Annotated in this window: 115 protein-coding genes, 1 tRNA gene, 1 other RNA gene and 4 riboswitches (2 of these 121 cut by a window edge); of the genes, 43 read left to right on the top strand and 74 right to left on the bottom strand. The window is 53.4% G+C overall.

What is annotated here, in order from left to right; genetic code table 11:
* On the bottom strand, positions 1 to 579 hold the start of the coding sequence (gene parE, locus KNP84_RS11095; RefSeq protein ID WP_214799912.1) for a DNA topoisomerase IV subunit B. 1,389 nt of this gene lie to the left of the window's left edge; only the first 579 of its 1,968 coding nucleotides appear in the window; its start codon is at positions 577 to 579; its stop codon lies beyond the left edge, outside the window.
* A 129-nt stretch (positions 580 to 708) separates the two neighbouring features.
* Positions 709 to 1,113: a CoA-binding protein gene (locus KNP84_RS11090; protein WP_021067467.1), complete on the bottom strand. Its 405-nt coding sequence runs from the start codon at positions 1,111 to 1,113 to the stop codon at positions 709 to 711.
* A gap of 353 nt (positions 1,114 to 1,466) precedes the next feature.
* Here KNP84_RS11090 and KNP84_RS15375 point away from each other — a divergent pair, with 353 nt between their 5' ends.
* Positions 1,467 to 2,522, top strand: a complete 1,056-nt coding sequence (locus tag KNP84_RS15375) for a GGDEF domain-containing protein (RefSeq protein ID WP_021067468.1) — start codon at positions 1,467 to 1,469, stop codon at positions 2,520 to 2,522.
* A 15-nt stretch (positions 2,523 to 2,537) separates the two neighbouring features.
* Entirely contained in the window at positions 2,538 to 3,548 is a 1,011-nt protein-coding gene (locus tag KNP84_RS11080; protein WP_215114807.1) for a tyrosine-type recombinase/integrase, read from the top strand.
* 63 nt (positions 3,549 to 3,611) lie between these two features.
* Here KNP84_RS11080 and KNP84_RS11075 read toward each other — a convergent pair whose 3' ends face one another.
* The 3 genes from KNP84_RS11075 to KNP84_RS11065 form a co-directional block, all read right to left on the bottom strand.
* Positions 3,612 to 4,754, bottom strand: coding sequence for a hypothetical protein (locus KNP84_RS11075; RefSeq protein WP_215114806.1), 1,143 nt, complete (start codon positions 4,752 to 4,754; stop codon positions 3,612 to 3,614).
* Positions 4,751 to 5,962 (bottom strand): hypothetical protein, encoded by a 1,212-nt coding sequence (locus KNP84_RS11070; protein ID WP_029595436.1) that lies wholly within the window; start codon positions 5,960 to 5,962, stop codon positions 4,751 to 4,753. The genes KNP84_RS11075 and KNP84_RS11070 overlap by 4 nt, the downstream gene beginning before the upstream one ends.
* 70 nt (positions 5,963 to 6,032) lie before the next feature.
* On the bottom strand, positions 6,033 to 7,205 hold the full coding sequence (locus tag KNP84_RS11065) for a MalY/PatB family protein (protein WP_215114805.1): 1,173 nt from the start codon (positions 7,203 to 7,205) through the stop codon (positions 6,033 to 6,035).
* A gap of 56 nt (positions 7,206 to 7,261) precedes the next feature.
* Between KNP84_RS11065 and KNP84_RS11060 the strand changes: the two genes are divergently transcribed.
* A complete protein-coding gene (locus KNP84_RS11060) occupies positions 7,262 to 7,978 on the top strand; it encodes a M48 family metallopeptidase (RefSeq protein ID WP_251131219.1) in 717 nt (238 codons plus the stop codon).
* Between the two features lie 36 nt (positions 7,979 to 8,014).
* On the opposite strand, the gene KNP84_RS11055 is transcribed toward KNP84_RS11060, so the two are convergent.
* The 5 genes from KNP84_RS11055 to KNP84_RS11035 all read right to left on the bottom strand — a co-directional run bounded on the left by KNP84_RS11055 (position 8,015) and on the right by KNP84_RS11035 (position 12,610).
* Positions 8,015 to 8,920: a methyl-accepting chemotaxis protein gene (locus tag KNP84_RS11055; RefSeq protein ID WP_215114804.1), complete on the bottom strand. Its 906-nt coding sequence runs from the start codon at positions 8,918 to 8,920 to the stop codon at positions 8,015 to 8,017.
* 202 nt (positions 8,921 to 9,122) lie between these two features.
* Complete coding sequence (locus tag KNP84_RS11050; RefSeq protein ID WP_215114803.1) at positions 9,123 to 9,527, bottom strand: hypothetical protein; 405 nt, start codon at positions 9,525 to 9,527, stop codon at positions 9,123 to 9,125.
* Between the two features lie 34 nt (positions 9,528 to 9,561).
* Positions 9,562 to 10,818, bottom strand: a complete 1,257-nt coding sequence (locus KNP84_RS11045; protein ID WP_215114802.1) for a hypothetical protein — start codon at positions 10,816 to 10,818, stop codon at positions 9,562 to 9,564.
* Between the two features lie 11 nt (positions 10,819 to 10,829).
* Positions 10,830 to 12,122, bottom strand: a complete 1,293-nt coding sequence (locus tag KNP84_RS11040; RefSeq protein ID WP_215114801.1) for a hypothetical protein — start codon at positions 12,120 to 12,122, stop codon at positions 10,830 to 10,832.
* Between the two features lie 104 nt (positions 12,123 to 12,226).
* A complete protein-coding gene (locus tag KNP84_RS11035; protein ID WP_131472636.1) occupies positions 12,227 to 12,610 on the bottom strand; it encodes a DUF302 domain-containing protein in 384 nt (127 codons plus the stop codon).
* Positions 12,611 to 12,782: 172 nt separating this feature from the next.
* Here KNP84_RS11035 and KNP84_RS11030 point away from each other — a divergent pair, with 172 nt between their 5' ends.
* On the top strand, positions 12,783 to 13,178 hold the full coding sequence (locus KNP84_RS11030; RefSeq protein ID WP_131472634.1) for a Spx/MgsR family RNA polymerase-binding regulatory protein: 396 nt from the start codon (positions 12,783 to 12,785) through the stop codon (positions 13,176 to 13,178).
* Positions 13,179 to 13,205: 27 nt separating this feature from the next.
* Here KNP84_RS11030 and KNP84_RS11025 read toward each other — a convergent pair whose 3' ends face one another.
* The 5 genes from KNP84_RS11025 to KNP84_RS11005 form a co-directional block, all read right to left on the bottom strand.
* The gene (locus KNP84_RS11025; protein WP_021067480.1) at positions 13,206 to 13,868 is read right to left on the bottom strand and encodes a methionine ABC transporter permease; all 663 of its coding nucleotides are present in this window, start codon (positions 13,866 to 13,868) and stop codon (positions 13,206 to 13,208) included.
* A complete protein-coding gene (locus tag KNP84_RS11020; RefSeq protein ID WP_215114800.1) occupies positions 13,840 to 14,874 on the bottom strand; it encodes a methionine ABC transporter ATP-binding protein in 1,035 nt (344 codons plus the stop codon). Before KNP84_RS11020 ends, KNP84_RS11025 begins: the two co-directional genes overlap by 29 nt.
* Before the next feature lie 9 nt (positions 14,875 to 14,883).
* Positions 14,884 to 15,705 carry a MetQ/NlpA family ABC transporter substrate-binding protein gene (locus KNP84_RS11015; protein ID WP_021067482.1) on the bottom strand — a complete coding sequence of 274 codons (822 nt, stop codon included), beginning with the start codon at positions 15,703 to 15,705 and terminating at the stop codon, positions 14,884 to 14,886.
* Positions 15,706 to 15,777: 72 nt separating this feature from the next.
* A riboswitch (SAM riboswitch) is annotated at positions 15,778 to 15,882 on the bottom strand.
* A gap of 40 nt (positions 15,883 to 15,922) precedes the next feature.
* Positions 15,923 to 16,939 carry an iron-containing alcohol dehydrogenase gene (locus tag KNP84_RS11010; RefSeq protein ID WP_215114799.1) on the bottom strand — a complete coding sequence of 339 codons (1,017 nt, stop codon included), beginning with the start codon at positions 16,937 to 16,939 and terminating at the stop codon, positions 15,923 to 15,925.
* Positions 16,936 to 18,111 (bottom strand): aminotransferase class I/II-fold pyridoxal phosphate-dependent enzyme, encoded by a 1,176-nt coding sequence (locus KNP84_RS11005; protein ID WP_215114798.1) that lies wholly within the window; start codon positions 18,109 to 18,111, stop codon positions 16,936 to 16,938. The genes KNP84_RS11010 and KNP84_RS11005 overlap by 4 nt, the downstream gene beginning before the upstream one ends.
* A 78-nt stretch (positions 18,112 to 18,189) precedes the next feature.
* A riboswitch (SAM riboswitch) is annotated at positions 18,190 to 18,290 on the bottom strand.
* Between the two features lie 173 nt (positions 18,291 to 18,463).
* On the opposite strand from KNP84_RS11005, the gene KNP84_RS11000 reads away from it, so the two are divergent.
* The 3 genes from KNP84_RS11000 (at position 18,464) to KNP84_RS10990 (ending at position 22,712) form a co-directional block, all read left to right on the top strand.
* Entirely contained in the window at positions 18,464 to 19,564 is a 1,101-nt protein-coding gene (locus KNP84_RS11000) for an AI-2E family transporter (protein ID WP_021067485.1), read from the top strand.
* Between the two features lie 265 nt (positions 19,565 to 19,829).
* A complete protein-coding gene (locus KNP84_RS10995; RefSeq protein ID WP_215114797.1) occupies positions 19,830 to 21,074 on the top strand; it encodes an MDR family MFS transporter in 1,245 nt (414 codons plus the stop codon).
* 144 nt (positions 21,075 to 21,218) lie between these two features.
* Complete coding sequence (locus tag KNP84_RS10990; protein WP_021067488.1) at positions 21,219 to 22,712, top strand: peptide MFS transporter; 1,494 nt, start codon at positions 21,219 to 21,221, stop codon at positions 22,710 to 22,712.
* Between the two features lie 49 nt (positions 22,713 to 22,761).
* On the opposite strand, the gene KNP84_RS10985 is transcribed toward KNP84_RS10990, so the two are convergent.
* The gene (locus KNP84_RS10985; protein ID WP_214837861.1) at positions 22,762 to 24,057 is read right to left on the bottom strand and encodes a glutamine synthetase family protein; all 1,296 of its coding nucleotides are present in this window, start codon (positions 24,055 to 24,057) and stop codon (positions 22,762 to 22,764) included.
* Positions 24,058 to 24,249: 192 nt separating this feature from the next.
* Here KNP84_RS10985 and KNP84_RS10980 point away from each other — a divergent pair, with 192 nt between their 5' ends.
* A complete protein-coding gene (locus KNP84_RS10980) occupies positions 24,250 to 25,287 on the top strand; it encodes an SDR family oxidoreductase (RefSeq protein WP_214714910.1) in 1,038 nt (345 codons plus the stop codon).
* A 40-nt stretch (positions 25,288 to 25,327) separates the two neighbouring features.
* Here KNP84_RS10980 and KNP84_RS10975 read toward each other — a convergent pair whose 3' ends face one another.
* Complete coding sequence (locus tag KNP84_RS10975; protein ID WP_021067491.1) at positions 25,328 to 25,651, bottom strand: YflT domain-containing protein; 324 nt, start codon at positions 25,649 to 25,651, stop codon at positions 25,328 to 25,330.
* A gap of 103 nt (positions 25,652 to 25,754) precedes the next feature.
* Positions 25,755 to 25,982 (bottom strand): hypothetical protein, encoded by a 228-nt coding sequence (locus KNP84_RS10970; protein WP_021067492.1) that lies wholly within the window; start codon positions 25,980 to 25,982, stop codon positions 25,755 to 25,757.
* Between the two features lie 112 nt (positions 25,983 to 26,094).
* On the opposite strand from KNP84_RS10970, the gene KNP84_RS10965 reads away from it, so the two are divergent.
* The gene (locus KNP84_RS10965; protein ID WP_021067493.1) at positions 26,095 to 27,153 is read left to right on the top strand and encodes a GTP pyrophosphokinase; all 1,059 of its coding nucleotides are present in this window, start codon (positions 26,095 to 26,097) and stop codon (positions 27,151 to 27,153) included.
* Between the two features lie 91 nt (positions 27,154 to 27,244).
* On the top strand, positions 27,245 to 27,682 hold the full coding sequence (locus KNP84_RS10960; protein ID WP_021067494.1) for a MarR family winged helix-turn-helix transcriptional regulator: 438 nt from the start codon (positions 27,245 to 27,247) through the stop codon (positions 27,680 to 27,682).
* A 101-nt stretch (positions 27,683 to 27,783) separates the two neighbouring features.
* On the opposite strand, the gene KNP84_RS10955 is transcribed toward KNP84_RS10960, so the two are convergent.
* The 5 genes from KNP84_RS10955 to KNP84_RS10935 form a co-directional block, all read right to left on the bottom strand.
* Positions 27,784 to 28,422: a class F sortase gene (locus KNP84_RS10955; RefSeq protein ID WP_235045189.1), complete on the bottom strand. Its 639-nt coding sequence runs from the start codon at positions 28,420 to 28,422 to the stop codon at positions 27,784 to 27,786.
* A complete protein-coding gene (locus KNP84_RS10950; protein ID WP_021067496.1) occupies positions 28,370 to 29,167 on the bottom strand; it encodes a DUF4397 domain-containing protein in 798 nt (265 codons plus the stop codon). The genes KNP84_RS10955 and KNP84_RS10950 overlap by 53 nt, the downstream gene beginning before the upstream one ends.
* Before the next feature lie 253 nt (positions 29,168 to 29,420).
* Entirely contained in the window at positions 29,421 to 30,134 is a 714-nt protein-coding gene (locus KNP84_RS10945) for a glycerophosphodiester phosphodiesterase (RefSeq protein WP_021067497.1), read from the bottom strand.
* 11 nt (positions 30,135 to 30,145) lie between these two features.
* Positions 30,146 to 31,612, bottom strand: a complete 1,467-nt coding sequence (locus KNP84_RS10940) for a carboxypeptidase M32 (RefSeq protein ID WP_021067498.1) — start codon at positions 31,610 to 31,612, stop codon at positions 30,146 to 30,148.
* A 66-nt stretch (positions 31,613 to 31,678) separates the two neighbouring features.
* Positions 31,679 to 33,211 (bottom strand): FAD-dependent oxidoreductase, encoded by a 1,533-nt coding sequence (locus tag KNP84_RS10935; RefSeq protein WP_215114796.1) that lies wholly within the window; start codon positions 33,209 to 33,211, stop codon positions 31,679 to 31,681.
* Between the two features lie 201 nt (positions 33,212 to 33,412).
* Between KNP84_RS10935 and KNP84_RS10930 the strand changes: the two genes are divergently transcribed.
* Both KNP84_RS10930 and putP (KNP84_RS10925) read left to right on the top strand, forming a co-directional pair.
* The gene (locus KNP84_RS10930; protein ID WP_215114795.1) at positions 33,413 to 34,390 is read left to right on the top strand and encodes a D-alanyl-D-alanine carboxypeptidase family protein; all 978 of its coding nucleotides are present in this window, start codon (positions 33,413 to 33,415) and stop codon (positions 34,388 to 34,390) included.
* A gap of 358 nt (positions 34,391 to 34,748) precedes the next feature.
* A complete protein-coding gene (gene putP, locus KNP84_RS10925; protein WP_029595420.1) occupies positions 34,749 to 36,230 on the top strand; it encodes a sodium/proline symporter PutP in 1,482 nt (493 codons plus the stop codon).
* 146 nt (positions 36,231 to 36,376) lie between these two features.
* On the opposite strand, the gene KNP84_RS10920 is transcribed toward putP (KNP84_RS10925), so the two are convergent.
* The 6 genes from KNP84_RS10920 to KNP84_RS10895 all read right to left on the bottom strand — a co-directional run bounded on the left by KNP84_RS10920 (position 36,377) and on the right by KNP84_RS10895 (position 40,881).
* A complete protein-coding gene (locus tag KNP84_RS10920) occupies positions 36,377 to 36,601 on the bottom strand; it encodes a hypothetical protein (protein WP_021067502.1) in 225 nt (74 codons plus the stop codon).
* Positions 36,602 to 36,684: 83 nt separating this feature from the next.
* Positions 36,685 to 37,239 (bottom strand): hypothetical protein, encoded by a 555-nt coding sequence (locus tag KNP84_RS10915; protein WP_029595418.1) that lies wholly within the window; start codon positions 37,237 to 37,239, stop codon positions 36,685 to 36,687.
* A gap of 79 nt (positions 37,240 to 37,318) precedes the next feature.
* Positions 37,319 to 38,140 (bottom strand): YihY/virulence factor BrkB family protein, encoded by an 822-nt coding sequence (locus tag KNP84_RS10910; RefSeq protein ID WP_131471179.1) that lies wholly within the window; start codon positions 38,138 to 38,140, stop codon positions 37,319 to 37,321.
* Positions 38,141 to 38,246: 106 nt separating this feature from the next.
* Positions 38,247 to 39,665, bottom strand: a complete 1,419-nt coding sequence (locus KNP84_RS10905; protein WP_215114794.1) for an alanine/glycine:cation symporter family protein — start codon at positions 39,663 to 39,665, stop codon at positions 38,247 to 38,249.
* Positions 39,666 to 39,724: 59 nt separating this feature from the next.
* On the bottom strand, positions 39,725 to 40,630 hold the full coding sequence (locus tag KNP84_RS10900; RefSeq protein WP_215114793.1) for a Gfo/Idh/MocA family protein: 906 nt from the start codon (positions 40,628 to 40,630) through the stop codon (positions 39,725 to 39,727).
* Between the two features lie 68 nt (positions 40,631 to 40,698).
* Complete coding sequence (locus KNP84_RS10895; protein ID WP_021067507.1) at positions 40,699 to 40,881, bottom strand: hypothetical protein; 183 nt, start codon at positions 40,879 to 40,881, stop codon at positions 40,699 to 40,701.
* A 256-nt stretch (positions 40,882 to 41,137) separates the two neighbouring features.
* On the opposite strand from KNP84_RS10895, the gene KNP84_RS10890 reads away from it, so the two are divergent.
* Positions 41,138 to 42,004 carry a DNA/RNA non-specific endonuclease gene (locus KNP84_RS10890; protein WP_214802543.1) on the top strand — a complete coding sequence of 289 codons (867 nt, stop codon included), beginning with the start codon at positions 41,138 to 41,140 and terminating at the stop codon, positions 42,002 to 42,004.
* 44 nt (positions 42,005 to 42,048) lie between these two features.
* On the opposite strand, the gene KNP84_RS10885 is transcribed toward KNP84_RS10890, so the two are convergent.
* The 4 genes from KNP84_RS10885 to rnpB all read right to left on the bottom strand — a co-directional run bounded on the left by KNP84_RS10885 (position 42,049) and on the right by rnpB (position 45,132).
* Positions 42,049 to 42,546, bottom strand: a complete 498-nt coding sequence (locus KNP84_RS10885; protein WP_214837841.1) for an NUDIX hydrolase — start codon at positions 42,544 to 42,546, stop codon at positions 42,049 to 42,051.
* 21 nt (positions 42,547 to 42,567) lie between these two features.
* Entirely contained in the window at positions 42,568 to 43,050 is a 483-nt protein-coding gene (locus KNP84_RS10880) for a VOC family protein (protein ID WP_214837838.1), read from the bottom strand.
* Between the two features lie 441 nt (positions 43,051 to 43,491).
* Positions 43,492 to 44,658, bottom strand: coding sequence for a THUMP domain-containing class I SAM-dependent RNA methyltransferase (locus KNP84_RS10875; RefSeq protein ID WP_021067511.1), 1,167 nt, complete (start codon positions 44,656 to 44,658; stop codon positions 43,492 to 43,494).
* Positions 44,659 to 44,764: 106 nt separating this feature from the next.
* Positions 44,765 to 45,132: RNase P RNA component class B (gene rnpB / locus KNP84_RS10870), an RNA gene on the bottom strand.
* 121 nt (positions 45,133 to 45,253) lie between these two features.
* Here rnpB and KNP84_RS10865 point away from each other — a divergent pair.
* Positions 45,254 to 45,658 carry a hypothetical protein gene (locus tag KNP84_RS10865; protein ID WP_215114792.1) on the top strand — a complete coding sequence of 135 codons (405 nt, stop codon included), beginning with the start codon at positions 45,254 to 45,256 and terminating at the stop codon, positions 45,656 to 45,658.
* A 38-nt stretch (positions 45,659 to 45,696) separates the two neighbouring features.
* On the opposite strand, the gene KNP84_RS10860 is transcribed toward KNP84_RS10865, so the two are convergent.
* Together KNP84_RS10860 and KNP84_RS10855 are read right to left on the bottom strand one after the other, a co-directional pair.
* Positions 45,697 to 47,151, bottom strand: a complete 1,455-nt coding sequence (locus tag KNP84_RS10860) for a S8 family peptidase (protein ID WP_215114791.1) — start codon at positions 47,149 to 47,151, stop codon at positions 45,697 to 45,699.
* Positions 47,152 to 47,256: 105 nt separating this feature from the next.
* Complete coding sequence (locus KNP84_RS10855) at positions 47,257 to 47,664, bottom strand: hypothetical protein (protein ID WP_131471184.1); 408 nt, start codon at positions 47,662 to 47,664, stop codon at positions 47,257 to 47,259.
* A gap of 169 nt (positions 47,665 to 47,833) precedes the next feature.
* Between KNP84_RS10855 and KNP84_RS10850 the strand changes: the two genes are divergently transcribed.
* From KNP84_RS10850 to KNP84_RS10830, 5 genes are all read left to right on the top strand, one after another.
* Positions 47,834 to 48,724, top strand: coding sequence for a hypothetical protein (locus KNP84_RS10850; RefSeq protein WP_131471185.1), 891 nt, complete (start codon positions 47,834 to 47,836; stop codon positions 48,722 to 48,724).
* A 63-nt stretch (positions 48,725 to 48,787) separates the two neighbouring features.
* Positions 48,788 to 49,453, top strand: coding sequence for a response regulator transcription factor (locus tag KNP84_RS10845; RefSeq protein WP_029595409.1), 666 nt, complete (start codon positions 48,788 to 48,790; stop codon positions 49,451 to 49,453).
* Positions 49,450 to 50,796, top strand: a complete 1,347-nt coding sequence (locus tag KNP84_RS10840) for a sensor histidine kinase (protein WP_215114790.1) — start codon at positions 49,450 to 49,452, stop codon at positions 50,794 to 50,796. The genes KNP84_RS10845 and KNP84_RS10840 overlap by 4 nt, the downstream gene beginning before the upstream one ends.
* A 67-nt stretch (positions 50,797 to 50,863) precedes the next feature.
* The gene (locus KNP84_RS10835) at positions 50,864 to 51,871 is read left to right on the top strand and encodes an ABC transporter permease (protein WP_215114789.1); all 1,008 of its coding nucleotides are present in this window, start codon (positions 50,864 to 50,866) and stop codon (positions 51,869 to 51,871) included.
* A complete protein-coding gene (locus KNP84_RS10830) occupies positions 51,868 to 52,515 on the top strand; it encodes an ABC transporter ATP-binding protein (RefSeq protein ID WP_035385665.1) in 648 nt (215 codons plus the stop codon). Before KNP84_RS10835 ends, KNP84_RS10830 begins: the two co-directional genes overlap by 4 nt.
* A gap of 54 nt (positions 52,516 to 52,569) precedes the next feature.
* Here KNP84_RS10830 and KNP84_RS10825 read toward each other — a convergent pair whose 3' ends face one another.
* On the bottom strand, positions 52,570 to 52,998 hold the full coding sequence (locus tag KNP84_RS10825; protein ID WP_029595405.1) for a hypothetical protein: 429 nt from the start codon (positions 52,996 to 52,998) through the stop codon (positions 52,570 to 52,572).
* A 183-nt stretch (positions 52,999 to 53,181) separates the two neighbouring features.
* Here KNP84_RS10825 and KNP84_RS10820 point away from each other — a divergent pair, with 183 nt between their 5' ends.
* Complete coding sequence (locus tag KNP84_RS10820) at positions 53,182 to 54,081, top strand: alpha/beta hydrolase (protein ID WP_021067521.1); 900 nt, start codon at positions 53,182 to 53,184, stop codon at positions 54,079 to 54,081.
* Here the strand turns inward: KNP84_RS10820 and KNP84_RS10815 are convergent.
* Entirely contained in the window at positions 54,038 to 54,736 is a 699-nt protein-coding gene (locus KNP84_RS10815; protein WP_214714870.1) for a CPBP family intramembrane glutamic endopeptidase, read from the bottom strand. The two genes, KNP84_RS10820 and KNP84_RS10815, sit on opposite strands and share 44 nt — an antisense overlap.
* Positions 54,737 to 54,814: 78 nt before the next feature.
* Between KNP84_RS10815 and KNP84_RS10810 the strand changes: the two genes are divergently transcribed.
* Positions 54,815 to 55,507 (top strand): lytic transglycosylase domain-containing protein, encoded by a 693-nt coding sequence (locus tag KNP84_RS10810; RefSeq protein ID WP_251131218.1) that lies wholly within the window; start codon positions 54,815 to 54,817, stop codon positions 55,505 to 55,507.
* Between the two features lie 34 nt (positions 55,508 to 55,541).
* Complete coding sequence (locus KNP84_RS10805) at positions 55,542 to 56,129, top strand: DUF1643 domain-containing protein (protein WP_215114788.1); 588 nt, start codon at positions 55,542 to 55,544, stop codon at positions 56,127 to 56,129.
* A gap of 15 nt (positions 56,130 to 56,144) precedes the next feature.
* Here the strand turns inward: KNP84_RS10805 and KNP84_RS10800 are convergent, their stop codons facing one another.
* From KNP84_RS10800 to KNP84_RS10760, 9 genes are all read right to left on the bottom strand, one after another.
* Positions 56,145 to 56,879 (bottom strand): energy-coupling factor transporter transmembrane component T family protein, encoded by a 735-nt coding sequence (locus tag KNP84_RS10800; RefSeq protein ID WP_215114787.1) that lies wholly within the window; start codon positions 56,877 to 56,879, stop codon positions 56,145 to 56,147.
* Positions 56,879 to 58,207, bottom strand: coding sequence for an ABC transporter ATP-binding protein (locus KNP84_RS10795; protein WP_215114786.1), 1,329 nt, complete (start codon positions 58,205 to 58,207; stop codon positions 56,879 to 56,881). The genes KNP84_RS10800 and KNP84_RS10795 overlap by 1 nt, the downstream gene beginning before the upstream one ends.
* On the bottom strand, positions 58,200 to 58,775 hold the full coding sequence (locus KNP84_RS10790; RefSeq protein WP_131471192.1) for an ECF transporter S component: 576 nt from the start codon (positions 58,773 to 58,775) through the stop codon (positions 58,200 to 58,202). Before KNP84_RS10790 ends, KNP84_RS10795 begins: the two co-directional genes overlap by 8 nt.
* Positions 58,768 to 59,361: a Ykof family thiamine-binding protein gene (locus tag KNP84_RS10785; protein ID WP_215114785.1), complete on the bottom strand. Its 594-nt coding sequence runs from the start codon at positions 59,359 to 59,361 to the stop codon at positions 58,768 to 58,770. The genes KNP84_RS10790 and KNP84_RS10785 overlap by 8 nt, the downstream gene beginning before the upstream one ends.
* Before the next feature lie 81 nt (positions 59,362 to 59,442).
* Positions 59,443 to 59,543, bottom strand: a riboswitch (TPP riboswitch).
* 61 nt (positions 59,544 to 59,604) lie between these two features.
* Positions 59,605 to 60,798, bottom strand: a complete 1,194-nt coding sequence (locus KNP84_RS10780) for a GTP-binding protein (RefSeq protein ID WP_215114784.1) — start codon at positions 60,796 to 60,798, stop codon at positions 59,605 to 59,607.
* Between the two features lie 105 nt (positions 60,799 to 60,903).
* Positions 60,904 to 61,167, bottom strand: coding sequence for a hypothetical protein (locus tag KNP84_RS10775; protein WP_021067530.1), 264 nt, complete (start codon positions 61,165 to 61,167; stop codon positions 60,904 to 60,906).
* 12 nt (positions 61,168 to 61,179) lie between these two features.
* Positions 61,180 to 62,061, bottom strand: a complete 882-nt coding sequence (locus KNP84_RS10770; protein ID WP_215114783.1) for an SMP-30/gluconolactonase/LRE family protein — start codon at positions 62,059 to 62,061, stop codon at positions 61,180 to 61,182.
* A gap of 176 nt (positions 62,062 to 62,237) precedes the next feature.
* A complete protein-coding gene (gene rlmN / locus KNP84_RS10765) occupies positions 62,238 to 63,299 on the bottom strand; it encodes a dual-specificity RNA methyltransferase RlmN (RefSeq protein ID WP_214761398.1) in 1,062 nt (353 codons plus the stop codon).
* Between the two features lie 69 nt (positions 63,300 to 63,368).
* Positions 63,369 to 64,772 carry an amidase family protein gene (locus KNP84_RS10760; protein ID WP_215114782.1) on the bottom strand — a complete coding sequence of 468 codons (1,404 nt, stop codon included), beginning with the start codon at positions 64,770 to 64,772 and terminating at the stop codon, positions 63,369 to 63,371.
* Between the two features lie 111 nt (positions 64,773 to 64,883).
* On the opposite strand from KNP84_RS10760, the gene KNP84_RS10755 reads away from it, so the two are divergent.
* Together KNP84_RS10755 and msrA are read left to right on the top strand one after the other, a co-directional pair.
* Positions 64,884 to 65,045 (top strand): hypothetical protein, encoded by a 162-nt coding sequence (locus KNP84_RS10755; RefSeq protein WP_214837806.1) that lies wholly within the window; start codon positions 64,884 to 64,886, stop codon positions 65,043 to 65,045.
* Between the two features lie 44 nt (positions 65,046 to 65,089).
* A riboswitch (SAM riboswitch) is annotated at positions 65,090 to 65,191 on the top strand.
* Between the two features lie 63 nt (positions 65,192 to 65,254).
* Positions 65,255 to 65,767, top strand: coding sequence for a peptide-methionine (S)-S-oxide reductase MsrA (msrA, locus tag KNP84_RS10750; protein WP_021067535.1), 513 nt, complete (start codon positions 65,255 to 65,257; stop codon positions 65,765 to 65,767).
* A gap of 29 nt (positions 65,768 to 65,796) precedes the next feature.
* Here the strand turns inward: msrA and KNP84_RS10745 are convergent, their stop codons facing one another.
* Complete coding sequence (locus KNP84_RS10745) at positions 65,797 to 66,660, bottom strand: GRP family sugar transporter (RefSeq protein WP_021067536.1); 864 nt, start codon at positions 66,658 to 66,660, stop codon at positions 65,797 to 65,799.
* Positions 66,661 to 66,794: 134 nt separating this feature from the next.
* Between KNP84_RS10745 and KNP84_RS10740 the strand changes: the two genes are divergently transcribed.
* The 3 genes from KNP84_RS10740 (at position 66,795) to KNP84_RS10730 (ending at position 67,945) form a co-directional block, all read left to right on the top strand.
* Positions 66,795 to 66,867 (top strand) — tRNA-Ala (locus KNP84_RS10740).
* Between the two features lie 113 nt (positions 66,868 to 66,980).
* A complete protein-coding gene (locus tag KNP84_RS10735) occupies positions 66,981 to 67,313 on the top strand; it encodes a four-helix bundle copper-binding protein (protein ID WP_021067537.1) in 333 nt (110 codons plus the stop codon).
* A gap of 65 nt (positions 67,314 to 67,378) precedes the next feature.
* On the top strand, positions 67,379 to 67,945 hold the full coding sequence (locus tag KNP84_RS10730; RefSeq protein ID WP_131435170.1) for a 3'-5' exonuclease: 567 nt from the start codon (positions 67,379 to 67,381) through the stop codon (positions 67,943 to 67,945).
* A 43-nt stretch (positions 67,946 to 67,988) separates the two neighbouring features.
* On the opposite strand, the gene KNP84_RS10725 is transcribed toward KNP84_RS10730, so the two are convergent.
* The 5 genes from KNP84_RS10725 to KNP84_RS10705 all read right to left on the bottom strand — a co-directional run bounded on the left by KNP84_RS10725 (position 67,989) and on the right by KNP84_RS10705 (position 72,632).
* Positions 67,989 to 69,050, bottom strand: a complete 1,062-nt coding sequence (locus KNP84_RS10725) for a bifunctional glycosyltransferase family 2/GtrA family protein (protein ID WP_215114781.1) — start codon at positions 69,048 to 69,050, stop codon at positions 67,989 to 67,991.
* 103 nt (positions 69,051 to 69,153) lie between these two features.
* Positions 69,154 to 70,155, bottom strand: a complete 1,002-nt coding sequence (locus KNP84_RS10720) for a sodium:calcium antiporter (RefSeq protein WP_215114780.1) — start codon at positions 70,153 to 70,155, stop codon at positions 69,154 to 69,156.
* Between the two features lie 208 nt (positions 70,156 to 70,363).
* Positions 70,364 to 71,257, bottom strand: a complete 894-nt coding sequence (locus tag KNP84_RS10715; RefSeq protein ID WP_215114779.1) for an HD domain-containing protein — start codon at positions 71,255 to 71,257, stop codon at positions 70,364 to 70,366.
* Positions 71,258 to 71,329: 72 nt separating this feature from the next.
* Positions 71,330 to 72,034: an SDR family NAD(P)-dependent oxidoreductase gene (locus KNP84_RS10710; protein WP_215114778.1), complete on the bottom strand. Its 705-nt coding sequence runs from the start codon at positions 72,032 to 72,034 to the stop codon at positions 71,330 to 71,332.
* 49 nt (positions 72,035 to 72,083) lie between these two features.
* Entirely contained in the window at positions 72,084 to 72,632 is a 549-nt protein-coding gene (locus KNP84_RS10705; RefSeq protein WP_215114777.1) for a glycerol-3-phosphate responsive antiterminator, read from the bottom strand.
* A gap of 126 nt (positions 72,633 to 72,758) precedes the next feature.
* Between KNP84_RS10705 and KNP84_RS10700 the strand changes: the two genes are divergently transcribed.
* On the top strand, positions 72,759 to 73,178 hold the full coding sequence (locus tag KNP84_RS10700; RefSeq protein ID WP_215114776.1) for a GNAT family N-acetyltransferase: 420 nt from the start codon (positions 72,759 to 72,761) through the stop codon (positions 73,176 to 73,178).
* Between the two features lie 40 nt (positions 73,179 to 73,218).
* The gene (locus tag KNP84_RS10695; RefSeq protein WP_215114775.1) at positions 73,219 to 74,394 is read left to right on the top strand and encodes a cation:proton antiporter; all 1,176 of its coding nucleotides are present in this window, start codon (positions 73,219 to 73,221) and stop codon (positions 74,392 to 74,394) included.
* Positions 74,395 to 74,442: 48 nt separating this feature from the next.
* Here KNP84_RS10695 and KNP84_RS10690 read toward each other — a convergent pair whose 3' ends face one another.
* Entirely contained in the window at positions 74,443 to 75,072 is a 630-nt protein-coding gene (locus KNP84_RS10690) for a DedA family protein (protein ID WP_029595382.1), read from the bottom strand.
* 101 nt (positions 75,073 to 75,173) lie between these two features.
* Between KNP84_RS10690 and KNP84_RS10685 the strand changes: the two genes are divergently transcribed.
* From KNP84_RS10685 to argH, 5 genes are all read left to right on the top strand, one after another.
* Positions 75,174 to 75,731, top strand: coding sequence for a DNA-3-methyladenine glycosylase I (locus tag KNP84_RS10685; RefSeq protein ID WP_198922696.1), 558 nt, complete (start codon positions 75,174 to 75,176; stop codon positions 75,729 to 75,731).
* A 123-nt stretch (positions 75,732 to 75,854) separates the two neighbouring features.
* Positions 75,855 to 77,342, top strand: a complete 1,488-nt coding sequence (gene putP / locus KNP84_RS10680; protein ID WP_029595380.1) for a sodium/proline symporter PutP — start codon at positions 75,855 to 75,857, stop codon at positions 77,340 to 77,342.
* Positions 77,343 to 77,468: 126 nt separating this feature from the next.
* Positions 77,469 to 78,623 (top strand): CapA family protein, encoded by a 1,155-nt coding sequence (locus tag KNP84_RS10675; protein WP_251131217.1) that lies wholly within the window; start codon positions 77,469 to 77,471, stop codon positions 78,621 to 78,623.
* Between the two features lie 127 nt (positions 78,624 to 78,750).
* Positions 78,751 to 79,962 carry an argininosuccinate synthase gene (locus KNP84_RS10670; RefSeq protein WP_029595378.1) on the top strand — a complete coding sequence of 404 codons (1,212 nt, stop codon included), beginning with the start codon at positions 78,751 to 78,753 and terminating at the stop codon, positions 79,960 to 79,962.
* Positions 79,955 to 81,337, top strand: a complete 1,383-nt coding sequence (gene argH / locus KNP84_RS10665) for an argininosuccinate lyase (protein WP_214835094.1) — start codon at positions 79,955 to 79,957, stop codon at positions 81,335 to 81,337. Before KNP84_RS10670 ends, argH begins: the two co-directional genes overlap by 8 nt.
* Positions 81,338 to 81,405: 68 nt before the next feature.
* Here argH and KNP84_RS10660 read toward each other — a convergent pair whose 3' ends face one another.
* Complete coding sequence (locus KNP84_RS10660; protein WP_215114774.1) at positions 81,406 to 82,860, bottom strand: glycoside hydrolase family 1 protein; 1,455 nt, start codon at positions 82,858 to 82,860, stop codon at positions 81,406 to 81,408.
* Positions 82,861 to 83,167: 307 nt separating this feature from the next.
* Between KNP84_RS10660 and KNP84_RS10655 the strand changes: the two genes are divergently transcribed.
* From KNP84_RS10655 to KNP84_RS10645, 3 genes are all read left to right on the top strand, one after another.
* Complete coding sequence (locus tag KNP84_RS10655; protein WP_215114773.1) at positions 83,168 to 84,253, top strand: helix-turn-helix domain-containing protein; 1,086 nt, start codon at positions 83,168 to 83,170, stop codon at positions 84,251 to 84,253.
* Between the two features lie 235 nt (positions 84,254 to 84,488).
* Positions 84,489 to 85,004, top strand: a complete 516-nt coding sequence (locus tag KNP84_RS10650) for a biotin transporter BioY (protein WP_251128675.1) — start codon at positions 84,489 to 84,491, stop codon at positions 85,002 to 85,004.
* Between the two features lie 63 nt (positions 85,005 to 85,067).
* Positions 85,068 to 85,256: a hypothetical protein gene (locus tag KNP84_RS10645; protein ID WP_021067555.1), complete on the top strand. Its 189-nt coding sequence runs from the start codon at positions 85,068 to 85,070 to the stop codon at positions 85,254 to 85,256.
* Positions 85,257 to 85,383: 127 nt separating this feature from the next.
* On the opposite strand, the gene KNP84_RS10640 is transcribed toward KNP84_RS10645, so the two are convergent.
* From KNP84_RS10640 to KNP84_RS10605, 8 genes are all read right to left on the bottom strand, one after another.
* A complete protein-coding gene (locus tag KNP84_RS10640; RefSeq protein ID WP_215114772.1) occupies positions 85,384 to 86,232 on the bottom strand; it encodes a sulfite exporter TauE/SafE family protein in 849 nt (282 codons plus the stop codon).
* Between the two features lie 87 nt (positions 86,233 to 86,319).
* Positions 86,320 to 86,598, bottom strand: a complete 279-nt coding sequence (locus KNP84_RS10635; protein ID WP_215114771.1) for a hypothetical protein — start codon at positions 86,596 to 86,598, stop codon at positions 86,320 to 86,322.
* Between the two features lie 97 nt (positions 86,599 to 86,695).
* Entirely contained in the window at positions 86,696 to 87,454 is a 759-nt protein-coding gene (locus KNP84_RS10630) for a hypothetical protein (protein WP_215114770.1), read from the bottom strand.
* Positions 87,455 to 87,538: 84 nt separating this feature from the next.
* The gene (locus KNP84_RS10625) at positions 87,539 to 87,949 is read right to left on the bottom strand and encodes a WapI family immunity protein (protein WP_215114769.1); all 411 of its coding nucleotides are present in this window, start codon (positions 87,947 to 87,949) and stop codon (positions 87,539 to 87,541) included.
* A 91-nt stretch (positions 87,950 to 88,040) separates the two neighbouring features.
* Positions 88,041 to 88,928: an alpha/beta hydrolase gene (locus KNP84_RS10620; RefSeq protein WP_215114768.1), complete on the bottom strand. Its 888-nt coding sequence runs from the start codon at positions 88,926 to 88,928 to the stop codon at positions 88,041 to 88,043.
* Positions 88,929 to 88,968: 40 nt separating this feature from the next.
* Entirely contained in the window at positions 88,969 to 89,751 is a 783-nt protein-coding gene (locus tag KNP84_RS10615; protein ID WP_215114767.1) for an AAC(3) family N-acetyltransferase, read from the bottom strand.
* Positions 89,752 to 89,756: 5 nt separating this feature from the next.
* A complete protein-coding gene (locus KNP84_RS10610; RefSeq protein WP_215114766.1) occupies positions 89,757 to 92,768 on the bottom strand; it encodes an AAA family ATPase in 3,012 nt (1,003 codons plus the stop codon).
* On the bottom strand, positions 92,765 to 93,871 hold the full coding sequence (locus tag KNP84_RS10605; RefSeq protein WP_215114765.1) for an exonuclease SbcCD subunit D: 1,107 nt from the start codon (positions 93,869 to 93,871) through the stop codon (positions 92,765 to 92,767). Before KNP84_RS10605 ends, KNP84_RS10610 begins: the two co-directional genes overlap by 4 nt.
* 105 nt (positions 93,872 to 93,976) lie before the next feature.
* On the opposite strand from KNP84_RS10605, the gene KNP84_RS10600 reads away from it, so the two are divergent.
* Genes KNP84_RS10600 through KNP84_RS10590 form a run of 3 tightly spaced genes read left to right on the top strand, consistent with a single transcriptional unit; the run spans position 93,977 to position 96,859 of the window.
* On the top strand, positions 93,977 to 95,710 hold the full coding sequence (locus KNP84_RS10600; protein WP_215114764.1) for an ABC transporter ATP-binding protein: 1,734 nt from the start codon (positions 93,977 to 93,979) through the stop codon (positions 95,708 to 95,710).
* Positions 95,707 to 96,579, top strand: a complete 873-nt coding sequence (locus KNP84_RS10595) for an NAD(P)-dependent oxidoreductase (RefSeq protein WP_029595365.1) — start codon at positions 95,707 to 95,709, stop codon at positions 96,577 to 96,579. The genes KNP84_RS10600 and KNP84_RS10595 overlap by 4 nt, the downstream gene beginning before the upstream one ends.
* A gap of 46 nt (positions 96,580 to 96,625) precedes the next feature.
* Complete coding sequence (locus KNP84_RS10590; RefSeq protein ID WP_021067563.1) at positions 96,626 to 96,859, top strand: DUF2188 domain-containing protein; 234 nt, start codon at positions 96,626 to 96,628, stop codon at positions 96,857 to 96,859.
* 15 nt (positions 96,860 to 96,874) lie between these two features.
* On the opposite strand, the gene KNP84_RS10585 is transcribed toward KNP84_RS10590, so the two are convergent.
* The 12 genes from KNP84_RS10585 to KNP84_RS10530 all read right to left on the bottom strand — a co-directional run bounded on the left by KNP84_RS10585 (position 96,875) and on the right by KNP84_RS10530 (position 111,247).
* The gene (locus KNP84_RS10585) at positions 96,875 to 97,525 is read right to left on the bottom strand and encodes a DUF975 family protein (RefSeq protein WP_215114763.1); all 651 of its coding nucleotides are present in this window, start codon (positions 97,523 to 97,525) and stop codon (positions 96,875 to 96,877) included.
* A gap of 59 nt (positions 97,526 to 97,584) precedes the next feature.
* Positions 97,585 to 98,247, bottom strand: a complete 663-nt coding sequence (locus tag KNP84_RS10580; RefSeq protein WP_021067565.1) for a copper homeostasis protein CutC — start codon at positions 98,245 to 98,247, stop codon at positions 97,585 to 97,587.
* Between the two features lie 14 nt (positions 98,248 to 98,261).
* A complete protein-coding gene (locus KNP84_RS10575; RefSeq protein ID WP_021067566.1) occupies positions 98,262 to 99,032 on the bottom strand; it encodes a DeoR/GlpR family DNA-binding transcription regulator in 771 nt (256 codons plus the stop codon).
* Between the two features lie 242 nt (positions 99,033 to 99,274).
* Positions 99,275 to 99,889: a glycerol-3-phosphate 1-O-acyltransferase PlsY gene (plsY, locus tag KNP84_RS10570; protein WP_215114762.1), complete on the bottom strand. Its 615-nt coding sequence runs from the start codon at positions 99,887 to 99,889 to the stop codon at positions 99,275 to 99,277.
* 11 nt (positions 99,890 to 99,900) lie between these two features.
* The gene (locus tag KNP84_RS10565; RefSeq protein ID WP_215114761.1) at positions 99,901 to 100,815 is read right to left on the bottom strand and encodes a M15 family metallopeptidase; all 915 of its coding nucleotides are present in this window, start codon (positions 100,813 to 100,815) and stop codon (positions 99,901 to 99,903) included.
* Positions 100,816 to 100,890: 75 nt separating this feature from the next.
* Positions 100,891 to 101,310 carry an acyl-CoA thioesterase gene (locus KNP84_RS10560; RefSeq protein ID WP_021067569.1) on the bottom strand — a complete coding sequence of 140 codons (420 nt, stop codon included), beginning with the start codon at positions 101,308 to 101,310 and terminating at the stop codon, positions 100,891 to 100,893.
* 30 nt (positions 101,311 to 101,340) lie between these two features.
* Positions 101,341 to 103,602, bottom strand: coding sequence for an AAA family ATPase (locus KNP84_RS10555; protein WP_215114760.1), 2,262 nt, complete (start codon positions 103,600 to 103,602; stop codon positions 101,341 to 101,343).
* A gap of 57 nt (positions 103,603 to 103,659) precedes the next feature.
* Positions 103,660 to 104,343, bottom strand: coding sequence for a hypothetical protein (locus tag KNP84_RS10550; RefSeq protein WP_029595361.1), 684 nt, complete (start codon positions 104,341 to 104,343; stop codon positions 103,660 to 103,662).
* Positions 104,344 to 104,445: 102 nt separating this feature from the next.
* Positions 104,446 to 106,014 (bottom strand): BCCT family transporter, encoded by a 1,569-nt coding sequence (locus tag KNP84_RS10545; protein WP_214720219.1) that lies wholly within the window; start codon positions 106,012 to 106,014, stop codon positions 104,446 to 104,448.
* Between the two features lie 126 nt (positions 106,015 to 106,140).
* Positions 106,141 to 106,629: a DUF3939 domain-containing protein gene (locus tag KNP84_RS10540; RefSeq protein ID WP_251131215.1), complete on the bottom strand. Its 489-nt coding sequence runs from the start codon at positions 106,627 to 106,629 to the stop codon at positions 106,141 to 106,143.
* 110 nt (positions 106,630 to 106,739) lie between these two features.
* Positions 106,740 to 109,454: an aconitate hydratase AcnA gene (gene acnA / locus KNP84_RS10535; RefSeq protein ID WP_215114759.1), complete on the bottom strand. Its 2,715-nt coding sequence runs from the start codon at positions 109,452 to 109,454 to the stop codon at positions 106,740 to 106,742.
* Positions 109,455 to 109,651: 197 nt separating this feature from the next.
* Positions 109,652 to 111,247: a peptide chain release factor 3 gene (locus tag KNP84_RS10530; RefSeq protein ID WP_058763801.1), complete on the bottom strand. Its 1,596-nt coding sequence runs from the start codon at positions 111,245 to 111,247 to the stop codon at positions 109,652 to 109,654.
* Between the two features lie 193 nt (positions 111,248 to 111,440).
* On the opposite strand from KNP84_RS10530, the gene KNP84_RS10525 reads away from it, so the two are divergent.
* The 3 genes from KNP84_RS10525 to KNP84_RS10515 form a co-directional block, all read left to right on the top strand.
* The gene (locus tag KNP84_RS10525; protein ID WP_021067576.1) at positions 111,441 to 111,872 is read left to right on the top strand and encodes a DUF2621 domain-containing protein; all 432 of its coding nucleotides are present in this window, start codon (positions 111,441 to 111,443) and stop codon (positions 111,870 to 111,872) included.
* A gap of 310 nt (positions 111,873 to 112,182) precedes the next feature.
* Positions 112,183 to 112,515 (top strand): DUF485 domain-containing protein, encoded by a 333-nt coding sequence (locus KNP84_RS10520; RefSeq protein ID WP_131471209.1) that lies wholly within the window; start codon positions 112,183 to 112,185, stop codon positions 112,513 to 112,515.
* A protein-coding gene (locus KNP84_RS10515; protein ID WP_131471210.1) for a solute symporter family protein crosses the window boundary here: on the top strand, positions 112,512 to 113,289 show its start. Its footprint extends 785 nt past the window's final position; the window shows 778 of its 1,563 coding nt (coding positions 1-778); its start codon is at positions 112,512 to 112,514; the stop codon falls past the right edge of the window. The genes KNP84_RS10520 and KNP84_RS10515 overlap by 4 nt, the downstream gene beginning before the upstream one ends.

Genomic DNA, 113,289 nt, shown 5'->3' with positions numbered 1-113,289 from the left:
ACGGAGCCGTTCAGCGAGCGTGTCGTAGTTATATGTCGTCGTCGAGAAGATCGAGGCGTCCGGTTTGAAGTAGACGCTCGTCCCCGTCTGACGCGTCTTTCCGGTCTCGAGGAGCGTCGTCTGCGGGATCCCGCCGTCGGCAAACGTCTGCTCGAACACTTTGCCGTCGCGATAAATCGTGACGAGGACCTTGCTCGAGAGTGCGTTCACGACCGAGGCGCCGACCCCGTGGAGTCCACCTGACGTCTTGTAGCCGCCTTGGCCGAACTTACCGCCGGCGTGAAGGACCGTGAAGATGACCTCTGGCGTCGGTTTCCCGGAGGCGTGCATCCCCGTCGGCATCCCACGCCCGTGATCTCGTACCGTGATCGCGTCATCTTTATGGATGGTCACATCGATTTGGCCACCGAATCCGGCGAGCGCCTCATCGATTGCGTTATCGACGATCTCATAGACGAGATGGTGCAAGCCGCGATGGTCGGTCGAACCGATATACATCCCCGGACGTTTCCGGACAGCAGTCAGTCCTTCGAGCACCTGGATGGCGTCTTCATTGTAATTAAATAAGTCTGTTGACATCTTCGTCACCTCAATTTCGAACACACGTTCGTTTTTCTATCCTATTGTATAGCTGTTTTTGGATTCTGGCAAGCCTCCCTCCGCGAGCGGGGCTCGTGAAAAAAAGGAGACCTACCAAGGAGGTAGGTCTTAACCGAGAAGGCGGGCGTGCTCGACATAGATGCATCGATTTTCGATGTAGTCGAGTCCGGCATCGCGAGCGATCCGCTCGGCGTCCGGGCTGGTGAGCCCGAGCTGGTTGAAGACGAGACCGACATCCCCATGTCGGACGGCATCTTCAGCCACGCCGGCCAAATACTCATTGCGTCGGAAGACGTCGACGATATCGACGCGCCCCGGGATGCTCTCGACCGTCGGATAGACTTTGCGTCCGTTCCACGTCTCGAGCGTCGGATTGACAGGGATGACTGTGTAACCTTGCAAGATCAAATAGTCTGCGATTTGGTTCGCGGTCTTGTTCGGGTTCGCTGACACGCCGACGACAGCGATCGTCTTCGCCTCGGTGAGCCATTGTTTCAAACGTTGATCGTCCATCCTGAAATCCCCCTTTTGTTTACGTTCTCAGTGTACCTTTACCTGAATCACCGTTTCAAGCTTTATTTTCTTTTATCATACAACTGTAACTCTTTCAAATTTTTAAAACAAATCAATTGGTTCACCATAACTAATTATGTAAACCGGATTATACGACGTTATTTCTCCGGTTGGCAGGTCGATGTGTGTCTCGGAGGAAAATCCCGTGCGAACGAACGTTGCGTGAAATATCTATTTCACGCAATCATAAGGACGGATTTAAAGCGTTTCAGATAGTAAGATTGACTCGTTTCTCGAACGCCCATGGGCAAATCGATGGCAGTTCGGTATACTAAGGTTCAGGAGGTGTTCGCGTGGGAACTGCCTATGAGGAACGTCGCGGTACACTATATAATTACCGCATCACTTTTTACGGGAACGCGCTCGCTTGGCTCATCCACGTCGTGTTCTTGATCACGTTTTGGCAACTCGGCGTCACGGTACTCGCCTGGTCGAATCTACTCAGCATTCTGTATTACACGCTATCCTTTTATTTTGTACATAAACGATATTATCGAGCGTTCTTCGTCGGTCTGTTCATCGAGGTCGTCTATAACGCAATCATCTCGACGGTCGTGCTCGGTTGGGGTGCGAACGTCCACTACTTCATCATCATGGTCGCCTATGGAGTGTTCTTCATGCCGAACGTCCGTCGGTCCATCCGGGTCGCCTCGACGATACTCGCCATGACCATCTACGGTTTCCTATATATGAATGTGACGACAGGGACGCAACCGCTCACGCCGTCCTTCGAGCAAATATTGGGCCTCTTTTGTCTCTTGTCGACGATCGCCTTGATTGCCGGTCTGTCTTTCGTCTTCGAAGGGTCCGTCGTCGAGGTGACATCCGAGCTCGAGCGGACGAACGAACGGTTGCACACGCTCGCCTCACGGGACGGGCTGACCGGGTTGTATAATCGGACGACCGGTTACCGATTGGTCGAAGATGAGATTCGCGAAGCCGTCATCAATGGACGGCCATACGCCGTCGCTCTAGGGGACATCGACCATTTCAAGGCGTTCAATGAGCAACACGGTCATGACTGCGGCGATCTCGTACTCAAGCAAGTCGCCTCCGCGCTTGCCCGAACCGACGGGATAGCCGTCCGTTGGGGTGGCGAGGAGTTCCTCATCTTCTTGGCGGACCAGTCCACTGCAGAGGCCACGGAGACGATTGACCGCTTGCGCCAACGCATCAAATCACTCGAGACGATTTATGACGGCCGTCGTCTCAGCGTCACGATGACGTTCGGTGTCACGACGCGAACCGGATTCGAGGCCGTCGACACGCTCGTCAAAGAGGCGGACGACCGGCTTCGGGCCGGCAAACAAGAAGGCAAGGACCGAATCGTCACGTCAATCCATCAGTAAGCAAGGAGAGATCTTTTGAGTATATTCCGCCAGCTCGGACAAGCACCGACTAAGGTCACGACGAAACGTTTCAATTTGAGCGGCTACGAGCGCATGCCGAGCTTCATCCAGCGTTTTTTGAATCACCTGGCAGCCAAACATTATTCGGAACAGACCGCCCAGCGCTATCTCTATGATTTTTTAGACTTTTTCCGCTGGGTCGAGGCCGCCAGCGCATCCGAGGTCGACCCGTCGTCGGTCGAGATCGACTCGTTCGTCGAGTTCGATCACGCGGGGGCTGAGGCGTACGCGACGTATCTCGCCCTCGAGCTCGATAACGCGCCGAGCGTCATCAACCGAAAATTGTCGTCGATGCAGTCACTGTTCAACCATTTGATTGAGACGGGCGTGACGGCCCATAACCCGTTCCAGGCGGTCGAACGGCCGAAGCGTGCCAAGCGCAACCCGGTCTATTTGACGGAGCAGGAGTGGCTCGATTTCTCGACGCTCGTCCGCAGCAACGTCGGTATGTCCGACCGCGAGGCGAGTTGGTACGAGCGCAACCGGGACCGCGATTTTTTGATGATTCAACTGCTTGGGTTGACCGGGATGCGCGTCTCGGAACTCGTCGGCCTCGATTGGAACGATATCGACCGCGAGAGCGGGACGATTCGCGTCATCGGGAAAGGCAATAAGGAACGGGTCATCCCGATCGCCTCCCCGCTCGAGCCGCTCCTCGACGCCTATCGACGTGACGGGTCAGGCCCGCTATTCCAATCGGAGCGAGGCAAGCGCATCTCGGTGCGGACGGTGCAACACACGTTAAAAGGCCACATCGACCGCTTGAAACCGTATTTGCCGTTCTTGACGCATAAACAGGTGACACCACACAAACTACGTCATACATTCGCCTCACGGCTCGCCATGAGCGGCATCGATGTGTTGACGATTCAACAGTTGCTCGGTCACGAATCGGTGGCGACGACGCAAGTCTATGCCCATATCGGCGACGAGAAGAAAAAACAAGCTATGATAGGTTTACGATAACTTATTATGTAAACCATTATAAAACACCTGAATCAATCACATGGATTGGTTCAGGTGTTTTCGTTATAACTGCTTCGTCGATAGGATGACAATCGTCTCATCGAGCACCGTGTAATAGGCGTCTTCGAACGTTTGCCGCTCATTTGTCTCGAGATTGAACACGGTCACGCCCCCACCTGTTCCATCTGCCGCCGACTCATGGATGAAATAGTTCGAGGCGAGCACGCGCTCGAAAGGAGCCGTGTCGAGGAAGCGGGCCCCGGTCGTCGCGTCAATCAATTCGGTATGGTCCGTTGACTCTTCCACTTTAATGAAAATCGTCGAACTGACATCATCATACGTGAAGTCAATCGGCTCGTAGGCGCCCCAGTCGACCACCGCCACCTCGCGGAGCACGTCCGGTGCGGTCAACTCATAAATCGTCTCCTCGTTCGCCTCGTCGACGAAAGTCGAGAACCGAAGTCGCTTGTCCCGTTCACCCAAGTATTGGACCGTGTCCCCTTCCCCGTGCAGACGAATCAAGTCCTCGAACGGAATCTCGTTTTGACGGGACTTGATCGCCTCGACCGCCTCGTCGAGCGAACAAATCAGAATCGCCTCCGAATGGTCGATCGCATCGTCCGGGGAGACCCGACCGTCCTCGAGTGCCTCGTAATAGGCAAACTCGTCCAAGCGGGCGTTGCAGACGATATATGGAATGCCATCGAGCTCGGTCGAGAACAGATAGAGCTCACGGAACTTACCGGCATGTCCGACAAGTCGCTCGTCACGGATTCGCTCTTGGAACGACGTCTCCGCATCATACAACCATGCCTCATCAGTATCTCCGAAACTCGTCAAGAAGAGGAAGTAACGGTCCGCGAGAACCCAATAGAGCGTGCTGTTACCACGTTTCTCGAATGTCGCGAGCACATCTTCTCGTCCAGAGCGATAGTCGAACGCAATCAACTCCGTGCGGACGACACCCGTCCGGTCTGGTATCTCATTCAAGAAATAGACACGAGCGTCACTGACGAACAGCTTCGAAATCCCATAGTCTTCATAGGCGCGATGACTGATCGGCGTGACGGTCCCGTCCGCTTCATCATAGCGATAGATCGAGAAACTCGTCTCGCCGGTCTTCTCTCGATAGTAGATGGACGTCTCGGTGACGGCAATCAAATCCTCATGGCTGATTGGCATGGCACGTGCGTCAACGATTCTCATAGGGCACCTCTCTCATAAGAAGATTCAACCGGCTCGACGGTGACGATGCCGGGTGGTCGTTTCGGGAATGAAATCCGCAAATGGGCGAACTCAATGATGGATTGGTGAGGATCGGTCTTCTCGACCCAACGGACGCGTTGGCGGTTCGCCAAGGCGTGGCCAATCTTTTCTTCAATTTGGAACTGGGAAATGCCACGATAGGCGACTTCTTGGATATAGGTCGATTCATCAGGCTCGAACTGTTGCCAAATGCCCATCACGAGCTGTCCGAGCGAGGAGACCCGCCGCTCAGGCAAACGGACCGTCCGGAGCGTCTGTTCCACTTCCTTCAAACATTCGAGCGGGTCGTCCGCGACGGCAAACAGTCGCTTAGCCGAGTTGTTCATGACCCGGTAACGTCGTTTCCCGCTCTCGAGCCGAAGCACTTGCGCATAGGGTTCGACCGGCACCCCATGAAAGAACGTATCGGTCCCACCCCAGGAAAAGCCGAAGGCGGGATCGAATTTCTGAATCGTGTTCATGAAGGCGAGCATGAAATCCTCGACTTCACGACGCTCGAGCCGTAACCATTCGGCGAGCGCGAGCGTGCCGCGGTCTTTTTTAATGCGATGCACCGGGAAGAACAAGTCCCCTTCGGCCAGGCGATGCGGTTTGAGTTCCGTCCCGTCGGCGCGATAATCCGTCGCCGGACGGCCGCTTCGGCCCGCATAGATAATCCATTCGTCATCCGTGCTCTCAAACGCGTAGGCTTGGTGCGCCCATGGCGGCGTCACGTATAGGGCCGGATACTCTTCATACGTCTCCAGGTGCAGATAGGAGCGGTCGGTCCACAGTTGTGCGAGCAGGTTAACGATTTCTCCCGTCTCGGACTCTTTCGGTGCGATATAGTTGCCGGTATTGCCGATATACGTCAAGACATGGAAGTCGTAGGCGTGATACAAGTGTCGGACGATGCGCTCGAACACGGCGGCAATCATTCGCTCGAACAATGGATGGTCCTCGTTCCGGTCGACCGATGTCGCATCGACCGTGCACATGAGCCACCCCATGCGGACGTACAGGCGAATCCGGAGCGGATACGAGATCAATGGGGACGAAGATGCATGAATCTCCGTCAAACCGAGGTTGGCCATGTTCTCGACCTGTAACGTGAATCCGCTACGCCTCAGTTGCTCCTCCATTTTCTTTTTCCAATTGATCGTCTCCATTCGCATTCACTCGCTTTCCGTTGCCATCGGTCTTGTCTGGCTCATTGTGAAATTTTTCCCGTTTCTTGAATCAAACAAACGCCTTTCCACTTGCATGTTCGGTGAGACGCTTAAGCGCCTCGTCGAGAATGGCTCGGGACGTCCCGAAATTGAGGCGTTCGAACGTCTCGCCCGACTCCCCAAACGGGTGACCTGGCGACAAGAACAGACGGACTTCCTCGTGCAGCCACTTCTTCCGCGGTTCCGTTTCGAGATTGAGCGCCTTGAAATCAATCCAGAGGAGATAACTCGCCTCAGGCATGTACGTCTTCAATTGGGGCAGCTCTTCCTGGAACCGCTCGACGAGGTACGTCGCCTGCTCCTCGAGTTCGGCCGTCAATTGGTCGAGCCAACGCTCGGCCCGCGAGTCGGAATAGGCGGCGATGATGGCCGTGTTCGCGAATGGTGTCGGTAACACATGGTGTTTGTTTTGGACTTGGATAATCCGTTTTCGCATCGCATCGTCCGGACAGATGATATACGACGCGAACAGCCCCGCGATATTGAACGCCTTCGACGGTGCACTCACCGTGATGACCGAGTCATCGAGGCGATTGAGGGCGGTATGCCGTTGTGACGGATAGGTCAAGTCGGCATGAATTTCATCGGCGACGAGGATGACGTCATGGCGACGTGAAAGCTCGACGACTTGCTTCAGCTCGGACTCGGCCCATACCCGTCCGACCGGGTTGTGCGGCGAGCAGAGCAAGAACAGCTCCGCCTTCTGCATCTGTGTCTCGAGCGCGTCAAAGTCCATCTCGTAGCGACCATCGACTTGACGAAGCGGAGCGTCGAGCACCTCCCGTTTCAATCCGGTGACCAGTTCATGAAATGGCGGATAGACGGGTGACTGGATGACGACCCCATCCCCTTCCTCCGTCAACGCCTCGACGATATGCGTCAATCCCGGTACGACGCCACTCGAGAACAAGACGTGATCGGCATCGACCTTGAGCCCGTGACGACGGTCATACCAAGAACTCACGGCAGCTTGCGCCTCTCTAGAGAACAGTGTGTACCCGAACTCTCCTGTCGCGGCCCGTGCCGTCAGCGCCTCCGAGATGAACGGTGCCGTGCGGATATCGATGTCTGCGACCCACAGCGGCAAGACGTCGTCCTTGACGTGGAACCAGCGGTCGAGCCCGTCCCATTTCACCGAATCTGTTCCCGTCCGGTCAAGCGATTGATGTAAGATTGATTTCATGTTCATCCCTCCTACTCCTACTGTAACAAAAAACGAGCGTTCGAGTCCGCAAAACGATGGCGGATTCGAGACGCGTCGGCTATAATCGACCGAGATACTTCAAGGAGGTGAACCCGATGACCGTGACCGTCATCCGCCATAAACGCCGGAAACGGGCGGCTTTCTTCGTGACGCCGGACGGCATCGAGCTGAGGATTCCAGCTAGGCTCCCGAACCGGGTCGTCGAGACAATATTAACGGAACATGCCGGCTGGATTGAAGATCGCCTCGCGGCACTACCTAAGCGTGACGTCTTACCAGCCGACAGACTGCTTTTGCACGGAGAGACGTTTTCGCTCGTGAAAAGCAATACCGAGACAAGGTTCCGCTTCGACGGCGAAAACTTTTACTGTCCTGCGAAGTGGGACGAATCATCGCTTCGGAAAGCGTACGAGGTCTGGCTACGAGAACGGGCCCTCGCTTATGTGATGGAAAGGTCCCCCCACTATGAACGTCAACTTGGTGTGAAGGCGGAACGAATCCGCATCGGCCACCAAAAGACGCGCTGGGGGTCATGCAGCTCGACCGGGACGATCTCGATCAACGTCCGGCTCATGCTCGCCCCGCAGGACGTCATGGATTATGTCATCGCCCACGAATTGGTCCATCTCGTTCATTTCGACCACTCGAAAGCGTTCTGGTCGAAGCTTGCGTCAGTGTATCCAAACGTCGCCGGCGCGATGGCCTGGTTGAAACAGCATGGCCATACGCTGCAAATCAAAAAAACCAATTGAACGTGTCCCTTGTCAGGAGGCATGTCCGATTGGTTTTTAGATGGCGGAAGTGAATCGCTCGGCTGTCCCGTTCAGCGATTCGGCCGACTGTTCGATATGCTCGAACCGCTCGAGCGTCTGTTCCATGATGCGCACACTCTCTTGAATGTCTGTACTGGAGCGGGATACACCGTCGACAATCGAGACGAGTTCTTTGTTCATCCCATCCGTGTTCGAGCGCACTTCGATGACGGCGCGTTCGACGAGACGTGACAGGTTCCGCACCTCGGTCGCGACGACGTTGAAGCCGAGACCGTGCTCACCTGCCCGCGCGGCCTCGATGGCGGCGTTGAGCGACAACAAGTTCGTCTGGGCGGCAATCTCTTTGATCGTACTGGCGATTTTCGTGATCTCGGCGGCCTGCTCTTGCAAGTTCGTGAGCGTTTTCAAGTTTTGATTCGAGTCCGCATCAAGGCGTTCGATCGTCCGTTTCAACTGTTGACTCTCTTCCATGCCACGCCGGGCCCGGTCGTCAAGATTAGCGGCCATGTCACGGAACGAGCGCGCGTATTCTTCGATCGTCTGTTGGCGACTCGTGATGTCGGAGGCGATTTTGACGACGCCGACGACTTCATCCTGTTCATAGATTGGCATATAGGTCGCTTCGAGCCAAATTGAATCACCGCGGGCGTCGATGCGCTCGATTTTGTCGGCCGAACTGAAGCCGTCGAACAGCTTGTTCCAAAACGCTTGATAGTCCGGACTGCTGACGAAACTTGGCGTGCAGAACAAGTGATGGTGCATCCCGATCATTTCGTCACGTTTATATTTCATTGCCTTGGCGAAGAGGTCGTTCACATCGACGACGCGTCGTTGACGGTCGAAGCGGATCATCGCCACGTTGGCCTCGAGGGCACGGAGCACCTCAGGGGATGAGAGGCTAGCAATCTTTGTCAGTTCCATTCCGATTATTCCTACCTTCTTTTCTCGATTTCCTTTAGTGCTTTATTCCTGGAATGTAGCGGAATTCTAGTGTACCCTGTGCGAAAAGTCCTGAATAGCGTCGGTTTTTGAAATCGAGTCAATATCTTGAATTTGAAGTGTTTTCCAGTTGGTTCACTGCTAAGTACATGAAAAAAGGACTCGTGCATGGCACGGGCCCCTATCATTCCTGGTCATCGAATATTGATTTGAACAGCGTGACTTGGTCGGCCGTAAGTTCACCCCGGCTGTCCTTCGGGTCGATGCCGCCGATTATCTGTTCTTCGAACCAAATCCCGAAGCCGAGTGAACGTTCTGGCGCATCGTCCGGCGTGTAGACGAACGTCGCTTTCACATCCGGTTCCCGCTCGATCGGGACGGGCTGGTCTTCCCACTCGACTTCCTCCGTCGTTCGATCAAGCTCGGCATTCGTCTCAGCGTCGGTAATGGTGCGGATCGGCCCATAGTCGCCACTAGCTTTTAACGTCTGATATTCAATGCGTGACGGGTCCAAGTTTTCCTCGCTACTGGCACAACCTCCAAGCAACAGTCCCGCGCAGATGACATATCCAACCAACGTGCGTTTCAACAGAACACCCCTCCTCGATTTACAACCAATCCGTTCATTCGAAAGGCTGTGGGAATAACTCTTGGAACGTCTCCGCCCCGACGCTCGACAGTTTGAACACTTCCCCGGACTTCACGTCTTTCACGAAGACATCGACTTTCTTCGACCGTTGCTGGTAACTGACATCGAACTGTTGACCGAGATTCCCGTGCAACAGCGTCAAATACTTATAGTCTTCCGTCTCACCACTCTTCGTCGACGGTCTAGCGGTCTCGAGGGCTTCGACCAATCGGTCATACGCTTTTCCGCTCACGTTCACCGCATCAGGGTAAGGGAGCGGGACTTCCCGGTGATACGGATACTGATGGAGGTAAGCGACCGCTATCTCGTCTAGATCTGCAGGATTTGTAAGGAGAGGGCTCGTTCGATAGCGCATCGACACGGTTTTTGTTACGTTTTGTCCGTCCACGTCAATCGTGAGGTCATATAGCGGATAAGGTGTCATCGGTTCCATCGTGCCACCGTTATGGATTCGACGGAAGGTTAAACTGTCAGCCCCGTTGAGCAAATCGGCATCTTGTAAAATGGAGGAGGAATAGCGAGCCTTGTCTCCACCATAAGACTGGAGCAGATGAGGCATGTTCGTGGCCTTATCTCGTCCTAATGCGATAAACACATCGGACGGTCTAAGGTTCGGCAAAAAGTGGAAGAATGGGTTAAAGTAGCCCCCTTCTTCAATCCCAATCTCAACCGTGCCGCTAAATCCAGGCGAAATCCTCATAAGTGTGACCGGATACGGTTCCATGTCTTGTCCATTGTCATAGAAGGCGTCCGGCTTATGTAACGCAGCCCGTTCATTTGCGGTCGCGATATGGACGGTCGGAAGGAACGAAATCTCCGTGCCGACCTCGTCTTTCAAGTAGGCAGGTCTTTCTGCAAGCTCGACGGCCCGGTACCCTTCCATCCCGTCCATCCGGTCTGATTTACAGAGCGCATAGATTGTATCCCCCTCGACATAGGTCACTTCATTAAAACTATATCCATAATAGTCATCATTCATAAGCGGGGCCCGGGTCGCATACGCCATCCCGAGGATTGAAAACGTCTCTCCATCTAGTTCGGTCAGTCGTTCCTTGTCTTCACATTGGTTTAAAATTGTTTCGGCATCCACTACAGGCTCTTGACTGTTCATCGTGACCCGTTCGGCTTGCCAGTGCTCCTCGATATGGCCATAGCGGACGACGTCCACGTCTTCCGAGCAGCCTGCCGTCAACCATAACAGTGACAATGCCATCAACGCTCGTTTCTTCATGTTCAACCCACTCATTTCTTCTTCAAGTCAGGGAAGTAGGACAAGAACGTCTCGGCCCCTTCGCTCGTCAGTTTGTACGTCTCGTCGGTCGAGCGGTCGGTCACGTAAATATCCAGCTTCTTCGAGCGCTGTTTATACGTCACCTCGAACTCTTGTCCCTTGTGTCCATCGACGATTGTTAAAAGCGGATAGTCGCCTTCATCACCTTGACGCTTCGTCGGTTCAGCGGAATCGATCGCTTGGACGAGGTCATCCATCTCGTTCCCCGCTGCTTTTAAAAGAACCGGGTATGACAACGGAGATTCCGGGTTGAACGGCTGTTGATGAAGATAAACGAGCGGACCGACCACAAGTGGCATGTAGTCTTCGTCAGGGTGCGTCTCGAGCTGCTTTCGTTCCGCTGTCGATAATAAGTCAGAGGTGCGGTATGTGAACGACATCGTCTCATTGACGACTTTTCCGTCACGAGTATAGGTGAACTCATACAATGGATAAGTCTGGTCCGGGACGAGCTCCGTCTTGAGCGGGAGGCGCTCGACGCTCAACGCTTCATATGTAAGCCCTTCTGCGGTTTGGTCAATCATCGACTCGAGTGGAGTCACCGAGAAATAAAGGTCCGCAAACATGAGCAGCAAATACGGTTTCTCAGTAATCGTGTCGTAACCGATCGCGACTTTGATGTCTTTCATGCTGGCCATCGACGGATCGAACGAGAACAACGGATATGGACTCGGCATTCCCCCGATTTCTACTTCAATCTCACCGTACAGAGCCGGGGAAAAGGCGACGAGCGTTTCGAGGAACGGTTCAATCGGGTTGCCTGACTCGTTCAATTCATCGGCATCCCGTAAGGCGGTTTTGGCGGACTTATCGGCCGGACCGACGACTGGATAACGACCGATCGGTGTCCCTGTTGATACGTCCACATCGTCAGGGAACGACTCGATCACTTCCGCCGAGAAGCGGTTCGAGGCCATGTCACGACAAAGCACATAATTCTCATCCCCTTTCATATATGATACGGCCTTGAACGCATACTCCTCACCCGTGTCCGTCATCGGATAGCGGTTCGCCACGATCGTATCGAACACAATCAAGTCGCCTTCCAGCTCGGTCGTCAACTTACCGCTACAGGCTTCAAGCGTCTCGTCGGCTGAATGAAGGGAAATCAACTCCTCCTTGGCATACTTGCTGACGGTCCAACGCGCGTCGACGTAAGACAAGTTTACGACGTCCGGCTTTTCCCCACCGCAACCAACCAATAAGCCTGTGGATAGTACAAATAAACCGACTAACTTTTTCAAATCATCCGCCCCTCATCATCTATTTGTACCAATTTTACCATTATATTACTTTAGGAGGGAACACGAAAAAACCCGTCCGACGACCTGGACGGGTTCAATGACCGTTACACAGTTTTATCGATGGCTCGGGTCAATCTCGTCTCGACATCGCGTGCCACAGCTTGGAGCGACTCATCCTCGATCAGTTCGATCAGTTTCGTCGGCTTTGGCATCCCGACATGGGTCGACCCGTCTTTCGTGAAGACGGCGAGCTTGCATGGGAGGAAATAACCGCCTTCCCGGTGCGCCGTGATGACTTTTTTCGCTTCTTTTGGATTGCACACTTCGAGGATGCGGTAGTCCCCATCAATCGCTTGGCCTTTCTCTTCGAGCGTCTCACTCAAATTGAAGTCCCAAAGCACCCCGAACTCTTCCTCTTTGAGCGTCGTTTTCAGCTTCTCGACGACCGCTTCGACCGTCTGATCGGTCTTGACCGTGTAATCAAACATGTGAACCCCTCCTAAGATGTAGTCTCTCTCGTCTTGTACCCCAAGTGAGGACCGACAAATCGTCTGTTCGGTCGAAAAAAGTATATGTGATTTGAAACATATTCGATGTCCGTCACGTATGTATGAGAGAAAATAAAGAAGTCCATACTTACGTAAAGGAGAAGTGGTTGCCGTGACGGTCACCGTATTCACACATACAAGCTGCAGTTCTTCCCGTAAGACGATCGATTGGTTACGTGAACAGAACATCCCGTTCATCGAGAAGAAATTGACCGACCAAGGGATGTCGTTCACCGAGTTCAAAGACATGCTCCGCCTCACCGAGAACGGGACGACCGACCTGTTGTCCGTTCAAAAGAGCGTGTACAAACAAGCGGCGGATCACCTTGATGAGATGTCGCTCCGTGAGCTGTACAGCTTCGTGGCGTCGCATCCCCAGATTTTGAAGAGTCCGATCGTCGTCGACGACAATCGAATTCAAATCGGGTTCAGCGAGAAAGAGATTCGTACGTTCATCCCGCGCCATGACCGCATTGCCGAATTGAAACGATTGCTCGACAACAAGTAAGAGCCCTGCCGAAGCAGAGCTCTTTTCTTATGCCTTCTTGAGTCGGGCCGCCAAGCGGTTTCCGAACGATTGAATCGATTGGACGAGTAGAATCAAGACGAAGATGGTCACGTACATGACCTCCGGCTCGAATCGGAGATGCCCGTATTGATAGGCGATATCGCCGAGTCCACCGGCCCCGACGAGTCCTGCCATCGCGGTCGCCCCGATCAAACCGATCGTCGCAATCGTCAAACCGAGCACGATTGAAGAGCGGGCCTCCCGGATCAACACGTACCAGATGATTTTCCGGGTCGAGATGCCCATCGCTTCATACGCCTCGACGACCCCGCGGTCGACCTCGAGCAGCGCCGACTCCATGAGCCGCGCGATATACGGCGCCGTGAACACGATGAGCGGCAACAGCACGCCTTGGACGCCGATCGTTGTTCCCATGATGAAACGGGTGAACGGGAGGATGAAGAATAAGAGAATGATGAATGGGATCGAACGGACGACGTTGATGACACTCGACAAGATGCCGTAGAAATAACGGTTGGCGAGCCGCCCGTGCGGTCGCGTCAAGACGAGTAGCGTCCCGAGCGGCAGTCCGATCAACGTCGAGATGACGAGCGCGATGCCGGTCATCGTGAGCGTCTGAATCGTCCCCGTCCAAATCAAGTCACCCCAATTTTCCCAAAACTGAAGCATGGTTCGTCACCTCCTTCACTTTCACACCGCTCGCCTCTAAGAAGCGGACGGCTTGGTCGGTCTGGCCCTCATCGCCGTCCAAATGGACGAGTAGATTACCGACGAGACCTCCTTTAAGCTTTTTGATGCCGCCCCCGATGATGTTCGGCAGCAAGCCGAACCGTTTCGTCAATTGGGCGAGCACGGCCTGTTCACTTTGATGGCCGATGAACGACAAGTTGACGAGCGTCCCGTGCGTGCTCAATTCTTCGACGACCTCTTTCGGGACATCGAGGTTCGTCTTCAAGAACTTGCGCGTCGTCGCATGCTGCGGGTCCGAGAACACGTCGAGCACGTCCCCTTCTTCGATAATCCGGCCGGCCTCGATGACCGCGACCCGGTCGCAGATGCGCTCGATGACTTCCATCTCGTGGGTGATCAAGAAAATCGTCAGCCCGAGCTCGCGATTGATGTCGAGAAGCAGGTCGAGAATCGACTCGGTCGTCTCCGGGTCGAGCGCGCTCGTCGCCTCGTCGCTGAGCAGGATGTCCGGCTCATGTGCGAGGGCGCGGGCGATGGCGACACGTTGCTTCTGTCCGCCCGAGAGTTGCTCCGGATAATGTTTCCGATGATCCGTCAATCCGACGATGTCGAGGTACTTTTCAACACGTTCGCGGATTGTCCGCTTATCGAGTCCTTCGAGACGGAGCGGGATGGCGACGTTCTCTTCGACGGTCGCCGTCTTGAGCAGGTTGTAATGTTGGAAGATCATCCCGATGCGATGACGTAGCTTCGAGAGCCCTCGTTTGTCGAGCTTCGTGACGTCCTGTCCTTCGATTTCGACCTGGCCCGACGTCGGGCGTTCGAGCAGGTTGATCATGCGGATGAGCGTGCTCTTTCCGGCCCCGCTTCGGCCGATGATGCCGAAGATTTCGCCTTTCTCGATGGTGAGCGAGACGTGGTCGAGTGCAGTGACAGCACCTTTATTTACCGTGAACGTCTTCGTGATTCCTTTAAGTGCGATCATAGGCCCTCCTTAAAACGCCGGGACGATTGAGCCGTCGAACGTCTCTTCGATGAACGTCCGGACCTCGTCCGAGTGATAGTACGATTTGAGCGTCGCGACGACTTCGTCATCCTTGTTGTCGGTACGGACGACGACGTAGTTCGGATACGGGTTGTCGACCGTGTCTTCATGGAACAAGGCGTCTTCGTTGATCGACAGGCCGGCACCCATCGCGAAGTTCGTGTTGATGGCAGCGAGTGCGACTTCCGGGAGCTGGGTCGGGAGCTGTGACGCCTCGAGTTCGATGAATTCAAGGTTGAGCGGGTTCTCGGCGATATCACGTTTCGTCGCCTTGTCCGTCAATCCTTCCTTGAGCGTGATGAGTCCCGCTGTCTCATAGAGACGGAGCGCGCGTAGCTCGTTCGCCGGGTCGTTCGGGACGGCGACCTTGTCACCTTCTTTCAAGTCCTCGATGTCGGTCAATTTCTCTGAGTAGAGACCCATCGGGAAAGCGACGGTCTTGAACACGTCGTCGATTTTATAGCCTTTATCGGACTTTTGCAGTTCTAGGAATGAGAGCGTCTGATAACTGTTCACGTCGAGGCTGCCCTCGGCGAGCGCCGTGTTCGGCGTATTATAGTCGTTGAACACTTTGATATCGAGTTCGAGGCCGTCTTCGGCCGCGAGTTCTTTCACTTTCTCGGCGATCTGTTGGTGCGGCCCGCCCGTGACGCCGATCGTGAGCGACTCCGTGCTGAGCGCCTCGCTCGCGTCCGATTGTCCGCATGCTGAGAGCGCGATGGCGGCGAGTAGTGATGTTCCTGCAAGTACTGTTTTCTGTTTGATGTTCATTTGTTTTCCTCCTCCAAAATGAAAGCCCGCTACTCATTCAGAGTGGCGGGCACGACAAGTCAAAGTCGGACACGCTCATCTCCCAGACGATTTCGTCTGTTGGAATTAGCACCATGATCATTACGATCTGGTTGCCGGGTTTCACAGGGCCAGTCCCTCCACCACTCTTGATAAGCAATCGGTCTATTAAGTTGTTATCATCTTACTTTTAATTCTTTTAATTGTAAATAGATAATTGTAAATTTTCAAAAATTATTTTCAGAAAATTTTTATCGAGCGGTGCCGGCAACTGTTGCAGTTCGGTCTCCGTCATGACGGAGTCGACCAGTACCGGGATGTCGCCCGACCCGACCCCGAGCGTCTCGAGCGTCGTCGGTGCACAGAACCGTTTCAACCAGGCCTCCAAATACAGAGCATCGGCCGAGCGCCGCAAGCGCTCTTGGACGATTAGGCCGAAGCCGACCTTGTCTCCATGCAAGAAAGAGTGGGTCGACTCGAAGCGGCTGAGCGCATTATGGACCGCATGGCCCACGGCGACGCGTGTCCCGGCGTCACCAAATCCACCGACGGCGCCACCGATGGCGAGCACGTGATCGACCGCGAAGCGGACGTCGTCACTATACGACTTAAAAGCGTGCTCGCTCAATTCAAGTTCGACGAGACGCCCGCACTGCTCGGCCAAGACGAGTCCGGTGTTGACGCCGGCGTCAGCTGAGCTGTCACCACTCAAATAACGGGCCTCGTAAAACTTCGCGACCGTGTCGATGACACCGGCCCGAAAGTATTCATATGGTGAGCGCGAGATGACCCGTGAGTCAACGATGACCCGTTCGATGACGACGCGGAACATGTCGTAGCGCTCGTAGCTCCCGTCCTCCTGATAGACGACGCTAAGCGGTGTGAACGCCGCACAGTTCGAGGCGAGCGTTGGGACGACGATGAGCGGGACGTTCCGTTGATAGGCGACGAGTTTGGCCGTATCGACGAGCTTGCCGCCTCCGACGGCGATTAACACGTCGGCGTCCAACGGTTTGAGCCGTTCGACTTCCGAGTCCGTGCACTCCCCGCTGAACCTTGTCGCCGGATAGTCCGCGATGGCCGGAAAGATGGCTCGGACGACGTCATACCCGTTCTGACCGTGCAGGACGTGGGCACGTCGGCCGTCGACTAAGTCATCAAGACGGTCGAGCGCGTCATCGGCGTGGTCATATTCAAGGACGGCCTGACGAATCATGCGCGCACCTCCTCATAGGCGGCAAACAACCGCTCGATTCGTTCGACGGCCTCGTCAATCTTCGGTTCCGGTGAGACGAGACCGAAGCGGACGTATCCGTTCCCTTCCGAACCGAAGAAATAGCCCGGGGTGACGGCGACACCGGCTTCATGCAGCAGTTTCCGCGAGAACGACTTGGCATCACCCTCAGGCACTTTCGCCCAGACGAAGAACGAGCCTTCCGGCGGTTCGACGGCCCAGCCGGCTCGGTTCAACCCGTCGATCAGGCGATCACGCCGTGCCTCGTACAGTCGTGCCAAGTCATCGCGAATGGTACGGGGCGCCTCGAGCGCAGCGATAGCCGCCGCCTGGATGGCCGAGAACACGCTGACGTGGACGTGGTCCTGATACGTGTTGATCGCCTCGATGATGTCCGCGTTCCCGACAGCAAAGGCGACGCGCCAACCGGACATGTTGAACGCTTTCGACATCGTATATACCTCGATGCCGACTTCTTTCGCCCCTTCCGCCTGCAGAAAGCTAGGCGGGACATGGCCATCGAATCCGATGCTGCCGTATGCGAAATCGTGGACGACCATCAAGTCCCGCTCCCGGGCGAAACGGACGGTATCGTCAAAGAAAGCGGGTGAGGCGACGGCTCCGGTCGGATTGCTCGGGTAGTTCAAATACATGAGTCTTGCATCTTGCGTATCGAGCGTCTCATAGTCCGGCAAGAAGCCGTTCTCTTCCCGGAGGACGAGGTCCCGGACGACGGCACCGGCGAGGCGTGCCCCCGAGATGTAATCAGGATAGCCGGGATTCGGTAGCAAAATCCCGTCGCCAGGTTCGAGTACGCATTGCGGCAACGTGATGAGACCAGATTTTGAGCCGATGAGAATCGCTACTTCTGTCTCGGGATCAAGTTCGACTCCATACTCATTCAAATAGAACGTCGCCACTGCTTGCTTCAGGCGGGCCTGACCGCGGAACGGACCGTATTGATGGGTCGAGGCGTCGAGGAGCGCCGTCTGAAGCGCGTCACAGATCGGCTCAGGCGTCGGCAGGTCAGGCGTCCCTTGTCCGAGTCGGATGATGTCGCGGCCGGCTTGTTCGAGTTCGGCCACCTCGTTCGCGAGTCCGACGAAATGTTGAGGTGGTAACGTTTTAAGTAGATGTGAGCGTCTGTCAGTCATGAATAGTCCTCCTATGCAAAAAAACACCCCTTTCCGCGGAAAGGGGTGTCGAGATACGGACGTATTCAAACAACCACCTTTCCATCTCTCAAGGTCACCTTGCTGGAATTAGCACAGTATTGAAACAATCTGTTGCTGAAGCTTCATCGGGCCAGTCCCTCCGCTTCTCTTGATAGAAAGTGTTTTATATGCGATTTGTCTTTTTGTAATATGTCACTTAGTTAACCAAACGTTACCAATCTTGTCAATCCTTTTTTGAAAATGAGCATGTCCTCTTGAATCCCGATAAAAAAACGTTCATAGTGAAAGTGAACGTTATTCTACAAAATTTAAAACATGAGGGGATGGACCTTTGGAATTAAACCGTCAATTGATTTGGAAGTTGAGCGTGATCGGCCTGATCCTGCTCGTGCTCTGGAAAGTCATCAGCGAACCGGATACGATTTCGCAGATGATGCATTATACGTTCCAGTTGCTGACGCCGATTATTATGGGAATCGCCATCGCGCTGCTCCTGAATACCGTCCTGTCCTATATAGAAGAACGGTTTCAACTAAAACGATATCAAGGCTTGCTAATCGTCTATATCATCTTTATCGGGATTCTCGTCATCTCTGCGGTAACGCTGTTCCCACGCATTTATTCGAGCCTCGCCTCGCTCATCGAGGAACTCCCGTCCTATATCCGGCAAATCGACGGGTATCTGTCACAGTTGAACACGTATTTGAAAGAGTATAACGCGACAGTCGCCCAGGCCATCGATTTCAGCCGGTTCGAGGAGCGCTACTCGGGCTGGGTCGAGACGGCCGTCTTGTCGTCGGTCAGCTACGTGTCGAGCTTCACGATGACGCTCATCAACTTCTTGATTGGGATCGTCATCTCGATTTATCTTTTAAAAGACAAAGAGATTTTTGCCCGCATGTTCAAGCGGCTGTTGTATGCGATGTTCCCGGTCGCGTCAGCCAAGACGACGATCGACATCTTCCAAGAGATGGATTACATCTTTAAACGCTATATCATCGGGAAGTCGCTCGACTGCCTCATCATCGGGGTGCTGGCCGTCGCCGGTCTGTTGATTATCGGGGCGCCATACGCGCTTCTCCTCGGCGTCATCGTCGGTGTCTTGAACTTCATCCCGTACGTCGGGCCGCTGCTCGGGATGATCCCGGCGTTCATCATCACCTACTTCTATGACCCGTTCACGGCGCTCATCGTCCTCTTGTTCATCTTCTTGTTGCAACAATTCGACGGACTCTGGCTCGGCCCAAAGATTCTCGGCGACAGCGTCGGCATCACGCCGTTCTGGGTCATCACGTCGATCATCATCGGCGGCAGCCTGTTCGGCCTCGTCGGGATGTTCATCAGCGTGCCGGTCACGGCGATGATTCAAGTCGTGTTCTCACGCTTGATCGACTACCGGCTCAGTCGCAAAAATTTGAATGAATTGTTATGACACATTGATGATTTAGGTTGACACATTTCACAGAAATATCATAATCTTGAAGAGAAGACAGTCCAATGCAGAAAGGAGAGGTACCGATGTCAGTCATTCAACGCTCGCACGTCCAAGTCCATATTGACCGGCAGGCGCCTCTCCGTGATTTGAATCCGTGACGTTCGCCTGCCTTCCGAGGCATGTCTAAGATCGTAGGGACGCGTATGCCTTTGTGCATGCTGCGTCCCTTTTTACATTCCAATAATTAAAGCAGGTGAACCTAATGATTCAATCACTCAAACGACTCGACCGCAATATTTGGATCCGCTTCCTCGGGGAGACGATCACCGGCGTCATGATGTTCATGATCGCGCCGTTCCTTGTCCTCTATTACAGCGACAAGCTCGACAGTTATATCCAGGTCGGTGTCATCATGGCGACCGGTCCGATCATGGCCCTCATCGGTTCGGTCGTCGGCGGACGGCTCGCAGATTTGTATGGCCGCAAACCAATCATGATGATCGCCATCCTCGGCGACGCGCTCGCGCTCGTAGGTTTCGCGTTCGCCGAGACGTTCTGGCCGCTCCTCATTTTGAACGCCATGCTCGGTTTGACGAACTCGTTGTTCCATCCGGCCGCGAGCGCGATGGTGGCGGACGTGACCGAGCCCGAACAGATGAACGAGGCGTTCGGCCTGTTGCGGATGGGCCATAACATCGGGGCGGCGCTCGGCCCGCTCCTCGGCAGCGCCGTCCTGTTCATCGACCGGCAGTATATCTTCTTCTCGGCGTCATTCGTCTTTATCCTTTATGCGCTCGTCCTCGGCCGCTTCATCCGGGAGTCGCTCCCGGAGACGACCGAGGCCGATACACCGTCTAACCGGGACGTCCTACGGGTGTTCTATAACGATAAGGTGTTCCTCGTCTTCATCTTCGCCGGTGTGTTCATCTCGATGGGCTTCTCGCTCATCGAGAGCATGCTGCCGCTGTTCTTGCGCGAGTCGATGCCGTCGTTCACCGACCGTGAAAACCCGTTCGCCTATATGCTCGCCTTGAACGGCATCATGGTCGTGTTGTTCCAGTTCCCGATTGCCTCGAAACTTGGACGCAAGCCATTCGGTAACGTCATGCTCGCCGGGGCGATCATCTTCGGGGTCGGCATGATCTTGATCGCGGTCATGCCGCGTCTCCTCTACTCCATAGGGACACCGTACCTCGTCCTCGTGAGCGTCTTGCTCGCGGTATACGCGTTCTATACGCTTGGCGAGATAATCATGTCCCCGGTCCAACAGACGTTCATCGCCTTGATCGCTCCGGAGAATATGCGTGGGGCCTATAATGGGGCCGCCAGTATCCAATGGTTGATTGGCGGGGTGACGGCTCCGATCATGGCGAGCCTGTTCTTTGACCAGCGGGCCGGACATATCGCCTTAATCCTCGTCGGGGCGGCCAGTTGTGTGTCAGGCCTCATCTACTGGCAGCTCGGACGTCGCGTCAGTGCGGCCGAAGCGAAACAAAAGACGGCTTGACCTATATAAATCACACTGAACCTAGTCGTTTAGTGTGATTTTTTAATTCGTTGCAAATTCGTTAAATTTTGAATATTTGCTTCTATTATTCTTTACAAACATAATGATTCTTTTTATGATAATACGGTTAAGGAGGGATCTTTCATGGAAAGGATCGATAAACAGAAAATTGTGGACAGCGTGCCACAAAAAGGTTTTTTCGGACAGCCGAAAGGGTTGTTCACGCTATTCTTCACTGAGTTTTGGGAACGGTTCTCGTATTACGGGATGCGTGCCATCCTCGTCTTCTACATGTATTACGAGGTATCAGATGGCGGTCTCGGTCTCGACCAGAACGTCGCCTTGTCCATCATGTCGGTGTATGGCGCACTCGTCTACATGTCGGGGGTCATCGGGGGATGGCTCGCTGACCGTGTGTTCGGGACGTCCCGGGCCGTCTTCTTCGGCGGTGTGTTCATCATGCTCGGTCATATCGTACTGTCGATTCCGGGTAGCCTGACGTTCTTGTTCATCTCAATGGCGTTGATCGTCATCGGGACCGGTCTCTTGAAACCGAACGTCTCGAGTATCGTCGGTGATTTATACAATGAGACGGACCGTCGTCGTGACGCCGGGTTCAGTATCTTCTATATGGGGATCAACCTCGGTGCCTTCATCTCGCCTTTGATCGTCGGAGGGGTTCAAAAGAGTTATGGCTTCCATTGGGGCTTCGCGCTCGCCGCGGTCGGGATGTTCATCGGTCTCGTCGTCTTCATGGTCACGAAGAAAAAGAACCTTGGTCTCGCCGGTTCATACGTACCGAACCCGTTGACACCGTCTGAAAAGAAAAACGCAATCAAGTATACGACGATCGCAGTCGTGCTCATCGGTGGTCTGTTGGCCGTGTTGATTCCACAAGGGTTGTTCACGATTAACACGTTCATCGGTCTCGTCGGTGTGTTCGGGATCGCGATTCCGACGATTTATTTCATCGTCATGTATCGCAGCCCGAAAACGACGGAAGTCGAGCGGTCACGGATTATCGCCTATATTCCGCTCTTCATCGCCTCGGTCATGTTCTGGGCGATTCAAGAGCAAGGCGCAACGATTTTGGCCAGTTATGCGGATAAGCGGACCGACCTTGAATTTTTAGGGTTCACGCTGTCACCGGCCTGGTTCCAGTCGCTCAACCCGTTGTTCATCATCATGCTCGCTCCGGTGTTCGCATGGCTTTGGGTCCGACTCGGTGACCGTGAGCCGAGCATCCCGACGAAGTTCGCCTTCGGGATTTTGTTCGCAGGGTTAAGTTTCTTGGTGATCTTGCTCCCGGCCTACTTCGGTGGCCCGGACACGCTCGTCAATCCGCTCTGGCTCGTCCTCAGTTACTTCATCGTCGTGCTCGGTGAGCTCAGCCTGTCGCCGGTCGGTCTGTCGGCGACGACGAAACTCGCCCCGGCTGCCTTCTCGGCCCAGACGATGTCACTCTGGTTCTTGTCGAACGCGGCGGCACAAGGGATTAACGCCCAGCTCGTTCGTTTCTATTCACCAGAGAACGAGATGCTCTACTTCGGGATTATCGGTGGAGCAGCGATTGTACTCAGTATGATTTTGTTCGCTCTCGCCCCGGTCATCAAAAAGTATATGCGCGGGATTCATTAAGCGTAAAAGCCCATTCCTCGGCCGAGGAATGGGCTTTTGTATACGTTGCTTATTTACGGACTTGGATGAGCGACAAGTAGCGGTCGATCAAGTCATGGTTGAAGTAATCATGGAACCGGTCCGACTTGAGCGATTGAATCGACTCATGGAACGTCGCCGGGAGTGACGAGATGCCTTGGCTTTCAATCTGCTTCGCCGAGTACTCGAACAAGTCGTCCTCGTTCGGTGCCGACGGCTCGAGCTGTTGCTCGATGCCCTCGAGTCCGGCATAAATCAATGACGCAAGCGCGAAGTACGGGTTCGCACTCGGGTCTGGGTTACGGACTTCGACGCGCGTCGCGCTTCCGCGGGACGCCGGAATCCGAATCATCGAACTGCGGTTCGACGGGCTCCAACAGATGTTGACCGGTGCCTCGAAACCTGGCACGAGACGCTCGTACGACTCTGGGAGCGGGTTCGTGAAGATAGCCGTTGCGCGGGCATGCTTCAGAATCCCTTCGATGAAGTGACGGGCCGTGAGCGATAGACCGTAATCCGACTCCGGCTCTTCGAATGCGTTTACAGTCGGGTTGCCGTCCTTGTCGTTCTTCCAAACCGAGATGTTGAGGTGCATCCCCGAACCGTTCACGTCACGGAGCGGTTTCGGCAAGAATGACACTTTTGCACCTTTCTCTTGGGCTGCCAATTGAACGATTTCTTTGAAGAACTGGATGTTGTCGGCCGTGTGGAGCGCGTCATCATATTTGATGCCGATTTCGTGCTGGGCCGGTGCGACTTCGTGGTGGACCGCCTCGATGTTGAAACCGACTTCGCTCAAGCGGTTGGCGATATGTTGGCGGACCTCATACCCTTTGTCTTCCGAACGTGTCGAGAAGTAACCCGCCTCATCGTAAAATTCACCATTCTCGTCGAAGATGAAGAATTCCGGCTCAGCGCCGACGAAAATCGAGTAGCCGTCACGTGCAGCCCGCTCGAGGGCATCCTTCAAGACGTTGCGCGGGTCGAACTCGTAACGTTCGCCGTCCGGTGTGCAGACGTCACAGAAAAAGGCGAGAATGCTCTCGTCCCCATCCTGCTCGTAGCGTGGACGATCTAAATCCGGTCTCAAGAATAGGTCTGAGTTTTTGATGGAAGAAAAACCGGCGATGGATGAACCGTCAAACATCGTCTTCCCTTCAAAGACTTCCGGCAACAATTTTGCAGAGAGAGTCAGTAGCTTCAAGTCTCCAAGCACGTCGGAGAAGTACATGTGGATTTGTGTGATCCCTTTCTCCTGAACCGTTTTTTCAATCTCTTCTTGCTTCTTCCTGTTGCCATCCTTGTCTGTTCCGAATAGATTAGCCATGATTCTAAAAAACCTCACTTAAGTTATTTGACAGATCAACACTGTCATGACGTACCTTGCGTACGCTTCTCCTTAAGTCATAACCGACTTTAAAAATTGTTAAACCCCTAATTTTATTCTTTAGGTTGAAAGTGGCTCATTCCGTTGCCACTTGTTATGATGGGGAGAGACTGAAAAGAGAGGAAGAACGCTGTGAATATTTTTATGACCGGTGCGACCGGATTTTTGGGAGGACGGCTCGCCCGCGAGCTGATTCATCGTGGGCATACGCTGTGCGTCCTCGCCCGTACACCTGAGAAAGTGGAGGCGATGTTCTCACGGGACGAACGTCGCTCCATCACTGTCCTGGCCGGGGATTTGACGGCCCCGTTCCTCGGAGCAGACGAGCGGTTCATCACCGACCATGACCGTTCCTTCGACTTGGTGCTCCACATGGCGGCCCTCGTCAAATTCGATGAGGAGCTCCGTGAGGAACTGTTCGAGACGAATTTGACCGGGACGAGACAAGCGCTCGCGCTCGCAAAGGCGCTGCATTGCCCTCGCTTCTTCCACGTCAGCACGGCGTACACGCTCGGAGCACGCGAGGTCGGCGATGAGACGTTGTATGCGACCGACCAGACGTTCCATAATCCGTACGAGGAGAGCAAGGCGCACGCCGAACAGGCCGTCTGGGCGGAACGGGACCACCTCGACGTCTCGATTTTCCGTCCCGCCATCATCGTCGGTGACTCGAAAACCGGTGAGGCCGACTCGAAGTTCACGATGTACGGCTATATGCGCGCCCTCGAGGTGTTCAAGCGCCGCCTCGAGCGCCGTGGGGCACCGGATGGACCGATCCGTCTCCTCGGCTCTGAGACCGGCACGTCGAACCTCGTCCCGGTCGATTATGTGGCCGATGTGCTCCTCGCTGCCATCGAACACGCCAAACCGGACACCATCTATAACGTGACGAACGATGCCCCGCCGCGCAACGTGACCATGCTCGACTATATGAAGCAAGCACTTGCGTTCCCGCACTTGAAGATCACGGAGACGGCGACGTCTTCGCTCAGCCAAGCCGAGCAGACGTTCAACGAGATGGTGAAGGTGTTCAATCCTTACTTGAATCGCGATATCGCGTTCGACGACGCCAATACGAAACGTCTGTTGCAGGACGCTGGGTTCAAACCGCTCGATTTGAACGAACGGTCGCTACGCCGGATCGTGAACGCTTATTACGAGACGAAATGACGAAAAGAGCCGAAACTGACGAGGTCAGTTCCGGCTCTTTTTATGACTTGTCGCAGACGAGGACGATTTTCCCGGCCTGAATCTCTCCTTCGAGCGATTCGACCATCTCTTTCGTCAGACCGAGGCTCTCGAGCTGCTCGATCCGGTCATCCGAATTTTTTGTAAACTTCGACATGAGCGACTCCCACAGCCCTTTTTCAGTGATGCGGTATGGTTGCACACCCGCTTCTGCAGCGAGCCGCACCGTCAATTCTTCATCTCTCGCAAATAAGTAAATGTGCTCGTTGACACATCCCCCTGACACCATCCCGTTCACTTCATGGTCGACCGAGGTCATATCCCGCACGATTCTTGTTTCTAACATATTCATCCTCCTAAACGTCCGCTGATCTATAATCGAATAATATACTATTCCCGAAAAATGAGTCACAAAACCCATTTCGTCCAGCGATTTGAAAAAGAGGGGTTCAAGAAAACGTGGCGCTCCAGTCCTCGATCCCGAAATGGTCGACGATGCCTTGGATGCGGGTCCGTTCGTCCGATTCAGACGACACATCTTCGCGACTGACCCGAACGATATTGATGCCGGTCTGCCAGTCGATCTTTCCAGACCGATAGCCTGCTTGTTGCAACAACCCGGCAACGATCTCGAGCTTCTCGCGCTCGGTCGATTTCAACGTATGGCTCACTCTCATGCGTGACACTCCTTCCCGTTCCAAACCGTATTGTATCATAGGGACGGACAACAGATGCGACACCGATTTCTTTGATGCTATACTACATATAATGAGACAAGGAGTGATGTTGATGCCGAGACAGGATATGAACACGATCATGCTCGACTATATGAATGAGAAAGAAGATTACGAGGCGTTCGCAGCCAAGCTGAAGTTACTCCTCAGCGAGCTGTTGAACGACGCCGGCATCCAGTTCCACTCGATCGTCGCCCGGGCGAAGGAAGCCGAGAGCCTGTATGCCAAATTGTCCCGCAAACCGTATCAATACCGGTCGTTGCGCGACGTCCAGGATTTGGCGGGGATTCGGATCGTGACCTATTTCCACGACGATGTCCGTGCCGTGGCCCAAATCCTCGAGGATGAGTTCCGGATCGACCGCGAACAGTCGATCGATAAATCCACGTTGCTCGACCCGAATGAGTTCGGCTATTTGTCGGTCCATTACGTCGTCGGCTTGAGCGACACGCGGCTCGCCCTCGGGGAGTACCGTCGCTATGAAGACAAAGAAGCCGAGATTCAAGTCCGGTCCATCTTGCAGCACGCGTGGGCCGAGATCGAGCATGACCTCGGTTATAAGAACCCGAACGCCGTGCCACCGGAAATCAAGCGCAGCTTCAGCCGTGTCGCGGGGCTCCTCGAGATTGCCGACTCCGAGTTCGTCAATATCCGCAAACAGTTGCGGACGTTCGAACAAGAGACCGTCGAACGGATCGTCGAATCGCCCGATAAGGTGAGCATCACGCGAGATAATTTGAATTACTATATCGCCAATGACGTCACCGTCGAGAAGCTTGACAACGCCATCTTCCAAAGCGATTGGCTACTCGACACCGACTTGTCGACGATCATCGAACTGACGCGTATGTTCCATTACGCGGAGATTCGCACGTTCCAGGACTTGAGCGACACGCTCGACCTCTACTTCAATCGGGCTATTCAATGTGCGACGCTGTTGCCATCGTCTCTCCTGCCCCGTCAAGGAATGGGTGTCGTCTATGCCGTCCTCGCGAAATTGCTCGCAGAAGGGGATGACCAGCAAATCGAGTTCTTCTTCCGACGCTTCTATCCGGATTTGAAACATTACGACGAGGTCATCCAAGAACTTCGTACCCGCGAAGAGCCATCATAACTTTACAGACTTCATGTTTTTGTTGTAGAATGTTTTTATGTTCTGAAATATATGCAAATAATGATATTTTATGTAGGAGGTATTCTTGAGGATGACAACACCTGTACAAACAGCATCCCGCCGTCAGCTCGTCGCCGATGCTGAGCGAGGGATTCGCATGAACTATCGCGGAGTGAAAAAGAACCTCCGGTCGATGTTCTCACAATACTTGACGCGAAACGAATTTTTCATTCTCCGCTCGCTTTGTCAAAACAGTCCTCAAATCGCCTCGGCTCTATCGAACGAGTTCCAATTCTCGGCTTCGATGATTACCGCTCTCGCGGATGAACTCACGAAAAAAGGGTTGATCTCCCGTGAACGCAGCGAACGTGATCGTCGTGTCGTCGAATTGCAAGCGACTGAAGAAGGCCGTGCCTTGTTCGAGACACTGGAAGACATGAAAATCGAGTATTTGATGGACGTGTTCACCGATTTCTCAGATGACGAATTGATTCTTCTGTCAAGACTGCTTGACCGAATGGACGCATAAGAACGACTGGGCCGATTATCTCGGCCTGGTCGTTTTTTGTTTCGCCACGCTACAACAAAAAAACCGAGTGTGGTTGGACCACACTCGGGTTCATTCTTGATTTAAGACTTGGCGATCGCCGTGACGACGATTCGGTCCCGGTATCCGTACTCTGGGTCATAAGGACCCGCACAAGTGATCAGCTGGAGCCGTTCCGCCTGTGTCGCCGCAAAGATCGAGGCGAGCGGGACGTCTTCGAGCCGATACCGTTCGACGGAAACGACTTCATACGCGATTGCCTTTTTGCCACGCTGGAGCGTCACCGATTCTCCGAGGCGTAAGTCGCCAAGGTTCGCGAAGATGGCCGGACCACTGAGGTCATCGAGATGACCAGATAGGACCACGTTTCCGGTCGCCCCTGCTTTCGCCCCGTACCGATACCAGCCGACCTCATCTGTCTCCGTCGGGGTATCCATCCGGTCGAGTCGGTCTTTCCCGACCGGTTGGATGACCGCGTTGACATCAATTGACGGAATCTTCAGTCGTTTTGGGATGAATGTGTCGGTACGGAATGACTGCCGATCAATTTCGGTCGCTGCTAGGACGAGCGGTTCGGCGAAGCCGACCGTCGTCAATTTCGCGTCCGCATCCGGTGCGTCTGCGCCCGGTGCAATCATAAGGAACGATAACGTTCCGATGAAGAGTAGTTTAAGCGTCTTGCTTCTGACGACGAAAGACGTAGAAGCCAGCTGCTGCTGCACCAAGAACCGCTGCTGCGAGCAACCAGTTCATCGATGCTGTCTGAGCGAGACCACCTTGACCTGTGTCAGGTGCTCCAGCCATTTCCCCACCGTCTGCTGCGAGAAGGACTTCAAACGCTGGTTCGCCTTCAAGGAGTCCGATGGCGAATGCCGTGTAGTTTTTACCGCCTTCGAGAGCGACACCGTCAAGTGCCTTCACGACGTCAGTCGCGCCGGCCGGACGAACTTCAAGGTCATACGTGCCAGCGTCGAGTGTACCGTAGTCACTTACTGCTTTGAACTCGAGGTTCGAGAAGAGTGGGTCGCCGCCTTTAGGAGCGACATCGACTGCCGGTGCGTCAGGTGCGAAGTGAGCGACGCGGACTTTCGATTTTCCATCTTCGAAGTTCGCATCGTCTTCCATTGCTGCGATCTCGATGTTTTCAAGTTGACCAATTGCTGCCGCTGTGTAGAATTTTCCTGCTTCGATTGAGAGGTCTGCCGCAACGACGACCGTCTCTGCATCACCAGCTGGCTTGATTTCCACGTTGTAATCTCCAGCCGGGAGAGTCAAGTAGTCTGTGAGCGCTTTGAACTCTGCGCCTTCGACCGCGACTTCACCATTGACGTACACATCTACTGCAGGTGCGTCAGGTGAAGCGTGGAGTACACGTACCATCGCGTTCTCGTGTCCATCTGCACTGACCGGCACGATGAGTGCGAACGCCAAGGCGAGTGTACCAAGTAAAGACATCAATTTCTTCATGTGAAATTTCCTCCTTTTTCTGCTTGGGTTGACCGATTGACTGTATACAACAAGTTTGATACGGTGCTGCAATGTGTGCTACATCTGATTGCTATGTAGCTGGTGACATCTTAAATTTAAGACAACGGAGCAACGGCGTAAAGGTGACGGTGTGCTCTCAATATGCCGCTCAGCACATTTGAAAGAAACCGCTTTCTTTACATTAACCACACTTCCCCTTCCCTATTGTTTAAAAACCCCGTAACGCGTAACGTTACGGGGTTGAATGTGCTTTTGCCCAGTCGATGTCATTTACGAACACCGCATCGACGCCGAGTTGACTGAACCGCTCTAGGTCGTGGACTGTTTTCACGGTATAGGGACGTACGGAGAGACCTTCGTCCTGAAGATGAAGAATCTCTTCATCGGTCATCGTCAGGACATTCGGATGAACGGCGGTCGCGCCGACTTTCTTGCAATATGCGACGAGGTCATAGAGCGGTTGTGCCAACAATACGGCACACTCAATTTCTGGCGCCAATTGGTTCAAACGCTGGAGCGTCGAATGGTTAAAAGAAGAGAACATGACTTGTCCAACTGGAAGACGCTGGTTTCGAATGGTGTCAATCAAGAGTTGTTCAATACCAGGATACCGCTCGATATCCGTCTTGACCTCGAGATTGAGGACCATCGATGTCCCTCGGCACAGATCGATCAGTTCGTCTAACGTCGGAATCTGTTCTTGGATAGCGAACGTGACACCGGCATTATAGCCTCGCAGCTCCGATAAAGTCATATCGGCGACACGTCCACGCCCATCTGTCGTCCGATTGATCGTCTCATCGTGGATAAGGACGAGCTTTCCGTCCTTTGTCATGTGCACGTCCGCCTCAATCCCATCGCTTTGTGCTTCGAGTGCGGCCCGGAACGCCGTCATCGTATTCTCCGGATGATGGGCCATCACCCCTCGGTGCGCGAAAAGTTTCATTCGTTTTCGCCTCAGTTCGTTTTGTATTTGTTCGTCAAATAGCGGATGAGCGGGCGGACCGAGATGTCCTCTCCGGTCACTTGCTTGATGAGTTCGTTCGGTGTCAGCGCTTTACCATGGCGGTGGACATTGTCCTCAAGCCATTGTTTGATTGGACCGAACGTGCCCGTGCTGACGAGCGACTCGAAGTCAGGATGCTCATTCTTGAGTGATTCCGTCAATTGAGCGGCGTAAATCAAACCGAGGGCGTAACTCGGGAAGTAGCCGAACGATCCGCCGGCCCAGTGAACGTCTTGTAGGACGCCTTTCGCATCACTCGGCACATCGACACCTAGATATTCCTTATAGAGCGCGTTCCATGCCGCTGGCAAATCCTCGACCGACAAATCGCCTTGGATGAGTTGCTTTTCAAGCTCATAGCGGATGATGATATGCAGGCTGTATGTCAGTTCGTCCGCCTCAATCCGGATGAGCGACGGTTTCGCCTCGTTCACGCCGGCATAGAACGTATCAAAATCTATGTTCTGCAACTGTGGATGCTCGGATTGAAGGCGCGGATAGACGCTTTTCAAAAACGCCTCGCTTCGTCCGACAAAGTTTTCAAAGAAGAGGGACTGTGACTCATGGATGCCCATCGAGGCACCGCCCCCGAGACCGAGTTCGTCGAGTTCCGAGTCGATTTGCTGTTCGTACGTAGCGTGCCCGGCCTCGTGCATCGTACCGAACAAGGCGTTACGGAAATCGGTCTCATCATATTTCGTCGTGATGCGCACATCGCGACGGTTGATCGTGATCTCGAACGGATGCACCGTGGCATCGAGACGGCCGCGCGTCAAATCATAGTCGACGACACGCATCCAGTCCTCACACAGTCGTTGCTGAACGGCCTTGTCCATCGACCAGTCGAGCCCTTGGACCGGTTCAGGCAGCTGACGGATCAGCGGGACGAGCTCGTCGCGAAGCGTCCGGAACAATTCATCGAGCTGGTCGACGGTCATCCCTGGCTCATAATCGTAAAGGAGGGCGTCATACGGATGCGATTCGTAGCCGAAATAGTCGGCGAACTTCCGCTGAAATCCGATGATCTTCTCAAGATATGGAGCGAACATGTGCCAGTCATTCTGATCCTTCGCTTTCTCCCACGCCGTCTCAGCCTCAGAGACGAGCGTCACATACGCCTGATATTCTGAGGACGGAATTTTGGCATTCCGTTCATATTGGGTTTTGGCGACCGCGACCGAACGCAACTCGATCGGTGTCAAGTCCTCCGTCTCGGTCATCTCGGCCAACAGCGCCTTGAACGATTCGCTCGTCTGGCGTTTGAACGCCTCGGTCGACAGATAACCAATCGTCTCGGCCCGTAGCGGTGCCGACTGTTCCGGCATCTGGGTACGCATGTCCCAATACAGTAAAGAAATCGCCTCGTCGAAGGCACGCAATTGTTTGAAATGGTCACGCCACTGCTTTGTTAGTTCCATTCTGATTCCACCCCTATGACAGTTATATCGTTACTTCTTTACTTTAATATAGACGACCCGCGTTGCCTATTGTTTCGGCACATCGGTTTTCCGCTCATAGGCGAGCGGTTGTGTCGCCGGTCCTTCCAACACGTTTCCTTTCGTGTCGAAGCGTGAACCGTGGCACGGACAATCCCATGAGCGTTCCGCATCGTTCCAATTGACGGTACATCCCATATGGGTGCATCGTGTCGAGACGAGATGGCATTCGTTGTCGAGATCACGGTACGCGCCGACCTTCTTGCTGTCGACTTGGACGATCCCGCCTTCATCAAGTTGCAGGTCGTCGAGTGTACCCGGTCTTTCCAGTGACCCTTTGACGAATTGAACGGCCGTGTCGAGGTTCGTCTTTAAGAATTGCCCGACGTCGGCCGGTTTCAATTTCGAGCGTTGTGGGTCCAATAAGTCGTTGAACCGATTCGGGCGCCCGGTCAGTCGATCGGCCAGCAACAGTCCGCCGGCAATCCCGTTCGTCATCCCCCACTTGGCGAACCCGGTGGCGACGAACACGTCCGGCTCACGGCTGAACATTTGCCCGATGTACGGGAGGTGGTCCAACGTGATCAGATCCTGGGATGACCAGCGGAAACTCGCTTTTTTGGCCCCGAACGAATCATGGGCGAAGCGGTCCAAGCGGTCATAGCGCGAGCGGGTCTCGGTGACGTGTCCACTCAAGTGCCCTTCTCCTCCGACGAGCATATACGTCTTGTCTCCCTCCTTGAACGTACGGAACGACCGGCTCGGTTGATCGACACTCAAATACATACCGTCCGGGACGCTCTGTTCCGTCTCACAAGCGACGATGTAGGAACGCTCGACCTCAAACTTCGAGAAGTACAGCCCCCGGATGTCGTTGAAGGGGTAATGGGTGGTGACCACGACCTGATTCGCCTGGACCCGTCGCCCTGTCGACGTCGTGACGATCGGGCGAGGCCCCGAACTGATTTCAGTCGCCCGTGTCTTCTCGTAGAGTCTCCCGCCGGCCGCGACGAAACGGTTGGCGAGCTCGTGTAAGTATTTGACCGGATGCATCTGGGCCTGGTCGCGAATGACGATCGCTTGTTTGACCTCGAACGGGAGGACCGCCTTCACTTCCTCGGTCGCGTCTCCCCCGGGCAGCTCAAGTTGTGAATACGCCTCACGCTCGGCGACGAGTTGACTCGACCCATCGATTGAATATAAGTATGAATCTTTTGTCTCGAAATCGATGTCGAACCCGGCCTCGACCTGTTGCCGCAAATAGGCGAGTCCCTGTTCGTTGAACTCGTAATAGAGGCGCGCCGTCTCTTGATTGAACGTCCGAATCAATTTGGAATAGACGGTCCCATGCTGAACAGAACATTTCGCGGTCGTGTGGCCGGTCGTCCCCCGGCCGATCTCAGCCGCTTCGAGCAAGACGACTTGCTTGCCGCGCTGTTGCAACTCATATGCCGTGACGAGCCCGGCGATTCCTGCCCCGATGACGACGATGTCACACGAGACCGAGCTCTCAAGTCGCGGATAAGGTGTTGCCGCATTGTGCTGACGCCAGAGTGAATTGGTGAACGGATGACGATGCATAAACGTACCTCCTCTAATAAGATAAGTGTCTGTTACTGTGTATACCCCTTCCGATTCATTTCATACGCCTCAATTATTGACCTGATTCTTGATTTTGAAGACGATTTCAGGAGGCCTCATCCATTATGGTAGAAAAGTAAACAATGAAGGAGCGATTATCTAGTGAAACGAAACCGCAGACATCGAAGAAACACGTTCATCATGAGGCGACTCTTTGTCGGCCTCGCCATGATTGGATTACTTGCCATCATCCCTGCATTGATCGGCTTTAAACAAGAAGCAGAACCGAAACCCGTTGCGCCGGCCGCGGCCGCCGTACCGGTCAAACAAGGACCGTCGTTCCCCGAGATTCCAATCAAACCATGGACGACTCAACCGCTCGTGTCGTCCGACACGGCCGAACTTCTCGTCGGGTCGATGGCGTTCGTCAATTTGACAGATGGCCAGGTGCTGATTGACAAGAATGGTGCCGACCGCGTCTTCCCGGCCAGTACGACCAAACTGATGACCGCGCTTCTCGCTTATGAGAAGGCCGTCGCCGAGAAGGAACTCGATCAAAATGTCGTCATCGTCAAAAAATCTACCTTGGATATCCCATGGGACAGCCATATCGTCCATCTCGCGGTCGGTGACCGCTTGACCGTTCGCCAGGCCTTGTACGCGACATTGCTCGAATCAGGAAATGACGCGGCTAATAGTCTAGCCGAATACGTGAGCGGCTCTACGAATGAGTTCGTCGAACTGATGAACGCACGCGCCCAAGTGCTCGGACTGACCGGGACCCAGTTCCGGAATGCCCATGGCTACTCCGACCCGAATCATTATACGACCGCGCTCGATATGGCTCGCATCACGTATGCGTTCGGCACTTATCCTGAACTTGTCAAGATTGCCGGGACGTATGAATATGAGGCAAAGTTTAAAGACGCTGCTGGAAATCAAAAGCGACGCTGGTGGTATCATCTCGGATCGGCCGTCAATGAACGGAGCATCCATTACTCGAAACTCGTCACAGCGACCAAGACCGGCTATACCGACGAATCGGGCTATACGATGGTGTTCTTGATGGAGCGGGATGGGAAACAATATGCCTTGGTGACGATGCAAGCCAAATCCGGGCAGACGTTCCCGACGATGCGTTCTGTCGAAAAAATCGCGTTCAATCTCACCACCGAGTGATTTAAGCAATCAAACGACGGTTTCTCTCTGTAAAGGGAGAAGCCGTCGTTTGCGTTTAAAGACATAAAATATGACGAGTTATATGACAAACAGATGACACAAAAGTGTCACACACATAACTAACTGTCAGAATATTTAAACTTTAATCATGAAAAATGTTGCGCTCACCCGTTGATACTATGCGCTTTAGAGCCGTTTTTATGAAAAGATGACAGTTTGCAATGATTTCCGTGGTCCGTTATGGTTAGTCACAAGTTCGCCTAGTCATTCAAGTTTGACTCATTTGTGTGAGACACACACATGATTGAACCGTGATTGATTGAATCGACACAATTGAAAGCAAACAGGAGGTAATCAAATGTTATGGCAAGAATGGGTATCCATCGCGCTTTACCTCGTGATGATGCTCCTCATCGGATACGTCGCTTATAAACGGACGACCGATTCATCAGATTATATGTTAGGTGGCCGCAAGATGGGGCCAGGTGTTACCGCCATGTCAGCCGGAGCTTCGGATATGAGTGGTTGGATGTTAATGGGACTTCCGGGCGCAATGTATGCCACGGGATTATCAGCGATTTGGTTAGCCGTTGGATTGGTCATCGGAGCTTACTTGAACTACTTGTTAGTCGCTCCCCGTCTACGTGTCTTCACAGAGATGGCAAATGACTCGATCACGATTCCTGACTTTTTAGAGAATCGGTTCCGAGATCACTCGAACTGGCTACGGATCCTGTCTGCATCCGTCATCATCATCTTCTTCACGTTCTATACGTCAGCCGGACTTGTCTCTGGCGGGAAGTTGTTTGAAAGCTCATTCGGGCTCGACTATCAGACAGGTGTCATCGTGACGATTAGCGTCGTCGCACTATATACACTGTTCGGCGGTTTCACAGCCGTCAGTTGGACGGACTTTGCGCAAGGTGTCATCATGTTCCTCGCTCTCGTCCTCGTCCCAGTCGTCGCCTTGACGGACGTCGGTGGTGTATCAAACGCCGTCGATACGGCTACGACAATCAATACCGAATTGTTCGACCTGTTTGAAGGAACGTCGACGCTCGGAATTATCGGTCTCCTCGCTTGGGGACTTGGGTACTTCGGTCAGCCACACATCATCGTCCGCTTTATGGCGATTCGTGATGTGAAATCATTGAAGACGGCACGCCGCATCGGTATGGGCTGGATGACAGTCTCAATCATCGGTGCTGTCATGACGGGACTTGTCGGAATCGCCTATTTCCGTGGTCAAGGGAATCCTCTCGCTGACCCGGAGACAGTGTTCATCCGCTTCTCAGAAGTGTTGTTCCACCCGTTCATCACTGGATTCTTGCTTGCTGCGATTTTGGCAGCGGTCATGTCGACAGTTTCGTCACAGCTTCTCGTGACATCGTCGGCATTGACAGAAGACTTCTATCGTAAGTTCTTCAATAAAGATGCCAGTGAGAAAACAATGGTCCTCGCCGGTCGAATCGGTGTCCTAACGGTCGGACTTGTCGCGACACTCATGTCGCTCAGCCCGTCGAACACGATTTTGACGCTCGTCGGTTATGCGTGGGCCGGATTCGGTTCAGCGTTCGGTCCAGCGATTCTCTTGTCGCTTTACTGGAACAAGATGACGCGCCAAGGTGCACTTGCCGGTATCCTCGTCGGTGCCATCACGGTCATCCTTTGGATCGTGACTGGACTCTCGGCCGTCATCTATGAGATGGTACCAGGCTTCTTCCTCAGTATGCTTGCTATCGTGCTCGTCAGCACGTTCACGAGCCAACGTGAGCAGAAACGGATCAACCGTGAATTCAGTGAAATGGAAGCTGAACTCGCCGTTGCGAAAAAAGAATAACATCAATCAAAAACGCGGGCCGAACGGCTCGCGTTTTTTGTTGCGCACGGTCGCGTATCCTTACTCTAACGCGGCTTATTTTATAAATGGCCGTGACAAAGGATTAAAGAAAAAACCACAGACATCTTGTCTGTGGTCTGAATAAATTACATCGCTCTCGCCATGAACCAAAGTTGAATGAAGAATGGCACGAGGACGAGCACGAGCATCGCGTTGCGCATCCGACGGTTCCGGTTCCAATAATACGCCATCAAGACGAACGGATGGAGCGCCGTCAGCTGGTAAGGGTTGAACCAGAACCAAGTGAGCAACAAGACGATAAAGAAATATAGAACCGAGCGCTGTCTCGTGGCACGCCATTCTCGCCACATATCGAACGCCCCTTTGAAGAACACAATAAATGTTACTACCCAAAATACCATCACAATCACACTATTCAATGATTAGACCACCTTCATGAGACATTTTCGATATAGAATCCGCCCCAGTAGATATGCCGATACGTGTACTCTTTTCCACTCTCTGCCGTGATGATAATCTCATCCTCTGTCAACACGAGCACGTGAACCGGAATCTCACCTTTTCGAAGCATCGGACTGAACAATTGGAACTGCTTGTTCAACCACTTCCGTTCTGTGAAGTCACGGTAATGGTGCAAGGCGAGCGATGGATGGACCAAGAACACACCGAGCACAAAGGCAATGGCTCCTGGCGATGCTGAGAGTTCAAGCAGTAAGGAGAAAACGAGGACGAGCGATAGCACCGCATAGCCGAATTCGAGTAACTCCATCAACGAAGCCCGGCTGGCAATCACGTACTGCATGACACGAAACGCCACATACAGCAACAGACTGACCGCCACATACTGGGAAAACGGGGCACTGCTCATCGAAACGTCTAGATAGAACAAGACCGGTAGTAACATAACCCACTTCCATAATTGTAAGGCGAGGTAAAACAATGTTTGATCGATGAAACGACGATTGTGTACGAGCCGTTGCATATCCATGTTTCCCACCTCCGATTAAAAGATGTGACCTTAACCGTATCATTCCCTGAATCAAAGAATGATAACAAGCATTTACACGTCAACCGGATATTTCTTTTCGTTCGATAAGCGTGGCGTTCAACAGCCCCCCGAGAAGGATGACCGAGGCCGCCAAATAGAACCAGATCAGCAAGATGATGAAAGCACCGAGTTGACCGTAAAACTGTTCATAGTTTGCATACTGTGAATAGTAGCTGAACACGTTCGAAACTGTCAAGATGCCGATGGTAGCAAACGCCGCCCCGGCCCAACTGTCACGGAATGTTCCGCGATGGCTCGGCAACCACTTATAGACGAGCAAGAAGACGCTGAACAGGACGAGCGTGCCGACAATCCAACGGAAATAGAACCAGATTTGAGCATATCTTTCGACGATGTCGTCGATAAAGATGATATGTGTCGCCAACTCCCGGAGCGCGGTCTCGATGACCGGGATGAGCAACGAGAACGGCAAGACGAACATGAGTGCGAGCGTCACGGCGATGTCTTGCAACACGCCCCGCCAGAACGCCTTGTTCCGAATCAGGCGATAGGCGTCATTGAGCGACCGGACGAGCGATTGGACCGCCATCGATGAGATCCAGAGCGCCGGCAAGATGCTGAGTGAGGCAATCCGCAACCGTGAATCATCAAAAATCGCCTCGATGTTCCCTTCCAGCAATCGATAGCTGGCTTCAGGCATGACCAGTGCGAGTGCGGAAATCACGTCCCCGCTCGAGAACGGCAGCCACCCGACAATCCCGAGTACGAACAGTAAGAACGGGAACGTCGACAGGATGAAATAATAGGCCAACATGGCGGCTTGGTCAAAAAATCGTTCGGCAAAAAATCGTTTGAATGTATGAAGGAATGGTTGTATCATTTCGTGCACTCTTTTCTATAATTTATTAAATAAATGCGGTATTTGAAATAAAAATCGATAAACGAAAGGCAAGAATGGCGCGACGCGTCCGATTCTTGCCCCGATCTTAACTGATGTTCTCTCGTTTCGCTTCCCACGCCTCGACATGTTCTTTTCCAGGTAAATCCACATCATCACGATTGAACACCGGATCACGTCCGGCCCGCTTCTGCGCCACGTAATCGTCGAGCAGCGCTTTGGCGACCTTACTGAGTCGGAAGATGGCATACATATTGACGAGCGCCATCAAGCCCATAAAGATATCGGCGATCGACCAGACCAACCCCGCCGATCGAACCGAGCCGAACAAGACCATCCCGACGACCGCGATCCGGTAGATGACCAGATACACTTTTCGTTCGGAGATGAATTCGATGTTCGTTTCCCCATAATAGTAATTCGCCAAAATCGAACTGAACGCGAACAATAGGATGGCGATCGTCATGAGTGTCGTCGCGAGCGGCCCGATTTCTGTCAAGAGCGCCTCTTGCGCCAACTCGATGCCTTGGAAGTCCTCTGAACCCGGTACTCCAGAGATGAGGACAATCATCGCCGTCGCCGTACAGATAAAGAGCGTATCGACGAAGACGCTGAGCGATTGAATCAAGCCTTGTTTGACCGGGTGGCTGACCTCCGCGGTCGCTGCCGCATTCGGTGCCGACCCCATCCCTGCCTCGTTCGAGAACAAGCCGCGGCGAATCCCTTGCAGGACGGCCGCACCGACTGCACCGCCGAGCAGTTGTCGGAAGCCGAGAATTCCTTCTGAGAAGATGGCCGAAAATACGGCCGGGATGGCCTCTAGGTTTGTGAACACGACCCAGAGGGCGAGCAGGATATAGCCGCCGGCCATAATCGGGACGATAATCCCCGACAACGTTGAAATCGAGCGAATCCCGCCGAAGATGACGACGGCCGTCACGAGAGCCAAGACGATGCCGACCCAGAGCGTATCGACTTCGAAGACGTTATTGATTGATAAAGCAATCGTATTGGCCTGAACCGAATTGAACGCGAAACCAAACGCGAACGTGATTAAAATCGCGAACACGATGCCGAGCCACCGTTGACCGAGTGCCCGCTCGATATAGTAGGCTGGTCCACCGCGCCACGCCTTCCCGTCGTGCACTTTATACACTTGGGCGAGCGTGCTCTCGACGAAGGCAGAAGCCGAACCGATCAAGGCGATGAGCCACATCCAGAAAACGGCGCCCGGTCCACCGAGTGCGATGGCCGTCGAGACGCCAGCGATATTCCCTGTCCCAACCCGTGCGGCCGTTCCGATGGCGAACGCCTGGAACGATGAAACTTGCCCTTTCTCGTGTTTGATCCCTTTGACGAACAGCAACTTGAACATCTCCGGCAACATGCGGAACTGGACGAATCCCATCCGGATGGTGAAATACAACCCTCCGGCAATCAAAACGAAAATGAGTACGTACGTCCATAACAGGTCGTTCACCTGCATGACGAGCTCACGAATATCCATGCGCATCCCCTCCTTTTACGGAGTTAATACCCGCTCGATGGGCCACAGAAACGACACGGTCAACGCGAAGCCTCTTCTAGTATGCGCTCACAGAGCGCGTGCGTCGTCAAACTGTCCTCTGCCCGCACCGAGTCATTCGGTTCACCTGCGAGGAGCTTCAGGAACTCGTCGAGCATGGTCGTGAAGCCGCGACGCGTCAAATTCGACTCCCACGGATTCAGTGCCCGCTCGAGCATGCCGTCACGGGTGAAATCATACACACGCTCAACGTCGCGCGACACCCGCTTCAGACGAGGCGACATCACTTCCATCACTTCTTCCGTACAGCCGTTGTCCCGGTTCATAATCCCGACCGCTTCGACCCCTCCGGCCGTGAATTGAATCTGGAGCTGTTTCAACGTCCCGGACTCATGGCGCGTCCGGACGGCCAAATTCTCGACAGGGGCGAGCCCTGTCAAATAGCGGAGCGTATCGACGACGTGGACGAAGTCTTCGATGATGAACTCACGCAGCGTCGCCGGTTGATACGTCCGATTCTTTTGAATCAAAATCAGATTCGGGTCGGACACTTCTTTTAAGGCAGCCGTCGCCGTCGCGAAACGGCGGTTGAACCCGGTGATGAGCTCGACGCCCTGCTCGGCAGCGAGGCGTACGAGCCGCTCCGTGTCCTCGAGCATGAACGTGACCGGCTTATCGATGAAGACGGGCACACCTTGCGCGAGCACGTAACCGACCTGGTCGGCATGAACGGATGTCGTCGAGTGAATCAACGCGCCGTCCATCGTCTCGAACGGGACGTCTTCGAGTGATGCATACTGACCGGCAAAACGATACTTCTCGACGAGTTGACCCGCTTTCGCCGCGTCTCTCGAGACGAGATAGACGTCAATCCCTTCTAAACCGGCATAGACCGGCAAATACGCCTTCTTCGCGACGTCCCCTAATCCAACAACGACAATCTTCATGTTTACATCTCTCCTCTTCCTAAGACTGAACAAAACCCCAAGGCGTGTGCCCGGGGTCAAAGGTACGTTTAATGGACCGCTACAATTTCAAAACTCGTAATCGGTTTACGAATCGCATCTGACACGATTTGATACAAGTCGGCCAATTGCTCGTTATCATGTAAATCGGGCGTCCGGTCGAGAACGACCTCACACGTCCGCGTCGTCTGCTCTTTGTCCTGGAACGCATATTCGATGGTATATGTCTGCATGATACGTCTCCTCTCAAGCGATGTATACGTATGTATAGCCTGAAACGAAACGATTGAAACGCCATAACCCGCTCGACCGCCGGACCGTTCCCATCCATTGTACCACTAGTCCCAACGGAGGCGCGTCATCGAATCGTGACAATTTCTGGCTCGTTTATGACAAGCACGACCGAAACACGTCCCAATCCGATTGCTTGTCAATCGTGTCGAAGATTCCTAGAATGAACAAGTATGCCTCACACATAGGAGACTTGAAATGAAATTAAACATTACTTATTTAGCATTCCCGCTCTCGATTCTGCTATTGGCAGGTTGTACGAGCGAAGAAGCCGGGACCACCACGGTGACGGACACCCCAGAACAGTCCGCCGTCGAGACGACGGCGCCACCCGAACCGCAGACAGAGGACCGCTTCACCGGTTATGACATGATCGAAGTCGAGGGTGGAGATTTGTCAGGTGAACGCGAGAGTAATGTCGTCGTCGATATCGGATACGGCGACCGCGAATATTGGGCGTTCACGAACGAGCACGGTCAACTCGTGAAAGTGATTGCGGACGAGATTGTGCTGCAGGATGACGACCGAGAAGACGTGACGTCGGATGGGCGATACTACGCTGACGAGGCGAAAGTGTCTGGGGTCGAACACCGCGACCTCGACGAAGGGCACGTCATCGCCGATTCGCTCGGCGGCGTCTCGAACGCCTTCAACATCACGCCCCAAAACAGCACGCTCAATCGCCACGGCGACCAGGCGTATATGGAGAGCGTGATCCGGAGCGCAGGCGGCGCGACCGACTTCGAGGCGCTCATCACATATCCGGATACGAATACTCATATCCCTTCACACTATGAGTACACATACACTGTCAAAGGAAATGTCGTTACCGACTCGTTCGACAACGTCAACCCGGATGAGGTGAATGAAGAACTTGGATTGACGGAGAGCGCACCATCGGCCACCGAAGCAAGCGGTGACGTCACGCGCGTCGATACGAACGGCAACGGCCAAGTGACGATTCAAGAGGCGAAGGACGCCGGCTTCACCATGCCGATCACGAGCGACCATTGGCTCTATCCGCATATGCGTGATAACGATGGCGACGGGATGGTTGGCGAGTGATCCAATATCTGAATCAAAAACGAGATGGTTGGCCGATGGGCCAATCATCTCGTTTTATGTACAATGCTTGAAGCTTCATCCAGTTGGTCGTGCGTGTAGGTCAACAACTCATGCCCGTCATAACGAAACGTATGGCGTCTAGGCATAGGATAGTCTAGCATCGGCTGTAAATACTGCTTCAAGTTGCTGATGATTCCCATATTGTCAGGATGAAGCACCCAGTCGATTTGCTTCCATTCCAAAATCCCTTCACGTGTCCTCTGTACCTTGTCAGCGGCTTCATGTTTCGTGACTTCCACGACGAACAGATGCATCCCGACCTGCTGTTCTCCGTGCAGGATGATCTCCCCTTTATACAGAGGATGCTCAATCTTATATCCGGTCTCTTCGAATACTTCTCGACAAACCGACGCTTCAACCGTCTCGCCCGACTCGATTTTCCCACCTACGCCGTTCCATAGCCCCATCGCTGGCGGCTTCTCACGATTCAACAGTAAGACTTCATTTTCTGATTTCAATAGACATAACGTATACCGATACATCGCCCTACCCCCTGCCTTGTCTCATTCAGTATGTTGTGACACTTGCATCCGCTTCTTTTCTGACCAATTAGCGAAAGACATCATTTGAAACGCAGCGGTCGGGTCCGTCTCAAGAAACGTGATCAGTTCGAGCGAATTCCCGTCCGGATCGTCGAAATAGATGGCGGCATGTGCGTGCGGGAAGTTCGGCAGGATTAACGGCTGCTCTGCAGACGTCATCTTGAAGGCGGTCCGTACTTCGATGTCCCGTTCATCGAGCCACTCCTTCACCGTTTCAAGGCTTTCGGGGTCGATTCGAAACGCCACGTGACGAATCGATGGATGGTACGGCACCTCGACGCAATCGCTCTCCCACAAACCGAGCCAACTCTCTCCTTCAATGATCCATAGAAACGCCAAGGACTCGTTTTGGAAGGCCAGCTTCATTCCGATTTTTTCATAAAACGGGATCGCCACCGTCAAATCACTTACAGGCAAGTGTGCCTCATATATACCTCTTATCATCCATTCTTCATCTCCCTATCTTAACCATATTATGAGTATAATCCTTATATATGGAAATGTAAGTTATAATAGCTTGAATATTGAACGGTAGAGCGGTGTTTAGGAAAGTGAGTGCTGTAATGTGTTAAAGGATGTGATTACGCAATGTTTAGAAACTTGTATGGCCATTCACTGCCGTCCGATTCCAGGAAGGCTATTCGAACGTCTCGTCGTAACGTATTAGAAGTACGGGAAGAACGCGCAATCGATTCTTGAACAGACGGACTTAGGACGGGCCATGCCCATTTATGAGGACTGGTCCGACTATCTGGCACATACATCCATTCCATCACCTACAAGGGCGAAAAAACCACGGCAAGCAAAAAAACTGCTCCTAGGAGCAGTTTTCGCTTGTCTTCAGTATCACAAACAAAAAGTGTGCAATGTGTGTGCAATGAAGACTTATTTCGTATCAGAAGTCGGCTCAGCTGAACGTCTCGGCGGACGTTTACCGAAGAACTGGTAGTATTGCGTCTCGATATTCCCGTTGTACAGCTTACGGCGTTTCGTCGCCGGACGGCCGTACGCTTTCTCGAAGTCCTCATAACTCGTCAACATATAGACGCTATAGCCCGGATACTTGGCGAACTGTTGGCCGATCCGCTCGTACAGGTCGATAATCTCTTCTTCGGTCTGCAACCGTTCGCCGTATGGCGGGTTGCCGATGATGACGCCGTACTCTTCTTTCGGCTTCAAGGCAGCCGCGTCACTGTGAACGAACGTGATGGCGTCACGGACGTCGGCGAGCTCGGCGTTATCCTTGGCGAGCTTGACCATGCGTGGGTCGAGGTCGATGCCGTAGATTTTGAGCGGTTTGTCCCACTCCGCTTTCTCGTTCGCTTCATTGATGGCATCATACCAGGCTTTCTTCGGTACACACGGCCAGTCTTGTGAGCAGAACTCACGGTTGAGACCAGGCGCGATGTTACGACCGATGAGCGCCGCCTCGATGGCGAGCGTCCCTGAACCGGTGAAGACGTCGTAGAACGGCATGTCTGGCTTCCAGTTCGTCAGCTGAATCATCGCCGCAGCCATCGTCTCTTTGAGCGGGGCCTGTGAGTGGAGCTCGCGGTAACCACGACGGTGAAGCGCGTCACCTGACGTGTCGATCGTGATCGTCGCCACATCTTTCAACAAGGCGACTTCAATCGGATAGTAGGCGCCCGTCTTCGGGAGCCACTCGCCCGGCTTATCGTATCCACGTTGCATCGCGTCGACGATCGCCTTCTCCGTGATTTTCTGACAGTCGCGGATCGAGAACAGCTTCGACTTGACCGAGCGGCCGTCGACGATGAATCGAGCGTCCCACGGCATGAGATCCGTCCAAGGCAATTCGACGACACCGTCAAACAGTTCCGTGAACGTCGTCGCTTTGAACTCGGCGACGACGAGCTTGACGCGGTCTGCCGTCCGGAGCCATAGGTTCAATCGCGGAATGTCTTCCATTTCTGCATCGATATAGACGCGTCCGTTCTCGACCTCACACGTGTAGCCGAGGTCGCGCACTTCTTTGGCGACGAGTGCTTCGATGCCCATCGCTGCGGTGGCAATCAGTTTTCGTTTTGCCATACTATCCCTACTTTCTATAAGTGTTACTCCTAAAATGGTCATGTAAAAAGGAGCTCAAGTAGGATTGCTTGAACTCCTGGTCAATGTTAAATGAGAGACTATGCTGCCCTGTAAGCCATGTTCTGTACTCCGGTGCTCATAACGGTCTCCCTGGCACGATGGAGTGACAATCATCTATCTGCGCCGATTGGCGCCTTCCGTCCCGTTCGGTTCCAGTCAGGAAGTTCCCCTACCATAGTTTGGGTTTCTCGCTCGTGGGGTTTACCTCGTTCCACTCTGAACGTTTCCGATCAGACTCCGTCACTGTGGCACTTTCAAGAAGCTTGCACCATATCCGAGGACTTAGGTGCTTCTTCTGCCGTCAACTTGCGTTGCCTACACTTATCTTTTCGTGTAGCACGATCACTACAGCCATCACAGGCTGTGCGAGCATGGACTTTCCTCAAGACTTGCGTCCCGCGATTGCCCAGACCTCATAGTCACTTTACCCATTGTAGCGGATAACCCGTGAAATGACAACCGAGAACCTGAACTTGATTTTCACCGGCGTCAGCGCTAAAATAAGGCGTGTTCCATTGAACAAGGAGGGATTTTGATGCGTCAAGATGCAAAAAACGGTTGGATTCAACGACTGACCTATGTGATTGAAATCGATGACATTAAAGCGCTCCACCCGAACAACGGCGTGTTCGCCTTCTACCGGAATAATCGACTCGTCCGAGGATTCGAGCCGTTTGACATTAAAGCACCGAATGAACTGTCCAAACGTCCGTATCACTTCGACCATCATAACTTGGCCCACTTACAGGAACGTTTTCCTGAATCGATTCCGACGTTCGACGCGTCGACTCAGACACGTCGCGGATGGAGCGAGGATGTCCGTGTCGGTCTCTGTGAGATTATTGTCGACGGGAAACTGAGTTTTGAACATATCGACGACAACGGCAACGTCTTAGAAGCGAACATTCGTTGGAGCGGTGAAGCCATCACGAAAGCATAAATCAACACCCGGAGCCAAGCGCTGGCTCCGGGTGTTTTTCATGTCGATTCCGCCGATTTGTCCGTCTCGGCTTGGACCGGTTGCGGCGCATACTTGACCGTCACCACTTTCTCAGAGACGTCGGTCGGTTTCAAGACGACCGTGTACGCAGCTCCCGTGTCGCTCCGGACCGGGAACTTGCCCGGTACGTGAAGCGCCTCATAGACGATTTTTTTGTTCGCATCGAGTACGGTGACGACCCCTTTTCGCGTCGTCGCCAATTCGAACGTGCCTCCGTCGGACGCTTTGACCGCAATCGCCGGCTTGACGGGATTCACGTATTTGAAGGACCGACTGGCCGTACGTTTATGTTTCCCATCCGTGACGACGGCTTGGAGTTTGTACGAGCCACTCGGCAGCCAATCGCCGCCGGCATACATCGTGAACATCGAATTCCCTGCCGACAGCGTCTTCACTTTACGGGTACCTTGATATAACGTATACGTCGTTTTCAAATTCGTTTTTTTCATGACCGTCAGTTTCGCTTCTTTGACGTAACGGCTCTTGAGCGTCGACGGCACCGAGAGCGTCACGGGACGCGGTGTCGTATCGAGGAGCCGCTTCGTGTTCAGCTCCGTATAAATCTTGCCGCTCGCCCGTGGCATCTTTTGAATCAAGGCGTCCACATCGGCCGGTGTCAAAAACGGATTGACCGATTTGACGAGCGCGAGACCCGACGACACCATCGGCGCGGCCATCGACGTCCCGTCCATATAGACGAAGCCGTTATTCAGGCCGAGCGACAAAATGTTCACCCCGGGGGCGACGATTTTGACTTGAGCGGCCATATTGCTGAAACCGGCGACGCGACGGTTCGCGTCAATCGCCCCGACCGCGATGACTTCTTTCATATTGGCCGGGAACGAGACGGTCTTCTCCCCGTCGTTTCCGGCCGAGGCGACGATGATGACCCCTTTGGCCCGGGCCCGGCGAATCGAATCGGCGAGGACTTGATCGTAATCTTGCCCGCCGAGCGACAGGTTGATGATGTTCGCCCCTTTCGCCACCGCCGTGTCGACCGCTTTGGCGACGGTCCAAGAATCCGTGTACTCCGAGTTTTTACCGTAGAAGACGTTATAAAAATGATAGCGTACGTTCGGAGCAAGTCCGGCCATCCCGAACTTGTTGTGACGGCCAGACATGATGCCGGCCGTATGCGTCCCATGATAATCGACGCTGTAAGGCCCTTTCATCGAATTGACGACACGAGGGACCTTGTATAGTTCTTTATGCCGCCGATCGGCCGACGAATCGATTAAAGCGATCACGATGTCTGAAGCGCCGCGCGTCGTGTTCCACGCCAGATCGGTGCCTGTTTGCTTGATATAGTATTGGTTCCCGACCCTCGGCTCGGCCACGATGTAACCGTGTTTCTCCAACACAACCGGTTTCGCCGCGTCCACCGACGCAGGCATGAGCAGCGCGAGCGCCGCCACGAGCATCATTTTTTTCATCGCCTACCGCTCCATTCCAAACTTCCTAAGATGCCCCCATTATCTCAAATTACGGAATCAATTTCCCTTTTTTTCGAAAAATAGATTGTGACATTTTTTCGACGCTCACCAATAGTTCGGTTCGTCAGGCTCATCCATCTCATAGTCGACAATCTTTCCGATGGTCAAATACGTATAATAACGCGCCAGTTCCGTCCGATACGGATCGGGTGTAAATCCGTCGAGGTCCTCACCGAGCGGAGATCCATCAATCGTCTCGAACTGTTGACAGAAAAACGATTCCGTCTCTGTGTCCCAGACGATATTGTCGCCGATATATCCACTACCGAACCGAATATAGTCGATGATAGAAGGGACGATCACCTCGGCCGGGAGCCGTTCACTCATCCGGCCGACCAGTTCATAGCGGTCTCGGTCGACATAGTCGGCCTGATCGAGGGACGTACATTTCAATACTTCCTTGTTGATTTCAATCAACACGACATAATCCCCCGGTTCTATCGATAGCTTCATCTCATCACCTCATCTCAACATCCGCATAGCTCTATCATATTCAAGTATTCGCAATCAATCCACGAAATCCTGTATGCCTGTAAAATTTTCCATCTGGTTGATTCATACAACATGTCGAAATTTGTTTTTGGTATACTAAATGATATGAATGCAAGAAAGGAAGTGCAACATGGCCAAACGTCCTCTGACCCCTCGCGAGAGTGAATTGATTGCCACCGCCCTGTTCGTCGTCGGACACGTCCCATACGTCGGGCATATCGACCGGCTCGAATCAATCACGCTAAGAGATATCGCCGATGATTATTTGAGTGGAAAAAATTCCGTCACCGACGCCGTCGAGGCGCTCGATCAATACATTTTCGTCCGCCGGCATCGCTTTAAAAATGTCACACCGAACAATCTGTGGACGCTCGACGACAAGACCGAACAAGAAGCGCTCCGCTACATCGTCCGACGTCCGGAACTGAAAAAAGGCGAGACGCTCAACAAACAGAACCAACCGTTCACGGTCGGTCAGGACATCGAGTTCAAAGTCGATAAGCAACTCGACCGTGGCCAGTTCCGAATTTACATCGGCAAACTGAACGGTTACACGGTCAAAGCCCAGTCGAAAGACAAAGACAAGCTCAAGACGGTCAAAGGATGGATCACCCACCTCGACCGCAAGGACCGTCTCGTCTTCGTCAATATCTCCGAATTCGGACGTGAGCCGATCGAGTCAGAAGCCAAGGCGCGACTCGAGGCAATGAGTGCCGGACTGCTCGGCTGGTTCGCGACGGCCACGTTACCGTCCGAGGCGGAGGCACAGACGGCCAAGCAGATGATTGCCACGTTGCAGCGTCGGGACCAACCGTATTGGTTCACGTTGACCGTCGCAATGAACCATCCGAAACCCGAGCACGTCAAGCGCTGGGGAACGGTCGTCAACCTGCTCGTCAAAGCGAGCGCGGGCGATACGACCGCGCTCGAGACGCTCGAGGCCCAAGAAGACAAGTACTTCAAAGATGCCTTCCTGCGGGCGCTCCGGGCGCTACACAAAGAACTGACCAAAGCGACATAACGGCCAGGTGACCTGACATGGGTCACCTGTTTTCGATGTCCTTCATGAGAAAGGAAGAGAGTCATGCACGTACTGATTGTTGAAGACGACCTGGCCATCCTGCATCTGATTGAAACGACGTTACAGCGGGCCGGTCACACCGTCACCACGGCCATGGACGGAAACGTCGCCGAGCGACTGTTTTTAGAGCGACCTGCAGATGCTGCCGTGATTGACATCCTGTTGCCGGGCCAAGACGGGCGAACGCTCTGTTCCCGGCTGAAGCGATTGACGGATATTCCGGTCATCCTATTGACCGCCCTCGGGGAATGGGAGGAGAAACGGAGCGGTTTTGAGCACGGGGCCGACGATTACATGACGAAACCGTTCATTCCAGAAGAACTGCTTTTCCGGCTCCAAGCCGTCGCGAAACGTTACGCCAAGAATGCGGCCACGGTCGTCACTGCCGGACCGCTCAAACTCGACTTGCGTGATTATCGGCTCGAACTTCATGAGGAGACGATCCACTTGCCGAAAAAAGAGTTCGAACTGCTCTATCAGTTGGCTGCGTTTCCAAGTCGTGTGTTCACCCGTGATGAATTGATTGAGCAAGTATGGGGCCTCGAGTTCGAAGGCGACGACCGGACGATCGACGTCCACATCAAGCGATTGCGGGCTCGCCTCCGTGACGAAGGCAACATGATTCGGACGGTGCGAGGCGTCGGGTATACGCTCGAGGTGACGCCATGAAGACGCTATACACGCGGATCGTCTTGACCGTGTTTATGATTTTATTGTTGTCGGGCGCCATCGCGCTGCTCGTCAGCAACGTCGCCTACTACGTGTGGTGGCAACCGTCCTATAGCGACAAGACCGAACAGACGGCTGAAGCCGCGAAAGCGTACTTCGAGGCCCATACCAATGGTGAGACGTCCACATTTTATACACTGCTCGCTCAGACCGGCTATCAGTTGTTCGTCGTACGACCGGACGATTCGATTGAACGCTATGGCGGAGCGTTCCGGGATGAGCGGCTCGACACCGACGTCATCGCCTCCGTCCGGTCCGGTGAAACCTACGTCGGGATGCACACCTATCCGTTCCACTTGTTTTTGCTCGGACTGTTCGACAACGAGGTCGTCAATACGTATGGGTTTAGCATCGATGGTGAGGATGCCGTCTTCATCCGTCCCGATTTGAGTGCCCAAATCCGCGAGCTGCATTTATTCGTCGGGTTGTTCTTCGCCTTGTTGACCGGGCTCGCCTTCATCTTGATTGCCTTGTCGACGAGTCAACTCGTCCGCCCGTTGCGGACGTTGACCGCTGCGACCGATTCGGTCGCATCCGGGGGTCGGCCGAGCGACCTCCCGCTCGAGCGCAACGATGAGATCGGCACGCTCTCCCGTCGCTTCAACGATATGGTCGACTCGCTTGAAAAATCGGAAGGCGAGCGCAGACGGTTTGTCTCGAGCGTCTCCCATGAGTTCCAGACCCCGCTCACTTCCATCAAAGGCTACGCCTCGGAACTCGTCGCGACGACCGACGGTGACGCGAAAGCGCATGCCGCCATCATTCGAGACGAGGCTTCGCGCCTGTCCGATCTGACGAGACAGTTACTGCTCCTCGCCCGGCTCGACGAGGCCAACGTGTCGTTAACGACACCGGTCGATGTGCGTGCGTCCATCGAGGATGTCATCCGGCGGCACACGTTCCAACTCGACGAGAAAGGGATCGCCGTTGCCACAGAACTCGATTCGACGCTCATCGTGACCGGTGACCCGCTATTGCTGGCACAAGTGTGGTCCAACTTGCTGACGAACGCGATTCACGCTTCTGCAGACGGTGGCCTCATCACCATCAAGGCGTATCAAGGCGAACGCCCGACCGTCTCGATTCAAGACGTTGGTGTCGGCATGGATGAAGCAACGAAGGCACGGCTATTCGAGCGTTTCTATAAAGGCGACGCCTCACGATCCGGACGAGGCACCGGGCTCGGCCTCGCCATCGCCCGAGATATCGTCCACCTTCACGGCGGCACGTTGACGGTCGAATCTCAGCTCGGGGCGGGTACCGTCTTTTACGTCACGTTGTAGTCATGTTCATATTCCGTTCATCTTGGTCGGTTATGCTTCCTTCATCGCTATGAAGGAGGCTTTTTTTATGAACTTAGGATTAAAAGAGATGTGGCGGCAAAAACGAAAATTTTCGCTCATCTTCGTAATCACGCTACTCATCGTCTTGTTGTCGACATTGATCACCGGACTCGCGGACGGTCTGGCTTATGATAACGGGGCCACCTTGCGTGAACTCGATATCGAGACGTTTCAACTGGCCGATGATGCCGACGGGCAATTGACCCGCTCATTCATCGAACTACCGACACCCGATGCGCTCACCCCGCTCGGCGTCAAATCGATGACGCTCGTCCATGGAACGAAAAAACAGGATGCCACATTATTCACACTGCCGAAAGATTCCACAATCGGGCCCGAGCTTGACCTCGCTGTCGGGGACGTGCTCGTCGACCCAAGTTTTCTCGGTGACGTCGAAATCGGAGACACGGTTCGCGATTTTGCATCCGGGTATGCATTCACCATCGTCGGGACGACGGACGGTCGCTATAGCCACGCCCCGGTCATCTGGGCAACAGAGGACACGTGGGAAGCGTTCCAGACGGCTAGCGGTCAGCCCGCCTACGTCTCGGCCTGGCTCGGGAAGGCTGACACCTCACTCGCTACGATGACGAAACAAGACGTCGTTGAGGCCGTCCCTGGGTATACGGCAGAACAAGGCACATTCACGATGATGCGCGGCTTCTTGCTGTTCATCGGCGCATTCATCTTGACCGCTTTCTTTTATATGTTGACACTCCAAAAGCTCCCGGAGCTCGGGATTTTGAAAGCAATCGGGATTCGTCCCCGTGTGATCGGCACGGCTCTCGTCATCCAGGTCATGGCCACGGTGCTCACGGCGAGCCTGCTAGCCACGGTGCTGACAGGGTTCACCGGCACGTTCGTCCCAGACGCCATCCCGTTCCGGTTCGACTTGGGCAACGTGCTCGCATATGGTGCGGTCATGGCCGTCCTCTCACTCATCGGGACGTTGTTGCCGCTTTGGAAATTGCGCCGGCTTGACGCCGCCGACGCGCTAGGAGGAATTGGACAATGAAATTGACGAATATTTGCCACACGTATGATGGACAACCCATTTTGCGTGGCATCGATTTACAGGTCGAGCCCGGGGAATGTATCGGCATCATCGGACCGAGCGGTAGCGGGAAGAGCACGCTGCTCCAAATTCTTGGTTTATTGAAACGACCTGACGTCGGGCTCATCGAGCTCGAGGGACGGGAGTTGCTCGCTGCGAGTGAAGAAGAACGACGCTTGCTTCGCTTGAATGAAATCGGCTTCGTGTTTCAGCAGGCCCACCTCGTTCCATATTTGACGGTTCGAGAACAACTCGAGCTCGTCCAGGCCGAAAGCGAATCTAAACAAGACCCGCTCCACCTGCTCGACGTCCTCGGTCTGAGTCATCGCCTCAATCAACTGCCGAAACACTTGTCGGGCGGCGAACGGCAGCGCGTCGCCGTTGCCCGAGCCCTCATCAATCGGCCTCGACTCTTGTTGGCCGATGAACCGACGGCGAGCCTCGATTTCGAGAACGGGCGCCGGGTCATGGAGTTGCTCGTCGCCGAGGCGCGTAATCACGGACGTCGAGTCCTCGTCATCACTCACGATGAACGCATGCTAGACGTCTGCGACCGGGTCCTATTGCTTCAGGACGGTCAGCTTCAACCCTCGCCCCGACATTAAAAAAAGGGAAGACCGCGTCCATCGCGGCCTTCCCTTTTTGTTGTTCAAGGTTTGTCACATGGCGTGCACGCGAGCCGGCAGCTCGACCCACTCGCCCGATAGATGGCCCAAATGATGCGTCAGCCAAGCGTTGAAACCGATGACGAGCGTCAATCGACCCGCTTCATCGATGCCCGCCGAGACGACACGAATCAATCTCTCCTCGATATGTTGCGAGACGAGAGTGATGCGGGCGAGTGCGAGTACGGACCGGACGATTTCATCGGCCGACACGTCAATGGAAACGGCGATGTCCGGGACCGATAATTCGATTGCCTGCCCAGGCCGACATAAGTAGCGGTCAATTAACACGTCCAAGACGATTCCATGTTGCCGTTCCCCGCTCGTCGGAGCGCGATAAAACGTCACTCCCTCAGTCGTCGTATAATCCGTCTGTCCCATCAAACATGCCTGTAAAAATTGATACATCGCCTGTCGCTCCATTGGTTCATATCCTCCCACTTGGTGACTATTCGCTACCATCATATGTGGCAACTCTATTCGGCACAATGTGTCTTATCTAACATAAGCCTTGGCGTTCCGTCATTGAAAACACACCATGATCCATATGGCGCGTGAATTGGGAACGCGTTTTCGGGTACAATAATGGGGAAAGGAGCGGTTCATATGCAGAAGAGATGGAAGGTTGGACTCGCAACATTATTCACTGGCTATTATGCCATCAGCTACTATGCGTTCAAACGCATGACACGAGGGAAACGCAAGACGCCCGAGATGCTGTTGGCCCCCTACACGAAGGAAGATCAATCCTTTTATCACGACGTGCCGTTTGAGCACGTCTCGCTCCGCTCGCAAGACGGATATCGCCTCTATGGGCGTGTCTACCGAAACGAAGGCTCATCGAAGTGGATCGTCTTCGTGCACGGCTATACGGCGTCCCACAGCTTCATGGCCCCGCATTTGGCGATGTTCCATCGCCTCGGCTACAATCTGCTCGCCGTCGATTTGCGGTCCCACGGCGAATCCGAGGGCGTGTACGCCTCGTACGGCTATCATGAGAAACATGACATCGTGGATTGGGTCGACTGGTTGCGGGTTAATGAATCCGTCTCCGAGGTCGGGCTGCATGGCGTGTCGATGGGCGCCGCCTCGATTTTACAGGCCGGTCCATTGACAGATGTCGATTTTTTGATTGCCGAGTGCCCGTTCGATGACATGAGACAACTCATGCGCCATCAGTTGAACGTCTTACACCGACTGCCTGGTGATTTGTTGTTGCCGGGAATCAATTACTTCCTTTGGACGCGAGCCGGATTCCGGATGCACCAAGTCCGACCGAAACGAGCGCTCGCGGCAATCGATGTGCCGGTCTTGTTCATCCATGGGACAGAGGACGATTTCGTCCCGACCTGGATGTCCGTCGAGATGAATGCGCTCAACCGCAAAAATGAGATCGCCCTCATCCACGGCGCGGAACATACGAACTGTATTTTGAAAGACCAGCCCGCGTATGAGGCGGCCGTCAGTCAGTTTCTGAATCGACGACGTGAATCGGTCCAGCAATAAGATCGAGCAAGGCATGAACGACCATCACCGGCCAGAGGATACCCATCGCCACATATAAATAACCGAGCCCCCACCCGACGAGACCGGTCACGAGGATGCCTCGGACACCTTGATAAGCGTGGGCCAACCCGAATAACGCTCCGCCGATCAAGGCGAGCATCGGGGGCGAGACGTCCACCCACAATGTGACCGTGTAGAGCAGCACGCCACGGAAGATGAACTCTTCGGTCACTCCAGCCGTCCAAGACACGGCGCCCCACGCTCTCGCCTCCTGAATCGTCTGAGGCAACAGCAACCGTTCAATCTCGAGCTCATAATATGGCCGTAACCGGCGCCGCAAACCCGGAGACGTTTTCACGAGCAGATAGAACGCGATCAATGCGGAGATGAGGACGCTCGTCAAAAAGAAGAACTGCCAGGCGCGCAAATCCCCCTCGGCCGGGGCGAAGCCGAGCCCGACCGCTTCAGGCGGGACCTGGAACAAAAAGACGAGGGCGAGCAACAGCAAACAGAGCCCCCACGCCGATTTGATGGTCTGATCGTACACGCGGCTTCGTCCGAGCGTTTCAATCATCGGTTTCATCAACCGGGCGTTGAACAATTGGACAATCAATAAATACACGAGAATGATGGTAAAGACGGCCTGTTCGAGCATGGATATCCACTCCTGTCCTTCCTGTTAGCTATATGCTACACTATTCGGGTATTGTCTAGAAAGCTAGGAGGCGGAATCTTGAAACGATTGATTTTGCGACTGACCGGTCTCTTGCTTGTGATCGTGCTGTGCCTCGGCGCAATCGGCTGGTTTGGTCAACATGATAAAGTGAACAACGCCCTTTTCCGGGCCTATTACGGGGATCATGGCATCCCCGCCGTCCATCGTGACGTTTATGAGGATGCGGCGGCGACCTATGACGTCGATTGGCGACTCCTCGCCGCGGTCCATCGCGTCGAGACGATTTTCTCCCATAGCTCATCGATGCGTTCATCGGTCGGGGCGATCGGTCCGTTCCAATTCATGCCGCGGACGTGGCTTGGTTGGCAGTACGACACCGACGACCAAAAAGGAGATGTCCCCGAGGATGAAGTCGATTTGACAGACCTCGCCCTCATCGAACAGTATGGCGGTCTCGGACGGGACGGCAACAATGACGGTCAGGCCGACCCGCACAGTCTCGTCGATTCGGCCCATACGGCTGCATATTATTTGAGTGAGCACGGTGGGACGACGGCAGACTCGACTGATTCGATTCGGAACGCCATCTTCGAGTACAACCGAAGTGAGCAGTATGTCAACGATGTGATGTCGTTTTATGAGTCATATCAAACTGACGTGTCTTATTTACCAGATGACAAGGCGTCGGCGACGCAACAAGTCGCCCGCTATACGATTCGCTATTTGGAATGGTTCGCCGGCTGGGTCTGACCTGGCACTATTTGAGCAAAAGTGAGGAAACATTATGAACACCCATATCGAGGAAGTGACGATTCGCGTCAAGTCGGTCTTCAATGAGGACAAGACAAAACGATATATGCGAACGTACGAATTCACAGATGTCGTCGACGGCGTCATCTGTGCCGTCATCATCTACTCACCCCGGATGAGTGATGCCTTTTTGTCTGGCACGACCACGCAGCGGGCGTATATGCTCATGCGTAACCATCTCGATCAACCGATCCGTGAGATGCGCGTCATCAGTCTCGTCCCGACACTCGCCATCAATGACAATCTGCCTTACGTCGAGTCACAGCTTGACGAGGTCAACTTTCATTACGTGGAGGAAACGCTCGACGAGGTCGAGGCGACCGGCGGGATGGTGATCGTCGGCTGGGGCTCTCCAGGACGCTTGATGCACCATGCGACTCCGTATAAGACGCTTTTCGCCGACCACGAGGCTCATATGTTCTGTATCGGTACGACGACCAAAGGCGAGCCGCAACAGATTCGTATGGCCAACGAGAACACGGTGCTCGAGGCGTTCAATAACGAATCGGTCAAACCGAAGTTTAGAATCGTGAAAGAAACGAAACAAGACGACTCCGAGTGAGTCGTCTTGTTTCGTTTATATGCCAATCCATACGCTCACTCCGAACAATACAATCAAGAGCGACGCCAACAAAAAGTCGTACCGAGTGATGGCGACGACTTCATACGTCGCTCGTGGTTCGCCCGTGAACCCGCGTGCCTCCATCGAGAACGCGATGCGTTCCGCTTGTCGGATTGATCCGGCCAGAAGCGGGATGATTAAATTCGGAACGTGCCGAATGTGATCGAGTCGCGTCTCTAAACGAACGCCTCGCAAAGCATGCGTTTCATACAGCTGCATCAGTTCATGCTTCAAAATCGGAAAGAAACGAAAGCCGACGAAGACACTGTAAGCGATTTTAGGCGACAACTTCCCTTGTTGCATCAAGCTGTAGACGAACCGTTTGGGATCCGTCGTCAGTGTGAACAGGAGCGACAACGCGGTGAATGCTAATACCCGTAAGGAGAGCGTCGCTGCTAGTATCACATTCTCGACGGTGACGTCGTCGCCGAACAGCGTGAACATGACCTCCCCGCCCGTCTCTTTTCCAAAGACGAGCGTCGTCCACAATGTCCCGAGCGCGGTGAATAAAAACGGAATCATGAATAGCCCCCACCGCTTCCAGTTCACGTTAGAAAAAAGAATTTGAAGTATAAGCGTTCCGATGAATACCGCAAGCGGCGTCCATGGATTGTACATAAAGGCGAGACCGAACATGAGCAACGTGACGGTCATAAATTTGATCGTCGGGTTCATCTCTTGAAACGTCATCACGATTCCTCCAGCAATAAACCGTGAGCTTGTAGTAGCTCTGTCTCATTCCAGAGCGATGCATCATATGGCCCACTCAAGTAACCTTCATGCATCAAGTAATAGGTGTTCGCGATTCGGGCGAAACTAAGGTCGTGTGTCACAAACAGAACCGCCTGGCCGGCCCTGATTCGTTCAACCATCAATTCATAAAGCGCACGAAGCGATACCTCATCTTGTCCAGCAGTCGGTTCATCGAACGCGATGAGCCGTTTATTCGAGAGCATCATCACGCCGATGGCGAGCCTTCGTTTTTGCCCGTGACTAAGCGAGAGTGGGTGGTCGTTACGAAACGGTCCAAGCCCGAGCCGGTTCATGATGTCCCCAATCGGACGATTATGGCCATATGCGAGCTCACGTGACACATCACTCGTGATAAACAGATGAGCCGGAGATTGTGGGACGAGTCCGACTTCTTGATGTTCGCGGGCAAGGCTCTTGAGCCAAGTCGATTTGCCACTGCCGTTTCGACCGAGTACGGCAATGAGATCACCCTCGGCGACGGTCAGCTTGCTCGCTGCTAAATTGAATGTTTTTTTGTTTAATTGCGGTACGTGAAATAAAAAATCATCTCCTTTTGTCACCTCAACCGGAGAGAACGTATAATCCGGGCGGGCAACGAACGGTCCATCATAGTTGATGCGTCCGTTCACTAGTTCCACTTCTCTGTCGAAGAACCCGCCCCATAGGAAGGGTCGATGTTCGATGACGACAACGTTTACCGTCTGTGCGACGTTGTCGAGCCACTGAACGAAACGGGTTGATGTCTCGGGATCAAGGTGCGCGAGCGGCTCATCGAGCAGTAGCCATTCTGGCTTCCCGATCAAGGCGCAGGCGACAGCGATTTGTTGCTTTTCTCCACCTGAAAGGTCATGAATGACTCGGTCACGATAATCGGTCAACTGCAATTCCGCTAAAATCGTGGCCACACGCGTCATCATCTCGTCCCTCGCCACGGCAAAATTTTCGAGTGTGAAAATCAATTCCTCCTCGACCGTCTGCATGACGAACTGACTGTCAGGATCTTGAAACACCGTTCCGACACGACGATTCACCTCACCAGCTGCATACGTATCATAAGAGCGGTCAAACAAATATAGTTTGCCCGTCACGATTCCATCGCAGTTCTCTGGATACAGACGATTCAACAAAGAGAACAATGTCGATTTCCCCGACCCGCTCGCCCCTGTGATGAGAGTCCTCCCAGCAGTTAATTGAAGCGTGATGTCCGTCAATACTTTGCTCTGTTTTTCCGGATAGCGGAATGACAGCTGTTCTGCCTCAACCATGCACACGTCCCTGACGCGCGATGGCATACCCTTCGAGCGCACCCGTCCGAAGCAACAAGTCGCTTAAAATCTTACCTCCCAGACCGGCAATGAGCATCCCGCTCGTCGCTCGTAACGCGAACATCGTCGCCACGTATGTCGGACTGAGGGCAGCGAGTCCACCCATGACGTACGTATACGCGAAACTAGTCGCAGCTGCACCAAATCCGGCCAGCATGAGCACCCAAAGGTCATATCGCTTGTAGCTCGTGACCGCAAACGCCGCTTCAGCACCAAGTCCTTGAATGATCCCGACTAAAATAATACGAGGTCCAATCGCGTTACCAATCATCATCTCAATCGTCGCCGCAAGCACTTCGGACAAGAATGCGGCGCCAGGTCGGCGGATGATATAAGCCGCAATAATCGAGACGATGAACCAAATCCCAAAAATCCATTCGTACGCGATCGGTCCAATCAAGCCAGCCCATAGATTCCCGACATGTACGAACGCCAAATAGACGACAGCGAACACGACCGATAAAATGGCCAACAAGACGATTTCTTTTAACTTCCACGACTTAAGCATGCTGCTGTCCCTCGTGTGACGGGCTGTTCACGCTGAACGTGACCGTCATGACGACGTGGCTCGTCTTCGCACGGACGCGGTCGAACGTCGCCTCGTAAAATGAAAACACCGGTTCGATGTCGCCGTGAATACCCGAGGCGTAATGCATCGAGTCATTGAAAACGCCACGCTCTTTCGCAAAGGCAATTTCTTCGTAGATGATGTCCATATACTTCGCGTCCCCGAGCGGATAGAGGGCGAACTGGGAAGAGACGTACTGGGTCGATACCGGACCATTCACAGGATCAGTCGTCACGTCGAGCAGATTGTCTCCTGCCGTGTCGCCTGGGCACCCGACCGAGAACGTCCCGCTCATCGACACATGTTCCCCGGTCTTCGTTGCATGTGACAAGACGGCTTTGGCCACGTCGAACACATGCTGACTGCGTCCCCGGATGACCGTCGAGACGTCATCGGTATGCCGCCAAACGTTTTGCAAGTTCGTCTCTTTCAATGCCCCTTTGATGACACTCACAAAATCAGATGTCATTGGACTCAGCGTAAAGCGGAATCCGACGATCGGACTCGTACCACATTGGTTGTTCATGTTCTATTCCCCCTTATTGTATGTACACAAAAAAGCCGCATCCATGAGAATGCGGCCACTCGTCCAATGTAATAATCCATTAGAAAAAGTGCCACACTTCCTCACGCCGGTATTACCCGGATCGAGTCATAAGGGATTGGAGTCATGCTCACATCTCAGCCGAAGCACCCCTAGTGTAGTCCAATGTATGCGGTTATCTATGCAACGAGAAGTATAGACGACCGCTCCGAATTTGTAAACGGTTTATGTGAAAGTCACGATACCGTTCCCCGGAAGCGTGTCCTGCAACGTCGTCCAATCGAGCGCCATCTCCTCATCCGTCAACAAACACGCGTCGAGTCCGGCCTCGATGACCGCACGCTCCATCCGCTGCCCGATCAAGACGAGCTCCGTCTGACGGTCCCCGTACGGCTCGACGTAGTCGGCGGCGAGCTCAGGTTCTGCCGTGAACATGAGACTCCGCTCTTCCTCCGGCAGCGTCGCGAGCCAACGTCCCGCGTGTTCGAGCGTCGAGGCGTACCCCGCTTGCGAGAACAGGCAAGCGATGTCGTTCCGGGAGGCGATCCATAAGAAACCTTTGGCGCGGACGACTTGATCCGGGAACGCCTCGATCCAGGCGTGGAGCCGCTCCGGATGAAACGGACGGCGGCGGCGATAGACGAACGAACTGATGCCGTATTCCTCCGTCTCTGGTGTGTGTGTCTCGGCCTCTAGTTCTTGAATCCAGCCGGCGGCGTGCATCGCCTCCTCGAAATCGAACAGATTGACGTCCAACAGCTCCGTCAATTCCACATTCGCGTAAACTGACGTCAACAGTTTGGCGGTTGGATTGAGCGCATTCAACAGCCCGGCCATCTCACCGAGTTCCGTCTCGGTCACGCGGTCCGCCTTGTTCAAGACGATGATGTCCGCGAACTCGATTTGGTCGACGAGCAGGTCGACGACTTCGCGGACGTCCGTCTCATCGATGGCCTGCTTGCGTTCATGGAGCGACTCGCCCGAATTGAAATCTTTCAAGAACCGATACGCATCGACGACCGTCACCATCGCATCGATATAGACACGGCTCGTCAAGTCGATGCCAAGGGCGTCATCGGCGTATGTAAACGTTTGGGCGACTGGAATCGGTTCTGAGATGCCAGATGACTCGATGATAATCCCGTCGAGCTCACGGTCGTTCGTGATCTCCTGCACCGCTTCGAGCAGGTCTTCACGGAGCGTGCAACAGATGCAGCCGTTCGATAGCTCGACCAATTTTTCGTCCGTCCGCGAGAAACCGTTCTGCTCGATCAATCGTTCGTCGATGTTCAACTCGCTCATGTCGTTGACGATGACCGCATATTTCTTGCCGGACCGATTGTTCAACAGATGATTCATCAACGTTGTCTTGCCGCTCCCTAAATAACCGGACAGCACCGTGATTGGAATTCGTTTCATATATCCCCACTCCTAAATCGTAATCATTACTTTTTAGATAATGACGGGTCACCTTTGTCTTGTCAAGAAAAAAAAACACGCCCGTTCCCGGACGTGTTCCTTTCCCTATTCTTCCAACGCCTTGCGTTCCGCCTCGGAGCGGGGATACGTGTTCGCTTGCCACTCGGCCCGATAAATCGAATCGAGCTGCGTCAGACCGACCTCATCCTCATCCTTATCGGCATCGACACTCGGGGCCTCATCCCAGCGCGGATTCAAATACGTGTGGTCGTCTTCCCGGTTCGCATCCAATAGTTTTTGGATCCCGACCCGGGCCACTGCCGCGAGTGCCAAACCGATGCCTGCACGAACGAGCAATCGCTTCACCATCTCTTTACCTCCTTATCGTCCAAACCGATAGAGCGGCATCCCTTTCACGTCTGTATCAATTTTAAAGACCGACCCTGCGTCCGGATGGGCTTTGAGTGCCTCGTCATCCATCCCTTCACGAGCCGTCGTGATGGCGAGTTGGTTCAAGTCGTCGCCGACAAAACAACACGACGTGACGTTCGGGGCCGGCACGAGCACTTCGAGCACTTTTTCACCCGTCTTCGGGTTCCAGCGCGAGACACGGCCGCCGGCAAAGTGTGCAATCCATAAGAACCCTTCCTCATCGGACGTCATGCCGTCCGGGAATCCTTCCTCGACGGTAAAATCGATGATAGCCTCCCCTTCGCCGAGCGTCCCCGTCTTCAAGTCAAAGGCGTATTTACGGACCGTCTCGGTCGGTGTATCGATATGATAGAACGTCGAATGGTCGGGTGACCATGTCAGTCCGTTCGATAATGTCAACTCGCTCAACATGACCTCGGTCGTGCCGTCGCGATTCAGGCGGTATAGCGTCGCTTGTTCCGCCTCGTCTTCAAGATGGAGCGTGCCGGCGAAGATGCGTCCGTACGGGTCGGCTTTGCCGTCATTGAAGCGGAGCTTTCCTTCCGGGTCGTCGAGTTCGACGATTTTATCGAGCTCTTTTGACGTCTCGTCCCACTCATAAATCCCGTCTTTCAAGCCGACGACGACGCCGTCCGTCACTTTCGGGACCGCGAACCCGATCTGTTGTCCCATATCGAACGACGACAATTCATCTTCCTTCTCATCGTACCACCAAAGTGTATGTCCCTCGATATCGACCCAATAGAAGCGTTTCAGTTCCGCATCCCAACACGGGCCTTCCCCAAGCGTATTTCGAACTCGAATCCATAACGCAGCGTTTACTGTCTCCATTGAATTGCCTCCACTCTCTACATTGATTTCAAGTGACTATTCCCTGAGGGGGCAATCTCTATTCAACATTTCCCAAAATAGCAACCGCTCGGAAGAAAAATATTGAACCGGGCCGGCATCCTTCTAGGGCAGAAGACAAAAAAACTCCTTGAATCATGAGATTCAAGGAGTCTCTGTCATTTTGCGCCTTCGACATTCATATGCTTGCTGCGCAACTGGCCACAGGCCGCATCGATATCAGTCCCGTGCTCGAGACGGACACCGGTATTGATGCCCCGCTTCTTCAAGACGTCATAAAACGCCATGATGTCCTCAGACGTGCTCCGCTCATACTGAATATGCTCGTTGACCGGATTGTACGGAATCAAGTTGACGTATGACTTGTCTTTAATATCGTCAATCAAGTCGGCGAGTTCCTCGGCGTGCTCCGGCAAATCGTTCACTTTCGATAAGAGAATATATTCGAACGTGATGCGTTTGTTCGTCTTCTCGACGTAATAACGGATGGCCGGCATGAGCTTGTCGAGCGGGAACGCCCGGTTGATTTTCATGATTTGCGTCCGCAACGCATCGTTCGGGGCGTGGAGTGACAGCGCCAAATTGATGCGAAGATCGAGGTCCGCGAATTTGTAAATCTTGTCGGCGAGACCGCTCGTCGACACGTTGATTTTACGCGGTGCGATGGCGAGTCCGCGTTCGTCTTTGACGACACGGAGGAAATCGACCAAGTTATCGAAGTTATCGAACGGTTCCCCGATTCCCATGACGACGATATGACTGACGCGGGCACCTTCCCCGACCTCGTCCAAATAATGTTGCACGGTCATGATCTGTTCGACGACTTCGCCGGCCGTCAAATCGCGCGTCTTCTTCAAGAGACCGCTCGCACAGAAGCTACAGCCGATGTTGCAGCCGACTTGCGTCGTCACACAGACCGAACGTCCGTATTTGTGACGCATGAGCACCGTCTCGATATAGTGTCCATCATGCAATTTAAGTAAAAATTTGACCGTACCGTCGCCCGCTTCTTGTTTGACGAACAGGTCTTGCGTCGAGATGACGTATTCGGCGGCGAGCGCCTCACGTACCTCGGCCCGTACCGAGATCTCCTCGATGTGTTTGACTCGGTCGATATAGAGCGAGTCCCAGATTTGTCTAGCGTGGAAGGCGCTGTATCCCCAAGAGACGCACGCTTCCGTCAGCTGATCAAATGTCAGCCCGTATATAGATGGTTTCATTGCTATCTGTCCTTTCTTCAATCCGCATACGTACCATTGTAGCGGACGTGGACGACCGGTGCAACGTTCTTATAACGGTGGGACGGGACGTGTCACGTGACGCTCGAACGCATAGGCGAGACGAATCAAGTCGCGTTCGGCATAGCTCGTCCCGGTGAACGATAGACCGAACGGGGCCCCGCTCGCCTTCAAGCGATACGGGATCGTGACGGTCGGATGGCCGGCTTTCGCCGCCATGTCATAATTGTGGTCATGCGGCAAGACGAGCGCATGAAGTTCCTGCTCGGCCAACAATCGGTCGATGCCGTCCGTCTTGGCGTGATAGACGTCGTCGAGGCGGCGCATCAAATAGGCGTCCTCAATCAAGCGACCCGATTGTTCGTTCGCTTTCTCGAACGTCTTCTGTCCGTGCGGAATCGTCTCCGGATGACTGTTGTTCCAGTTAATCAAATCCGACAACGTCTCATACGGGAGCTTCGTCGAGGCGAGATACGCCTCGATTCCGAGCTTGAACTCATGATACAGGATATCCCCTTGGTCGAGCCCTGCTTTCGACGGCAGTTCGACGGTGACGACCTCGATGCCGCTCTGTTTCAGCAATGCGATCGCTTCGTCGTAGAGCACCTGCTCTTCTTCAGACAAATCGGTCTTGACGACGCCGACACGCATCCCGACTGCTTGCCGCTCATCAAGACAAGTCCGGTAAGGCGGACCGGCCGGAAGATGCGTCGTTGCTGGGTCAGCGGGATCTTCCCCGACCATCGTCTCAAGGGCGAGCACCGCATCCCGGAGTGTCCGTGCCATAGGGCCGGCCGTGTCCTGCGACCGGGAGATCGGAATGATGCCGCTGCGGCTAATCAACCCGACGGTCGGTTTGATGCCAACGATTCCGTTATGGACGCTCGGGTGAATAATCGAGCCGCTCGTCTCGCTGCCGACGGCAAGCAACGTCAAGTTGGCCGCGACCGCTGACGCCGAACCTGAACTCGACCCTCCGACATCGAGCTTGTCCCCATATGGATTGAGCGTCTGGCCACCGACCCCACTCCAGCCGTTCGGCATGCCCTCGGTCAAAAAGTTGGCCCATTCGGACAAGTTCGCTTTCCCGAGGATGATGGCCCCGCTCGCGCGCAAGCTTTGGACGAGATGGGCGTCCCGGCCGGCGAAGTGATGCGCGAGGGCGACGGCCCCGGCCGTCGTCTTCATCAATCCCGCCGTCTCAACATTGTCTTTGATCAGCACCGGGATGCCGAGCAACGGTAATCGCTCACCTCGTTGATAGGCGCGATCCGCCGCCTCGGCCTCGAACAAGGCGTCCGGGTTCACTTGAATGACCGCTCTCAGCTTATCGTTCAACTGGGCGATTCGAGTCAAATAATAGGCCGTCACGTCACGCGCCGTGAACGTTCCTTCTTTATATCCGCGATGGGCGGTCTCGATATCGAGTTCGAAACATGTGTTTGGTTCAGTCATATAGATTCCTCCTTTGGTCACTCGATGGTATTCGCTATCGCCACATGATTTCCTGTTTTCGTTCGCCAACGAATATGTAACTTGGTACACTGAAAGAAAAGGGAGGTTACTATGAACCGTTCGTACGTACTCGTCTTATTGTCCGTCTTTGCCTTGTTCTTCTTACAGCTATATGCCGGGGACGCTCCGTATACGCTACCGCTCTCCATCGTCCTCGTCATCTTGATTCTCGGCACCACCTTGGTCCAACTTCGACGCAAACCAAACCGTTGACGCCGCTTCAAATCTGATGGTATGATGCTCTCACCAACTACATATCGATATCTCGAGTGAACGAGAGACCTGGCTCTATGACTTCACAGCAACCTGCTTCGGCAAGGTGCTACTTCCAGCAAGGCAGTTTGCCTTGGCCGATATGACAGAGCGCTCATGTCGATGACATGAGCGCTTTTTTTTGGAAATTGATCGAGGGGGAATTACTAATGGAAAAAGCAACATTCGCAGGCGGCTGTTTTTGGTGCATGGTGACGCCGTTCGAGGAACAACCTGGCATCGAGTCAATCGTATCCGGTTATACGGGAGGTCACGTCGATGACCCGACGTATGAACAAGTGAAAACAGGGACGACGGGACACTATGAGGTCGTCGAGATCACGTTCGACCCGACGCTATTCGCTTATGAACGACTGCTCGAACTATATTGGATTCAAACCGACCCGACCGATGACGGCGGCCAGTTCCAAGACCGCGGCAGCCAATATGCGCCGGCCATCTTCTATCATACGGAAGACCAACGCGTGAAAGCAGAACAGAGTCGCGACGCGCTCGCGGCGAGCGGACGCTTCAAACAGCCGATTGTCACGAAGATTCTACCGGCCGACACGTTCTATCCGGCCGAGGAATATCATCAAGACTTCCATAAAAAAAATCCGGCCCACTATAAAGAGGACCGGAAGAAATCTGGGCGCGACGCATTCATCGAGCAAGCCTGGTAAACAAAAGACGGGTCGTCTGACCCGTCTTTTTAGCTCTTGGCAATCCCGAGCATGAATCCGGCCACGACGATGAGCCCGATTCCCATAAAGACGAAGACCCGTTCTTTCGTCGTCTTCTCTTCTTTCAATAGATAAATCCCGCCGAGCGTCGCCACGACGACGTTCAATTGGGACAAGGCGAACGACGTCGCGATGCCGACCTCACCGCTTGACACGAACAGCCCGAAGTTCCCGATCCCCCAAGCGAGACCGGCCAAAATGTTTTTGAACGTCTTCGGGTCGAACTTCTTCACATCTTTCTCACGCAGGCTGAACAATAGCGCCGCGATGAACATCCCGACCGATTGCGGCAAGATGGCCGTGATGCCGTCGACCTCGAAATAGTTCGTCAGGACGGCATACGTCACATAACCGATACTCGACACGAGCAGGACGAGCAAACCTTTCTTCAAGGCGCCGCTGCTATCGCCATCTTTTTGTTGTTGGTATGACGTCAGTGCCGCCCCGATGATAATCAACACGAGCGCAGAAAAGCCGAGCCACAACTCGGTCGTCGTCTTCCAATCTCCGAGCACGATGACCCCGAACAACGACGTCCCGACGAGTTGCATCCCAGTGCTGATCGGCATCGCTTTCGATACACTTAAAATTTGAAACGACTGGAACTGTAAATATTGCCCGAGTGCCCAGAACACACCAGAGATGAAGCCGGTCACGATTGCGAGCGTCGTGAACTCCGGATTGAAGACGAGTGCGATGATGACCGCCATCACCATCGCCCCAATCGTCGTCCCGATTAACTGTTGAATCGGCTTGCCGCCGACTTTCGAGACGATGAGTGGGATACTCCCCCACATCAAGGCAGGTAAGAGTGCGAGTAAAATCATTTCCATAGATAACACCTGCTTTCGTAGAATAACATTACCCATGATTTTCCCACGTTTACGCTCGATTAAACTTTGTTCAAAAAAATTTAAAAATACCCATTGCCAAATGTTTTACTAGGATGATATAATAATTTTCGAACGGGGCATTAGCTCAGCTGGGAGAGCGCCACGCTGGCAGCGTGGAGGTCAGCGGTTCGAGCCCGCTATGCTCCATTATGGAAGTCACCACTCATTTGAGGGGTGACTTTTTTGCGTCTCCGCCCGGTTTAAGTCACCTGGTAGCGGGTAATGATTGTAAGACATCATTATTCTAAGGGGGACTTACTATGGATCGTGCCTCTGTCGAAGAGACCATTTTAGCCGTCATCGACTGTATGCGGGCAAGCAATCACTGTTTCTCAAAATGTTTACAAGAAGAGGATTTATTGATGGTCGCCGAGTGTATCCGGCTGACGAAAGAATGTTCGGAAGTGTGTGCGCTCGCCTTGAACGCGCTCGAGACCGATTCGGCTTTCACCAAACCGATTGCTGCACTCTGCGCCCAGGTGTGCGACACGTGCGCCGTCGAATGTGGCCGCCATTTGCATGACCATTGCCAACGTTGTTCCGAAGCGTGTCTCCGCTGTGCCGAGGCGTGTCGCAACCTCGTGGCCGCATAATCGCTTTTTAGTCTAACGATATGTTAGACTTTTTTTATACTTGTTTTATGAGAAAGGGACCGATTATGTCACATTCAATTCTTGCCATCGACGTCGAGACGGCCAACCGCGATAGTCGCAGCATCTGCTCTGTCGGCTGGAGCCTACTCGTCGACGGTGAAATCATCGAGACGAACCAACTACTCGTCAATCCAGAAGAAGACTTTGACGCAGGCAATATCCGCGTCCACGGCATCCGGCCGAGCGACGTCTGGGACGCCCCAGCCTTACCCGAGGTGCTTGAACAGCTCTATCCGACGCTGCGGGATGTCGACCTCGTCATGGCGCACAACGCCTCATTCGATATGGGCGCTTTCAAGAAAGCGATCGCCAAATATGATTTATATACGTTTCCGACGATCGAGTACGGCTGTACCGTCAAGCTGTCGCGAAAACTGTATCCTGGACTGCCGAATCACAAGCTGAACACGATGGCGGAATATTTGAACGTCCCGTTCATCCATCACGATGCGGCTGAAGATGCCCGTGTCTGCGCGTTGCTTATGCGCGATATGATGCAGAAGACCGGGATTCATGACCCGCGTGAACTGCACCGCTATACATCGGTCAAGCTCGGGAAGCTCGCCTATTGACCCATAAGCATGCCAGACAGGCCAAGACAATCGTCTTGGCCTGTCACCGTTTAAAGATCCATCTTTTTTGGACGTAATAACTGACGACGAACAAAAGGCTGTCGACGAGCACTTTAATCCACACTTCCCCGTCCCGAAACAACAGGAACAATACATAGACGAGACCGGCCGACAACGCCATCTGCAAGCCGACGAGACCGAAGTATTTCGGCATCGCCCGTCTCGCTTTCGAGTCGAATACGACTTTTCGATTCACCACGTAATTGAATAAGGACGAGATGATGCGGGCCAATACCGTCGCAATCAAGACATGGGTCGTCTCAAACCACGGATTCAATAAAAAAATGAACAAGGCATAGGCGCCGATATCTAATAAAAATGAGGCGACCGAGGATAACGAATAGGCTAAAAACATGCGATAAATCAGAATCGAGTCGATGACCGGGCGAAAATGGGATGAGGCGTTCTCGGCCACATACACGGTTTGAATCGGAATCTGTTGAATCGGGACTTGCCAACGTTTCGTGAACGTCAACATGTTCATCTCGAACTCATAGCGGTTCCCGGGCACGTCGAGCAACTGTTCCGCATAGCGCAACGGAACGGCCCGCAGACCGGTCTGGGTGTCTTTCAGTCGAAGCCCGCTGCCGACGAGCATGACACCACGTGTCATCTGGTTCCCGAATCGGCTTCGGAACGGAATATGCGCACCAGAAAAATCACGACAGCCCATGACCAGATGGTGCGGCCGTTGAACCCCTGCTTCATACAAGCTTTTTACATCCTCCGGCAGATGTTGTCCGTCCGCATCGACGGTGATGACACCATGCGTACCGGGGAATCGTTCGACGACGTGACGAATCCCCGTCTTCAACGCCGCACCCTTGCCTTGATTCCATTCATGGACGAGAACAGTCGTCACCCACTTCCCGACCTCATCGAAGACAGTTTGGGATGTCTCGACACTCCCATCGTTCACGACGATGACATGGACAAATCCCGTCTCTTTCAGCTCGCGCACAAGTGTGACGAGCGCTTGATCCGGATTATAGGCTGGGATTAAAACGACATACTCATCTAAACGTTCTACGGAATGCATTTGCATCGCCACCCCTCCTTCCCTCCTTCTATACCCAAGACGATGAAAAGTGATTCCTCGGACCGCGGTAAACAAAAAAACACGGTGTCTCGGAGGACACCGTGCCAGATTAACCGATGAAGATGAAGTAAGACGAAGCAAAGTAGACGAGCACGACAAGCGCCGATGGCAAGATGTAACGCAGTTTCGACGTCACATCTTTGCGAAGAAGCGTGTACATGACCAACACCGACAAAATCGTGATTCCGATTGCCGTCACCAAGTGAGACGCAGCTACGTCGGCCAAAATCGAGCCGTTTTGGTAAAATACGTCAGACATGGCGATGATGAGCATGTTGAAGATGTTGCTCCCCAAAATCGAACCGAACGCCAAGTTGACGTTTCCAAGCTTCAAGGCGACGAAGACAGCCACTGCTTCCGGGAGCGAGGTCGTCGCGGCAATCAAGAAGCTGCCGACGAAGCTCGAACCGAGGCCGGTGACGACGGCGATTTGATCACCTAACACCGATAGCGCCGTTCCGGCCGCCATGATGACGAGCGCGGCGATGATGAAGCCGATGACTGCACGTTTGACCGTGATCGAGCTCGTCGCACTCGCGCCGACTTCTTGTACCGTCTCGTGGGCAGCCTCACGCTCGACGGCAGGTTGTTGCGGACGTTTTCCGATATAGTAAATCCCAATCCCGTACAATGCCGCGATCAATAAGGCGTCGATTCCGATGCCGAGAACCGTGAAATCGATGCGCACGATGAGAGCAATCATCGTGACGAGCGTCAACATGAGCCCGAGACCGGCCGTATAGAGATGATCTCGGCTCGCTTCATTGAACAAGCGTTTCTGACGATAGAAGAGATCGAACATCGCCAAGATGAAAATGTTGAACAAGTTCGATCCGAGCATGTTCCCGATGGCGATATCCGGGTTGTTGATCATGACGGCCGAGACGCTCGTCGTCACTTCCGGCAGCGATGTCGCACCGGCCAGCAATACCGTCCCGACGAGCATCCCGCTCATCGTCGACTTCTCACTGATGACGTCAGCGTAAGTCGAGAGTTTCATGGCAGCGTAAACGGTGATGGCTGCGGCCAAGATGAAATAAATAAATACCATTTGAATAAGTCTCCCCTTTTTCATGAATTCAAAAAGACCTCTTTATGGACGCCAAAAAAGCATCCATAAAAAGGTCTTGCGGACTTGGTAAGAAGCTCGGTGGACCGAGTGCATTGCACCGTAATGACGACCCACCGACCACGGTTGTGGTCGCTACTCCCCCTCTTATGTTCACGACGAATATATCACGTTGAAGGTCATTTGACAATCAATTGAACCTTAAATGGGCGACGACGTCATCGACTGGCATCGCCGTCCGGTAGGACAGTTCATCAATCGCTTGGAGCATCGGGAGCGGTAAACGTTCCCATAGCCCTGCTTTTTTCAATTGTGCGGACAAGCCATCAAGCTCCGGTTGATTGACGTCCGTGCCTTGTCGATAGCCTTCGCGCATCGTCTCATTCAACTCATAGGCGGTCTGACAGAGCGTCGACGTCTCTTGGAGCCAGTCCTCTTCATGGAAGCCATGCTGAATGACATTGAACAATTTCCCGAGCTTGTCGGACCGTTCGTCGGAGATCCCATAAAACAACAAATTCAGCTCGGTCTCGAACGACTCGATGAGCGTCGTCGTCTGACTGAACGGTTTGAACGCTTGGAGCAACTCGTGATAGTACCACGACTGGTCGCGGAGTGGGCGTCTGAAGCGATCCCATACTTGTTTACCGGCAGACTCAACGTCGAGTCGAATCGAACGAAGATTATGTATCTTGTCCGCCGCCAAGAGCGCCACTTCATCGTACTGCATCGTCTGCACGTGCTGAATCGTCATCCGTTTCCGTTCTTCCCATGAAAGGTGCTTCCCGGGTTCGGACACCGCTTCAACGAGTCGTCTCACTTCACTTCCGAACCGTTCCTCGATCTCTTCGGGGGTCGTCAACGTGTCTTCAAGCAAATCATGGAGCAGGCCGGCGGCCACGACCGGGACCGGTTGCCGGTCTTCGACGAGCAACATGGACACGGCGACGGGATGGGTCACGTAGGGAATATTCGTTCCTTTTCGAAACTGTCCGTCGTGCCGGACGGCCGCGAATCGGAGCGCCTCTTCAATCAACTGGTGCACGGCGATTCCTCCTTCGATGGGTTCATAGAGCGTCCCCATCCTTTACCCATGCCTAGTCCCATCTACTCATTTCGCGTGTTAAAACATAGGGTAATGGTCCCATTTTTTCGTTTACGGCTCATAAATCATCTTCTTCGTCATCCCGCCGTCGACGACGAGGTTTTGCCCGTTGACGAAATCGTTCTGTTCATCAATCAAATAAGCGACTGCGCGGACGATATCGTCCGGTTTGCCGACCCGGCCCGACGGATGTTGCGCATGATCGATGTCACGGAGCGACTCGTCCGAGGTGTGAATCCAGCCGGGACTGATCGCATTCACCGTAATCGGACGCTCCGCGAGCGAGACCGCCATCGATTGGGTCAATGACACGATGCCACCTTTTGACGCGCCATACGCTTCCCAATCGGGTTCGTTTTGAAGCGAGCGCGTAGAGGCCAGATTGATGATGCGCCCGTATCCGGCTCCCTCGTTCAACGTCAAGAACGCTTTGGCACAAGCGAACGTTCCGACCAGGTTGACATCAATCACTTGTTTGAACGTCTCGACGTCAAGTTCGGTCATCGGTTTGACGAGTGATGAGACGCCACCGTTGTTGATGAGTACATGGGCAACACCGACTTGGCGCTGAATGTCGGCGAACACGCGAGCGATCGCCTCATGGTCACCCAAATCCATCTCATGGAATGTCACGCCATCCAACTGTGGGTCGTCCCCTTTATCGAGTCCGATGACGTGATACGTGTCGCGAAAATGACGTGCCAATTCATAGCCGATGCCTTGGCTGACGCCAGTGATAATCATAATCTGTTTCATATACATCCCTCCTGGAGACTCACATACCCGGATTCGATAGAAACGAGTCCTACCCGTTCGTCCAGAGTCGTTGGTCAGACGTCGTCACGACCGTCGCACCAGCTTCGAGGGCGGCCTCGACTTCTTCAGTCGACGAAATCAATCCACCGGCGAAGACTGGGATTCCCGTCTCCGCTTTCACGGCCCTAATATATTTCGGGACGAGGCCCGGCAACACTTCAATATAGTCCGGTTGCGTCCGTTTAATGAGGCGATAGCTACGCTCAAGCGAGCTCGAATCGATTAAAAACAGGCGCTGGACCGTTTTGACTTGTTTTTGCTTCGCTTTTAAAATGACGCTGCCTTTCGTCGAGATGATACCGTACGGACGATACGTCTGACAAATATACTCGGTCGCATATTCATCTGCCTTCAAGCCTTGAATCAAGTCAAGATGAACGAAGACGTGTTTGTCGTGGGCCGCCAATAATTGAAACACGGCATCGAGCCGGGCGACGTGCACTTCGAGCAACACACCGACACGGAACGGTCCCGTCACAAACTTCTCGAGGTCCCGCATATCGCGTAAGGCGGGTAAAATGGTTTGACCTTCTATCATATGGACACGTCCCTTTCTGTCAATCATGTCTTCATTATCTGAATAACATGAAGTGGAAATCAAGGTTTACCGATTCAATATAGCGGGAAAATAATTTTAACCTATGCACAGAGAGGAAGTAGCGATATGGTCAATGAAGTGGAAGTACGAATCGAGACACCGACACCGGAGGAACATCAGCGCCTTCGCGTCATCGCCGGGATGCCGAAACGTTCCGACTCGGGGACGGTGAAAGGACTGGCCAATACGTTATATGGCGTCTGTCTATATAAAGATGATCACATGGTCGGGATGGGCCGCGTCGTCGGCGACGGCGGAATGGTGTTCCACCTTGTCGATATCGTCGTCGACCCGGATTGTCAGGGGCTCGGGCTCGGAAAATTGATCGTGGAGCAGTTAATGGACTGGATTTTACATGAAGCCGACGAGACGGCCATCATCAGCCTGATTGCGGATATCCCGGCCGACGGACTGTACCGTCAATTCGGCTTTGACTATTCGCGCCCGGAATCGGTCGGGATGGAATACCAATGGAATCGAGAATAATTCGTCGACGGGTACGCGTTCCCTATATAGGAGGTGACGTATGGAACTGAATATGATCGTCCTGCTCGGTCTAGCGCTAGCCGTCATCTCCGTACTCAGTCTGATCATCGAACGATTGTTCTTTCCAAGTATTCTTGCCTTTATCGCCATCGGCGTCGCCGTCGGCTTCTTCTGGGGCGGAAACGAGGTCTTTAAAATCGCCGGCGAAATCGGGATTATCCTGTTATTCTTTTTACTCGGTTTGAAGTTTCCGCTCGGAGAGTTGATGAAGCGTCTCAAGCTGGTGTGGAAGGCAGGTGTCCTGGACATCGTGCTCGCTTTTGGGGTCACGATTGGGATTGCCCTATTGTTCGGACTCGATTTTTCCCAGTCTTTTTTAATCGGTGCCGTCTTGTTTGCGACGAGCTCGTCGATTTCCGCGCGTATGCTTGAGCGGCATGCAGATAAACATGAAGATGTGAAAGAGTTCGTCTTGGCGCTTCTCATTTTTGAAGATATCTTCGCCCCGCTCATCTTGACCGTCGCCCCGTTCATCATCCAAGATGAGCCGATCGAGGTGTCTGATATCGGGAAAGTGTTCGCCGGCTTCCTCATCTTCGGTGTGTTACTCTTTATCGGATCGCGTTTCGTCAAGAAACAACCGAAAATCGCCAAACATCTGCTGCGGCAAGACGATGCGAGCATCGGCCTGATTGGCTTGATTCTCTTTTTCGCCGGAATCGGGATGGTGTTCGGACTGTCCGAGATTCTCGGGGCGTTCATCGCCGGCATCATGCTCGCAGGCATTCACGATGTCCGCCCGTTGAAACGGTTGACGGTCCCCGTCCGCGACTTGTTTTTGCCAATCTTCTTCATCTCGTTCGGGATTTCGATCAACCTGGAACAAGGCGTCATCGTCAACACGCTCTTCTTCGTCTTGATCGTCTGGGGCGTCTTATCGAAATGGATTGTCGGCCGCGTCGGCGGCCGCATGTATGGCCTGACAAGAGTTCAGGCCAACGAGGCCGGTTTCTCGCTCGCTCCACGCGGGGAGTTCTCGATTCTCTTCACCGCCTTATCAAACGGGGCGATCAACTTGTTCGTCGGACTATATATTTTCGTCTCGGCCATCATCGGAATCGTCTTGTTCCGCTTCTCTGAAATTTTAGCCGCTAAGACGGAAGAAAAACTGGAAAAAGTTTTACCTGATGAGAACAAGGATGATTCAAACAAATAATATAAGATACACAGGACCGATCTTCACACGAAGATCGGTCCTTGTCGTTTAAAATGAAGAGGCTTGTTTGGCTTGTTTCTTCTTCCGCTTTTTGCGCCAGATGAAAAAGGCGATGACTCCGATTAGCAAAATACCGTAAATGACATACGAATATACATCTAAATAGCTCAAAATCGACTCCCAATTCTCGCCGACGCGGATGCCGATATAGATGAGGATCGTATTCCAAATCACCGTCCCCGCTGTACTGAGCAACAAAAATTTCAAGAACGGCATATTCGACATACCGGCCGGGATGGAAATCAAACTCCTGACGACGGGCATCAAGCGGCCGAAGAACACCATCCATCCCCCGTATTTATCGAACCAGGCGTCGGCACGGTGCACGTCGGCGATGTCGAGTCGAATCCATTTTCCGTACCGTTTCGTCCACTTCTCAATCTGCTCGACGTCTAGATACAGTCCGATGCCGTACAATAGGACCGCTCCTAGGATGGCGCCTGCCGTCGCTGCGAAGATGACGAGCGGGACGATCAAATCGGTCTTCACGGCGAAAAAACCGCCGAATAAGAGCACGACCTCCGAAGGAATCGGTGGGAACACGTTCTCAATGAAGATCATGAACGCGATACCAAAATAACCGAACTGTTCAATGACCTGGATCATCCAGTCTCTCATTTGCTTCACCCTCCAATAGTTCCTACTATACCCGTCACGTCCGGTCAAAAACCGTCGCAACATGTTAAAATGAAGCATTAGAAGGAAAGTGAGGACATGACATGACTGAAATAACGCGTTGCCCATGGTGCGGCACCGACCCGTTGTACGTTCGTTATCACGATGAAGAATGGGGCAAGCCCGTCCATGATGATGTAAAGCATTTCGAATGTTTGACGCTCGAGAGCGCCCAGGCTGGACTCAGCTGGATCACCATCTTACGGAAACGCGAAAATTATCGGGACGCCTATGCCAATTTTGATGTCGTGACCGTCGCCTCGTTCGACGAGACGGATGTGGAACGATTGATGACCAATCCTGGTCTCGTCCGAAACCGTCGTAAAATCGAGGCATCCATCAACAACGCCAAGCGATTCATCGAGATTCAACAAGAGTTCGGGTCGTTCGATGCCTACATTTGGTCATTCGTCGACAACACGGTGATTCACAACGAGTGGGCATCGACCGACGACATCCCAGCCACGACCGAACTGTCCCACCAAGTGAGCAAAGACTTGAAGCGCCGCGGTTTCAAATTTTTGGGACCGACGACCGTCTATGCCCACCTGCAAGCGACGGGCCTCATCAACGACCATCTCACCTCTTGCTTCGCCAAATAATTTGATTATTTGGTCAATCCCTAAACAAAATCGTGCACTTCATTCATTTTTGTGACAAAATTTTGTCATGGTGCAATCCATAGATTTTGAAAGCGTTTTCATTATGAATGAGGGGGATGTTGTATGAACGGTGTATTGATTTCGATTACAGTGTATATGGCGCTCATGGTGTTACTCGGTGTCATCGCCTATCGGCGGACTGAGAGCATCGGCGACTATATGCTCGGAGGACGCGGCCTTGGTCCGGCCGTAGCGGCTTTGTCGGCCGGTGCTTCCGATATGAGTGGTTGGCTATTGATGGGCTTGCCGGGGGCGATGTTCGCGACCGGACTCTCGAGCGGATGGATCGTCATCGGGTTGACGATCGGTGCTTACTTGAACTGGTTGCTCGTCGCACCTCGTTTACGGACTTATTCTTATTTGTCAGAGGATGCCATCACGATACCAGATTTCTTTGAGAAACGTTTTAAGGATTCGCGTGGGACGCTGCGGACATTCTCTGCGGCCGTCACACTCGTCTTCTTCACGCTCTACGCCACGAGCGGGTTCGTGGCCGGCGGTCGCTTGTTTGAAGCGGTCTTTGATATCAATTTCGGGACCGGTGTCTTGATTTTGGCTTCGATTATCATTTTGTATACGTTCATTGGCGGCTTCTTGGCCGTCAGTTGGACCGACTTTGTCCAAGGACTCATCATGTTGTTCGCCCTCATCCTTGTACCGGCTATCGCCATCACGGCGACTGACGGGGTGAGCGCCGCGTTCCAGACAATCGGTGATATCGATGAGGCGCTACTTGACCCATTGACAGGACAGTCGCTTATCGGCATCGTCTCGCTCTTCGCTTGGGGTCTCGGTTATTTCGGGCAACCACACATCATCGTCCGTTTTATGGCCATCGAGAAGTTGCAAGACATCAAGAAGGCACGACGCATCGGCATCTCGTGGATGTTGTTCACCGTCGTCGGGGCCATGGCGACCGGATTGTTCGGACTCGCCTACTATACTCAGCGTGGGCTAGAAATCGACAATCCGGAAAATATATTCATCAATCTATCTGATTTGTTGTTCGTTGATCTCATCACCGGTGTGTTGCTCGCAGCCTTGCTTGCAGCCATCATGTCGACGATCTCGTCACAGCTCCTCGTCTCATCGAGTGCGGCGACGACCGATTTCTATCAGAAGTTCTTCCGCAAAGACGCCGGCGACCGCGAACTCGTCATGGTCGGACGGATTACCGTCATCCTCGTCTCGCTCATTTCGATTTGGCTCGCGTTCGGGGCGGATGACACGATTTTGAACTTGGTCGGATATGCCTGGGCCGGATTCGGCTCATCGTTCGGTCCACTCATCCTGTTCAGCCTGTTCTGGAAACGGACGACGCGTCAAGGCGCGCTGGCCGGGATGTTGACCGGTGCGTTCATCGTCATCGTCTGGAAAAACGTTGCTGCCGATTGGTTCGGGACCTTCGGCGAGCTATATGAGATGATTCCAGCCTTCTTCTTGTCGAGCCTCGCCATTTATGTCGTCAGTTTGCTGACACCGCCACCGAGCACGACGATCACGAACGAGTTCGAGGAAATGGAACACATCTTGAAGACAGAACGGATTTAACACTCGGAGTGCCATGCTACTATAGCCTGGCACTTTTTTCTTGTGCCCTGACAAGGACATTCTTCTTCCATGGCGAATGACTTGAGTAGACCAGTTTGGATCACACGAAAGGAAGTGACTCGTACGTTGAAACGAGTAATCCCGTATAAACAAGCCATGTTGATCTTGCCTCTCCTCTTTCTGTTCGGCTGTGCGACCGCTGACGTCGAGACGTCTACGGAGCAAACGGAGACCCCGGCACCAGAGACCGAGGCGGAGGCGGAAGCCCCGGCCCCTGTTCCTGAAGAGCCAGAACCCGTCGTGACGACGACGTCGCTCTATGCGATTGGCGATATCTTATTGCACGACAGCGTGTATAATGCCGCCAAGCGCGGAGACGGCTATGATTTCACCGCCGCCTTCGAACCGATCGCTCCGATTTTGACCGAGGCCGACATCGCCATCGCCAACCAAGAGAGCATGATTGGGGGCAGTGAAATCGGTTTATCGAGTTATCCCGCCTTCAACAGTCCGTATGAGGTCGGCGATGCGCTCCAAGACGCTGGCGTCGACTTGGTAACGACGGCGAACAACCATACGCTCGACCGGGGTGTCACGGCCATCGAGAATTCAATCGCGCACTGGAACGAGATCGGCATGCCGTACACCGGTTCATTCTTATCGGAGGCGGACAAGTCCGAGCTTCGGACGCTGACCGAGAATGACATCTCATTTGCCTTTCTCGCCTATACGTACGGGACGAATGGAGTCGTTCCGAAACAACCGTATCACGTCAATTACATTGATCTCGAGGCGATGACCCCTGAAATCGAAGCGGCCGAGCAAGCGGCCGATATCACGGTTGTCTCGCTTCATTTCGGGAACGAATACGAGACGGTCCCGAACGAGGCGCAACAGACGCTCGTCCAACAACTGTCCGACCTCGGGGTCGATCTCATCATCGGCCACCATCCCCACGTCCTCCAACCGGTCGCCTGGGTGGATGGCGCCGAAGGCAATCGGACGTTCGTCGCCTACTCGCTCGGCAACTTCCTGTCCGGACAACAAGGGGACGACCGGAATACAGGTGGCATCGTCGGCATCGATGTCGTCAAGACGGTCGAGGCGGATGAGACGACGTTCGAACTCGCCAACCCGATGTTCTATCCGACGTTCACCCGCCGCACAAGTGCCGACGGTCCGTTCGAGGTCGTCCCGTTACAGTCGGCCAAGCCGGAGCTGTTCGAGGCCACGAGCCAACATATGTCGCAGTGGATGCCAGAGCTCGAAATCGTCCAATGAAGGATCACTTTCACAAGTGATTCTTTTTTTTTTCGCCAAAAAGGTTGCTTTACGGCGAAGCATACGTTAGAGTAATTCGTATATTTATAAATACAGATGAATAATTATGTATAAGGGGTGTAAGGAAATGAAACAAAAACTCGTATTAGCTTATTCAGGTGGACTTGATACATCGGTCGCAATCAAATGGTTGGATGAACAAGGGTATGACGTCATCGCCTGCTGTTTGAACGTCGGCGAAGGAAAAGACTTGGAACGCATTCAACAGAAAGCACTCAAAGTCGGGGCCGTCAAATCGGTCGTCATCGATGCGGTCGATGAATTCGTCAACGATTTCGCCCGTTACTCGATGCAGGCACATACGATGTATGAAGGCGTCTATCCGCTCGTCTCTGCCCTATCGCGCCCGCTCATCTCGAAGAAGCTAGTCGAGGTCGCACAAGCCGAAGGTGCCATCGCCGTCGCTCACGGATGCACGGGGAAAGGGAACGACCAAGTCCGGTTCGAAGTGTCGATCCATGCGCTCGACCCGTCGCTTGAAATCATCGCCCCGGTGCGGGAGTGGAAATGGTCGCGGGAAGAAGAGATTGCCTATGCGGCCGAGCACGGTATTCCAATCCCGATCGTCCAAGAAGAACCGTTCTCGATCGACCAAAACATTTGGGGCCGGGCCGTCGAATGCGGTATCCTCGAGGACCCTTGGGCCGCTCCACCAGCGAGTGCCTACGAATTGACGGCGCAACTCGAAGACACACCGAACGAACCGACGTATGTCGAAATCGAATTCAACGCCGGTGTACCGGTCGCCATCAATGGACAAGCGGCGACGTTCACAGCCATTCTTGAGCAGTTGAATATCGTCGCCGGGGCCCACGGCATCGGGAAAATCGACCATATCGAGAACCGGGTCGTCGGCATCAAATCGCGGGAAGTGTACGAGGCACCGGGTGCGATGACGCTCATCACCGCACACCAGGCGCTCGAGGCACTCACACTCGTCCGGGAAGTCGCCCATTTTAAACCGATCGTCGAACAGAAGTTGACAGAGACGATTTATAATGGCTTATGGTACTCACCATTGACGAAAGCACTCCTCGCCTTCATCGATGAGACGCAACAGACGGTGACAGGTACGGTCCGGATGAAACTGTTCAAAGGGCAAGCCATCGTCGACGGACGGAAATCGCCAATCTCGCTCTATGACGAGCACCTCGCGACATATACGTCAGCCGACACGTTCGACCAACAAGCGGCCGTAGGCTTCATCAAGTTATGGGGGCTGCCGACGAAAGTGCAAGCGGAAGTGCTCGCAGAGAAAGGAACGATGGTGCATGAGTAAATTATGGGGCGGCCGGTTCGAACAGACGGCCAGTGAATGGGTCGACGAGTTCGGGGCCTCGATTCATTTCGACGCCCAGCTCGTGTTAGAAGATATCGAAGGGAGCATCGCCCACGTGACGATGCTCGGGGAGCAACATATTTTGACAGCAGATGAAGTCGCGCAAATCGTCGCTGGTCTGAAGACGCTAGCCAAGAAGGCACAAGCGAGCGAATTGACGTTCAACGTCTTCCATGAAGATATTCATATGAACCTCGAGGCGTTGTTGCATGAAGAGATCGGGCCCGTCGCTGGAAAGATGCACACGGCCCGTAGCCGGAACGACCAGGTCGCGACCGATATGCACCTCTATTTGAAGCGCCGCGTCCTCGAGACAATCGAAGGGATTGAAGCCGTGCAGACGGCACTCTATGACCACGCCGCTCAAAACGTTGAGTCGATCATGCCGGGCTATACGCACTTGCAACGGGCCCAGCCGGTGTCGCTCGCCCATCACTTGCTCGCTTACTTCTGGATGCTCGAGCGCGACAAGGAGCGTTTCAGTGACAGCTTGAAACGGATCGACATGAGCCCGCTCGGTGCCGGGGCTCTCGCCGGGACGACGTTCCCGATCGACCGCCATCGTTCGGCCGAGTTGCTTGGCTTCGCAAACGTGTATCCGAACAGCCTGGACGCCGTCAGCGACCGTGATTTCATCTTGGAATTTTTATCGAACGCGTCGCTCCTCATGATGCACTTGTCACGGTTCTGCGAGGAGTTGATTCTTTGGAGCAGTGAAGAGTATCGGTTCATCACGATCTCTGACGTATTCTCAACGGGATCGAGCATGATGCCTCAGAAGAAGAACCCGGACATGGCCGAACTCGTCCGCGGGAAGTCGGGACGGGTCGTCGGCAATCTGATGGGGCTGCTAACCATCATGAAAGGCTTGCCGCTCGCCTATAACAAAGACCTGCAAGAAGACAAGGAAGGCATGTTTGACACCGTCAAGACGCTCCAAGGAAGCCTCAGCATCATGGCCGGCATGATTCAAGACATGACGTTCCACACGGACATGATGAAACAAGCGACCGAGCGCGATTTTTCGAACGCAACCGAGCTCGCCGACTATTTGACGGCGAAAGGCATGCCTTTCCGGGAGGCGCATGAAGTGACGGGGACACTCGTCCGCTACTGTATCGATCATCGTCTGTATTTGGCGGAGCTGCCGATTGAAACGTATCATGCCCACTCTGGATTGATTGAACAGGACGTGTACGAGGCACTCTCTCCGGTGACGGCCGTCAAACGTCGCAACAGCTACGGCGGAACAGGGTTCGACTCCGTCCGTACGCAATTGAGCGAAGCAAAAGCCAAGTTACCGACCAACGTGTAACGAATAAATCAAAACAAGCGTCCGTTCCGCGAGGAATGGACGCTTGTTCATGTTGATGACTCCGTTGATTACAATTGTTCACCATTCGATGCAATCACTTGCTTATACCAATCAAATGACTTTTTCTTCTTTCGCTCGAGCGTGCCGTTGCCATAGTCGTCTTGATCGACATAGATAAAGCCGTAACGTTTTGACATCTCCGACGTACTTGCGCTGATGAGATCGATGCATCCCCAGCTCGTATACCCGATCAAGTCGACACCTTCTTCAATCGCTTGTCCCATTTGCTCGATATGGGCCCGCAAATATTCGATCCGGTAGTCATCGTTGATTGTACCGTCTGCTTCGACGACATCGTATGCGCCCAATCCATTCTCGACGATGAACAACGGCATCTGATAACGGTCATACATCTTCTTCAAGGTGATGCGTAACCCTTTCGGATCAATCTGCCATCCCCAATCGGACGCCTCCAAATAAGGATTCTTGATGCCACTGAAGAAGTTTCCTTTTTGTTTCGCCTTCTCAGGGGCACCGCTGGCGACCATCGACATATAATAGCTGAAGGAGATGAAGTCGACGGTGTGCTGTGACAAAATCTCTTCATCTCCTGGCAGCACTTCAATCGAGATATCATGTTTGTCGAAATAGCTTAACATGAAGCTCGGATAATATCCGCGCGCTTGCACGTCGGTAAAGAACAAGTTCATTTGATCTTCTTCGAGCGCAGCTAACACATCGTCTGGATTACTCGTTTCCGGGTACACTTCCATTCGGGCGAGCATACAGCCGATTTGCGAATTTGGAATGATTTCATGACATGCGCGTACGGCACGAGCACTCGCCACGAATTGATGATGAAGCGCTTGGTACACAGTCGCCTCCACATTCTCGACGCGATCGACTAAAATCCCACTCCCGATGTATGGTGACATCGTCGAGACGTTAATCTCATTGAACGTCAGCCAATACTTTACTTTATCCTTGTAACGAGTGAAGACGGTCTCTGCGTAATGGACAAACAAGTCAACGAGCCGACGGTCCGCCCAGCCGTTATATTTTTTGACGAGTGTGAGTGGCAATTCATAATGCGACAATGTCACAAGCGGCTCGATCCCGTACTTGAGCAGTTCATCAAAGACACGATCATAAAACGCTAGCCCTTCTGCGTTTGGTTCGAGCTCATCCCCGTTCGGGAAAATCCGAGGCCATGAAATCGACATCCGGAACGTCTTAAAACCCATCTCGGCGAAGAGAGCGATGTCTTCTTCATAGCGATGATAAAAATCGATTCCGCGACGTTTTGGGAAATTCGCCCCATCGTCAGCCGCTAACAGTCGCTCGAGTTCGGCTTCACTCTTCACGTCCATCTCGATTTCAGCTGTACGCGCTTCTTTAGGGACGAATGTCACCATATCGAAAATGGATAGACCTTTCCCTCCTTCTTTGTAAGCTCCTTCTAATTGATTGGCCGCCGTTGCGCCACCCCATAAAAAGCCTTCTGGAAATCGATGTGTACTCATATGTAATACTCCTCTCTTCATTGAACACTTTTTTTGATACGGTCTAGCAGTCGAGGTTCGGCTCTGTAATCGTTTGCATTTCTGCTTGTTTGTAGTGTACTCATTCCCATTCAGATTTTTTTGTATTTATTTATCATTTTTAGTAAATTTGTAATACAATTTGCAGATACACCTAATCGATAGGAGAGATGATTTGATGGATGTGAATCAGAGAGACACGAATCAGGATTACACGTATTGGTGCCGGTTGTTGCATCAGACTACCCATCTGTCCGTGTTATTTTACAATGACCGATTATCGTTACAGATGGCGTATCCAGAAACATCATTCATTCCCCCTTCTTTACGTCAACTTCTGGAGCGGATAACTCTCTTAAATGAGCCTTCTAACATACCGGTTTGGCGTCGTCTCAATTCGAACGAACAGGTCGTGACGTTGGTCATCACCGACAACGAGCAGCCGATTGGCCTTTTCATTCTCGGTCCGTGTCTGGATTCGGCAGAAGTGGAACCGAACAGTTTTACGAATGGCTTTCCTGTTTTTTCGCGACAAGACCTACTGCATGTAGCCGTGCTCGCGACCTCGATTTTGACCACGAGACGACTCTCTACGTCCGATGTCGTCCTAGATGAGGATTCGTCCAAGCGTCGCACGACAACCGAGGATACGAAAACCTATGAACGAGAGCTGTTCAAAAACAGGCAAGACATTTCATTCCACGCGACGTATCAATCTGAGCGGATGACGTTACGGTGTGTCAAGGAAGGCCAGAAGGAAGAATTACTTCAGCGACTGGCATCACCCGATCGCGATGGACGAATCGGAGTGCTCTCAAAACAGAGCACTTTACGAAATGAAAAAAACCTTCATATTTCTACTATCACGTTAGCGACACGTTATGCGATCGAAGGAGGGCTTCATCCGGAAACGGCATATACGATGAGCGATCACTATATTCAAGGGGCCGAAGAACTTCGAACGATTGAAGCTGTACAACGTTACACCAAAGAGGCGTTATGCGAATTCACGGATCAAGTAAACAAATCAAAACAGCTTCGACATAGCGCCCCAATCATCAAATGCCAGTCGTACGTCTTTAAACATCTGTATGACGCCATCTCCTTACAAGACGTCGCTCGATTCGTGAATCTTCATCCCAACTATTTGTCGTCCCTGTTTAAGAAAGAAGTCGGGCTTTCGTTCACAGAGTATGTGTTGCGAGAAAAGATAGCGGAAGCCAAAAAACTGTTAAAGTACACCGATTCCTCTCTTTCTGAAATTTATACATGGCTTAATTTCCACGACCAGAGCCATTTCACAAAAGTCTTTAAAACCTACACGGGCACGACTCCCAAACAATTCAAGCAACACGAGCACATGCCAACGATGTGAATTTGAATCTCCAACATATGGAGTTAGTTTCACGCTCAACGTTAAAAGTGTCCGTAGGCGTAAAAACATCCTCAATACGCCGTGGTTTGGAGTGTCTGCCTAAAGCTGAATTTGTAGGCTCAAGCTGTATACGACCAGGTACTTAGTTTAGTACTTGCCAACTTCTTACGATGATGTTAACCTAACTTTAGTCAACGTTAACAGAAAAGGGGTTTACATAGTGAAAATTCATGATATGACACAAATTGCTATCGGTGCCGCGCTGCTCGCTAGCATCGGTTCGATTGCCATCCCAATCGGTCCGGTTCCAATTACCCTACAAATGCTCGGTATCATGACGGTCGCTTCCGTCCTAGGTGCCAAAAAAGGCGGGCTCGCCGTCGTCGTCTATCTCTTGCTCGGCTTAATCGGCCTTCCAGTACTCAGCGGTTCGGGCGGACTTGCCCCGTTCGTCGGTCCGACGGTCGGATACTTGCTCGCCTTCCCAATCGCGGCCTTTTTGATTGGCTGGTCATCGGAACGGCATCGTTCGTTCCCTGCCCTCATCGGCTACAACGTCTTATTTGGACTCGGTCTTGTCTATTTGCTCGGCAGTCTTGGGTTGCAAGCCGTGTTTGGCATGACGTTCATCGATGCGCTCAAAGTGAACATTCCGTTCATCATCGGCGACTTAATCAAAGCAGTGTTGGCGGCAGCTATCGCTTATAAAGTGTCCACCAACCCTCAAATGCGCAAAACCCTCGCCTCTTGAAGGTTCAAACGTTTCAGCGGAAAGTATAGGTGGAACGTATATAGTATGGAAGGGGGTGTCCTTATGAGCGATTCGACGTTTAAAAAACGTTTGGCTAAAGCGACCCATCGCTTTCCGAAAGGACAACGACGCGGGAAAGACGAGACGCGGCACGAGAAGCGCGATATCGAGGCGTTCGAACGACGTCTGCGGGAAGCGAAAAGTAAAGTCGGAGAGATTCAAGAAAACATTGACCATATTGCCAGACGTTAAAACCTCGTCCTCGGATGGGGTTTTTTACTGTGCTGAACTGGTTAAGAATGCTTGGTACGTCGCATCGATCGAATAGCCTTAGTATATCCCCACAAACAAACCCCCGTCCGTAGACGAGGGTTTGGGATCACTTCGAACGCGGTCGGATGAACAGCGCGACGATGAACGAGAGCGCGAGCACGACGAGCAGTCCGAGCGAGATATCGTTATAACCGAGCAAATTGAGGGCGACACTGATGGCGACGGCGACATAGAAGCCACCGAGCGCCTTTTTGACGAGTTGCGAACTGAACCGCTGCAACTGTTTCGCCCCAATCGGTGAACCAATCATCGCACCGGTGATGAGCGCCAAGCCGTGCCAATAGTTCGCATCGGCTCCGGCGACGGCATAGTTGATCACGCCCGAGACGACGATGAGGAACGCCGCGGCGATACTCGTCCCGACGGCCCGTTTCATCTCGGTGTTGAGTAACTTAACTTGAAGTGGCGTCAATACGAACCCACCGCTGACACCCATAAGTGACGAGATGAATCCGCCGAACAACCCGATGAACCCGAGGCGTGGGACCGACTCCGAACCGACGCTACCCTCTTCGTGCTGTTTCGACCGGAAGAACGAGACGGCGAAATACGTCAACAGTGCGATATAGGCGAGCGAGATGACCGGCTTCGCGCCGTCGAGTGTCTCTAGATAAAATACGAGCGGCGTCGCCACCCACGTCCCGACGACCCCGAACGCGCCAATCAAGAGGGCGTGTTTCGGATTGACGTTCTTTAATTTGATGTGGGAGATCGTGCCGGCCGTCGTCGACCCGAGCGTGAGCATGAGACTGAGGGCGATGGCCGCGCTCGCCTCGTATCCGAAGACGAGCAAGAGCGGCGTGAGTAAAATCCCGCCCCCGATGCCGAAGAATCCGCTCAAAATTCCGATGAGCGTTCCGAGCAAAAGAAACGATAGTAATGCTGTGACGTCCATGAACAAACCTTCTTTCTTTCCTTTTCATAACTAATCATAACAAAAAAGGAGCGCATGTTGCGCCCCGTAAAATCAATTTTGTATCTGTCACGGGTACAAGTCTTCCTCCTGCAAGTAGCCAATGAATAAATCTTGCAGGTACCCTTCCGTGTCAATATCATCGAGTAGCAATTTCGCTTCAATGTCTGAATCATTCAGTGGCGAACTACCGTCAATCACCCCGAAGACGTGAGAGACCGTATCTACCATCACGACTTCAACGATATGCATCATCAACCGTTGTTGTTCCGGATCCATCTGTTGATACATATGAATTGCTTGACTATACAGGTCGATATCTGATAGTGAAACTTCTTCTTCATACATATCCTTATAGCCTGAAAGGGCATCTTATACGACGGTCGCGTAAACATCTTTTACAAATTCTTCTGTTTTTACTTCCACCTCATTAGCTCCTTCTGTCTCAAACGTCATTGACCGAGAAGTCAGAAGACCGCAGCCGCTCCGCCTCTCTCATCAAGTCTTCATCAATCACTTTTCTCAATAATACGCCGGGTCCGATATGCGTCCGGACCGCTTCACGTCGTGCCACGAAGCGTAGGTCGTCGAAAGCCTCGGTCAGTTGAAAATACGTTCCATCCGCTCCAGTATCAACCGCTACCCAATCATACGCTTCAATCATTTCGATGTTTCCATGCTCTAGTAACGCGTGACTCCAATAGTTCATCCAACTCACCTCACGCACTTTCAAGAACCAGAAATCATCCCGTTCTTCATACGTCCAGAACATCTTCTCGTTTAAAAGTTGGTCTGTATCGACAAATACGTCCCTATCCAAATCTAGTTCAATCGATGCCCGATAAGGTCTCCACGTCTCACATACAAAGCGAAACAAGTCTGTCCATTTGGCTTGTTCCAACTGAAATTGCTGTTTACTGATTGCAAAGTGAAAGCCTGCACTGCCTGGCAATCCGCCTCGAGGGTAAATATTCATGTAACTCTTCCGTTTCTCTAATCTGCCGATAAAACTATAGGTATCCTCGAATCCTTCAATCCACATTTCTTTAAATGTTTCTTTAGTGAATGATTGCTTGACCGGCTCGAAAAATCCAATTCTTGATAGTTGTACCTCAAACTGGTTCAACAACTGCAAAAAGTTCTCTGCGTAATTTCTTGTCCCAATGTCATCTTCAAAACAGAACCTTAACGAAATCGTCTCCATACCTACCACTCCATTATTCATTAGTTCCAGCAAATTTATAGAATATGTGACTGCTTCCTAATTGTTTACTTATCTCAACGTGAGTCAAGGTAGAAACGGCGGCGGCAAGATATCAGTCATCTCTTGCTCCAACTGTTTATAGAACTGTTCCATCTCCTCTTTCGGGAAGAAGAATGCATCCACCCGCTTCGGTCCACTCCTGGCCCAGAACGTCCATTTATATAAGGCGTCCGCCTTACGTTCAATCCTCAAGACGAAATACGGTTCAATTGGATTGAGTAAATACTTGTCCGAGGTACCTTCTAGCAATCTTCTCATATGAAACAAAAAATCTTGGAACTCGGATTTGAGGAGCAACGAGCCATAAAACTTGAAGATGAATAGCTGTTCTACCTCAATCGTGAACAAGGAGGCGATAAACACGTCTTCCCCTTCTTCTGAATATTTTCTTGGGAACAATTCAATCGTTACGTCCTTATGTTGAATCTTCGCCATATGCCCACTCCAATCGGTTTCACATTACCTATCGACGCCGAGCCGATGACTCTTCTCGCAAAAAGAGTCCAGGTTTCCCTAGACTCTTCGTTTACAATACACGCTCTAAAAACTTAAATACCGTCTGGCGATATTCGGTTTGGAACGAGCGATGCGACTGCACGTGCCCATCATTCTCGGTCACCCACAGTTCGACATCCTCGCCGGCTTTGGCTAATTTCTCGCTCTCGCTTACGGGAATGGCATCGTCACCTTGACTATGAATCAATAACACCGGTGCCTCGATTTGAGCCATATCGTCAATCGGTTTGACCACATCCGCGTCGAGCCCCGTGAACCAAGGCGTCACCGTCATGATGACCGGTGTGAACGGGAAGTTCGGTAAATCGCTCCATACCGGCAGATTCGTCTCGAGATAGCCGCGGAGGTCACTGAACGGGCTATCGGCGATGACGGCGGCGACATCGGTCTCGTCAGCCGTCGCGAGTGCCGTCGCGGCACCCATCGAAACCCCATATAAGACGATGGGCCCGTCCGAGCGCTCTTTCGCGTACGCGATGGCGGCAGCAAGGTCAGATTGCTCCTTCGCCCCGACCGTCACGCGATCCCCTTCTGAAATTCCGGAGCCGCGAAAGTCGAACGTCAAAAACTGATATCCTTGCTCATGGAATTCCGGAATCAATTCTTTGAGCGGCAAATCGGATTGTTCACGGTTCTTCCCGTAGCCATGCGCGAAGACAATCGTCGCACGCGGCGTCGGGTGCGGGATCCACCAGCCGTATAAATCCTGTTGATCCTCTGATTCGATCGTGATGTTCTCATACTTGACGCCTAGCGTCTTCGGGGTGAACGTCAACGTCTCCCGTTCAGGTGACGTCAATTGATCCCCGATGTGGGCCGAGATGCCCACGACGGCAAGAAACGCGACGAGAACCAACACCCCGACGGCGATTCCCATATATTTGACCCAGCGATTCATCGCAGTGCCCCTCTCCTAAGTATAGTTCGCATCAGCCGTCTCACCGGAGCCAGCTCCGTAAGGCGACGAGCGCATGTTGTACCGGCTCCCACGTCTCAGACGGGATGACGTAACATGTCGCCTCGTGAATCGTGAACGTCTTGACGTCCGCACGTTTGACGATATTCTCGCCAATGGCACCGAACGGGTCACTGTTGACGTCGGTATGCTCGAACGTCTTCCACACCCGTTGACCGTTCTCCACTAACGCACATTCGAACGGCTTCACCGGACCCTCAATCCCGTATTCGGCATAATGCCATAACGTTGTCGCATCGAGCGGCGAACCGAGATGTAATATTTTCGCATCGCGGTCAATCATCCGTTCAATCGGCGATCCTGGCCCGAAGCCGACGTCGAGCGTATGTCCAGCCACGATGTGTTCGGCGTCCCGTCCCCACGCGGCGACCGACCACATCGGGTGATCGCTCCGGAACACTTCCGGATACGAGCGGAACAGCTCTGGGACACGACCCATCCCTCGGGTCGCTGTTTTCGCCGGGTCATACGCTGGCATCTCATCACGGATGGTCTGCCACCATTCGACCGGGACCGGTGGGGCTTCCCATTCAGCGGGATTTGAATTATCCCCGCTCTGGGTCGCCATCATGATGAGCCCGTCCGGTCCGACCGCTTCTTGGAGCGCCTCGATGACCGTCTGGGGCCCGCCGCACACCCAGCCAAGTTTTGATAGCGACGTGTGGACGAATAGTGCGTCCCCTCGTCGAATGCCCGCCTCTTGCAGATGGGCCACTAACGTTGTTTTCGTTTCCATATGTTTCATCGATCTCACTCCACGATGAGCTGGATCGTTGATCCGCTCCTTGATTTCTTGACTTCAATCCGGGCGTCGACCCGGTCTTTCAATTCTTGGACGTGGCTGATGACCCCGACGAGCCGGCCGCTCGATTGCAGCGACATGAGCAATTCAATCGCTTGATCGAGCGATTCGGCGTCGAGCGTCCCGAAGCCTTCATCGATCAGCATCGTCTCGAGACTGACCCCACCACTCAACTGCTGGACGACCTCGGCCAATCCGAGGGCGAGCGAGAGCGATGCCTTGAACCCTTCGCCGCCCGATAAGTTTTGGACCCGGCGTGACTGGCCGGTATAGGCGTCAAAGACTAATAATTCGAGACCGGACTTGGCATTTCCTTTCGCCGTCTCAATTTTTCGCTCTAATTGGAACTGTCCGCTCGTCATTTGATCGAGATGGACGTTGGCCGCATGGAGAATTTGATCGAAGAACGCCGTCTGCACGTACGTCTCGAACGTCAATTTTTGCGGATTCAGGCCCCGTCCGGTGTCGGCAATCAATTTGACCGTCTCCAGATTCCGTTGATCCTCATCCGTCTTCTCCCGTAACGCGTTCCATTCGGCGACGATGTGACGATGGCGTTTCAATTGCCCGTCCGCCGTCACGAGTTGTTCGGACAGCGTTTCGAACGAACGGCCCTCTTCGTGCAACTTCTCCTGGAGCCGTTCAAGGTCTGGTCGCGGGCGGTCCCCGATTTTCTCGTTCAGCGCCTTGACGGCGTGTTCGAGCCGGACACCTTCCTCAAGCTCAGTTGCTTGGCGCTCGCGTAGTTCGGGCAGTTGCTCGACGCGCAAGCGATACTCCTTGAACACAGCTTCAGTCAACTCAATTCTCTCGAAAGCGGCCTCAAGTTCAGCCGTCGCTTCGGAAAGACGAGCATGTTCGAACTCGAGTTGTTCGCCAAGGAGACGGAGTCGCTCCGCTTCCCCCCACTTCAATCGATTCAATTCTTCAAGCCGACGTTCATACGTCTCCACGTTTCGTTCGATGTGAGCGAGTCGCGTCGCGAGCTGATTCCGCTCGGTCTGCAACATCTCTAACGTCGTCCCATCCGGTTGACGCATCGACTGAAGCTTCTCTTGGACGGTTTGGAGCTGTTCGAACAACTTCTGTCGTTCTTCAGCCTGCACACGCTTCGCCGTCTCGAGTTGCTTCAATTCGGTTGTGGTCGACCGCAGGAGACGCTCCATCCGTTGTCGTTCTTCGGCTTCTTCACGCAACTGACGGATGCGGGCGTCTTGGTGTTGCATCGCAGTGTCAGCCGCACCATCGAGCTTCAACTCAAGTCGAGCGAGATCGCGTTCACGGATCAGTTCATCGAGTTGGCGTTTGAGCGCCCGATAATCCGCCCGAGCTTCATGGAGGTCGGCCTCAATCCGTTTCAGTGTCTCAACGGCTGAGCGATGACCAGTTTGGTCGATGGACGTCCCCGTTCGCTCGACGTGTCCGTGGGTCAATGAACCGCAGACCGGACAAGGATCCCCCGCTTCGAGTCGCTCGCGCAGCGTGTCGGCCATAAGCGCATGCTCGGCCTCGACGAATTGGTCGACCTGTTTCGTCTGGGCGGTGAATTGTCGTTGGACTTCCTTCCCGTTGCGTTCACAGGCACCGAGTCGTTCCGTGACCTCTGCCACTTTCGACTCGAGTCGAACCTGATGTTGAAGCTGACTATACAGTCGTTCGGCCTCGACGAGTTGGTCTGGTGCCGGTGCGTGTTCCAGTTTAGCCGCAAGTTCGCCTTCGGTCGCTTGGAGCTCCTGGAGACGCGCTTCTTCTGAGAACAGACTGAGGGGCTCCAACCGGCGTTTCAAGTCATCCCGACGTCTAGTGGCCCGGTGCCATTCATCGACATAGGGCAACATCTCGTCAATCGCATTGACGCGACTTGTGGCTTGGTCTGCCTCCTGGCGCATGCTCGTGATGGCCTCTGCTTCTGCCTTCAACTCCTCCAACTGTCTCGTGTAGCCTTCGTCTCGTTGACGGGATACATCGCGTTCACGGGTCAACCGTTCGATATCGTGACGCACCGTTTCGGTACGTTGATAGAGCGGGCTGACGCTCGCCACTTGTTCAAGTCGCAAGATGAGCGCCTGGCGTTCTTCGCGTGCTTGTGCCGCTTGGCGGAATGCTTGGAGCGCGGTTGCGCGCACGTCCCGCTCTTCCATCAACTCGGCGAGCGCGGTCGCCTGATTCACTTCTCGTCGCAACGCCTCGAGTCGTTCCTCACCAGTCCGGCGCTGAGCCTGTAACGTGTCCCGAGCCGCCAAGAGTCGCTCCTCCCGGGCGTCGAGCCACGTCACGATTTCAGGCAAGTTGCGGGTCGACATGTCCTCGACGGCCTCGTCTTCGAGTTCCAACAGTTTTAAACGCGTCGTCTCGACCGCCCATTCGACGCGTTTGCGGTACTTGCCGTAACGTTCGATCCAATCCTCCTGAAAGGCGCGGTACGCCTCCGTCTTGAAGATTGATTGCAGAATCTGTTGCTTCTTCGTCGAATCGGAATCGAGGAGCTGACGGAACTGGTTCTGCGGCAACAGCAAGATTTGACTGAACTGCTCATAGCTTAGCTGCAACAACGATTCAATCGTCTGTTCGACGTCGTTCACTTTCGTTGCCAACGGTTTCCATGTTTCTTTCCATTCATAGAGCACCGCCTCGTGCGGAATCGGCGTCTTATTTTTCGGGTGCGGTTGTTGCGGCTGGCGGACGATCCGATACCGTTCGTCGCGAATCGTGAACGTGAAGTCGATTTCAGTCTTCCGTTCCGGGTCCGCATATTGGCTTCGGAAATCGCTGGCGTTCCGGAGTGCCCCGCTGGCCCGACCATAGAGCGCGAACGTCATCGCGTCAAAAATGGTCGTCTTTCCGGCACCGGTCCGGCCGCTGATGACGAACATCGAACGTCCTTCAAGCTGCGTAAAATCGATTTGTTCCGTCTCGGCGTAAGGACCGAAGGCGGTGATGGTCAATTGTTCCGGTCTCAAATCGATTCCTCCCCTTCTAAGAAACGTTGCACCGTCGCATCGGCATCGCGGCCGTGGACGGCTTTAAAGAAGTCCATATATACATCTTCGACCGATTGCCGCTCGAGCTTCTCACGTTCGAAGCGAGACGTCTGGTCTTGGCGACGCAACAACTCGAGTTCGAGGTGTAAGATGTTCGGATAGACGGTCCGCAACTTCGCCATCGGGTCGAATAACGCACGTTCATCGGTCAAGACGATTTTCAAATAGTCGTCGACGGCCTCATCTTGATAAAACGACGGGTCGAGTAGCTCGTTCAGCGTCCCGGTCAAAATGCGCAAGTCTCGTCGCGCTTTTAGCGGGCGCCGACGGCGTGTCCATGTCCCGTCCCATTCGATGACGTCGATCGATTTCACATGGGACGCCTCGGAGAACGAATATTTCATGAGCGAGCCGCTGTACGCGACCCGGTCGTCGCGGATGGCGTCACGGTTATGCAAGTGTCCGAGTGCCGTATAGCCGAACGGCGCGTATAATCCTTTGGCGACTTGCCCTGCCGTCCCGACGGACAGCTGCCGTTCGGAATCGGTCTCGAGTCCACCGGCGACGAAACTGTGGCTGACGGCGACCGCGCGTGCATCAATCGCCCCGTATGAGTCAATGACTGCGGCGAGTGCGTCATGATGGGTCCGAATCGACTCGTCGCCGAACGCATAACGGATGCGCGCCGGCTCAAGGAACGGCATCAAATAAAATGGGATGTCGTTCACGACAATCGGCCCTGTGCCCGGGTCAACCTTCCCGACGATATGGAGACCGACTTTCGTCAACAGTTTGGAGCTGTATTGGAGCCGCTCGGCCGAATCATGATTGCCGGCGATGGCGAGCACAGGGATACCCCGCTCGAGGACGAGCGCGCGCCACATCTCATCGAGCAGATCGACGGCCTCAACGGGCGGCACGGCCCGATCATATAAATCACCGGCGACGACGATGGCGTCAGGCTTCTCCTCGTCGACGATGTGTAAGAAAGACTCAAATAAAATGATTTGTTGTTCTTCTGTCATATGGCGGCCGTGGACGATTTTACCTAAATGCCAATCGGCCGTATGTATCCATTTCATGCGACTTCACCTCTGATTCCATTCTAGCATTATTCCGGTGTACGATTCGACGTCTTGACACTTGTTTTCGAAACAGCGAAAGTTAATAGGAAAGGGGGACGTATCATGGAGTCCACATCTACATGGCAAGCCTTTCTGCGCTTGTTCCGTGTCGCTCAACCACCGAAAGGTCTGTTTATCGGTGCCGTATTGATTTCATTGCTTCAAGCGATGGCTTCACTCGCCATTCCGCTCATCTTGCAACGCGTCGTCGACAATTGGAGCGAGGCCGCGCTCGACGCCCGCCTCGTCGCCATCTTCGTGACGGCGTTTCTCATCCAAGTCGTCTCGAGTGCGATTTCGATTTATTGGCTACATATCGTCGGACAACGGGTCGTCGCCAATTTGCGGACGACGTTATGGGAGCATCTCGTCGCCCTCCCAATCCCGTTCTATGACGGCGTCAAATCAGGGGATCTCGTCTCACGGTTAAATAACGACACGACGACGTTGCAGCAGCTCTTGTCCGAACAGAGCGTCCGTCTCTTGACGTCGTTCGTTTCGGTCATCGGCGCCGTTGGTATCTTGTTCACGCTCGATTGGCAGATGACGCTCGTCATCTTGTTCTCCGTGCCGACGACACTTCTTATCGTCATCCCGCTCGGGCGTAAACTTCGGAAAATCGCCAAGGCGACGCAACATGAGCTCGGTGACTTGTCCGGGTTTTTCGCTGAACTGCTCGGAGAGATCCGGCTCGTCAAATCACAGGCGACCGAATCCGTCGAGGTCGCAGAAGGAAAACGACGCATTGAGCGTCTCTTCGGCCTCGGTGTGCGCGAGGGACGGATTCAAGCGATTTTGATTCCGCTCCTGAACGTCACGTTGACGGCGATGCTGATCGCCATTCTCGGCTTCGGGGCTTATCGCGTCTCGACCGGTGCCTTATCGACCGGTTCGTTGCTCGCGTTCATGCTGTACTTGTTCCAAATCATCACGCCGCTCATCACGATGACGGAGTTTATCACTCGGCTCCAAAAAGCACGCGGGGCCACCGAACGAATCTCGGAACTGCTCGCCATCGAGCCGGAACCGTACACGGATGAACCGTCGACGATTCGACAGTCGTCGCTCTCGTTCGAGGGCCTGACGTTCCGCTATGGCGACCAACCCGTGATTGACGACGTGTCCCTCACTGTCCCGTTCGGTGCCACGACAGCCATCGTCGGACGCAGCGGTGCCGGCAAGACGACACTGTTCGCCCTCGTCGAGCAGTTCTACCTTCCGTCGAGCGGACACATCCATTACGGGGACCGGGACATCTCAACCTACGGCCGCAACGAATGGCGGCAAGTCATCGGCTACGTCGCCCAAGATTCGCCCGTCTTATCCGGGACGGTGCGGCAAAATATCTTATACGGCTTGACCCGGACCGCGACCGAGGATGAGATTCGTCACGCCTGTGATATGGCCAACGCCTGGTCGTTCATCGAGGCGATGCCGGACGGGCTCGATACGGAAATCGGCGAGCGCGGCGTCCGGCTATCTGGTGGACAGCGCCAACGGCTCGCCATCGCTCGGGCGCTGTTACGTGACCCGCAAATCTTATTGCTCGACGAGGCGACATCAAGCCTTGACTCGGAATCCGAGCGTGTCGTCCAAGAAGCACTCGACCGTCTCATGACAGGACGGACGACACTCGTCATCGCCCATCGGCTCTCGACCGTCCAACATGCCGATCAAATCGTCGTGCTCGAGGACGGCGGCATCAGCGGGCTTGGGACACATCAAGAGTTGCTTCGGGAAAACGTACTCTATGAACGACTCGTGAAACAACAACTTTTAGGAGGCAATCAACTATGAAGACAGTCGGATTTATCGGACTCGGTGTGATGGGTCAATCGATGGTCAGAAACTTAATGAAGGCGGGATTCGAAGTCCAAGCGTATACGCGGACGAAAGAGAAAGCGGCTGATTTATTGGCGGAAGGTGTCCGTTGGTGTGATTCGGTCGAAGCCGTCTGTCAAAACGCCGATGCCGTCATCACCATCGTCGGCTATCCGTCTGACGTCGAGAGTCTTTATTTCGGGGACGGTATGATTTTGCAATCGGCTGAACCAGGAACGCTCGTCATTGATATGACGACGTCTTCGCCACTCCTGGCCGAACGGATCGCTGATGCCGCAATCGATCGCAGCTTGCTCCCGCTCGACGCACCGGTCACGGGCGGTGACGTCGGTGCCAAGAACGGGACGTTGTCGATTCTCGTCGGCGGCGGCGAATACGCCTTCACGAAGGCGCGACCGCTGTTCGAGGCGATGGGCCAATCGATTGAACGGATGGGGTATGCCGGAAGCGGCCAATATGGGAAACTCGCCAATCAGATCGCAATCGCCGGCATCATGATGGGCAACGCCGAAATGCTCGCCTTCACGAAACGGGCCGGGCTCAATCCCGATCAATTGCGCCAGACGATTCGGGGCGGTGCCGCGGGCAGCTGGACGCTCGAGAACCTTGTTCCCCGGATGATTGTCGAGGACTATGCTCCTGGTTTCTTCATCAAGCATTTCCTGAAGGACATGAAACTCGCCCTCGAGAGCGCCGAACAGTTGAACATCAAACTGCCGAGCCTCGAGTTGGCGTATAAACTGTACTCCATCCTCGAAGAGAACGGCTACGGCGAGAACGGGACGCAGGCGCTCATCGAATACTACATGCATCAGGACGTTTGAATCGTCCCGCTCGTGGAATTAGTAGTACAGAAGGGAGCGATTACAGATGCCATGGAATATGAAAGACTATCCGGAATCACTGAAGAACTTCGACCCACTCGTCAAAAAGAAAGCCATCGATATCGCCAACGCCTTGCTCGCCCAAGGTTACTCCGATCAAAAGGCGATTCCAATCGCCACGGAACAAGCGAAGAAATGGCATGAACATGCCTCAAAAGAAGAGAAATCTGAGTTTCGTGACGCTCCTGACCCACAAAAGTCGGATCGGCACGGAACATAAAAACAACCGGTCGGCTCATGAGCCGACCGGTTGTTCGTTTGCGTCTGTCGCTGCCTTGATTTCAACATATAACCCGGCGAGCGCCGTGTTGATATAAGGCTGTACGAAGATATAGGCCAATCCGCCCGTGAACAAGACGAGGACATACCAGCCGATGAAACTCGCATACAAGCGCAGCATCGTCCGTTTATGGCCGCGCATGAGACGCCGGCTTTCTCGCATCGCCTGAAACGCAGACAGTTCCGGTTGGTCTCGTAGCACGAACGGGACAATCCGATACGACAAATAGAACCAGACGCCCGGGACGATTAAGAACAACATGAGCACGTTCAACCCGAGATAAAAGACGGCATAATACGTGACCGCCCGGACGTAATCTTTGAGCGAACCGAATGCATCGAACAAGAGCCCGAATGAAGGTTTCTCGGCTTTGGCGATATCGAGGAACACCCAGTTGCGGCCAAGTTCGAGCGGGGCGAGCAAGACGGTCGCACCGTACAGCAGACCGATTGACACGAACAGGATGCTCGGGTCGGTCGATTCCAAATCGAGCTGCGTCGTTATGACCGCCTGAACGAGCATCGTCGCCACGACCGCAAGCAGCGAGATGCCCCAGTTGCCGGACAACATCCGAAGGGCAAATTGTTTATAGACTGATGATTGCATGACTTCACCTACAGTATCGTTTTCTTCATTATAGCAAAAAAACAGTCAGCCGACTGTTTTTAGCGTGCCATCTGTTGTTTGATTGCCTTGAACTTGTGCTCATCCAAGCGGCCCTCGGTCCGTACCCCGCTTCCGACATGGACGAAATCAACGCCTAGCCGGTCGATCAGTTGCGCCACATTGTCGGCCGTGATGCCGGCACCCGGGAGGATGTTCATCTCCGCCACCTCATGCATCGCACTTAATCGGTCTATGCCTTCAAGTGCCGTCGCTTGTCCTCCGGACGTCAAGACGTGGTCAACTTCTGGGAAGTCGTTTAGCACCGTGATTGCGTCCATCAAGTCGACCGCGTCGTCGATGGCCCGATGGAACGTGAGCACCATCTCGCCTTTATGTTTAATCACTTCTCCGAGTAGCGCCTCATCGATACGCCCTTCGCTCGTCAAGGCTCCGAAGACGATGCCATCGGCCCCGAGTTCACGGCAAAGACCGATATCCGCCAAAATCGTCTCTGCATCTTCCTCGTTATAGACGAACGAGTCCGCATGGGGCCGAATCATGACGTGGACAGGAATGGTAGCCTGTTCGAGCACGTTACGAATCGTCCCGAAACTCGGTGTCGTCCCGCCGGCCGGCAAATCGGCAATCAATTCGAGCCGATCCGCCCCGAACCGCTCCGCCGTTTTGGCTTCGGTCAATGTCGTCACAATCACTTCAATCATGAAATCCCTCCTCCTTATGGTGCGAAGCGCCACTCGACCTCATGCTCCGCCAAGGCGCGCTTCCAATCCGTCGGTTCCGGAAAATCAGAGATGATGGTCGTCACCTTTGAAAAGTCGGAGACCCGATAGCGTTTTTGTTGATTGAACTGGGTATGGTCGGCGAGCAAATAACATTGACGCGATTGATCGAGGACCGCCTGCGTCACGGTCGAGAGACCATGGGCATCACACGTCAATCCAAGTGAGGCATCGACGCCCTCGACCGACAGGATGGCCATATCGAACACATACGCCTTCAGTTGCTGCAGGACGTGCTCGCCGACGGTGACGAGATGTTTCGGATCAATCGTCCCACCGAGCAATTGGATATCGCCAGTAAACACGCCCTTGGCCCGCTGCTCAAAGAGCGCCTTGGCGACCATGAGCGACGGAGTGACGACGGTCAAATTTCGTCCGCGAAGTCTGGCCGCGACTTGTTCTGGGGCGACGCCGTGTCCGATATACAGCAACATGTCATCCTCGACGAGCTGAAACGCCGTATAGGCGATGCGACGAATCCCGTCCATGTTCGAGATCATCATCGGTTGGAACGAGACGCTCTGATGGAGCACCGCCCCGCCATACACCCGCTTGATGCGATGCTCTTTCTCAAGCTCTTCTAAGTAGCGGCGAATCGACTCCCCCGAGACGTTCAACCGTTCGATCAACTCGCTCGTCTTCACTTTGCCTTCCCGCTCAATCCATTCAACAATCTTTTGTTTACGTTCTTCTCCAATTAAAGACACTTCCCTGCCTCCTCCGCAAATATCGCTTCCTTTTTCAGTGTAGCGAACGGATGTAAATTTAACGTAAACAGAAAGTAAAGAACGGGCAAATCCAACACTTTTTTCGAACTTTTCGGCAAAAATCAACGGAAATCCACAAAAAGACAGCCTCATCATGAGGGTTGAGGTTTCAACTTCTCATTTTTTACATGAAAAAAAATGACCATCCTTCTCTGTATATCGAGCAGGATGGTCATCGATCGTTACTTTCGCTTTTGGAACAGCGGCACTTTCGGTTCCGTGCCGGAACGGATTCGTTGCCAGTTCGAGCGGTGCTTGATAATGATGAACAAGGCGAGCGGGACGATGACGATGAGCGGCAACCAGTCTTTGGCGATGATGCCATAGGCGACGACGGTCACGAGTCCGACGACAGAGGCGGCCATCGACGAGAGCGACACCATCTTTGAAATAAGCAACGTCACGATGAACGTGCCGACGACGACGACGAAAAACCATGGGAACGCAGCAAGCAGGATCCCCGCGCTCGTCGCCACCGATTTTCCGCCCTTGAATTTGGCGAAGATGGGATAAGAGTGGCCGATGATGGCCGGAATCCCGGCGAGGAGCAGACTCATTTCGCTCCCGAATAGGAGCGGCAATAAAGCCGCGACCAAGCCTTTCCCCATATCCCCTAGTAGGACGATCGTACCCGCTTTCTTCCCAAGCACGCGAAACGTGTTCGTCGTGCCCAAGTTCCCGCTCCCGTGCTCGCGGACATCGACTTTATAGCCGAGCTTACCGACGAGGAGGGCGAACGGGATTGAACCGAGTAGATAGCTGATGATGATAATGATGATTTCTGTCAAATAAGGCATCGCGATTCCCCTTAATTCATGGATTGCTCGAGGTAGCGTTCAAACGGGACGTTCGTCTTATGAACGTTCGTCGCATGCTCCACCCCGATGTAGCGTAAGTGCCACGGTTCAAACATATAACCCGTCTCCGCCTCATAGGCGCGTTGATAGCGGACGATGAACCCATACGTATGGGCATTGTCGGCCAACCACTTGCCTTCTTTCGTCTGTTCAAGGCTCTGTGTCAATTGATACCCGACCGAGGCGCTCGAGACGTCGATGGCGAGTCCCGTCTGATGTTCTGAATGACCCGGCGGTGCCGAATACTTCATCGCTTGTTCTTTTCCGTCTTTGGCGACATAGGCGTTGAACAATTGCACTTGATAGTCGTATGAACGGAACGCGCTCGTCCCTTTCAAATCGATTCCGGCCGCTTTCGCACCGGCCATCAATTTTTCGATTGCCTGTGCCGCTTCCTTACGGAGCATTCTCCGCTCCCCGGACGCCGTGTCGACAAAATCGATATTCGCCGTCACGAGGTCGGTCGGTTTGTAACCGGCCGGCAAGGCGATTTGTTTATTGACGAGGATGAGCGTATCGAGTTTCACGTTCGCCGTCCCGTTTTGTTCGAGCGGCTGGCTCGGCATCTGGGCCGGTTCTTCTACAGGCGGTGCTTCCACAACAGGTGCTTCTTCGGCCTCAGGTTCGTCTGCTGCCGGTTCTTCCGCAGGCTCGTCTTCTGCCGGGGGCTCGGCTTCAGGCGCCGGAGCTTCTTCAACCACTTCGTCTTCTGTATCCTTCGGCGTATCGGCCGGAGTTTCTGTTTGTTGTTCGGTTTCGGCCGGTTTGTTCTCGGCTTCTTCCGTTTTGCTTTGGTCGCTTGTGGTACAGCCCACCAATGTGAGCGTCAAGGCGCAGCATACCATCAACAGAGATGGTTTTCGCATGCGATCTTCCCCTTTCTTTGTACAAAAAATACCGTCAAGATATGATACCATACTGACGGTACAAAAGAACCACTGTTATGTGACGGGACTCATGACACGCATATACATGTCATGCCATTCTGGAAACTCGCGGTCGAGACGGACCGGCTTGAAGTCGCCCTGTTTGACGACGACGTGGGTCGTCTTCGCCGAACCGACGAGATGTCCGTCTTGATCGGTCAACTCATAGCCATAGACGGTCCGGATCTTGGAATAGCTGTCGACCCATACCCGGACGTGGACCGTATCGCCGAACGTGACGCTCTTCTTATAGTCGACCGAGACGTTCGTCACCGGAGAGACGAAGCCCGCCTGTTCCATGTCTTTATATTCGACCCCGAGCTCGCGCAATAATTCAGTACGAGCGATTTCGAGATACACTAAATAGTTCGCATGATAGACGATGCCCATCATGTCGGTCTCTTGGTAGCGGACCGGAATCTGAATCGTATGCATTAAATCGTCCTCGCTTTCAAGGTCATTATATTATAACTTGGTCTTAATATCTACTACTAAAATCTGATTCAAGTCGTCAGTTTCAGCCTGTCCTTCAATCAAACGGTATGACTGTCTCGCGATGGCTTCATCAATCAACGACAGCGCCGTCCGCGCGTTCGGCCGGTCGATACCAGTCAGTCGCTCTTTAAGCGCTTGCTCCACCGTCTCGTCATACGTATAGCCAAATTTCCCGGCATATGTCTTGGCAATCTCGACGAGTTGGTCGGTCGAGTAATCCTCGAACTGGATGGTGCGCTTAATCCGACTACTCAGTCCAGGATTCGACTCGATCAATCGCCGCATCGGCGCCTCATATCCCGCCATGACGACGACGAGGTTGTCCCCGTGCTTCGGCATCTCGTCGACGAGCGTATCGATTGCTTCACGACCGTAATCGTTCGGTCCGCCGTTCAAACTATAAGCCTCGTCAATCAACAACACACCGCCGAGTGCATCGCGGATGGCAGCCTTCGTCTTCTGTGCCGTCTGACCGACATAACCGCTGACGAGATCGGCTCGGCTGACGACTTTTAAGTGTCCGCGTTTCAAGTAACCGGTCTTCTTCAACAGTTGGGCATAAAGGTGAGCGAACGTCGTCTTCCCTGTCCCGCTGTTGCCGACGAGTGCGGCATGAAGTTGGACCGGAGCCGTCTTCAATCCAAGTTCGCGGCGCCGTTTTTGAATCGTGACGAGCGCCTCGATTTCACGCAGTTGCCGTTTCGCCTCTTCCATCCCGACCAAGTCGTCGAGCGTCGGGGCCGACGTGTCCTCGGTCGCATCCATCTCGAAATCGAGCTCCGTCAACAAGGCCATCTCGTCGAGCGGAGCATCGGCACCGAAGCGGGACCCTTTTTTGAACATGGCGTCGAGCAAAATGTTATGCACCGTGCGCGCGTTCCCGAACGTGGCGTCGACCCGTTCCCGGTCAATCCGCGCAATCAAGGCGCGCTTCGCCTCGACCGTCAGGACGTAATTGTTCTCCGCGGCCACTTTCTCGCCGATGGCGACGAGTTCGTCATCACTGTAGTTCGGCAACTCGTAATGGTTTGATTCCGGGAAACGCGAACGTAGTCCCGGATTGGCCAATAGAAAGTGACGCATCTCTTCCGGATAACCGGCGAGGATGACAACGAATTTTCCAGCGTACTCACCACTCGTCATCGCGGCGACGAGCGTATCGATGGCTGCCTGTCCATAGTCACTCCCGCTCGCATCCTGACGTTTGAGCGCATACGCCTCGTCGATGAACAGGACTCCGCCCTCGGCTTCTTTCACTTTGTTCATGACTTGCTCTTCCGTCTGTCCGACGAACGCGCCGACGAGACTCGACCGATCCGCCTCGACGACGTCGGGACGAGCGAGTAGACCGAGCTCAAAATATATCTCGGCCATGAGACGCGCGAGCGTCGTCTTACCGGTGCCTGGGTTTCCCGTGAACACTAGATGGAGCGAAGGTTGGTGTTTGGACGAGAAGCCTGCCTTCTCCCGTTCTTTTTGGAACAAGAGGAAGCGGTACCACGCTTTGACACGTTGCTTCACGTCCGTGAGCCCGATCATCGCCTCGAGTGATTCAATCGCGCTCGACCGAACTTGTTCCGTCTGTTCCGGCAAATGTTCGACGATCATGGCGAGTCGCTGTTTGACGAGCCCGACCCGCTCACCGAAACGGTGGAACGCCTCACGGCTGAAGTAATTGCCTTGCATCGATGCCAAGAGCGAGGCCGTGTCATCTTCGAGTGCGGCCACTTCTTGCATCGCCTCGATGACGACAAGGAATAACCGCTCGAGCTGTCCTTTGAATTCCGAGTCCCGAAGGTCGGATTTGGCACGGTCAATCTCATCGTGTAGCTGTTCGAGTTGCTCGAGCAGTTCCGACGTCTTCGCTTCGTATTCGGTCAAAATTTGGACTTTCATCGACGCGTAATCCGTCTCACGTAATTTCGGCCATTCGACGTGCAAATGTTGTTTATGACGTCGCAACACTTCGTATAATTGACTGACGCGGAGAGCTGGCGGTAATGCGTTGAGCGACTCCAATTCCTTGACCCAACGATGTAATAACGGGTCGATAGTCTGGCGCGCTTCGAACCGTTTCGTTGCGAGGAGCGTCAAGGTGCGAATCAACTCTTGACGGTGGCCGGTCGCGCGCGACCAATGGGCGTAAGACAATAGCGCCGCTTCCTCGATGCGTCCACCCGCTTCCCACGCCGTCAAGTCCGATTGCACTTGATCCAAGGTGATCTGTTTCATAGTATTCTCCTTTTTAGACGACAAAGGAGCCGACGTTTTAGTCTGCTCCTCGCCGGATTATCGTGATTCAAAAGAAGTCATCCGAATCGAATGGAACAACTTCCCGTTGTTTCGTGATTCGGCAGCGAGCAAGATTCGCTCGTTCGCGTCGACGTAATACGTGACCGCTTCTTCATTGTCGTCTTCACTGAATATCGATGGGTACTTTTCGACCCATTCTGCCGGGACAGCTTCAGGTGACTCTTTCTTGACGAACGCTTGCGCGGTCCGTCCGATGATATCGACATCACCTTCGCTCGAACCGAGCGTCCCATCGTCGAGCCATTTACGAATCTGTTCATTCGTCGCGCGCGACAAGAATGGGTGCGGAGCCACGGCACCGGAGCTCGTCTCTTGACTGTTTGTCTCCTCGCCGTCCGGGTTGAACTCACGATAAACGGTTCCGTCCCACTCGGCCCGGGCACCAACGTTAGGGCCCTCCACGACCTCGGACACAAAGTGACCGTCCTCATCGTATGTCACTTCATATTCACGAACTTCCAACGTCTCGCCGTTTTCCGGCAATTTTTTCTCTTCATAGCCGATTACGACGGATGTATAAAACGGTTCGGCCCGGTTGACGCGGCCCTCGTCGTCATTCAAGTTCATGATCGAGTAAAAGTTATAGGCGAGCAGGGCGCCGACAATGAGGATTCCCGCAAAAATCACCCAACTCAATCGCTTTTTAACATGTTGTTTCATAGAATGCCCTCCCAATCTTCTTCACTTACTATCCTACACTAGCGAGAGGGTCCTGCAAAACATTTACAACCAAAAAAGGGCCTCGACCGAGACCCTTTCCTTTTATCCGAGCTTATCTTCTTCTTCCTGCTTATACGCTTCGATATACTTGTCCCGTTCGTCCGGTTCATCAGACAAATCTTTGAACAAGGCGACAATCATCAAAATTAACACGAAGATGAACGGGAAAGCGACCAGGATGGCGACCGCTTGTAGCGCTCCGAGTCCACCGACGTATAAGAGCACGGCGGCAATCGATGACTGAATGAGACCCCAGATGAGCTTGATCCGCATCGGCGGCACAAGTTTTCCGTTCGTCGACAACATGCCGAGCACGTATGTCGCCGAGTCCGCTGACGTGATGAAGAAGACAGAGACTAAGAAAATGGCGACGACACTAAGGATCGTGCCAAAGCCACCAAACGTCTCGAACAAGGCGAACAGACCGACTTCCGTGCCGATTTCGTTGACCGTTGCAATCAAGTTTGCCCCACCGTTCAAATCAGCCCAGATGGCCGCACCGCCAAAGACGGAGAACCAGAGCAGACCGAACGAGGTCGGCACGAGCAAGATGCCGATAATGAATTCACGAATCGTACGTCCTTTTGAGACACGAGCGATGAACGTCCCGACGAACGGGGACCATGAAATCCACCAAGCCCAATAGAAAATCGTCCATCCGTTGATCCATTCGCGTTCCACCGGCTCAAACGCGGCCGTCCGGAAACTCATCGACGGTAACTGTTGCAAATATGTCCCGATCGTCTGCGTGAACAGATCGAGGATGAATGCACTCGGTCCGACCATGAGCGTTGCGATCAAGAGGACGATGGCGAGAAAGATGTTCGTATTACTTAAGATACGAATCCCTTTCTCAAGCCCCGTCGAGGCACTGATCATATAGAGTACCGTCACGACGGCAATGATAATCAATTGGGTCGAGAACGCGTTCGGTACGTTCGGAATCAAGAAGTGAATCCCGCCGGCAATTTGCTGGGCCCCGAAGCCGAGCGAAGTCGCCACACCGAACGCGGTCGCGATGATGGCCAACACATCGACCGTCCGTTTGACCGGTATTTCGTAGCGGTCTTTGACGAGTGAGCCGATGGTCTCCCCGATCGTCGCCGGACGCCCTTTCCGGAACGTTGAGTAAGCGATGGCGAGCGCGATCATCGCGTAAATCGCCCATGGGTGCAAGCCCCAGTGGAAAAACGAGTATTGCATCGCCGTACGGGCATCGCCCTCAGGTGTGCCCGAATCGAATGGCGGCGCGTGAAAATGTGAAAGCGGTTCGGCTGCCCCCCAGAAGACGAGTCCGATCCCCATCCCGGCACTGAACAACATGGCGAACCATGACAGATACCCGAATTCCGGACGATCCGTGTCTTTCCCGAGTCGAATTGACCCGAACCTCGAGAAGATTAAAAAGATGGCGACAAGTAGAATTCCGGTCGCACTGAGTAAATAAAACCAGCCAAAGCCGTTCGAGAGCCAGCCTTGCAGTTTCGTCGTCACATTTAAGAGACTGGCGTTACCGAGGATACTCTCTGGGATGACACCCCAGATCGTGAATAAGACCGTAATGATGGCTGAAACGAGAAAAACGGTCGTTACTTTGCTTTTCCTTTCCATAATCTCACTCCTATTCAATTTTCTTATTTTCATATACGTTTTCCACCGTAACATAGTTTGTAAACCAGACTCAACCCCGCGACGTGCTCGGACGACCATGTCAAAAAAAGTGACGATGGCATGTCGTCACTCTGGCGGTTTCGGTTCCAAGGACACGATTAACGTCTCGTCAACGACGTAATAGGGCCGTTTCGGCAGTACTTTCAAGTAGCCGCCTTCACGTAATCGAGTCAAATCCAATTGCAGTGTCTGTTGAAATTTTCGAAACGGTATTTTTTTTTCTTGTTCAAAGTATAAATCGAGCGCCCGTTGCACTTGATCCATCTCATAGACCAATTCCCGTTCGTCCTCAGGGACGATATGAAACGTTTCTTTTGACATATAGAACCGCTGTCTCGGTTTACCGGGCAAGTGTTTTTTCAGTCGAGCCAAATCGATTTCTTGCGTCTCGTCGAGCAAGACCGTACGATTGACGCCTTTCGGTAACGTCTGTTCATATTCATGGATGGCTTCGCGCAGCTGCGGAAGCGTGAGGTCGAACTCTTCCTCCGCCACTTCCTCTTTTTGCGTCATTCGTTGCCACCAGTTTTTACCTGATTTCGTCTGTCGTTCCATACACTCCCCCCTCTCCCCATTCTCTTCCCGATATGAGTCATCCTCTCACCTTTTATTCGCATATTCACAAAAAAAAACCTTCCTTTTTGCAAAGGAAGGTTTTACGTTGCTTATTTCAATTTGTTGCGGAGAACCATCTGCAAGATTCCACCGTGACGGTAATAATCGATCTCGACTTCTGAATCGAAGCGCGCGACGACTTTGAACTCGGTCACTGTGCCGTTCTCATGTGTTGCTTTGACGTTCAGGATATCACGTGGGCGGACTGACTCGTCGACTTGGATGTCGATCGCTTCTTCGCCTGTGAGTCCGAGTGAGTCGGCTGACTCCCCGTCCATGAACTGAAGTGGCAATACGCCCATCATGACGAGGTTCGAGCGGTGAATCCGTTCGAAGCTTTGCGCGATGACGGCACGGATGCCGAGCAAGTTCGTCCCTTTGGCTGCCCAGTCACGTGACGAGCCCATGCCGTAGTCGTTTCCAGCGAAGACGACAAGGCCTGTGCCTTGCTCTTTGTACTTCATGGCCGCATCGTACATCGGCATAATTTCGCCAGTCGGCCAGTACGTCGTGAAGCCGCCTTCAGTGCCAGGTGCGACTTGGTTACGGATACGGATGTTCGCGAACGTACCGCGCATCATGACTTCGTGGTTCCCGCGGCGTGAGCCATACGAGTTGAAGTCGAGCGGTGCGACACCTTTCGATTGAAGGTATTGGCCGGCTGGTGTCGTTTTCGAGAATGCTCCAGCTGGTGAGATGTGATCGGTCGTGACCGAATCAGCAAACTTCCCGATGACGCGGAGTCCGTTCAACGCATGAACTTCTCCCGCTTCTGGCTCGAGGTTTTCGAAGAACGGTGGGTTTTGGATATACGTCGAATCGTCCGAGAAGTCATACAAGTTGCCTTCTGGCACGTCGAGGGCATTCCAACGCTCGTTCCCTGTGAACACTGTGTCGTACTCTTTACGGAACGCTTCCGGCGAGACGACATCTTGAACGACCATCTTAATCTCATCGTTTGATGGCCAGATGTCTTTGAAGAAGACCTCGTTGCCATCTTTGTCTGTTCCGAACGACTCGTTCATGATGTCGAAGTTGACCGATCCAGCGAGTGCGTAAGCGACGACGAGTGGCGGTGACGCCAAGAAGTTCGCTTTGACGAGCGGATGGACGCGGCCTTCGAAGTTACGGTTCCCCGAGAGGACCGATGAGACGAGCAAATCGTTCGATGTGATTGCTTCTTCAACTTCGCGGTCGAGTGGACCCGAGTTTCCGATACATGTCGTACATCCATAACCGACAGTGTTGAAACCGAGTTGGTCGAGGTACGGCGTGAGACCGGCTTTGTCAAGATAGTCGGTAACGACTTTCGATCCCGGTGCGAGCGACGTCTTCACGAATTTTGGAACCGTGAGACCGCGTTCGACGGCTTTCTTCGCGACTAGACCTGCTCCGACCATGACGTATGGGTTTGATGTGTTCGTACAGCTTGTGATGGCTGCAATCGCCACGTCACCCGTGCGCATGTCGACAGCGCCGTCTGCGTAGTTGATAGCTGATTTCTTCTCAAGCTCGGATTTTTCAAGACCGAAGCCGCTGTGTCCGGCTGGTGCCGTTACGCTATCGACGAACGCTGTCTGAAGGTCTGATAAGTTGATACGGTCTTGCGGACGTTTCGGTCCAGCAAGCGACGGTTGTACTTTCGACAAGTCGAGCGTGAGCGTCTTTGTGAACGACGGGTCCGCTTGATCCGGTGTGTAGAACAAGTCATTCGCTTTCGAGTAGGCTTCGACGAGGTCGATCAATTCTTCTGGGCGACCTGTCGTGCGCATGTAGTTGAGCGTCTCTGTATCGACTGGGAAGAAGCCACAAGTCGCACCATACTCAGGCGCCATGTTGGCGATCGTTGCCCGGTCTGAGAGCGGCATCGTGTGAAGCGATGGACCGAAGAACTCGACGAACTTGCCGACGACTTTCTCGTTACGGAGCATCTCTGTTACGACGAGCGCGACGTCTGTCGCCGTGACACCCGGATTGACTTCACCGATGATTTTGACGCCGACGACGTCTGGTACCGGGAAGTAAGACGGTTGTCCGAGCATGCTCGCCTCGGCTTCGATTCCACCGACACCCCAACCGAGGACGCCGAGACCGTTGATCATCGTCGTGTGCGAGTCCGTTCCGACGAGCGAGTCTGGATAGGCGACATTGCCCGTTCCGTCATTCTTCTCGAGGACGACCGACGCCAAGTACTCCAAGTTGACTTGGTGAACGATTCCTGTCGCAGGCGGAACGGCGCGATAGTTGTCGAACGCCGTCTGGGCCCAACGCAAGAACTTGTAGCGCTCTTCGTTACGCTCGAACTCGATGTCCATGTTTTTCATGAGTGCGCCGGCAAAACCGTACGCATCGACTTGGACCGAGTGGTCGACGACGAGGTCAACCGGGATTTCAGGATTGATTTTGTTCGGGTCTCCACCAAGGTCAGCCATCGCCTTGCGAAGTGAGGCGAGGTCAACGACCGTCGGTACACCCGTAAAGTCCTGAAGGACGACACGAGCCGGTTTGAACGGAACATCGATGTCTTTCGAAACTTCGGCAGTACCCCATTTAGCCAAGTTCTCGACATGTTCTTTCGTGATGGCACGGCCATCCTGTTGGCGAAGCACAGATTCGAGCAATACGCGAATCGAGTACGGAAGTCGACTAAGTTCCGTCACCCCTTCTTCTTCAAGCTTTTTAAGCCGGTAATAATCGTACGCTTGTCCATTGACCTCGAACTGCGTCCGAGATTTGAAAGCGTCTAATACGTTCGTCTGTTCCATACGATATCCCCCTTTTTGAAAGCGGCGATGCCGGCACGTGCCGTAATCGCTTACTTATCACATGTTTATCATAATACAACTATAGCGTGACGTAAAATACATTCCGTCACAAATTAGTCATAAGTAAAACTTATCAATAGCGTCAGACTCACTGAAACATGAAAAGACGGCCCTTGGACAAGAGCCGTCTTCAATCATTATTCTGCGCCAATCTCGACGTTGACGTCGAGGGCGTCGACGAGCGTGAGCTCATCTTCATACCGTTCTTTGAAGCGATCGAACGTGAACTCGTTGGCGAACAAGAACACAGGACGCTCCCAACGATCCGTCACGAGCATGTTGCGTGAGTCCTGGAACGGCTTGAGCGCCTTCAATTCCTTGTCCTTCACCCAACGTGCGACGCTGTACGAGACCGGCTCCATACGGATGTCGACGCCGTATTCGTTGTTCAAGCGATACTCGAACACTTCGAATTGGAGTTGACCGACCGCACCGAGATAAATCTCGTTGTATTCGTTGCGATACACTTGAATCGCTCCCTCTTGGGCGAGCTGCTCCACACCTTTGTGGAAATGCTTCGACTTGAGCGAGTTGATTGGCGAGACGCGCATGAACAGTTCAGGCGGGAACGTCGGCAACGCCTCAAACGCGATTTTCTGTTTCGACGTCGTGATCGTGTCGCCGATTTGGTATGTCCCCGAATCGTAAATCCCGATCACGTCTCCAGCGAACGCCTGATCGACCGTTTCCCGGTCGTTGGCCATGAGCTGCGTCGATTGACTCAATTTGATTTTCTTCCCTGTCCGCGTGAGTGTGACGTCCATGCCGCGCTCGAACACGCCCGAACAGATGCGGACGAAGGCGATGCGGTCACGGTGGGCCGGGTTCATGTTCGCTTGAATCTTGAAGACGAAGCCGCTGAAGTCTTCTGACGTCGGGTCGATTGGACCGACATTCGACTTACGGGCCTCAGGGGCCGGTGACATGGCGAGATAGTGGTTCAAGAACGATGTCACGCCGAAGTCGACGAGTGCCGTCCCGAAAAAGACCGGAGTCAATTTCCCGTGCTGAATCGCATCGACTTCGATTTCATTGCCGGCACCGTCGAGAAGATCGATTTCATCTCGAAGGTTCGTCAAGTTCTCTTCCGTCAAATAATCGGCGAGAATCGGGTCATTGACGCCGTCCTCGTTCAACGTGAGCGTCCCTTTCTCACCCCGGAACAAGTGGACTTCGTTCTTCAGGCGGTCGTACACCCCTTCGAACTGCATCCCGCTCCCGATCGGCCACGTGACGGCGACCGAAGGCATCCCGAGCACTTCTTCGAGCTCTTCCATGAGTTCGAGCGGGTCTTTCGCTTGGCGGTCCAATTTGTTCATGAACGTGAAGATTGGAATCCCCCGCATCCGACAGACTTGGAACAATTTCTTCGTCTGCGTCTCAATCCCTTTGGCCGCATCGATGACCATGACGGCGCTATCGACCGACGTCAACACACGGTACGTGTCTTCCCCGAAATCGTTGTGTCCGGGCGTGTCCATGATTGAGACGACCTTATCTTGATAGACGAACTGCATGACCGACGAGGTGACCGAGATCCCACGTTGTTTCTCGATTTCCATCCAGTCCGACTTGGCATGCTTGGAATTTTTGCGGGCTTTGACCGTCCCCGCCTCACGGATGGCGCCTCCGTGGAGGAGCAACTTCTCCGTCAGCGTCGTCTTACCGGCATCCGGGTGCGAGATGATGCCGAAAATACGACGCTTCTCAACTTCTTGTTTTAATTGATTCATGTATGGCTCTTTCCTTTCTGGACAATACGATTTATACGATGTCTTGCTCACTGCAACGCTATCTATTCTAACGAAACCGGCCCGTTTCGTCCATCTTTATAGTAGGGAACGGATAGCTGTAGCTTTTGTATCACGCCCCTTTTTTGTATACTTAGCTTGAATGATCGTGAAATGACAGAACGGGGGAAAGACGATGCCAGAAAACTTGATGATGTATTTCATTGTCTTCTGGGGATTCGTGATGATCGGGTTAATGTCGATCGGCGGTTACTTTATGTTCCGTAAATTTTTGAAACGAATGCCAAAAGAAGATGGACGCTCACTCCTCGACATCGAGGATGACTACATCGACAAGACACGCCACTTATGGACACCGGAGACGCGAACGTTGCTCGACCGCCTCGTCACGCCGGTACCAGAGCTGTTCCGCGACGTCGCCATCCGCAAGATTGCCGGTAAGATCGGACAATTCGCCCTCGAGACCCGGGCACGTGAAATGACGACCGAGCTCGTCGTCAAAGGCTATATCGCCGCAACACCGAAGCGGGATCATAAGTTCTTAAAGAAGGCACTTGAAGAAGAGCAAATCGACTGGAAGGTGTATCAACATTACTTCCAACAATGAGACGAGACGTCAGGACATGTGCCTGGCGTCTTTTTGTTCACTCTTGATGTCGACTCATCGTAGCCGACTGATTATGTCTCCTGCTTACGAAATTGTGCCATACGACTAATAGGCCAAAAGTACCCTTTTCACGAGTAGTAACTATTCAAAAATAATGTTCATAATATAGACAATATTGAAAACGCTTACATTAAAGTGGTATGACCAATATTAGTATAACAATTTCGTTTTCCGCAATAAAAAATGGATAGCTTTTCCTTTATTTACATTTCTATAATGTACGTATCTTGATGCCGAAGGAGGTTTTTATATGCATGATGTCACACATGTCACGCAAACCGACAGTACCCGCTCCGCCGAAGCGATTGTCGAGAGCCAGACGTTCCACAAACTGATGCGAGAAAAGAATCGGTTCATTGTTCCATCCATCCTCTTCTCTCTTATCTTCTACTTCACGTTGCCAATCTCGACAAGTTACTTCACCTTTTTGAATATCCCGGTCGCCGGAGACATCACATGGGCCTGGGTGCTCGCCTTCGCCCAATTCTTTATGACCTGGACGTTCTGTGTGATGTACAGCCGCCGGGCCCGTCGGTTTGACGAACTCGTCACCGCCATCAAACAAGAGGAGGACGACCGATGAACTGGACCGCTATTTTATTATTCCTCGCGATTGTCGGGCTCACGCTCGTCATCACGTTCTTCGCCGCTCGTAAAACGAAGACCGCGAGCGACTTTTATACGGCCGATGGAGGGTTGACCGGTTTCCAAAATGGGCTCGCCATCGCCGGGGACTATATGTCGGCAGCTTCTTTCCTCGGGATTGCCGGGATGATTGCCCTCGCCGGATTTGACGGTTTCTTCTATTCAATCGGCTTCTTGGTGGCTTATCTCGTTGTGCTCTACCTCGTGGCCGAGCCGCTCCGTAACCTTGGCAAGTATACGATGGCCGATATGATTGCGGCTCGATTCAACAAACCGCGCGTGCGCGGTGTCGCCGCCATGAACGCCATCGTCATCTCGATTTTCTATATGATCGCCCAGCTCGTCGGGGCCGGCGCGCTCATCGAGTTATTGCTCGGCATCCCATACACGACGAGTGTCGTCGTCGTCGGGATTTTGATGACGGTGTACGTCGTCTTCGGAGGGATGACCGCGACGTCATGGGTACAGATCACGAAAGCTGTGCTATTGATGATCGGGACCGCCATCATCTCGTTTCTCGTGTTCGCTCGCTTTGACTTCTCTGTCTTCACCATGTTCTCCGAAGTGAGCAAGGCGACGCCGCTCGGCGACAGTTTCTTGAACCCGGGCAACAAGTTCAAGCTCCCGCTCGACACGATCTCGCTCAACTTGGCACTCGTCCTCGGGACGGCCGGTCTGCCCCACATCCTTATCCGTTTTTTCACGGTCAAAG

The sequence above is a fragment of the Exiguobacterium sp. s70 genome, from assembly GCF_018618315.1.
In the GTDB taxonomy this organism is placed as follows: Bacteria; Bacillota; Bacilli; order Exiguobacteriales; family Exiguobacteriaceae; genus Exiguobacterium; species Exiguobacterium chiriqhucha.
This window is presented reverse-complemented; position numbering and strand designations above follow the sequence as displayed.

What these genes read in the sequence shown, in the direction of transcription:
- KNP84_RS11090 (WP_021067467.1), bottom strand. Translation starts at nt 1,113, where the DNA reads ATGGACGATCAACGTTTGAAACAATGGCTCACCGAGGCGAAGACGATC.
- KNP84_RS11075 (WP_215114806.1), bottom strand. Translation starts at nt 4,754, where the DNA reads ATGAGAATCGTTGACGCACGTGCCATGCCAATCAGCCATGAGGATTTG.
- KNP84_RS11070 (WP_029595436.1), bottom strand. Translation starts at nt 5,962, where the DNA reads ATGGAGACGATCAATTGGAAAAAGAAAATGGAGGAGCAACTGAGGCGT.
- KNP84_RS11065 (WP_215114805.1), bottom strand. Translation starts at nt 7,205, where the DNA reads ATGAAATCAATCTTACATCAATCGCTTGACCGGACGGGAACAGATTCG.
- KNP84_RS11060 (WP_251131219.1), top strand. Translation starts at nt 7,262, where the DNA reads ATGGCGGATTCGAGACGCGTCGGCTATAATCGACCGAGATACTTCAAG.
- KNP84_RS11055 (WP_215114804.1), bottom strand. Translation starts at nt 8,920, where the DNA reads ATGGAACTGACAAAGATTGCTAGCCTCTCATCCCCTGAGGTGCTCCGT.
- KNP84_RS11045 (WP_215114802.1), bottom strand. Translation starts at nt 10,818, where the DNA reads ATGAAGAAACGAGCGTTGATGGCATTGTCACTGTTATGGTTGACGGCA.
- KNP84_RS11035 (WP_131472636.1), bottom strand. Translation starts at nt 12,610, where the DNA reads ATGTTTGATTACACGGTCAAGACCGATCAGACGGTCGAAGCGGTCGTC.
- KNP84_RS11025 (WP_021067480.1), bottom strand. Translation starts at nt 13,868, where the DNA reads ATGCTTCAGTTTTGGGAAAATTGGGGTGACTTGATTTGGACGGGGACG.
- KNP84_RS11020 (WP_215114800.1), bottom strand. Translation starts at nt 14,874, where the DNA reads ATGATCGCACTTAAAGGAATCACGAAGACGTTCACGGTAAATAAAGGT.
- KNP84_RS11015 (WP_021067482.1), bottom strand. Translation starts at nt 15,705, where the DNA reads ATGAACATCAAACAGAAAACAGTACTTGCAGGAACATCACTACTCGCC.
- KNP84_RS11010 (WP_215114799.1), bottom strand. Translation starts at nt 16,939, where the DNA reads ATGATTCGTCAGGCCGTCCTTGAATATGACCACGCCGATGACGCGCTC.
- KNP84_RS11005 (WP_215114798.1), bottom strand. Translation starts at nt 18,111, where the DNA reads ATGACTGACAGACGCTCACATCTACTTAAAACGTTACCACCTCAACAT.
- KNP84_RS10995 (WP_215114797.1), top strand. Translation starts at nt 19,830, where the DNA reads ATGATTCAATCACTCAAACGACTCGACCGCAATATTTGGATCCGCTTC.
- KNP84_RS10990 (WP_021067488.1), top strand. Translation starts at nt 21,219, where the DNA reads ATGGAAAGGATCGATAAACAGAAAATTGTGGACAGCGTGCCACAAAAA.
- KNP84_RS10985 (WP_214837861.1), bottom strand. Translation starts at nt 24,057, where the DNA reads ATGGCTAATCTATTCGGAACAGACAAGGATGGCAACAGGAAGAAGCAA.
- KNP84_RS10975 (WP_021067491.1), bottom strand. Translation starts at nt 25,651, where the DNA reads ATGTTAGAAACAAGAATCGTGCGGGATATGACCTCGGTCGACCATGAA.
- KNP84_RS10970 (WP_021067492.1), bottom strand. Translation starts at nt 25,982, where the DNA reads ATGAGAGTGAGCCATACGTTGAAATCGACCGAGCGCGAGAAGCTCGAG.
- KNP84_RS10965 (WP_021067493.1), top strand. Translation starts at nt 26,095, where the DNA reads ATGCCGAGACAGGATATGAACACGATCATGCTCGACTATATGAATGAG.
- KNP84_RS10960 (WP_021067494.1), top strand. Translation starts at nt 27,245, where the DNA reads ATGACAACACCTGTACAAACAGCATCCCGCCGTCAGCTCGTCGCCGAT.
- KNP84_RS10950 (WP_021067496.1), bottom strand. Translation starts at nt 29,167, where the DNA reads ATGAAGAAATTGATGTCTTTACTTGGTACACTCGCCTTGGCGTTCGCA.
- KNP84_RS10945 (WP_021067497.1), bottom strand. Translation starts at nt 30,134, where the DNA reads ATGAAACTTTTCGCGCACCGAGGGGTGATGGCCCATCATCCGGAGAAT.
- KNP84_RS10940 (WP_021067498.1), bottom strand. Translation starts at nt 31,612, where the DNA reads ATGGAACTAACAAAGCAGTGGCGTGACCATTTCAAACAATTGCGTGCC.
- KNP84_RS10935 (WP_215114796.1), bottom strand. Translation starts at nt 33,211, where the DNA reads ATGCATCGTCATCCGTTCACCAATTCACTCTGGCGTCAGCACAATGCG.
- KNP84_RS10930 (WP_215114795.1), top strand. Translation starts at nt 33,413, where the DNA reads ATGAGGCGACTCTTTGTCGGCCTCGCCATGATTGGATTACTTGCCATC.
- putP (WP_029595420.1), top strand. Translation starts at nt 34,749, where the DNA reads ATGTTATGGCAAGAATGGGTATCCATCGCGCTTTACCTCGTGATGATG.
- KNP84_RS10920 (WP_021067502.1), bottom strand. Translation starts at nt 36,601, where the DNA reads ATGTGGCGAGAATGGCGTGCCACGAGACAGCGCTCGGTTCTATATTTC.
- KNP84_RS10915 (WP_029595418.1), bottom strand. Translation starts at nt 37,239, where the DNA reads ATGGATATGCAACGGCTCGTACACAATCGTCGTTTCATCGATCAAACA.
- KNP84_RS10910 (WP_131471179.1), bottom strand. Translation starts at nt 38,140, where the DNA reads ATGATACAACCATTCCTTCATACATTCAAACGATTTTTTGCCGAACGA.
- KNP84_RS10905 (WP_215114794.1), bottom strand. Translation starts at nt 39,665, where the DNA reads ATGGATATTCGTGAGCTCGTCATGCAGGTGAACGACCTGTTATGGACG.
- KNP84_RS10900 (WP_215114793.1), bottom strand. Translation starts at nt 40,630, where the DNA reads ATGAAGATTGTCGTTGTTGGATTAGGGGACGTCGCGAAGAAGGCGTAT.
- KNP84_RS10895 (WP_021067507.1), bottom strand. Translation starts at nt 40,881, where the DNA reads ATGCAGACATATACCATCGAATATGCGTTCCAGGACAAAGAGCAGACG.
- KNP84_RS10890 (WP_214802543.1), top strand. Translation starts at nt 41,138, where the DNA reads ATGAAATTAAACATTACTTATTTAGCATTCCCGCTCTCGATTCTGCTA.
- KNP84_RS10885 (WP_214837841.1), bottom strand. Translation starts at nt 42,546, where the DNA reads ATGTATCGGTATACGTTATGTCTATTGAAATCAGAAAATGAAGTCTTA.
- KNP84_RS10880 (WP_214837838.1), bottom strand. Translation starts at nt 43,050, where the DNA reads ATGATAAGAGGTATATATGAGGCACACTTGCCTGTAAGTGATTTGACG.
- KNP84_RS10875 (WP_021067511.1), bottom strand. Translation starts at nt 44,658, where the DNA reads ATGGCAAAACGAAAACTGATTGCCACCGCAGCGATGGGCATCGAAGCA.
- KNP84_RS10865 (WP_215114792.1), top strand. Translation starts at nt 45,254, where the DNA reads ATGCGTCAAGATGCAAAAAACGGTTGGATTCAACGACTGACCTATGTG.
- KNP84_RS10860 (WP_215114791.1), bottom strand. Translation starts at nt 47,151, where the DNA reads ATGAAAAAAATGATGCTCGTGGCGGCGCTCGCGCTGCTCATGCCTGCG.
- KNP84_RS10855 (WP_131471184.1), bottom strand. Translation starts at nt 47,664, where the DNA reads ATGAAGCTATCGATAGAACCGGGGGATTATGTCGTGTTGATTGAAATC.
- KNP84_RS10850 (WP_131471185.1), top strand. Translation starts at nt 47,834, where the DNA reads ATGGCCAAACGTCCTCTGACCCCTCGCGAGAGTGAATTGATTGCCACC.
- KNP84_RS10845 (WP_029595409.1), top strand. Translation starts at nt 48,788, where the DNA reads ATGCACGTACTGATTGTTGAAGACGACCTGGCCATCCTGCATCTGATT.
- KNP84_RS10840 (WP_215114790.1), top strand. Translation starts at nt 49,450, where the DNA reads ATGAAGACGCTATACACGCGGATCGTCTTGACCGTGTTTATGATTTTA.
- KNP84_RS10835 (WP_215114789.1), top strand. Translation starts at nt 50,864, where the DNA reads ATGAACTTAGGATTAAAAGAGATGTGGCGGCAAAAACGAAAATTTTCG.
- KNP84_RS10830 (WP_035385665.1), top strand. Translation starts at nt 51,868, where the DNA reads ATGAAATTGACGAATATTTGCCACACGTATGATGGACAACCCATTTTG.
- KNP84_RS10825 (WP_029595405.1), bottom strand. Translation starts at nt 52,998, where the DNA reads ATGGAGCGACAGGCGATGTATCAATTTTTACAGGCATGTTTGATGGGA.
- KNP84_RS10820 (WP_021067521.1), top strand. Translation starts at nt 53,182, where the DNA reads ATGCAGAAGAGATGGAAGGTTGGACTCGCAACATTATTCACTGGCTAT.
- KNP84_RS10815 (WP_214714870.1), bottom strand. Translation starts at nt 54,736, where the DNA reads ATGCTCGAACAGGCCGTCTTTACCATCATTCTCGTGTATTTATTGATT.
- KNP84_RS10805 (WP_215114788.1), top strand. Translation starts at nt 55,542, where the DNA reads ATGAACACCCATATCGAGGAAGTGACGATTCGCGTCAAGTCGGTCTTC.
- KNP84_RS10800 (WP_215114787.1), bottom strand. Translation starts at nt 56,879, where the DNA reads ATGACGTTTCAAGAGATGAACCCGACGATCAAATTTATGACCGTCACG.
- KNP84_RS10795 (WP_215114786.1), bottom strand. Translation starts at nt 58,207, where the DNA reads ATGGTTGAGGCAGAACAGCTGTCATTCCGCTATCCGGAAAAACAGAGC.
- KNP84_RS10790 (WP_131471192.1), bottom strand. Translation starts at nt 58,775, where the DNA reads ATGCTTAAGTCGTGGAAGTTAAAAGAAATCGTCTTGTTGGCCATTTTA.
- KNP84_RS10785 (WP_215114785.1), bottom strand. Translation starts at nt 59,361, where the DNA reads ATGAACAACCAATGTGGTACGAGTCCGATCGTCGGATTCCGCTTTACG.
- KNP84_RS10780 (WP_215114784.1), bottom strand. Translation starts at nt 60,798, where the DNA reads ATGAAACGAATTCCAATCACGGTGCTGTCCGGTTATTTAGGGAGCGGC.
- KNP84_RS10775 (WP_021067530.1), bottom strand. Translation starts at nt 61,167, where the DNA reads ATGGTGAAGCGATTGCTCGTTCGTGCAGGCATCGGTTTGGCACTCGCG.
- KNP84_RS10770 (WP_215114783.1), bottom strand. Translation starts at nt 62,061, where the DNA reads ATGGAGACAGTAAACGCTGCGTTATGGATTCGAGTTCGAAATACGCTT.
- rlmN (WP_214761398.1), bottom strand. Translation starts at nt 63,299, where the DNA reads ATGAAACCATCTATATACGGGCTGACATTTGATCAGCTGACGGAAGCG.
- KNP84_RS10760 (WP_215114782.1), bottom strand. Translation starts at nt 64,772, where the DNA reads ATGACTGAACCAAACACATGTTTCGAACTCGATATCGAGACCGCCCAT.
- KNP84_RS10755 (WP_214837806.1), top strand. Translation starts at nt 64,884, where the DNA reads ATGAACCGTTCGTACGTACTCGTCTTATTGTCCGTCTTTGCCTTGTTC.
- msrA (WP_021067535.1), top strand. Translation starts at nt 65,255, where the DNA reads ATGGAAAAAGCAACATTCGCAGGCGGCTGTTTTTGGTGCATGGTGACG.
- KNP84_RS10745 (WP_021067536.1), bottom strand. Translation starts at nt 66,660, where the DNA reads ATGGAAATGATTTTACTCGCACTCTTACCTGCCTTGATGTGGGGGAGT.
- KNP84_RS10735 (WP_021067537.1), top strand. Translation starts at nt 66,981, where the DNA reads ATGGATCGTGCCTCTGTCGAAGAGACCATTTTAGCCGTCATCGACTGT.
- KNP84_RS10730 (WP_131435170.1), top strand. Translation starts at nt 67,379, where the DNA reads ATGTCACATTCAATTCTTGCCATCGACGTCGAGACGGCCAACCGCGAT.
- KNP84_RS10725 (WP_215114781.1), bottom strand. Translation starts at nt 69,050, where the DNA reads ATGCAAATGCATTCCGTAGAACGTTTAGATGAGTATGTCGTTTTAATC.
- KNP84_RS10720 (WP_215114780.1), bottom strand. Translation starts at nt 70,155, where the DNA reads ATGGTATTTATTTATTTCATCTTGGCCGCAGCCATCACCGTTTACGCT.
- KNP84_RS10715 (WP_215114779.1), bottom strand. Translation starts at nt 71,257, where the DNA reads ATGGGGACGCTCTATGAACCCATCGAAGGAGGAATCGCCGTGCACCAG.
- KNP84_RS10710 (WP_215114778.1), bottom strand. Translation starts at nt 72,034, where the DNA reads ATGAAACAGATTATGATTATCACTGGCGTCAGCCAAGGCATCGGCTAT.
- KNP84_RS10705 (WP_215114777.1), bottom strand. Translation starts at nt 72,632, where the DNA reads ATGATAGAAGGTCAAACCATTTTACCCGCCTTACGCGATATGCGGGAC.
- KNP84_RS10700 (WP_215114776.1), top strand. Translation starts at nt 72,759, where the DNA reads ATGGTCAATGAAGTGGAAGTACGAATCGAGACACCGACACCGGAGGAA.
- KNP84_RS10695 (WP_215114775.1), top strand. Translation starts at nt 73,219, where the DNA reads ATGGAACTGAATATGATCGTCCTGCTCGGTCTAGCGCTAGCCGTCATC.
- KNP84_RS10690 (WP_029595382.1), bottom strand. Translation starts at nt 75,072, where the DNA reads ATGAGAGACTGGATGATCCAGGTCATTGAACAGTTCGGTTATTTTGGT.
- KNP84_RS10685 (WP_198922696.1), top strand. Translation starts at nt 75,174, where the DNA reads ATGACTGAAATAACGCGTTGCCCATGGTGCGGCACCGACCCGTTGTAC.
- putP (WP_029595380.1), top strand. Translation starts at nt 75,855, where the DNA reads ATGAACGGTGTATTGATTTCGATTACAGTGTATATGGCGCTCATGGTG.
- KNP84_RS10670 (WP_029595378.1), top strand. Translation starts at nt 78,751, where the DNA reads ATGAAACAAAAACTCGTATTAGCTTATTCAGGTGGACTTGATACATCG.
- argH (WP_214835094.1), top strand. Translation starts at nt 79,955, where the DNA reads ATGAGTAAATTATGGGGCGGCCGGTTCGAACAGACGGCCAGTGAATGG.
- KNP84_RS10660 (WP_215114774.1), bottom strand. Translation starts at nt 82,860, where the DNA reads ATGAGTACACATCGATTTCCAGAAGGCTTTTTATGGGGTGGCGCAACG.
- KNP84_RS10655 (WP_215114773.1), top strand. Translation starts at nt 83,168, where the DNA reads ATGGCGTATCCAGAAACATCATTCATTCCCCCTTCTTTACGTCAACTT.
- KNP84_RS10650 (WP_251128675.1), top strand. Translation starts at nt 84,489, where the DNA reads ATGACACAAATTGCTATCGGTGCCGCGCTGCTCGCTAGCATCGGTTCG.
- KNP84_RS10645 (WP_021067555.1), top strand. Translation starts at nt 85,068, where the DNA reads ATGAGCGATTCGACGTTTAAAAAACGTTTGGCTAAAGCGACCCATCGC.
- KNP84_RS10640 (WP_215114772.1), bottom strand. Translation starts at nt 86,232, where the DNA reads ATGGACGTCACAGCATTACTATCGTTTCTTTTGCTCGGAACGCTCATC.
- KNP84_RS10635 (WP_215114771.1), bottom strand. Translation starts at nt 86,598, where the DNA reads ATGTATGAAGAAGAAGTTTCACTATCAGATATCGACCTGTATAGTCAA.
- KNP84_RS10630 (WP_215114770.1), bottom strand. Translation starts at nt 87,454, where the DNA reads ATGGAGACGATTTCGTTAAGGTTCTGTTTTGAAGATGACATTGGGACA.
- KNP84_RS10625 (WP_215114769.1), bottom strand. Translation starts at nt 87,949, where the DNA reads ATGGCGAAGATTCAACATAAGGACGTAACGATTGAATTGTTCCCAAGA.
- KNP84_RS10620 (WP_215114768.1), bottom strand. Translation starts at nt 88,928, where the DNA reads ATGAATCGCTGGGTCAAATATATGGGAATCGCCGTCGGGGTGTTGGTT.
- KNP84_RS10615 (WP_215114767.1), bottom strand. Translation starts at nt 89,751, where the DNA reads ATGAAACATATGGAAACGAAAACAACGTTAGTGGCCCATCTGCAAGAG.
- KNP84_RS10605 (WP_215114765.1), bottom strand. Translation starts at nt 93,871, where the DNA reads ATGAAATGGATACATACGGCCGATTGGCATTTAGGTAAAATCGTCCAC.
- KNP84_RS10600 (WP_215114764.1), top strand. Translation starts at nt 93,977, where the DNA reads ATGGAGTCCACATCTACATGGCAAGCCTTTCTGCGCTTGTTCCGTGTC.
- KNP84_RS10595 (WP_029595365.1), top strand. Translation starts at nt 95,707, where the DNA reads ATGAAGACAGTCGGATTTATCGGACTCGGTGTGATGGGTCAATCGATG.
- KNP84_RS10590 (WP_021067563.1), top strand. Translation starts at nt 96,626, where the DNA reads ATGCCATGGAATATGAAAGACTATCCGGAATCACTGAAGAACTTCGAC.
- KNP84_RS10585 (WP_215114763.1), bottom strand. Translation starts at nt 97,525, where the DNA reads ATGCAATCATCAGTCTATAAACAATTTGCCCTTCGGATGTTGTCCGGC.
- KNP84_RS10580 (WP_021067565.1), bottom strand. Translation starts at nt 98,247, where the DNA reads ATGATTGAAGTGATTGTGACGACATTGACCGAAGCCAAAACGGCGGAG.
- plsY (WP_215114762.1), bottom strand. Translation starts at nt 99,889, where the DNA reads ATGCCTTATTTGACAGAAATCATCATTATCATCATCAGCTATCTACTC.
- KNP84_RS10565 (WP_215114761.1), bottom strand. Translation starts at nt 100,815, where the DNA reads ATGCGAAAACCATCTCTGTTGATGGTATGCTGCGCCTTGACGCTCACA.
- KNP84_RS10560 (WP_021067569.1), bottom strand. Translation starts at nt 101,310, where the DNA reads ATGCATACGATTCAGATTCCGGTCCGCTACCAAGAGACCGACATGATG.
- KNP84_RS10555 (WP_215114760.1), bottom strand. Translation starts at nt 103,602, where the DNA reads ATGAAACAGATCACCTTGGATCAAGTGCAATCGGACTTGACGGCGTGG.
- KNP84_RS10550 (WP_029595361.1), bottom strand. Translation starts at nt 104,343, where the DNA reads ATGAAACAACATGTTAAAAAGCGATTGAGTTGGGTGATTTTTGCGGGA.
- KNP84_RS10545 (WP_214720219.1), bottom strand. Translation starts at nt 106,014, where the DNA reads ATGGAAAGGAAAAGCAAAGTAACGACCGTTTTTCTCGTTTCAGCCATC.
- KNP84_RS10540 (WP_251131215.1), bottom strand. Translation starts at nt 106,629, where the DNA reads ATGGAACGACAGACGAAATCAGGTAAAAACTGGTGGCAACGAATGACG.
- acnA (WP_215114759.1), bottom strand. Translation starts at nt 109,454, where the DNA reads ATGGAACAGACGAACGTATTAGACGCTTTCAAATCTCGGACGCAGTTC.
- KNP84_RS10530 (WP_058763801.1), bottom strand. Translation starts at nt 111,247, where the DNA reads ATGAATCAATTAAAACAAGAAGTTGAGAAGCGTCGTATTTTCGGCATC.
- KNP84_RS10525 (WP_021067576.1), top strand. Translation starts at nt 111,441, where the DNA reads ATGCCAGAAAACTTGATGATGTATTTCATTGTCTTCTGGGGATTCGTG.
- KNP84_RS10520 (WP_131471209.1), top strand. Translation starts at nt 112,183, where the DNA reads ATGCATGATGTCACACATGTCACGCAAACCGACAGTACCCGCTCCGCC.